We start from the raw sequence: 110672 nt of genomic DNA, 5'->3' as shown, positions 1-110672 counted from the left end.
CGGCGCGTACGGCTTCGGCTTCGGCGCGGTCGGCTTGGGCTTCGAGGGGGTGCTCGGCGCGGTCGGCTCGTCGAGCTTCAGCAGCTCCGCGACGCGGGCCCGGATACGCGCCATAGTCAACTCGGGCCCGCCCGGCTTGCCGATCGGCCCGCGCGGGTCGATCTTGCCCGGCTGCCACTCGGAGTGGCCGACCACGGACGCCGCACCCCACCCGTGCGCCCGGCAGATACCGGCCGCCGCGCGGGCGATTGCCTCAACCTGCTCGGCCGGCCACGGGTCGCGGCCGTCGCCGAGGTTGACGCACTCGAAGCCGTAGAAATGCCGGTTGCCGTCGGTGTTGGCCTCGTTGTCCGGGGGGAGCGCCTTCTCGGCGATGACGGCGCGCAGAACGTCGTCGTCGCCGAGCCCGGCGTGATTCGCCCGGCCGTTCCCCACGAGGTGTACGGACCCGTCCTTGGCGATGACGCCGTGACAGAGCGGGCCCGGCAGGCTGCTGTGCCCGTCCTTGCACAGCCGTACGGACGCGGCGGTGCCGGTGGTCACGGTGTGGTGGATCATCACGCCGTGGGTCGGCCCCCACGGGCCCTTGTGGTTGCGGCTACGGGTGCGCCATCCGTCGACCTCGACGACGTGAACGCCCTCGCCCTGGATGGCGTCGAGCAGCCGGGAGGCAGTGAGCGGTGTGGCCATGAGGGGTGTCTCCAGACATGTAAAAGGCCCCGGCAGGATCGGCGCGGGGCGGCGGCGGTGCGGTGGTCAGGTGGGCATGCGGGCAGTCCAGTGGATCGGCACGCCCGACCACGTGTCGGGGCCCTCGGCTGCGTCCGTGATCAGGACGAACAGCGTCCAGCCGGTGGCAGTGACGTTGATCGCGCGGGCCTCAAACCGACCTGTGGTCCCCGCACCCGACGCGATTTCCACATCCATGACCGGAGCCACCGGAAACGGGTCAGGAAACGTCTGATTCAGCAGGTACGACGCCAGGTTGGTGAAGGACACGAGCAGGACGCCTGCTTGGTAGTCCTTGGCGTTGAGTCGGGCGTCCGTGATGCGCATGCCGGGTCGCCACAGGGTGGCGGGTACTGCCATGGGTGCCTCCTACAGGGCGACGATGGTGGGGTGGGCGAGCCGCACGTCCGTGCCGGCGGCGTGACCCTTGCGGACGCCGTTGACGGCGCGGGCTACCGCCATCGCCTGCGGTCCGACATGCAGGCCTGCAAAGTGCATGGCGTAGGGCGGGGTGTTGGTGGTGCTGCCCCCGATGAATCCGCGGAGCCCGACGGAGGCGGGGGCAACAAGATCCGTGTCCGTGGCAGTCACCTGCCACGCGGTCGGCTCCGGGGCGGAGCGCAGCCACGTGCGGGCCATCAGGGTGCTGCCCTGTACCGCGAGCCGCACCCGGTACCAGACGCCGGGGGCGTGCGTCATGCCCGTTGGGTACGACGCGAGGAGAGTTTCCGATCCGACGCGTTTACGGAGGGTCAGAGACATGGCGCCGGTAGACCCGATCTGCACTCGGGCGAAGTACATGTGCGTGCCGTCTGCGTACCGCACCACCGGGTAGACGTATGCGCTGTCTCCGGCGGGACCGACGGGCAGCATGTAGTCCACCGTCATGTCCACATCCGGTGTGCTGACCGGTACGACGGCAGCGAGGAAGACGCCCGGTGGGAGCAGGATCCGCCCGGTGCCGGATGCCACGGCGTATCCGGAGGCTGCGCCCCCGTCCGTCACCCATGTCTGCCCGGAGTCGGCGACCCCCCACCCCCCGGTGACAGTCCGGGCAAAAGTATCCTCGGCGACGCCCGTAATCCCGGTGCACGTGGAAACTTCACCGCCCGCGACCACGTCGAACGAGAACTCGGCCGGGTACTCCGCGCTGGTGATCCAGTCGCGGCCCGCCGTCACGGTGATCGGCCACGCCGTAGCGTCTGCCGATACCGGGGCGGCGAGCACCGTGCCGGAGGTGTCCACCCGGCCGCGCACCGTATCGCCGACCACACCGACCGCGTACGGCCCGGCCGGTGTGCAGCCGAGGGTGAGCACCCACGCCCGGGGGCGCGGCTCGTGCTCGATCCGCCGCACGATCAGGTCGAGCGGGCCCGGCCCGGTGTACATGGGCGGATTTGTGATCCGTACGAGGTCCCCGACGCGCAGCCGGAGCGCGGCCGGGATCAACTCCGGCCGCCGGTGGAGCTCGACGCGGACCGTCGGGTACCGGGCCTCATCCCACGTGCCCAGGTGGGCCCGCCACCCGGCGATCGGGCGGGCCTGGTCGTCGCTGCCGAGCGACAGCGTCACCGCCTCCTCGTACGCGCCGATACCTCCCTCCTCCGGCGGGCGGGCGCTGTTGGGGCCCTCCTCGACGACAACGCGGGCAGACGAGCCGCCCGCCCGCGTCACGGTCACATCGTTCGGCCGGTCGGCGTCGTCCTCGGCAGGCTCCAGAGGCGGCGAGACCTGGCCGGCCGCGTAGTCGAGGACGAGCGTCGGTTCCTGGTTGTAGAGGGTGGCCCGGTCCCGGTAGACGAGCCCGAGCCGGTCCATCGTCTCCGCCAGAATTCCGGCGTCGGTGTCGACGACCTCGCCGAGCAGCGTCAGCAGCTCCGCGCGCCCCTGCGGGCCCATTCGCTCGGCCGGGGTGCCGATATCGCCGTCCCGCGCCGAGAGCCGCAGGAGCGGTTCCTCGACGGCCAGGCGGCGGACGCGGTCGACGGCCGACTCGCGGGCGTATCCGCCGTCGGCACCGTCATAGATCGTCACGCCAGGCGCGGCGATCGTGCCGTCAGGGGTACCGGGGACGCTGAATGCGGCGAGGTGGCCGACGCTCATCCCCTGCGTGGCCCCGCCCCAGTTACCGACCACGGCCGCGGCGGTCCCCATGGTTCCGCTGTACGTGGTCGAGGCCCGCCACCGGCCACCGTTCGTGATGTCCCGCCACGCGGCGGCGAGACGTGTTTGTCCACCACCGATGTCCGTGACATAGATGGCAAGCCGATTCCAGACCGCGGCAAAGTCTGTAATGGCGGCTGCGGTAGTGAAGTCGAAGAACGCGAGCGTTTCGCCGTCCGCGTTCCGCGCCTCGACCCGGATAGCGGAAGTCGAGGCGAACACGTGCGCCGACCGCGCCGCAGACCCGCTGATGGTCACCCGCAGGATCTCGGTCAGCACGACAGGCAGTGTCGGCAGCCGGTAGACCATCTCGACATGCCACCCCGGGGCCGGGGCCGCGGGGACCGTTGCGGACATGGACGCGACCGCGTCGAGTGTCGGCAGCGGAGCCGACCCGGGCAGGCTGTCGTCAGCAGCCATCGCCATGCCGGAGACGCGTAGCGGTCGGGCCCCGGGGGTGGGGGAGTAGAGCGTCGCCGACCCCTCCGCGTCCTCCATGGGCCAGTACGCCAGCAGGCCCCGAGCGCCGGGAATGCGGCGGCGGAGAGTGGACTCCAGTGGGCGCCGCCCTTGGCCGAGCCGCCGCAGGATGCCCGCGGCCTGTACTGGCGTGTAGGCGTCCTCCCCGGACCCGGTCCACCGCGCGGGCCAGTCAGGCACCTCGCCCACGAACAGCGGCTCACGACGGCTGACCACGGCCGCGCCGGTCAGCGACCACACCCGGCCGGCCGCGTCCGTCACACCCGCGGCCCCGTCCTCCAAGCCGGTGAAGTCCGGGCCCGCGAGCACCGCGCCGCCGATGCCCGACCGGACCTCAGCCCGGTGCAGGCGTCCGGCCATCGCGATGCCCGGGTAGGGCAGGCCGAGCATGGTCCCCAGCACGAGCGGAGTCGTCGGGTTGGCGACGCCCGTGGTGCCCGCGCTCACGACCGGGGAGCCGATGACCGCCCACGGGCCCGCCATCGTGGGCCCGGCGTAGAAGGTCGCCGTGTTGCCGCCCGCGCCGTTGTCCACGTCGAGGACCGCGCGCACGCACAGGCGCCCGCCCCGGCCGTCGACCGGGGCGGTACTCACCGCGGCCCGCGTGCCGGCCGACGTACCGGTTGCCGACCACGCGAGTTCCAGCTCACCGCCGAGAAGCACGGACAGCCGGAAGCCGACCGCCGCCGTCCCCTCCCACCGAGAGATGATCGGCCAGACCCGCCCGTACACCACCCAGTCGTCCGGGGTGATCTCCGCCCGGAGGTCGAGGTCACCGGGCGTGGCGAGCGCGGCCGAGTGCGGCGTCGAGGCGTGCCCGCCGTCGAGGCGGAGCCACGATTCCTCGGCCGGGACCGTGATGTGGAGCCGAGCGTTACGGAGCAGCTGCCCGTGATACTCGCCGAGCGGGTTGCGGGGGCTGTACTTCCCGTTCTTGTTGTTGAGCAGGAGAGCGCAGCTTGCCGGGTCCGGCTGCGCCCCTTCGTTCGCCGTGCCGTGCACGATCCGGATCGGCTCCCGCGTGTAGATGTCCTTGGTGATGTCCACCCAGGAGCCGCCGAGCATCAGCTCGCCCCGCAGGCCGAGCGGAGTCTCAGGGAACGCCACGGCGCCCTCCTTCCTACGTCGTCTTCTTGCCCGCGAGCACGAGCTGAACGTCCCCACCGCGCACGCGAATCGCGTGCCGCAGCTCTTCCAGAAGCAGGTCATCCCGGCGCGAGCCGGACGATCGAATCTCGATCACCGTGCGGCCCGGGGCGGACCCGCCGCCCCCCGCGCCGTACGAGCCCGCAGCGGCCCCCGTGGGGACCGGCACGGCCGACGGATCGACCAGGGCCGACAGGGACCGGTCGACAGCCGCACGCTCGCCGTCGATACCCCGCACGAGCCCCTGCGGAATGAAACGGCCGATCGCCGCCATAACCCGCGACGGGGACTTGATTCCGAGCGCCTGCCGAATTGCTTTCTGCATTCCGGTGGCGATCTTCAGCATTTGACGCTCAATGGACTTCTGTTCGTTCTGAAGTCCACGAACAAGGCCCCGTGCAGCCTGAATACCAGCGCCGTACATGGCGTCACCGGCAGTATTGCCAGCAGCGCCAGCAGCCTTGACCAATGCCGCCTGTTGTCCGTTGATCTGCTTTACCTGAGCGGCCGAAGCGTTTGCCAGAACAGCGGCCGAGGCCGCGCCCTGTTCGACGCCAGCCGTCGCAATCTGTGCGATCAGGTCGGCGCGCACACCCTTTTTCTTGAGCGCCGCGAGTTGCTTAGCGAAAAGCTGTGCTTGCGCCACTCGTGCGGTAAGGGTGTTGATGATCGTGTCCGCCGTGGCGGGCCCGTCCATCGCCGTGATGTTCCCGGATTCGAGAACGCCCTGCCGGACATCGGCAGACAGTTTGTCGCGTGCCTCGATCTGGCTCGCGAGCCGTTTTTGCGCGGACTTGAGTTGAGCGGCAACCTTGGTTTCCCGGTTCGCCAGCGCCAACAGTTTCTTGCTGTCGGAGCTGATTTTCCCGAGCGCCTTCGACCGCTTCTTACCTGGTCGTAGGCCGTCGGTGACCATGTCCGCAGCCTTCGCGGCGGCGGCCCTGATCTGCTTACTAGAGCCCAGCAGACCGTCAATGAGGCCGCGAGCCACCCAGCGACCTTGCGCCTTGGTCACACGGGACGGGGACCGAATCCCCAAGGCCTTCGCGATCGGCCCCGGAATGGCCGACTTAGCCCACCCCATGATTTTGGATTTGATCCACCCGGACATTCCCTGAATGCCGCCCCAAAGGCCCTGCACGACATTCTTACCCTTGTCGTACAGGAGGCTATTCAGGGAGCCGATACCGCGACTGATGCGCCCCGGCAGGCCCTTCACCCAATTGACGAGTTGGCCGCCCTTGGTGGCGACACCGGTTTTGATGGCGTCCCAGTGGCGGAGGAAAATCCCGACCAGGCTCCACTTGATGAAGAACTCGACGATCGCGCCGCCAATGGATTTGATGTGCCCCCATATCCATTCCCACGCGGCGGAAGTCCACTTTTTGATCTTGTCCCAGTTTTTCCAGATGAGAATTCCGAGACCGATCAATGCGGCGATCACCCAGCCCACAGGGCCCATCGCGATTACCCAGGCAGCAGCCATCCGTGCGCCCTGAATGAGGGACTGGACGCCCATGAGGAGCCAGGCCCCGACCACCCGCGCACCGGCAGCCACCTGAGTGCCGGCCGACGCCAGAGACGACGCTCCGGTCATCACCCACGCGGCGACCGTACGAGTAGCCGCGACCGTGGCTGTCACGCCCATAAGGATCAGCACCGGAACCAACGCGCCCCCGACCACACCGGCCAGCACCTGCAACGTTCCAGAATTCCGCTGCGCCCACTGACCGAATTGCATCAGCGCCGGGACGACCTGGCCACCGATCAGATTCACTACGCCCTGCTGCATTCCGCGCTGGAACTGCTGAAGCCGCACGCCCGCATTGTCGCGTAGAGAGTCACCTGTCTTGTCGGACGCGCCCTTGAATTTGCCGAGTGCGGCAACTGCTTTCGACGGGTCGAGAGCTAGAAGCGCCTTCTGCATATCCTCGGATTTGGTGCCAAAAAGCTCGGCCGCAGCAGCATCACGCTTAACGGGATCTTCCATCGCCCGCAACTTGTCGAGCGTCATTTGCAGGGCTTTCGTGGCCTCTGGCCCGCCCTTGGAAATCATTTTGATCATTTGGCCGGAATTCAGCCCGATGTCTTTGAAGCCGCCGACCATTTTTTCTGACCCGGCTACGGCCTCGATCGTGAATTCCTTTAGAGCGTCGGCGACCACGTCGGTATCGCGCGCGCCCGCCTTCATGCCCTGCGACATCAGTCCCGTGGTGGTCTGCACATCCAGGCCCAGACGCTGAAAAATGACGGAATACTCGTTGAAGGTATCCATCACGTCATCGGCGCGCGGGCCCATTTCCTGCATGCCCTTGGTGATAACGTCCAGGGCGGTTTTCGCATTCGGGGCCAGACCAGTTTTCATGATCTGCCCGACAGCATTTGCGGACTGGCCGAGGTCCAGTTCGAAAGTCGACGCAAGGTCAGAGACCTTCGTGCTGATCGCCTGAATCTGCTTATCCGTCGCACCGGTCGGAAGAAGCCCCGCCCGCATCGTCACGGAAATCGCGTCAGCAGCGGTCTGGAAATCAGCCGTCACCGCGTCCGCGTACATACGCCCGGCGATCTGCCCGTACTTCTGCGCCACAGCCGGAGTCGCCCCCAGCTGCGCCCCCAGACGACCCGTGATCTGCGTCTGTTCGAGGTGCTGCGCGATGCCCTGCATGAGCACCGCGCCCGCCGCGACACCGGCCGCAGCAGCAGCCATCTGGATACGGGAGAACCCGCCCTCGACGACGATCACCGCCTCGTCGGCGCCATCCTCGGCACCGCGCCGCAACCCGCCACCGAGCGCGTCCCCCGCCGCCTGGCCGACGCGGCGGCCGGCCGCGACGAACCGCCCGCGGCTGTCCCGGATCGACCCGTCAGCCGCCCGTACCAGCCCCGCGCCGAGCGCCTGCCCGGCAGCCTGCCCGGCGCCCTCCGAGTCCCGCGTCATCTGCTGCCCAGACGTACGGAGAGCACCCTCCGCGCGCCGAAGCGCGGGACGGACCTCCCCGTCGTCCATCGTGATGTACCCGGTCAACTCCCCAACAGTGAGCGCCATTTACCGCCCCCGTTTCTGCCCGGAATCGGGCGGTGCGAAGGTGCGGTGCACTCGACACTCAGTGGAGAGCAGACCGGTGATGCGGAGCCGGAGCCAGCGCCACGAGCGCTCGTCCAACACACCGGATTCGGCGTCGATGCCGTAGACCTCGTGGAGGTCGGCCTCGATCAGCTCCCACCGGTCCAGCAGGGCATCCCACGTCAGTGAGACGCCGCCTTGGCCTTGGCCTTGCCCTTGGCCTTGGCCGAGCCCGCCTTCGTACCACTCGTAGAGCCCGGTGTCCGGGTCGTACTCCCCGCACCCTTTGCCGAGGAGCCGCGCGACGCCAACCGCCTGGTCTCCCGGTTCGGCGCTTTTCCCGGGGCGGTCCCCGTGGCCCAGTACGCGGCTGCGGTCTCGCGGTCGGCGGTGATCCACATCATGGCCGTAAGCGCCACGTGCCGAAACGCGGTCCAGGACACGTCGTCGAGCAGCTGCTCGTACGTCGAGCCGAGACACATCCGGTAGAGGTCCAGCTCCTCGTCATCGTCGAGGACGGGGGCCGTCGGTGCCTTGCCCCCGGCGGCGAGCCGTGCGGCCAGGGTGGTGATGCGCTCGATCTTGACCCCGTTCCGGGCGGACGGGCCGGTGATCCTGTACGTGCGGGTCTCGCCGTCCTCACCTGTGACGGGCAGTTCGAGGGCGTCGTCGAGGAAGTCGCCGAGTGCGGCGAAGTCGCCGCTCACGGGGTCACGACAACGGGGTTGTCGATCGGCAGGAGCGGGCCGTCACCCGTGAGGGTCACCTCGACCTGATCCAGCGCCGTGTACTCCCCGCCGGACGGGGCCCACGTCACCAGGGCACGACCCTCGTATGCCTCGGGGAGGCCGCGCCGGTCCATGTACCGGACATGGACGCGGGACGCCTCACCGTACGCGTACGACGCCAAGCGCAGTTCCTCGTGCACCGGGTTGTACGTCTTCGCGGTCTCGGTGATCCGACGGTTGATGGTGAGCGACAGCTCCCACGACTGGCCGGTCTTGGTGTTCCCGGCCCATCCGTCGCTGTCGTAGTCGGAACTGTCCTCGATGTTCGGTTCGGCGGCCGGCTGGAAGGAGGTGATGCCGGGGCAGACCTTCCAGTCGGGAACCGCGGCGCTGCCGACGTTGACCTCGATCCGCCACCGGCGGGCGAGCGCGACAACATCCGGCTCAACAGGTGTACTCATGTGGGCTGTTCCTTACTCGTAAGCGTGGGCGCTCGGGCGCGTGGTCCGGGCGTAGTAGTTGGCGGTCAGCTCCATCCGCCCGTTTGCGTCCAGACCGAGGGGGGCCTCGGAGGCCCGCCACATCAAGCCCACCGGGACGGTGCGCAGCCGGAAGTACTCACGTCCGTGCAGCACGCCGAACAGGGCGTCGGCGAGGTTGTAGACGGCGCGCGGGTCTCGCCCGGCGCGCATGCGGACCTGAACGGCGGTGGTCGCCTCCGGCCCCCCGGTGTCCTCGATCGGGTACGGGGTCAGGCACAGCACCCGGTCCGGCAGCGTGGGCATGACGCCCAGCACGATGGCCGTACCCGTCGTGGGGTACGGCTCATCCGGCGGCCCGTAGGTGCCGAGCCCCTGCTCGTCAAGCAGTTCGGCCAGGCCCTCGATCAGGTCGACGGTGTAGCTCACCGCAGGGCCCGGCGCATCTCGGCGGCGATGATCTCGCCGACCGTGTCGGCCTCCTCCGCCATCGGCTGCTCAAGGTATTTCGCCGTACGCCCGGCATCGTGCCGGTAGTCCATCTCCTCGTGCTGCCGGACCGCATAGGGGGTGTCGTAGGCGACAGCGGCCGTGAGCTGCTGCTCGTCCACGGTCGCGGTACCGCTGCGTTCGAGGGTGCCCTCCTCGATGGGGGCTCGACCCCGGGACACCTGTAGTACGTGTTCGGCACCGAGCCTCAGCCCGCGCGCCGCGCCCGCCCGGGTGCCCTTGAGTACCGCGTCCCCGTTCCACGTCAGGCGCGCTCGGGTCATTCGCAAAACACCTCTGACGACTGGGGCAGGGGGAGACCCGGCGCGGTGTGCGGGGCGATGTGCAGCGCGGTCGTCTTACGGCCGGACGGCAGCGTGATGAGCGACTGTGCGGGGCAGTCGAGATCCGGGGCGGCGATGATCTGCGCGGTGCTGGTCACCTCGGCCCCGGTCCGGTCCCGCACGGTGCGCACCTTCTCGGAGACGAGTGCGCGCACCGGATCACCCGGCGGCCAGTAGATCGACCCCACCGGCCCTTCCCCGCGGTACCGCTCGATGACGATCAGGTGCGGCAGCAGCCACGTGGGCACCCTCACCAGATCACCCCCGGGAGTAGTCCCGCCCGCGTGAGCGTGCGCAGGGCCCGCGGCCCGATGTCGACGGCGGACCCCACGGGACCGCCCTTGCGTCCGGACATGGCGACGGGCCCGATGCTGACGGAGTCCCATTGGCCGGCCGCTCCGGTGTCGTCGCCGCCCTGCGCCGTCACGTACTCCACCTGCGCGCACGTGGCGGCGGCCAGGGCGTCGCGGACATCGGGATCGGTCGGCATGCCGGTGGCGTCGGTGTCGTAGATGGCGGTCCGGAGTGCGTCCTCGACGTCCTCGGACGCGCGGGTCAGCAGCCGTACGGCGTCGGCCGGGGCCGGTTGCCCCGTGGCGTCCGCCAGCTGCTCAGGAGTGGCGTACACACGGGGCACCGGCCTACTCCTTCGGGGTCTCCGGCGTCTTCCGGCGCGGCTTGGTCTCCTCGACCTCGTAGCCGTGCCGGTGCGCGTACGCGATGACGGCCGGGCTGTCGGTCTCGGCCCGGCCGTCGGCGAAGACGAGACCGGCAACGCCGGTCCCGGTGAAGCCCTCCACGGGCGCAGTGATGATGGCCATCAGGCGGCCACCTTCAGGTTCCGGAAGACCGCCGCGGCCTTCGTCGCCTTGAGCGCGACGCCGACCGGGCCCATCTCGACCTCGCCCTTCTTCACGGCTCCGGAAGAAGTGAAGTCAGGCAGGTAGCTGCTGACGATCTGGCCCCCGGCCGTGGCGACGCCGTGGAATCCGTCGAGCCCGGCACGGTAGGCGTACAGGTCGGTCAGCCCGGTCGCCGGGGTACCGCCGACGGTGCGCCCCTCGATCGGGATAATCGGGCTGTTGGACCCGGCCTTGTTCCCGGGGTCGGCGAACACGATGTTGCCGTACTGCTCCCTCTCGATCGGGCGTCCGCTGGGACCGAGCAGGCCCTCGACCGGGTTACGGGTGTACATGCCCGCCCGGCGGGCAGCGGCGCGGACTCGGGCGAGCGCCTTGGCGTTGCCCAGAATCACGGACGGGGAGCCGTCGAGCAGCGAAAGGAATTCGTCGACCGCGTCCAGGGCCCTGTGTACGGCGGCCGGGTCGGTGTCGAAATCGGACCAGTCGGTAACCTCGTCGGCCCGGAACTCGGTGTCGCTGCCGACAAGGGCCTTGTCGAGCCCGTCGAATGCGTTCGCGTCCGTCGCGACGTCACCGTTGATGACGGTGTCCTGGAACTGGGTGTTCGTAGCCTTGATCTTTTGCCCCATGTTCAGGGCGACGGCCCCGGACGCGGCGGCACCGATCTTCGCGGTGACGCGGTCAACCTCGAAACTGCCACCGAGGACGGCGAGGTCGACGGTGTACCGCTCGGTCGTAACGTTCGACGGCGCGTACTCGCTGTTGATCGCCCGGAAAGCCGCGGTCGGCTGCGTGATGAGCCGCCGGTATCCGTAGGTGAGGGTGGCGCCCGCACCGGTCGGGTTCACGGCCTGGTCGAAGATGAGGGAGTCGAGAACGGCCGACCCCTTGCGGAACTCGTCGATGACCATGAGGTCAAGGTCGTCGGTGGCGTTGTTCTTCGCCTCGGCGAGCGTGATCGCTGCCATGGGTGGGACTCCTGTTCATGTGGGCCGACCCCGGGATGGGGCGGCGGGTAGATTCAGCCGGCCGCGAGTCGGGCGGCTACGGCGTCCTGGAGGCTGGCGGCCTTCTTCTCGCCGGGGCCACTTCCGCTGAAGTCGGCGCCGCCCTTGACGGCTCCGGCCGGCCGGACCTTGTACAGGTCGGGGTCCGTGTCGACCTCGGCCTTGATCGCGGTCTTCAACTGCTCGCCGAAGTCAGCGGCGGCCGGGTCGAGCTGGGCGAGCTTGTCGGTGAAGCTGCGGGAGTTCAGCAGCCGGTCGGCGCGTGCCTGCTCGGTCTGCGCCGCCTTGTACGCGGCGAGGTGAACCGCGGTTTCGCGGGCCGACTTCTGCGACTCGGCGAGCTGCTGTGTCAGCTGCTCGGGCGTCGCCTGCTGGTCGTCCTTGACGAGACCGAGTGCCTGCCCGATCTTCTGCGCGAGAGCCTGCTCGGCGGCGTTGGCGGCGTTCGCCTTGGCCACGGTCCGGGACTTCCCCGCCTCGGCGCGGGCGTCACTGATGGCCTTCTGCGCCCACGCGGGAAGCGTCGAGACGTCGCCGTCGGCAGGCTGCTGACCCTGCTGCTGGCCGGTCGAGTCCTGCTCGCCCTGGCCCTGCTGCTCGCCACCGGCCGCGCCCTGGGCCCCCTCGCTCCCGGTGCCGCCGCCCTCTCCGGTGCCGTCGCCTCCGGCGATGGCGTAGATCGGCCGGCCGTCGGCGCGGTGACCGAGGACGGTCCCGGCCGGGTGGGTGGCGAGCGGGTGACGGAAGGTCGCGGTGTTCATGTGCACTCCTGGTGCGGTCGGGCCCGCGCCTGGCGGGCCGTGTGGGCATGCAAAAGGGGCCCGCTCCTGGCGGGCCCCTGGGGAGGTGCTGGTCTGTGGTGCGCCTACTCGGCGTCGTTCTCGGTGGTGTTGAGCGGGCGGGCGCGGGCGTACCCGCGTACCCACGCGCCACGGAGCAGCGACGTTCGCGGGTACGGGCAAACGGCCGGAGGGTCACCTCGGCGCCCGGCCTCGGCACCCTCCGACATTGCCCGCGTGATCTCCTCGCGCGTCCCCACGTCATCACCTCTTGTTCTGGTGGGCGGACTCGTTCAACCGAGCCTGGGCGGCGTGACGTTGAGCCTCGCCGGTCGCCTGCTCGATGAACTCGGCCTGCGTCAACCTGCCATGCTGCGCCCACCACTCTCTCAGCTCGTCGCTGGCGCGAGAGTGGGCGATCCTGGCCGGTCCGGAAAACAGGCTCATCGGGTCGATGCCGTCGGTCTGCGCCTTCTTGTTGAGCAGGTAGCCGCGGCACGCTGCTTCGGCGTCGAGGTACTGCCGGTAGACGTACTCGGCGTACATCTCCCGTGCCTTGGCTCGGGTGATCCGCTCGCGCGGTTCGGCGTCGCCCGTCCTCCGCTCGGCGGCGGCCACAGCCGCGGCGAGGTCGTCGGCGAACTTCGCGTCCCTGGCGAGCGCCCCCCACTGCTCCGGTACGGGCAAGGGGTTGAGCGCGTCGTCCAGGGCGGCGCGGTCGGCGAGCAGATCCTCGACCGCGTCGCCGGTCGCGGCCGGGGCCGGTAGCGGGGCGGGCGGGTAGCGGCGGTCCAGCTCGGCGGCGATCCGGTTGCGGTCGCGGTCGTCGAGAGAAACGGCCTGCATCGCGGTGCCCAGCTCGTCGTCGGTCATCTCGTGCATGGTCCCGTCGTCGCCTGACCGGACGCGGGCGGCCTGGACGTACGGGCTGCTCGGCGCGGTGCGCGCGGGGGCGGGTTGCCCGGGGGCGCGGGTGCGCTGCTCGGGCGGGAGGTTGCTGGCCCCTTCCTGCTCGCGGGCGCGGAGCCTCCGCAGATCGGGGTGCGTCTTGAGGTGATCGCGCATGGTGCTCTGCCACTGGCGCGTCTTGGCGTTCGCGGCGCGCTTCTCCTCGGGCGTCGTCGCTGCGGCCGACCGGTTCTTGTGCTGCCGGATCTTCCGCTCTATCTCCCGTTGCCGTTGCCCGGCCTCGTACCCCTTGGGGTCCGGCCGGGCGGTCTCGGTGCGGGTGATGCCTGGGGTGTACGCGGACACGCTGTGGCGGCAGTTGGGGTGTTGGAGCCCTGCGCGGCGCGCCTCGTCGAGCGATCCAGCGACGCGTACGGGCACCATCTCGCCGTCGCGGGTGCCGTGCTCCACCTCGACCGTGCGGGCCCCGTCAGGGCCGCTGATAGTCAGTACGCGGGTCTCCCACGGGCGGCAGAGAGGGCACTCGCGCGGGCTGTTGGACACGATGACCAGTTCGACCCCGGCGGCCTCCAGGGTCCGCATGTGGCCTTCGGTCGCGGCGCGGCCCACGGCGGTGCGTACCGCCATCTCCGCGTAGGAGGTGAGTTTCCACCGGCGGCCGGCCCGGTCGGTGAAGCTGGTGATTCCTTCGTCGGCCCACTTCCGCATCGCGTCCTGTGTGGCCTGGCGGCGGGTGCTCGTGCCGAGCAGCGGCAGTGCGGCCACCTGCCCGACGATCGCCCGGAAACGGTCCACGATCGTCCGCAGGATGCTGCGGTGCGTGTCGGTCACACGGGTCACGGTCTGCTCGGCAAGCCGGTCGACTGCCTGCGCCTGCGGGGCGATCTCGTCGACCAAGCGGCGGGCGTCGTCGTCGAGCGTGCCAAGCTCGGCGACTCCGGCGCGGTGACCGGTGCTGTACGCCTCGGCCGTCACGTCGAAAATCTCGGCGGTGACGGCCTGGTCGAGCTGGTCGGTTACGGCGACCGCCGCACGGCGGAGTGCCGAGACAGCGGCGAGCTTCCGCTCGGCCCACTGCGGCGAGTCGTAACCGCCCGCCAGCTGGCGGGCGATGATGCCGAGTAGGCGCTCCTCGGCGTTCGCGTACAGGTCCCGTGTACCGGCGGCCAGGTCCTCGACCATCCCCGGGTGAATCGGCACGTGACCTCCCGTAAGCACTGCAACGCAAGCGGCGGCGCGTTACGTTGGGCCCATGCCGACTGACCACACTCAGCCGAACCAAATAAAGTGCGACCGCTGCGGTCAACTGGTCAGCTACTGGGGGCCGATGGGCAATGGGAGTTGCCGACGGTGCGGCTTGATGCTCGTGATGAGCGCGGCTGCCACCCCCTCGGCTCGACAGGAAACTGATCGCGTACTTGACCAGCTCAAGGGGTGCGCCGTCCTCGTCGCTATCGCGGTCTTCGCCTTCGTCGTGTACGCGATCGTCAGCGGAGACTAAGAGAGCTGCTGCGTTTCTACATGGGGTAGGTGTCGCCAGGGTCGGGTGCGCCTGCGCCCGTCTCGGCGAGGATCGCGGCAACCTCGGCGTCAACGTCCTCGTCGGGCATGTCGGGCGATCGGTACTTGACCTTGGTGGCCGTGCTCACGGCTCCAGCGCGGGCGTACAGCTCCAACGTCGTCGCCTTGGACTGCTCGCTCTCGGCGGCGTCGAGCCGAAACTCGACGGCCGGCCGCTCTGGCGTAATCCTCGCGCCGAACTGTGCGACGGCGAGCAGCTGGTACGCCCACAGAAAGTCCGGCAGACGTGATTTCCAGTAGCCCGCCTTCTTCTTCGTCGTGACCGTGGAATCCTCGTCGCGGGCGTCGACCTCCGTTGCGGTGAGCGCTTGCCCGCCGCCTTGCAACCCGAAGCTCTGCGCGGAGTATCCGGCGCTCTCGACTGCCTTGCGGGTCAGGGCCTCGGCTGTCCGCTGGTGCTCGTCCACCCTGATCTTGAACTGAGCCAAGGTCAGCCCGCCGCCCTCGTTCGGCGGCATGTTGATACCGCTGTAGACCTCGCGGTCGTCATCCCACGCCGCGCCCTGGCCGGGGCCCATGTTGGTGAGGAAGCCCTCGGGGACGACCAGCCGTGCGCGGGCGAGGCGGATGTCACGCATCCAGCTCGTCCAGACGTCGTCCAGCGCGGCGAACTGGTCGTGAATCGGCGCGGCAAAGTCCGACCGGCCGTACGGGCTCGACCGGTGCAGGCGGTTGGGCGTCATGTTCGGCACGTACGTGGCGGTCAGCATCCGGATACCGGTCTCGACCGACACCCCGTCGGGGCCGAGTGAGCCGATCAGCCCGGCCGTGTCGGTGTGCTCGGTGAGCGGCACGGCGCGGCCGAGATTGTCGGGGGTGCCCTCGTAGAGAGCGTGTTCGATGCGGCCGGGCTCGTGGCGCTCCAGGTGCCGGTAGACGGTCTGGGTGTCGCCGCCGTCCAGCTCCCGCCAGAACGTCACGGCGCGCATGATGCCGAACGCGTACTCGGGGATGGCGTTGTCCGGCTGCACGGTCGTCGGGATCGGCCGGTCCGGCACGATGTCCTTGTCCCACGTCAGCCGGAGAAAGATCCCGCTCACGGCGGCGGCCTGCTCCGCTGCGCCGAGCAGCACCTCGTGCAGGTGCATCGTGTCGAGCGCGTCGCCCAGAAACGTGTTCGTCGCGGCGGTCGGCGCGGTGATCGTCGGCATGTCCGCGAACAGCAAGTTCGCCGACTTGGTGGCGATGTCGCCCGGCAGCGGGACGTGCAACCGACGCTCGCGCTTGCGGGGGAAGTCGGCCGGCTGCTGCCGACCGAGCCGACGGCGGCCCTGTCTGGCCTCGACCCCGTTCTCGCGCCGGTCAGCCAGCGCGGCGAGTCGGTTGGGGTCTCCGGCGTACCACATGGCGTCGCGTCGCATCTCGCGGTAGACGGCGGCCATGTGCGGCGGCGGCCACGCGGCCCCGGGTGCGGGCATGCTCACGGCGTGGTCACCTCCTCGGCGGACCGCTCGACGACGTCGGCGGCTTCCCGGAGGAACGCGGCGATCTCGCGGCGGATGCTGCCCGCCGTGTCGTCCGGCTCGATCGTGATCGTCCCGGCCTCGCACGACAGGTCGCCGACGGTGATCATGACGGGCAGGGTGATGCTGACGGCGGGGGTGTACGCCACGGTGACGGCCTCCTAGGCGGCTAGGGCGAGGATGTGCCGCCACTCGTGGGCGGCGCTGTGTACGGCGTACCTGAGCGCGTCCACGCTGTGATCGTTGAGCTTGATCGGCTTGTCCTCACCCTTCTCGGCCGCCTTCTCGTCCCAGACGTAGCCAGGGATCTCGTCGAGCAGCCCGGTACACGACCGGTGGATGCGGAGTCGGCCGGCCGCGAGCGCGGACGCCACGCTCCTAATCCCGTCGCTGACCTCGTTCGAGGCGCGGGCGATGCTCGGGTAGCCATCGCTCCACAGCTGCGTGATCAGCGATGCGGCGGACGGGTCAATGAACGTCCACTCGGGCCGGACGCCAAGACCGGCAACCCACTCACGGATCGCGGTGCTGTACTGCGCGTCGGTCATCTGGCGCTGTGCGGCGCGGGAGTCGTGGCGCCACTCGGCGACCGCGTACAGCCGGTCGTCGACACCAAGACCGAGCAGAATGGCGCTCGTCGGGTTCACCGTGCCGTAGTCCACGCCGATCCAGTAGCGGCGCATCTCCGGCAGCGAGTCGACGACGTGCGCAGCCTCGTCGTACGCCTCGTAGATCGCGCCCTCGGCCATGACCCACAGGCCGAGCACGTTGCGCTTGTAGAACAGCCCGCGGTACGACGCCTTGGTACGCGCCTTGTACGCGTCCGACAACCCGGGGTTGTCGTCCATGACGAAATGCCAGGACCGGAGCCGGGTCTCGCGCGGGCGGAGTAGGTACTCCTTGCGCGCCCAATGGTTCGGGTTGTCCGGGTTAGTCGTCCCGAAGATCTTCGAACCCTCGACGCTGCAACGGGCGTTGAGCTGGTCATAGAAGGTGCGCGGCAGGGTGGTCAGCTCGTCCACGTACGCGCCCGCGCACGTCAAACCCCTGACCTTCGGTTCGGCCTGCGCGTCGTTGGCGCCCAACGTGTGCACGACGCGGCCCAGCACCGTGGCGGTGGGGGCCCCGTTGGTGTAGGTGATGTCGCGGGCGAGCGGCCCGAAGATCGACGGATCGGTCAAGGGCCCGAACACGTTCCGCGCGAGTGAGTCGCGGGTGCGCCCGACCATGACCAGCTCGCCGCCCTCGGGCCGGTTGGCCACGAAGTCGAGCCAGCGCAACAGGCTGGCGATCGTCTTGCCGGAGCGAACCGAGCCTTCCCAGATGTTCTGGAAGGCGCGCGCCTCCATGATCGAATCGATCTGCTTCGGGGAGAGCGCGGGGCTAAGGCTCATCGGCGGCGGCCTGGTCGTCGTCGGCGTCCGGGGGCGGCCCGCCGTGGCGTGCCACGTAGTCCCGGGCCAGTCCCGCCATCAGCTCGCCGACTACGCTCCGGCCCTGCTCGCCGGGGTCGGTCTTCGGCGGCAGCAGCTTGAGGCTGCGGTCGAGCGCGGCCCCGGCGGTCGCCATCATGGTGCGGCGGTCGGCCGGCGTCGGCTCGGGCTGCTCCTTCTGCGCGTAGGTGTGGTCCTTGCCGCCCCACTCCCAGTAGAGCGTTGGGGCGGTCATCTTGCCGAGTTCGCGCTCGGCCACGTCGTGAAGCCGGTGCGCCATCTCGGTGCGCCGCTGGTCAAGGTCGGCCTTGCGTACGGCTGTTGCGGTGGCGACCTCGGCGGCGCGGTTGAACGTGAGCGGGGGATCGCACTCGGCGGCGATCTTCGAGACGGTGCTCGCACTGCGCTTGATCTTGCGTGCGATGTCGTTGCGGGACATACCCGCGGCGTGGTGGCGTCGTACCGCTCGCCGGTCTGTCTCAGTGATGGGTCGGCCCATGGGTACGGGTCACCCCCTCGCCGCGGTGGTCTGTGGTGTGTCAGGTGGTGGAAAGCTCCACCTTGTGGCGGACGGCTTCGGCGGAGAGCTGCCAGGCGTTGCGCACGGGCGCGGTGAGCGCGTCCCAGGTGGGCAGTTCGTCGCCGTTGACGCTGCGGTTGTCGACGGCCTCGGCGTACGCCTCGTAGGCGGCCTGGCCGATCGCGGCAGTGGTCGGACGGTTCTTGAACATGCTGCTCCTTGGTCGACGGGGTGGGGGCGGGCCGGGCGGGTTGCCACTTCCCGCCGCCCGCCGTCGCTACCGGCTCTTCCGGCCCGCCCCGGGCATGCAGAACACCCCCGTCGCGGTGTGCGGCGGGGGTGTTGGTGGCGGCCGTTTTCGGGCACGCCGGGGCCGCCCTGATTAGATCACAGATCGATAACGCTGGGCAACAGGCGTCACGCGGGGCAGAGCGTCTTCCGGAGCGCGGCGTTCAGGTGCTTGCCCTGCTCGTCCGTGAGCGGCCGGGCGTCGTTGCCGAAGCGCTGCGCAGCGAGCCAGTCGACCTTGTCGCCCCCGCCCGCGAGGCTGCTGCACTGGTTCCGCCCGGCGTCGATCGCCTTCTCCTCGTCCTCGACGATCGCGGGGTCCACGTCCCGGATCGCGGCGAGGTACGCGTCGAGGGCGGCCCCGGTCGGTGCGTCCGGGATGCCCGCACTCTTCTCGGCGTCGCTGCTCTTGCCGGTATCGGCGTCCTCGGCCGGCTGCTCCTTCGCGGCCGGGGCGGACGCCTTCGAGTCGGCTGCGGGCGCGTCGGGCTCGGGCTCGGTCGAGCAGGCAGTAAGCGCGAGCAGTGCGGCGGCGAGCAGCGCGGCGGGGAGGGCGGTGGTTCGTCTCACGGTGACACTCCGTACGTAGGTCTGTGCACGGTGAGACAGGCGAGGCGGACGGAGGGTTGTAGTCCTACCCGCGCGCGCCGACTGGTACGACCGGTCGCACGGCTGCGCCCCGCCGTGTCGTACAGCGGGGCGCAGTTGGTCGTACGGGTGTCATACCCGCTGGTCGACGGCCTGCGGGGTGTCCTGCCGCTGTACGGTCACGCGCATGCGGTGGGGCACGGTGGCGTCCGGTATGGCCCCTGCGGACCATGCGGATTCCAGTCCGCTGGCGAGGAATTCGACGGCGAGTCGTACCGCGTCGGCCTTGGTCATGCCGGTGCGCATGATGGTGGTGAGAGCGCCGTCGAATGCGTCGGTGCGGGGTACTGAGACGGGGCTCGGGCGGCGGCGGATAGGCTTCTTGTCAGCCATGGCGGGGGTTGCTCCCGTGGTGGTGAGGGCCCGCCCGGCATGTGGAGTGCCGGGCGGGCCCGCTGTGTGTGGTGGGCTATTCGGCGGCGGCTCGCCGTGTCTTCACGGTCGGGGCGGCGGGGGCCTCGCGGAGGATGCGGCGAACGTAGCTCGGCGTGGCCCCAAGCTCGCGGGCGATGTCGGTGGGGGTCATACCGTCTGCGGCGGCTCGGGAGATGAGCCCGGACATGCCGAGCTCGATTGCCTTCGCGGCGCGGCGGATCGTGCCTGCCTCGGCGAGGCTGATCCCCTCGGCAACGCCTACGGCGATCTGGGCTCGGCTCCGGTCGGTGGTGGCGGAGTCGTAGTCGCTCGCGAGGAGCGCAAGCGTCGAGGGTGTAACGGCGTTGTGGGCGGCGGCCTCCTGTGCTTCGTGCCGTTCGAGCGCTTCGAGCACGGCCTCGCGCAGCCCTTGGCCGACTCTGCTTCGGAGCCGGGCATACGTGGTGCGGTTGTCGGTCATGGTGTCCCTTTCAGTGGGCGGCGAAGAGTGCGCCCTGTGCGGGGCGCGGGGTGCCGATGATGGTGAGCTGCTGGGCGCCGTAGATGTACGTGGGCGCAGGCGCGGGCGCGGGGCGGCGGGCGCGGTCCTCGGCGAGGAAGCGGGCGACGGCGGGGGCGGTGCGGGCTATGTAGCGGTCGGCGCTGGCGATGGCGCGGGCGTGGGCGGCTTCCTCGGTGTGGTCGGCGGCGACGGCGGCGGCTTCGGCGCGGTCGCGGGCTTCGGCCTTGACGCACGGCCGGCAGAGTTTCCAGCCGCGGACGGTACGGAAGGGGTCGTTGCGGGGGCCGGTGGGGCGTCCGCAGTAGAGGGTTCGGGTGCCGGGGCGGCGGTAGTGGCCGGTGGCCTGGTGTGCTGCGCCCTGTACGGCGTGGGTGTCCATGGGGGTTGCTCCCGTGGGTGGGGGCGAGGTGTGGAGCCTCGCCGGTACTGAGTACCGTACGGGAGCGGTACTGAGTACCGCAAGGTGTTCACTCGATCGGGTGGCTCATCGTCAGATTGAATGCTCCGCACGACACGGCAGCTACCGTCTACGTGAGCCATCAGGACGGCCCGGGGCTGATCACCCGCGCCGCGAGTCATGCCGCCTGCTCGTGGAAGTCGTCAGACAGGAAAGCCCCCGGGGACCCGCCACCCGGGGGCTTTCACCTGTTCTTTCCGCTACCTCTTCCCTGCGGCCTCCAGCGCCACGAACAGCCCGACCAACTCGGCTCCCGACCACTCGCGGCGGCGGCGCCCGTTCAGCAGCACGGGCGCGGTGCAGCTGCTCCCCGTACCGCACACGACGGTCGCGGCGGCCGGGTCGCCGCTCCGGGTGTGCGCGGTGAGCGGGCCCCGGCAGTACGGGCACGGCCGGTCAAGCGCGGTGGGCTGTCCGTCGCGGCCGAGGGCTCGCTCGACACGGGCACGTGCACGGCGGGCGGTCGCGGCAATCTCGTCGGTAAGCAGTGGCCGAACGGCGGTGAACAGGTCGCCGTCGGCCCCCTCGCCGAGCGCGCGGCCTTCCAGCCACACAGCGGCCCAGTGCAGCCCGTACGCGCGGCTGCCCGGGTCGGTCGGGCTGGCGTAGTTCCAGCGTGCGGGGTCGGCGCGGTCGGCCGGGTCCGGCTTGTAGCGGCCTCGGCCGTGCTGGTCGGTGGCGATGTACCGCGTGGGGCGTTGCACGGCGGCGGCCACCACGTCGCACAGCTCGAAAAATGCTCTTTCCGTTCGCACGGCGGCGTCGAGCGCATCGAGGTTGAGCGGGGCGGGGTGCTCGCGGAGGACGAGCGGCAGGCGGCCCACGGCGGGGGTGTCCTCGGCGGCGGCCGGGGGCTGCTCCCATTCGCGGCACTCGCGCGGGGGCCACTCGGCGCGGGGCGGCCGGCCGATTGTGGTGAGGAGGTCGCCCCACTGCTCGCGTACGGCAGCGAGGTCGTCGGCGGCCTGGGCGGCGCGGCCGAGGGGGGCCTCGTCGAGGACGTATCCGGCGGGCCGAATACCCCGGATGCTGGGCTGGGTGGTCACTGGCCCTCCATAGGCGCGTACGTGGTGGGCTGCCCGTTGAGGATCAGGGCGAGGTCGTCGCGGACGCCCGGGGTGATGTCAGCGGCGTGGGCGGCGGCGAGATACTGCCGGACGGCGGCAAGGCGCTGCCCGGCACGGCGGGCGCGGCCTGCCTCCCTTTCGGTCGCCTCGTCGGCGAGCTCCAACCACCTGCGGCGCGTGTTGTGGTGCCGCTCGGCGCGCTCGTTGGCCTTCTCCTCGCGCGCCTTGGCCTGCTTGGCGCGGAGCCGGGCGTTCTGCCACGCGGCGTGGAACCGCTCGGCGTCCGACTCGGCGACGCGGGCACGGTCTGCCCAATGGGTCAGCCACCCGCGTATGCGCTGCTGCTCGGCGAAGTGCGCGCGGGCACGGCCGCGGGCCGATTGCCACGCGGAGTGGTGCCGCTCGGCGTCACCCATGTACCGGGCACCAAGCACGGACGCGGTCTCGGCGCGCTTGGTGGCGTCCCGTTCGGCGGTGCTGCGCCAGTCGCGGGCGCGGCGGCCGGCCTCGGTAGGGGACAGGTGGTAGTGCGTGCCGAGAGCGGTCCAGGCGTCGGCGGCGGTGCGGGCGTGCTTGATCCGCAGAAGCGTCTGCGTGGCGCGCTCGGCCTCGGCGCGCGCCTTCTCGGCGGCGTCGAGGCGTTCCCCGGCGTCGAGCAGCCGCTCGCCACTGCGGGTGAGGGTCTTCGCGGCGTACTCGGTGAGTTCGTCGAGCGGGGTCTCGGCCGATCGGGCGAGGATGGCGGCGAGGGTGCGGCGGTGCTTGTCGAGACGCTGCTCGGCGGCCGTGGCGCGCTGCTGTGCCTGGTCGCGTTCGTTCATGATGCGCCGGGCACCATGGGCGCGGCCCTCGTCCACGGCGGCCAGGATGCTGATGCGGCGTTCGGCTTCGGCGAGCTTCGTCTCGGCCTGCTCGGCGCGGGCGGTGTCGGTGACGCCGCGGAGGGCCCGCAACTGGCGCTCGGCATCTTCGGCGCGGCGTTCGGCGGCGGCCTGGGCGCGCTCGGCAACGTCGAGCTGGCCCGCGGATCGGGTCAGGTTCTCTCCGGCGATGCCGTACGCGGCGCCGAGGGCGGGGCGGAGTCGTGCGAGGGCGGCCTCGGTGTCGTCGAGGGCCTGGCGGACGGCGGTGATGGGGACGGTGGTCACGGCTGCGGCTCCGGGGTGGTGTTGAGGGTCTGCTCGATGCGGTCGGCGTAGTCGGCGGCGATGCCGTGGGGGCTACACCACGTGCGCATGTCGACGGCGAGAGCGCGCACGCGGCCGAGGGTGACCTCGGCGGTCAACGCACGGCGTAGGGCCTCCTCGGCTCCGGCGAGCAGCGCCTCGCCGGTCTGCTCGCGGAGTGCGTCGAGGCGTCCGGCGTACGTGTCGGCGTACGCCTGGCGCTGCGCCTCGACGGCCCGGTACGCGAGCAGCTGCTCGGCAAGGTCGGCGGCGTCCTGCTCGGCTTCGCGGATTGCATCGTGCGCGGCGGCGAGCTGCTGCCGGTGCTGCGCCTCCTGCCGGCCGAGTGCGGTACGGGCGGTGTCGGCGTCGGTCAGCTCGACCTCGACGTGTGCGCGGAGTAGCGCGGCCTCGGTGGGGGTGACGGGGATGCTGCGCTGGATGCGGGAGAGCAGCGCGAGGAGGGAGTCACGGCGGGCGGTGCGCTCGGCGGCGGCGCGGTGGCGGGCGCGGCGCTCCTTGCTCGGCCGGCTGCGGGGGGCCATCACACACGCTCCCAAGTCGTCCGGGCCTTCTCGATGTGGCCGGACACGACACCCTTGACCGGCTCGCCGTACGCGTCCGTGGTGTGGTGCGTGAGCTGTCCGCGAGCAGCGCCGACCGTGTTGTACGGGCCGTACGCGGTGGTGTACTCCGGGCCGTCCCAAAGGAACCGCGGGGAGGTGATGTTGCCACGCTCCCAGTCGGGGTTGTCGCGGCGTTCCTTGCGGATGACGACGACGCGGAACAGCGCCTGGTCGTCGGAAACGAGTCTGCGGGCCATGAATGGTTCTCCGGGGTGGCGGGGCCCGCCGTGGTGGCGGGCCCCGGTGCGGTCAGCGGTGGGGCTGGGAGCCGCACACGCGGCGGCAGGTGAAGCAGTAGCCGGGGTCTCGTTCGTCGCTCACTCGCGGGCCCGGTCGGCGAGGACTCGGCACGTCGGGCAGGTGGGGGTGCATCCGGTGGGCTCGGTGCGGGCGAGGCGGGCGAGGGCCCGATCACGTCGGCGGCGGCGCTGCCCGGCGGTGCCGTACGGAACGCCGAGGAACTGGTACGCCGTGGACGGGATCAGCCCGGTGCGGTGCGCCCAGTAGCGCCACCGAAGGCGGGTACGCGTGCGGGTGCTCACAGGGTGTCCTTCGGGGTGCAGTGGCCGGTGTGGCAGCGGGTTTCTCCGCTGGCGGCGTAGTGGACGTGGTGGCCGTCGGCGGCGAGCTGGTCGGCGGCGGCCAGGGCGGCGTTGGTGCGGCCGAACATGCGGGGATGGAGCAGCGTGACGGCGGGCGCCGGGGACGGGGTGCTCATCGGCCGGCCTGGGGGGCGAGGGCGTCGGCACGGGCGCCGAGCAACATGGCCACCTCGCGCATGCCGCTGCACCACGCGACACGGCCCCGGTAGCCCTCGGCGTGCATCTCCTTGCCTCGCTGCGAGGTGTGCTCGTGGGCCTCGTCAGCAAGCAGGCGGGTGTGCGCCGCGAGCAGCACGCGGGCGGCGGCGAGGGCGGTCTCGGGGGTGTGCTCGTTGGGGTCGAGCAACGCGTCACGGACCGCGGCCACGGTGTCGCCGCGGTTGAAGTCGAGGTTGTCGCGCTGCCCTGCGGCGGCCTGGTGGTCGTCCTTGGCGGGGTCGACGAACTCGCGGTCGGGGTGGATGAACTCGGCGGCCCACGTCGACCAGCCGCGGGCCTGACCGAGTGCGGCGATCTGCGAGGCGAGCAGCCGTGCGTGCCGGTTGAGGTAGGTGGCGGCGATCTGCGGGGCGCGGCGGTGGGGGATGTCGTCGGCGATCTCGTCGACCAGGGCCGCGATGGTGTCGGGGTGCTCGGCGTCGAGGTGGTCGGCGTCGGCCTGGCCTTGTTCCAGCTCGGCGAGGCGGTCGCGGAGCCGGCCGTTTTCGCGGCGGGCGTCTTCCAGCTCAATGGCGGTCGTGGCGTACAGGCGGACGGCGTGCTCGGCGCGTGCTTCCCACGTCAGCCCGGCCGGCTGCTCCGTGGTCGCGGTGAGCCCGGCGAGGCGGCGCAGCAGCTTGACGGCGTCACCGCGGCCGGGGTCGCACTCGTAGTCCTGGGGCAGTGCCTCGATCGCGTCGGCGCCGCCGAGCAGTGCCCCGCGGCGTACGGCGGCCTCGGTGAACGGGTCGAGGAACGGGGGCTCGTCGGCGGCCGGGGCGATCACGGGCGGCTGCTCCTGGCCCTCGTCGTCGGCCTCCTTGGTGCCCTCGGGCTCGTCGTCGTACCCGGCGAGCGTCCAGCGCTTGGCGTCCCGGTCCCACACGACGGACCACGCACGGTGGTCGGTGAGCGTGCCGTCCAGGTCGATCCCGACCGGCATCCCTGCGGCCTCGGCGGCGTTCAGAGCGTCGGCTATGGCCTGCCAGTAGGCGCGCTTGGTGCGGGGTGCGAACGGCTCGGCGGCAGCGACCTGGGCGCGACGGACGGTGGCGCGGTAGTAATCGGTGATCAGCCGATCCGCCTCGTCGGACGCCACAGACCGTGTGAGGGTGCTGCGGAGCGCGGACCACGCTGGCCACGCCTCCGGTACGGGGCCGTAGTCGGGCTGCTCGGCCGGGTCGGGCCCGGTGCACCCCAGCTGCGCCCTGATCGGGCCGGTATGACTCGGGTCCGTGCACGGCTCGGCGGCGACGAACGCGGCGGCGTCCTCGGCGGTGATCTCGTCGAGCTGGGGCAGCGTCTCTTCCCCCACGGCGGCCGACCGTTGCTCAACGTGCGCCCGGTAGGCGGCGACGAACGCCGGGGCCTTCTCGGGCTCGACCATGCCGATGGTCCGGGCGTGCTCGATCAGCACAGCGTTCTCCCGCTCGGCGGTAGCGGTCGGCCACGTGTAGCCCTTCTCGTCCTCGTGCAGCGGTGCAGCATGGTGCTCGGTGAGGATGCACGGCAGTACGTCACGGCGGGACGCACAGATGGTTTCGGGCTGGGTGTTCATGGGGTCCTCTCGAATGTGGAGCGAGGGGGCGTGGGTTGCTCACGCGCGCGGCAAGCGGTGCGACCGGTCGCCGCGCGGGGAAGGTCAGAAGGGGGGTTCGCCTGCGGGCTGCTGTCCCCATCCGTTCTGCTGCTGGGGCTGCTGCTGGCCGGTGTTCCACTGGTCGCCTGCGGGCTGCTGTGCCCCGTATCCGCCTGTGCTGGGCTGCTGCTGGGACTGGCGGGCCTGGTTGCCGTTGGTCTTCCTGACGGCGGCGGTGGCTGTCTTAAGTGACGGGCCGACTTCCTCGGCCTCGACCTCGTACACGGTGCGCTTGATGCCTTCGCGGTCCTCGTACGACCGCTGTTTCAGGGCGCCTCGGACGATGACGCGCATGCCGCGCTGGAGTGAGTCGGCGACGTTTTCGCCGAGGCTGCGCCAGGCGGTGACGGTAAGGAACAGGCTCTCGCCGTCTTTCCACTCGTTCGTCTGGCGGTCGAACGTGCGGGGGGTGGACGCCATGCGGAACTTGGCCACGGCGTGGCTGGCCGGGGTGAACTTCAACTCGGGGTCGTCAACCAAGTTGCCGACGATGGTGATCACGGTTTCGCCTGCCATCAGGCTGCGGTCCTTTCGGGGGTGGTGGTGCGTGCGGTACGGGTGGCGCGGGCGGCGGAGTTCTTGCAGCGCCTGCACTTCCGGGTCCCGTTGCGGGCCCGGATGGTGTTCTCGGCGTCGAATTCGTGGCCGCGGTGGCACGCCTTTTGCGCGGCCCTCAGCGCGACGTGATTGGTGCTGGCGAGGATGTTCACGCGGTGCGTGACGGCGCGGAGGTGGCTCGGGCGGACACAGGCGCGGTTGCGGCAGCGGTGGTCAACGTCGAGGTCGGCCGGGAGCGGGAGACCGGCGAGCCGGTACGCGTGCCGGTGGACCTTGACCGTCCGGCCGAGCCAGAACGTGCCGTAGCCCGGTTGATCGCGGGCGCCGGTCCATTCGTGGCAGTGGCCGAGGACTCCGCGCACGAGCGGGAGGGGGCCGTCGAACGCGACGCGGGACCAGTAGCGCCATGCGGCGGTAGGGCGGGGCCTGGGCGGCATGGGCGCGGTCCTTCCGGTCTGAGCGACGGCTCACAGGTCAACGCTGGAAACGTACGTACGTTTCTGGAGAGAAACGTAGCACGGAGGGGGGTGCACGGTTGTCCGGTGTTGCACCCCCCTTCCGTGAGGGGCTACGCGGCCCGTAGAGCGGCGGCGATGACGTCCGGGGCGGCGATGGTCCACCCTGCGTCGCGGAGGTCGCGCACGGCCCTGTGGCCTTGCTCCTCGGGGGTGTTGGTCGGGTGGTCCCGGATCGTGGCGGCGATGATCGCGGCCACAGCGTCGGGGATCACCGGCGGGCACCGGTGACGTGGCGGGCGGCGGTCCGGCCGGCCGACTCGCGGGCCACCGGGGGGCGGCGCATCAGGGCGGCGATTCGGTCGCGGGCGGCGGCGGCCTCCTCGACGGCAGCGGCCTCGTGCACGCGCACCTGGTGGTCGTAGTCGGCGCGGTGGCGGGCCTCGCGGGCGGCGGCCTCCGCCTCGTCGCGGGCGGCCAGTTCGTCAGGGGTCATGCGGGCTGTTCCTGACGTGCGGCAGCAGCGGCGGCGGTGAGGCGGGCGTCGTGGAAGTCCGAACGGGGGCGGCCGCGGGTGTGGCACTTCTGGCCGATGGGCGCGCGGCAGGCTTCCCACGGGCACGCCACGGCGTACGGGTCCGGCTGTCCGGCGACGGCCAGGCGGCGGCGCTCCGTCATGCCCGGCCGGGTGGTAGCAAGGGCGTCAACGACGCTGCGAGGCACGTAGGTTCCGAGCTGGGCGAGTCGGTCGGCGGCGGCCTTGTCGCGCTCGGCGCGGGTGCCGGACGGCATCAGGGCGCGGGGCGTAGCCACGGTGCGGCCGGACTCGATGGCGCGGCGGTGTTCGGCGATGGCGGCCCGGTAGGCGGGTTCGTCGTCGGGGTCGACGTCGGGCAGCGGGTCGAAATGGCGGGACAGCACATCGCGTTTGAAGGCGGCCCACGGGATGCTCACGTCGGACGGCTTGATCGGGTACGGCGACGTCGCGATGTGGCGGAACACAGCCTGCGAGGCGTCCCAGTCGCGGCCCTCGGGGTGCGGAGCGGTAGGTGCGACGTCGGCGAGGACGTCGCACCACTGCTGAAGGCGTTCAGCGATGGCGGCGCGCTCGACGGGGGCGCGGCCGGGGTCGAGGCGGTCAACGTGGGCGAGCAGTGCGGCAACGTGGGCGGCGATCACTGGGCGTTCTCCTGTCCGAGCAGTTCGGCCATGACTGCGGCGGCGTTGGCGGCGCGGCCGAGAGTGCGGGGGGCGTGCGGGTTCAGCGGGATCACAGCGGCACCAGCAGCCGGACGCCGGATCTCCGACAGCGCGAACTGGAGCGTCCCGCCCGTCACCGGCTTCGAGGTCTGGCCGAGCCGGTCCATCGCGGCGGCGAGCAGCGAGGCATCCAGCCCGTTGCCGAGGGCGTCCTCGACCGCACGGCGCACCGTCGTCCGGGACTGCGCCGTGCCCCGGCCATACGACGCCCACCAGTCATCGACCAACGCGGCTGCTGCGCCCTTCCCCCCTTGGGGGTTAGGGGGGTTACTACCTCCGTAGGAGGTAGTAGGGGACGGGTCGGGTCGGGGGGACCGTGACGGGTCCACCCCGTCACGCTGTGACGACCCCTCCTGACCTGCAAAGAGATCCGGAAACGCGATGCTTTCCGAACCACTTTCGGTTTTTTCGGCCGATCTTTCACCCGCGAAAGAGTCGCTTTCGCGCGGCTGATCGGAACGATTACGCGTCTGGTTCTGTCGCTCCGTCGCCTTTTCGCGGGCTCGGCGCTGGCGGTCGGCTGCCTTCTCGCGGTCCTTCTCGACAGCGGATTTGGTCGGGTTGTAGACCAAGAAGTCGTGCATCACGTAGTCGCCGCTGCTCGGCTGCGGGCACCGGGGGCAGGAGTGGCCGGCCGCGTGCCAGAGACCGGCGGCCACCAGCTTCCGGGCCTGGGGCGCGGTGCCGTAGAGCTGGGCGACGACACCGGGAACGGTGCCCTCGGTGAGGTGCTGCGCGGCGTACGCCCCCGCGCGCATCCACAAGCCGACGGCCGGGTTACCGGCCTTCAACAGCTTGGGGTGGACGTGGGCGGTGTCGTCCACTTTGAACCATGGCACTGGGTGTTGCTCCGTTCAGGGTGGGCGCCGGGGGCGAGGGGCGCGGCGGCTCGGCCTCGCCCCCGGGCCGTCAGGGGGTGGAGAGGGGACGTCCGCAGGCGCAGGCGAGGCGCCCCTCGCGGTCGCGGGCGGGGTGACGCCACCGGTGGAACGCACACGGCGCGAACAGGGCCTCACCGGGCGGGTGCTGGACGATGGCGTACCGGGAGGCGTACGGGCCGCCCATGGCCCTCAGCGGGTGCGTGTCGCCGCAGGCGAGGCACTGGCCCGTCGTGTCGCCCGGCAGGGGCTCGTACAGGTCCGTCCGGGAGCCGGGGCACGACCGGGGCGGGGTGAGGGTGCGGGGCCCGAACAGCAGCCGTCGGCCGGCCGGACCGTCGGTCTCCTGCCCGGCACCGACGGCCCGCCCGTCGCATGTGGCGCACACCGGCAGATCGTCGAGCACGGCCTCGGCGGTGAGCATCGCGGCGGCCCGGCTGAGTCCTCCGACCTGCTGCCCGCACCACACGGTATAGATCGTGCGGGCGTCGGCCATGAGGACACCGGAGCGGGGCCGGTGCCAGCGGGACATGCCGCCGGTACGTACGAACCGCGGGCCCTCCGTGAGCGCCTGGTCGTCGCGGTGGGCGGCAAGGCCGTAAGAGATCGGCGGCAGCAGCGTCACGGTCACGGGGCGGACCTCCTCGGCTGGTAGTACGGGCGGGTGATGCTCGGCTGGTGGTCGTCGCACCGGGGGCCGCATGGGTACGGGCGGGTCGGAAGCGCGGCGCACTGGGGGTTGCCGTCCTCGCACGGGCGCGGCGGGCGCTCGACCTCGACGGCGAGCTGTCCGGGGACCGTGGCGGGCGGCGGAGTGTCGAGGTGGCGGCGGGCCCGGTCGAGGCGGGCGGCGGCCGTCACGGTGCGGCCTGCCGCGCCTGCTTGTTCTCCTTGTTGCACGCTCCGCAGTACGCGGACCCGTCCGCGAGGTACCGGCGGTGAGTGGCGGCCGAGTGGCCCCGGCGGCACTCGGTCACACGCGAGCGGCGGCCGAGCATCGCGCCGAGTTCGGCCCGTTCGCGCACCCGGTCCTGCTCGTCTTCCTGGTGCTCCGGGGTGACGCAGTCCAGTCGGCCGCATCCGGGCCGGACGTACCCGATGGGGTCGCGGCCGGTATGCATGCGGTACGCGACGGGCCGGGCCGTGATCGCGCGTCCCGCGTACGACATGACGGGCGTGGCGCCGCCCGCGAGTCGGCCCGTCCACGTCATGTGGCCGCGCTCGTCGGCCGGAGTGACGAACGTCCGCCACTTCTCCTCGACGGTGAGCGTCGAGCGGTTCGGCGGTGCCGGGCGGGGCGCGGGCGGCACGTCGAGAGCGCGGCGCATGCGTGCGACGGTCGCGCGGTCGATTCCGACAGCGGCGGCGATGGCGCGATCCGACGCGCCGGTGTTCAGCAGCTCGGCGGCCTGTGCACGCTCGGCGGCGGTGATGATGCGCATGGTGTCCTTCCGGGGCCCGCCCGGTGGTGGGCGGGCCCTGCGGGGGTGGCTACTCGGCGGCGGGCTCGGCCTTGGCCGGCGGCGCGGTCTCGCTCCAGGGGTCGGCGACGCCGGGGTCGAGGGCGAGGGGCGCGGGGGCGGCGACAGGGCGGTCGAGGTCGAGGCGCTTGGCCTCGACTGCGGCGGCGACCAAGCTGCGGCCGTCGAGCGGCTGGCGCTTGCTCTTCCGGGTAAACAGCCACTTCCAGTAGCGGCTTCGCTTCGGGACGATCCGCACGCCGGGCACTTCCTGAATCTCTCCGCTGTCCGGGTCGGCGTACTGCGGCGTGCCGGAGGAGTTGACGGCGGCGAGGACTGCGGCGGTGAACGTCTGGTCGACGACGACCTCGGTCCGGGCCGGGATGATCCGGAAATTCCAGTGCTCGGGGTAGGTGTCGCGCACCCATGCGGCGAACGCCGTGCGGTCGGTGACCTCGGCCTCGGCCTCGCCTCCGACGCGGGTCACGGTGCCGAACTTGAGGTCGTCGTCATCGCCGAGTGTTACGTCGGCCTTCGTGCTCTTGCTCGCCTTGTACTGCTGGTCGAGCAGGTACTCGGCGCGTACGTTGACGTCCGCGAACAGGGCCGCGGCGGCGTCGAGCTGGGCTTTCATGGCGAGGCGGTGACGGAGGACGGCGGCGAGGTACGCGGGGTCGGGCGGGGTCGGCTTCTTCTCGACGGCCTGCTCGGCGACGGGCGGCTCGGCGGTGTCCTCGGCGGCCTGGTCGACGGGCTGCTCGGTGGTCGGCGCGGTCACTGGGCACCCCCGGCGGCGGCCTCGATGCGCTCGCGGAACATGTTGAGCTGTGCGGCGACGGCCTGCTCGATCGGCAGACCGAAAGCCATCTCAAAATCGCGGTCGAGCGTGGGAAGGTTCGCCTTGCTCGCGGCGACCCTGAGCAGGCTCTCGGCCTCGGCGGCGGCCTGCTCGTCGGCGTCCGGGCCTGTCCGGTATCCGTCGTCAGCCGGAGCGGCGCCCATGTCCCCCTCGGCCCCCACCGCGTCGGGCACGGAGTGCGGGGTGGGGTGCTGGCGGTCGTTCTGTTCGGGGGCCTTAGCCCCCGGCTTCGTCGCACCGATCGTTGCGATACGGGCGAGGTGAACGGGCTCGGCCCCGGCCTCCGTGAGACGGTGGTGCAGCTCCCGCACGGCGGTGACGTCCTGTGCGGCGTGCGCGGTTCGGATGTCGGCGAGAGCGGCGAGGTACGGGGCCGGTGCGCCGTTCTCGCGTGCGGCCTCCTCGATCGCCTTCAGCTCGGCCGCGTCCACCGTGGCGACGGCCTCGGCGAGGTAGTCGCGGGACGGTGTCGGCGGCGGGTTCGGTGTCGACTGCACCACGGTCGCGGTCTGCTGCACCGGGGCGGTATCGCGCTCGACGACGACCACGGGGTTACCGTCCTGGTCGACGACCTCGCCCAACTCCTCGGGGGTGTAGATCGCCCCGTGAAGCACCTCGGGGCAGGCGGAGCGCACGGCCTCGGCGATGGCGCGGGACCGCAGCATGGCGCGCGGGTACTTCTCCCACGGCTGCGGCTGGTTCTTCTGGTCCCGGGCGTACGGGCGACCGTCGCGAAGCGTGCAGAGACCGGCGGTGACCGCGTCGTCGAGGGTCCACTCGATCACGGTCTCGTCGTCGAGGTCGTCGTGCCGCTGGATCGACACGACGCACCGGGCGCGCTCGGACTTGATGCGGACGCGGTGGCCGGCCGTCCGGGTCCGCCCCAACATAAGGTCCGCGGACTGGCAGGGCTTGCCCTTGATCACGTGAATAGTCGTGATGGTGGTGACGACGTCGAGGCCGAGGGCGCGGCCGTACTCCAGTGCCCACAGAACGGATGCGGGGTTCTTGCGGTAGACCTCCGGGAGGAGCGGGGTGTTGGCCAGGGACTCGCAGAACTGCCACGCCTCGTACGGGGACATGTGGCCGAGGGACAGAGCACCGCCTCGCGCCGGGGCGACGGCGGCCGGGGTGTGTGCGGTGGGGAGAGTGGTGACGGTCATGCTCGGCGGGCCTTTCGGGGGTGCAGACGGATGAATCCGGCGATCTTGGTCAGGCGGGTGGCGAGGGTGATCGCGTCGTCCGAGGTGAGCAGCGGGTCCCGCTGCACCTCGTCGGGGAGGTCGGCGAGCAGTGCCTCGCGGGTGCCGTCGGCCTCGGCGGCGCGCATCGACCGCTCGTGCTCCGGCATGTCCTCGGAGCACACGGCGTGGTCGAGGGAGAACACCGAGACGGCGTGCATCTTGAGCAGTCGGGCGACCCCGTCGGGGTCCTCGGTGTAGGCGATGGCGAGGGCGTCGACCAGCGGGGCGAGCAGTTGCTCGCCGATGGGCAGGCGGACGCGGTTACCGGCGGCGGTGATGCCGGGGCGGATCACAGGGCGGCCGGGGCGGTGTCGGTGCCGAGCGCGGCCGGGGCGGTCGGGGTGGCGTCGACCAGGCGTCCGGACTGCACGTAGTAGTCGTGGGCGGTGCGCTGGGCGGCGGGGAACGCGTGGGCCAGCAGGCGGCCGGCCGCGCGGTGCGCGTCGTCGTCGGCGGTGAGCGGCTGTGCGAGGTCGTTCAGCAGCATCACGTGCGTGCCGTGCGCCCCGGCGGTCGTCACGGGGGCCATGCACACGACGGCGACGCCGGGGGCGATCTGGTCGAGCTGGCGGCGGAGCACTCCGGCGCGGGTGACGTGGCGGCGGCCGGCCTGCCCGCCACGGATGGCGGCGGCGGCGCGGAGCGGGCGGCGGGTACTGTGCTGGGTGTTCACGGGTCGTGTCTCCTCACGGGTCGTGGTCGGGCCGTCCCGGGCGCAATCCGGGGCGGCCCAAGTGCGTTTTCAGGCGGCGCGGGGGGCTGCGAGCTGCTCGCGCTGTTGGCGTTCGAGGCGGCGGAGGATCAGCTCGACCTCGGGGGCGAGGCGTCCGGCGGCCCGGTCGGCGTCGCGGCGTGCGCGGGCCCGGTCGAGCGCTGCGCGGGCGTTCCGTATGGCCTGCTCGCGGGGGATGACGGCGCTGGTCATGCGGTGGCCGGGGCGAGGAGCTGGCGGGCGGGGACGCCGTATTCGCGCTCGCAGGCGGCGGCGGTGACGGCGGACGGTGCGGTGCGCCCGGTCCAGAGCCGCCACGCGGTGGCGCGGCTGACTCCGAGACGCTGGCCCATCTCGCGGTAGTGCTGGTCACCGCGTGCATGGGCGGCGGCGAGCAGGGTGGTGCGGTCGTACGACATGGCGGTGCGGTCCTCTCGGCGGCGAAACGTATGTTTCACGAGAGAAACGTAGCACGGCTGAGACGCTATCCGGAGAGGCGCAGGGAAACCAGATGAGCGGTCTGGTTTACAGTTTCTTCACAAGCGAAGGTGCTTGACGCGTAGGGTGGGGCGCGAGACGATCGAGCGAACGTTCGAGCAAATTTACACAGGCGGGGGGTTTTGTCATGCTCTGTCGAGCGAGTTTCGGCCGAACGGCGAGACCGGATGGCGTGCCTGTTTCACGCGAGATACGTTTCACTCATGAAACGACGAACCCCCCAGGAATTCGCCGCCTGGCTCCATGACCGACTGGTCGCCAAGGGCTACAGCCTCGTCCTCCGAGGCGGCGGCGTATCCCGCTTCGCTGAAGACGCGGGCGTCAGCAAAGCGACGATCAGCCGCATCCTGCGCGGCGAGGGTGCCACCGAAGTCGCCGTCCTGGAGAAGATCGGCAACGCCCTCGGCATCCGCCTCGGCACCATGCTCGTCGAGGCAGGCGTCATCGACCCCGACGAACTCGGCGGATCGCAGCGACCTCAAGGCCACATGACGGCCGACGAGGCAGCCGACGAACTCGGCATCACAGACCCCACCGGACGCCAGGTGTTTCGGGGGGTCGTCGACACACTCACACCGAAAACACCACCACCCGGTGACCCCACCGCCGGATAGCGCAGCGCCACCACGGAGGGCACATGCACATGCACATCACCCCGGCCACCATCGCCGTCGCAGCCGGAGTCGCCATCGGTGCCCACCTCCTGATAGCGCATCGCCTCAACCGCCGGGCCACCCACGAACCCACCCCCCAGCAGCTCACCGACGCACAACACGCCGGATACGCACTCGCACTCACCCACGTATCGCGCGGCCTGCTCACAGCCGCGCCGGAGGAGCCGTGACACCACAGCAAGCACCTGCCACATTCCGGGGCTCGACCTTCATCGAGGGCGAGCCCTGGTTTGCGTACATCAGAGTGTCGACCTGGAAGGAAGAGAAGATCAGCCCGGAGCTCCAACGCTCCGCGATCGAAGCATGGGCCGCCCGTACCGGCCGCCGGATCATCGATTGGGTCGAAGATCTCGACGCCACCGGCCGCAACTTCAACCGCAAGATCATGGGGCTGATTGAGCGCGTCGAGCGAGGTGAAGGCCGCGGCGTCGCCGTCTGGGCGTACAGCAGGTTCGGTCGTAATCGCACCGGCAACGCGATTAACTTGGCCCGCCTCGAAGCAAGGGGCGGACAGCTCGAATCCGCGACCGAACAGGTCGACGCAACCACCGCAATCGGACGTTTTCAGCGCGGCCTCATGCTCGAACTCGCCGCGTTCGAGAGTGACCGCATCGGCGAGAACTGGAAGGACACCCACGCACACCGCCGGGCCCTCGGCCTGCCCGCTGTCGGCCGGCCCCGCTTCGGCTACGTTTGGCATCCTCGCCGCGTCCCGGACTCCGCCGCGCCGACAGGCTGGCGGATGCAAGAGGAACGCTACGAACCTCACCCCGACTACGGCGAAGTCGCGGCCGAGCTGTATGAGAGGAAGCTCGACCACGAGGGCTTTGCCACGCTCGCCATGTGGCTGAACGACGAACTCGGCCTTCGGACCAGCCTCGGCAACCGATGGGCCCCCAACACCGTGCAGCGGTACCTGGACAGCGGGTTCGCCGCCGGACTGCTCCGGCTCCACGACCCGAAGTGCGGTTGCGGGTACGGCAAGCAGGTCTTTGACCGGTGCCGAGAAGAACGGATCATCTACCAGGCAGGCGCCCACCCCGGGCTGATCACCCCTGCCCAGTGGGAGGAGTACCAGGCCCACCGCGCGGACGTGAGGAAGCGGCCACCTCGCGCGAGGCGAGCGACCTACGCCCACACCGGCCTGATCCGACACGCCGAGTGCCGTGGATTCGGGGCGGCGCGCACGGGGCGCGTGCCCGGGACGGGCGGCCAGTTCGCCAACGGGTGGGCCTTTGTCTGCGGCGCTCGCAGGGCCAAGGGGAAGGGCGAATGCGAGCAGGGCCTCTATGTACGCCGCGACGAAGTAGAGCGCGAAACGCTGGACTGGCTCCGGCGAGAAGTGGCGGACGATGTCGATACAGCGACCGGCATCCCCGTGCAGCGCACCGCGCCGACTGACCCGCGCGCAGCCCTCACGACGGACCGCGCCCGGACCCAAGCGGAGCTGAAAACCGTAGAGGACGGCCTAGACCGGCTGGTGATGGACTACACCCTGAACCCGCAGAAATACCCATCGGACAGCTACGCCCGGGTGCGTGACGAACTCACCAAACAGAAGGTGAAGATCACCAAGTACCTGCAATCCCTCGCCGCCGTCGAGGAGATGCCCACCCGCGCCGAGTTTCGCCCCCTGATCGTCGGCCTACTCGCCGAGTGGGAGACCATCAGCCCTGTAGAGCAGAACACGTTCCTCCGGCAGGTGCTGAGGCGTGTAGTGATCAGCAGCCGCAAGAGCGACACGGGGGCACGGTGGAAGGTCGTACGCTCCTACGCGTTCCACCCGATGTGGGAGCCTGACCCCTGGACCGAATCCGAGTCCTAGGCCCAGAATCATGCAGGCGCGCTTGATTGTTTCTGCGGGCAGTGCCACCCTCTGAAAACTGCTTCCCAGCAGCGAAGGGGGCTCAATGGTCGGCAGTCATTTAGAACCGTTCTTCCACATCTACGGCCTCACCGCCCTCATGAACGTCCCGCTCCGCTGCGGCTCCACCGTCGTCGTCCTGCCCCGCTTCGACCTGGCGCAGTTCCTGGAGGCCGTCCAGACGCACCGGATCACCGGCCTGTACGTGGCCCCGCCGATCGTGCTGGCCCTGGCGAAACACCCGCTGGTGGGGGAGTACGACCTCTCCTCGCTCCAGTACGTCGTCAGCGCCGCCGCCCCGCTCGACGCCGACCTGGCAGCCGCCTGCTCGGCCCGCCTGGGGGTGCCGCCGGTGCGGCAGGCGTACGGGATGACGGAGCTGTCGCCGGGGACGCACGTGGTGCCGCTCTCCGCCGAGCAGCCGCCGCCGGGCACGGTCGGCAAGCTGCTGCCGGGCACCGAGATGCGGATCGTGTCACTGGCGGACCCGGCGCGGGACGCGGAGGAGGGGGCGGACGGCGAGATCCTCATCCGCGGCCCCCAGGTGATGAAGGGCTACCTCGGCCGCCCCGACGCCACCGCCGCCATGATCGACGCGGACGGCTGGGTGCACACCGGCGACGTCGGGCGGGTCGACGCGGACGGCTGGCTGTTCGTCGTCGACCGGGTCAAGGAGCTGATCAAGTACAAGGGCTACCAGGTCGCCCCCGCCGAGCTGGAGGCGCTGCTCCTCACCCACGAGCACCTCGCGGACGCGGCGGTGATCGGGGTGTACGACGCGGACGGCAACGAGGTCCCGAAGGCGTTCCTGGTCCGGGGCCCGGCGGCGGACGGCCTGACGGTGGAGGACGTCCTGGCGTACGTCGCCGAACGCGTATCCCCGTACAAGAAGGTGCGGCAGGCCGAGTTCGTCGAGGCGGTGCCCCGGGCGGCGTCCGGCAAGATCCTCCGGCGCGAGCTGCGCGACCGGGAGAAGACGGATCATTCGGGAACATCGAATCATTCGGGAACACCGAATCATTCGGGAACATCGGAGGAACAGTGACCCTGATCGTACGGACGGGCGAGCGGGGCGTCGCGACCCTGACGCTGGCCTCCCCGGCCAACCGCAACGCGCTCTCGGCGGCGCTGGTGGCCGAAGTGCGGGAGGCCCTGGAGGGCTGCGGGTCCGACGACACCGTACGGGCGGTGCTGCTCACCCACACCGGCACGACGTTCTGCGCCGGGGCGGACCTGAAGGAGCCGCCGGACCCGGAGGCGTTCGTGGGCCTGATGCGGGAGATCGTGGCGCTGCCCAAACCGGTCGTGGCCCGGGTGACGGGCCATGTCCGGGCGGGCGGCCTGGGCCTGCTGGCGGCGTGTGACATCGCGGTGGCGGGCCCGGCCTCGACCTTCGCCCTCACGGAGTCCCGCCTGGGCCTGGCCCCGGCGGTCATCTCGCTCACCCTGCTGCCGCGCCTGGACCGCACGGCGGCGAACCGCTACTACCTCACCGGGGAGCGCTTCGACGCGGCGGAGGCGGCCAGGATCTCGCTGGTCACGGCGGCCGCCGAGGACGTCGACCAGGCACTCGTCCCCATCCTGGACGGCCTGCGCAGGGCCTCGCCGCAGGGGCTGGCCGCATCGAAGGAGCTGGTCACGGCTACCGTGCTGAGGAGCTTCGACCAGTACGCCGAAGACCTCGTCGCCCGATCCGCCGCGTTGTTCGCCTCCGACGAGGCGAGGGAGGGGATGACGGCCTTCCTCGAACGACGGGACCCGGCATGGGTGCGGTGACCTCCTCCTCTTCCACGTCCAAGGCTGCTCACGCGCCGAAGCAGGACCGCAGCCGGGCGACGCGGCAGCGGCTCCTGGAGGCGGCGGTGGCCTGCCTGGCCGAACACGGCTGGGCGGGCTCCACCGTCTCCGTCGTCGCCGAGCGGGCCGGCGTCTCGCGCGGCGCGGCCCAGCACCACTTCCCGACCCGCGAGGACCTGTTCACGGGGGCGGTGGAGTACGTCGCCGAGGAACGCTCCGCCGCCCTGCGCGCGCTTCCCGTCCAGGGCCGCGCCGAGGTGGTCGCCGCCCTGGTCGACCTCTACACCGGCCCCCTCTTCCGGGCCGCGCTCCAGCTCTGGGTCGCCGCCTCCAACGAGGCCCAGCTCCGGCCGCGCGTGACGGAACTGGAGGCGCGGGTCGGCCGGGAGACGCACCGGATCGCCGTCGAACTCCTGGGCGCCGACGAATCCCGCCCCGGGGCGCGCGAAACGGTCCAGGGCCTCCTGGACATGGCCCGCGGCCTCGGCCTCGCCAACCTCCTCACCGACGACGCCGCCCGGCGGGCACGGGTGGTGGCGCAGTGGGCGGCGCTGGTGGAGGAGGGGCTGGGATGACCGGCCCTACGGCGGCATCCGGCCGGGGCGGCCTCAGGGAGCGTCCGGGGCGGCCTCAGGAAGTGGCCGCAGTGGCAGGCTGCCGGGAGGCGCTGCCGTCGTAGACGTGGTCCGGGGTGGCGATCCGTGTGACCGCGCGGGCGAGCAGAGTGGACCGCTCCTGGCCATCGCTCAGGGAATCCGTGTTGATCATGATGACCAGGGTGGCCTTCTGCGCGGGCAGGTAGACGGTCACCGTCTCGTACCCCGGCAGGGAACCGTTGTGCCCGATCCACCCGTCGGCGTCGAAGATGCCGAGGCCGTAGCCGAGTCCCGGAAAGCCGGTCGGCTGCGTCCTGAGCCGCTGCGCCTGGGTCGCGGGGCTCAGCAGCTCCCCGGTGGCGACGACCTTGGCCCAGCGGCGCAGGTCGTGCAGATCGGAGATCATCGCGCCCGCCGCCCACGCCCACGAGGGGTTCCAGTCCGTGGCGTCCTCGGTCTCGCCGCTCAGCGTCTGGTCGGTGTAGCCGCGGGCGTGCGGCTCGGGGAACTCGGCCCCGGTCGGGAAGAGCGTGTCGTGCAGGTGGGCGGGGCGGAGCACCCACTCGTGGATGACCTGGCGGAGCTTCTGACCGGTGACCTTCTCGATCACCAGGCCGAGCAGGACGAGGTTGGAGTTGGAGTACTGGAACTCCGCACCCGGCTCGAAGGTGTTCTTGTGCTTCATGCCGTACGCGAGCACGCCCCGCGGGGTGAACGAGCGGTACGGATCGCTCAGCAGGTCGTGCACGAAGTCCGCGTCGGCCGTGTACGGGAACAGGCCGCTGCGCATCCCGGCGAGCTGGCGGAGCGTGATCCGGTCGCCGTTGCGCACGCCGGAGACGTAACGGGAGATCGGGTCGTCCAGCTTGACGAGCTTGTCGTCGACGAGTTGGAGCAGCGCGGTGACCGTGAACGTCTTGGTCTCACTGCCGATCCGGATCCGGGTGTCGGCCGACATCGGCTCACCCGTGACCGTGTTGGCGACGCCGCCCGCGTGGACGTAACTCCCCTTCCCCGGCATCCAGAGCCCGACGACGACCCCGGGAATGCCGGCCTGCTCGCGGACGTCCGCGATGGCCTTGTCCAGCTTGGAGGTCAGCTCGGGGCCGAGACCGCCGGGCGGACAGTCGTCCTGGCCGTGCCGGTCGTGTCTGCCGAGTCGGTCGTTCCCGTGGTGCTGATTGTGCTGATCGTGCCGGTCGAGGCCTGCGGCGTGGACCGCCGGGGCGGGAGCCACGGCCATCGGGGCCAGTACGGACGCCGCGAGGAGCATCGCGGCGTACAGGCGTCGGGTGGGGGAGCGTCGCACAGGGACCTCTTCCGGACCGGGGGGAGGGAGGGGAGCGGGGCGACGGCAACGACACCACCCGGCCCCCGGACTCCGCACCGCATCCCGGCCGCGCCCTGCGAAGTCCACTCGTTCGGAGCCCCGCGGCACGGGGCCGTCGGAGCCGCGCGGTACGGGACCGCCGGGACCGGCGTCAGGCGGCGTCAGGCGGCGTCAGGCGGCGTCAGGCGGCGTCAGGCGGAGCCCGGCCGGGGCGCGGTCCCGGGGCCCTCACCGGCCGGAACGGGCGTCGCCTGGTGGTAGTACATCCGCCACGACGTCTCCCCGGCCCGCCTGCGCCACAGCGAACTCCGGCGGGCCCGGCCGCCGCCGATGACGGTCTCGTACGTGAGGTGCACCAGCCCGGGCCCCAGAACCACTCCGGTCATACCGGACGGCTCGTAGCGCGGGCTGTCCGAGCCTCCGCCGTCCAGGCCGGGGAGGGCGATGACCATCTCCTCGTACGTCCACCGCCTGCCGGAAGCCCCGATCTCGACGAACTCCGGATCGAGCAGTGTCTCGGCGAGGGACCGGGAGAGACGGACGACGGGGTCCAACAGCCGCAACTCGCCGTCGATCGCCGCACTCACGTCTTCGTGTTCCTGATGCATCCGGCCATCGTCGCCGACGACGAGGCCCGGGCGTCACCCGTCCCGGACGGCGTGAGCGTCAGGAACGCATGGCGGCCCGTTCGGACTCGCTCCGCAGGACGCAGAACTCGTTGCCTTCGGGATCGGCGAGGATCGCCCAGCCCGAGCCATCGGGATTCCGGTGATCGCCGACGAACGTGGCGCCGAGTTCCAGCAGCCGGCCCACCTCCTGATCGCGCGAGGTCTCCGGGCGCAGGCACAGATGGATTCTGTTCTTGATCGTCTTGGCCTCCGGCACCTGATTGAAGTGCAGCACCGGGCCCTCCGCCAGCAGCACCTGAGCCTCCAGGACACCCGGCCTGTCCTCCGGGTGCAGCGGACGACCTGTCACACCGCTCCAGAACCGGGCCAGCCCGTAGGCATCCGCACAGTCGATCGCCACGTTCTGCACCACCGAAACCATGCGCCCCAGCCTTCCTGATCTTCCCCTGGAACGCCACCGACCTGCGCCCGCTCCGCGCCCGCTCCGCGTCCGCGCGAGCAGCAGTGCGTTCGCTGCCGCCGATGAGGCCCTTACCCCTCGGCAGCGCGGCGGTAGGTGTTGATCAGGACGCCGGACGGTGTCGGCCGCGTCGCGGTGAGCGTCAGGTGACGAGGGCTCCTGGCATCGGCGAAGAGCCGCTTCCCACCGCCCAGGAGGAGAGGGAAGACGAGCAGCCGGTACTCGTCGACGAGGTCGTGCTCGATCAGCGTCCCGAGCAGCTCTCCGCTGCCCAGCACCACCGTCTCGCTCCCCGACGCGGCCGTGATCCGGCTGATCTCCGCCACCGGATCGGCCCCGAGGAGGATGGAGTTCGCCCAGCCCAGCTCCTTCAGCGTGCGGGACGCGACGTACTTGGGCATCGCGTTCATCGCGGCCACAGCGGGGTCGCTCAGGTCGGCGTACGGCCAGGTGGCGGCGAAGATCTCGTAGGTCCTGCGCCCCAGGAGCAGAGCGCCGGCACCGGCCGTGGCCTCGCTCATGAACCGCTCGACCACCTCGTCGACGTACGGCAGCACCCAGCCGCCCCGGTCGAACCCGTCGTCCCGGTCCTCGTCGGCCGAGAGGACCGACTGCATGACGCCGTCCAACGAGACGAAGTTGACCACGACCAGCTGACCCATGTACTGCTCCTGTCCGTGCGGTTGCCTTCGTGCGGTTGCTTTCATCGATGCTGACCGCACGCGGGAACGGAACTCATCGGTCGCGGCGGCCCGGGTCACGGCCCTCTTGCTCCTTGGGCGAGTCCGGCAGCCTCCACCCGAAACCGGTGGTGTGCGGGGGGCGCCGGGACCGGGTAACGTCTTCGTCATTCCAGACGCCGATTGACGAGTGAGCGCGTGATGGGCCGCCGCTGACGTCCTGCCGACGTCGCCGCCCGTCCCCCACCGGTGAATCCGTAGATCACTTCACATCACAACCGGGAGAACCCGTGACCGTGAGCAAGAACATCAACAACCCCGTGGGCCAGGGTGGCGGCCAGCGCAAGAAACTCTCCCGCGCCGAACGGCAGAACAACGGCCCGCACCGCAATCTGGACCGCCGGAGCGCCGCCGACCAGAAGGCGGAGCTGGTGCGCAAGATGCGCGAGAAGACCGGCACGGCCGAGGGCACCGGTCAGACGGGCGACGGCACCGCACAGGCGGGCGACGACACCGCCCAGGGCTGACGCATCGCCGTCGCGGGGCGGCACCGCACGGGGGCGGGGATGCACCGGACAGGCAGGGCATCCTGCGCCCAGCGGCGTCCGAATGATCGTTCGTCTTCGCGCGGCGTTCCGCATGAATGCCGCGCCTTGAATGGACGCTGCGGGAAACGTAGCGTCGCGATCATGGGATCAACGACCGGAAACACCACCGACCAGGCGCCGGCGAACCCGGCCGCCACCGATGACATGCTGGCCACTCAGCCGATCGGCTACTGGAGCGGCCTGGCCCACGCGACCGTCACGCGGCATCTGCGTGACGCGATGGCCAGGATCGACGTCACACAGCCGCAGTACTGGGTAATCAACTGCGTGAACGGCGGCGGCCCCGCGGGGCCGAGCCGCGATGAGGTCGTCGACCGGCTGACGCACCTTGCCGACGGGCCGCACGAGATCGCCAGGGTCGTGGACCAGTTGCTGCACCGCGAGTGGCTCAGGACCGACGACGGGCAGCGGCTGCACCTGACGGATACCGGGGAGGCCGCCCGAGTGCGGCTGCGTGAGCTGGCGACCGAGGTACGCGCCGAAGTCCACCAGGGCATCAGCGACGAGGAGTACGTGGCCGCGCTCAAGGTACTGCGCAGGATGGTCGCCAATATCGAGGCCGACGGGAATCCGGGGGCGACGCCCCGCACTTCATGATGCCCGGATGCCCGGGCTCGCCGGAATACGGGGCGCCGGCCAGGAAGGGCCCCGGGGCAGCGCGGGACGGGAATCCTCGACCGTGAGCGACGCCGAGCGGCTTTCGGACGGTTTCAACGACGTGGAACAGCAGACCGTGTTCGGGCGCGCTCCGCGGGAACGTGCCGGCCCTGCACCTCGCTGCGCTTCATGACTCCGGCCATGGCGGCCGCCGTCCTCGCCATCGACGGCGGACCCCACGCCGAACGCCAGGTATAAGACCGCGTGAGCTGCGCCCTGGAAACCGATCATCCCGGATCGTGGCACTACTCGATCCCGCGGTCGCTGACCCACGGCGCCGTCCGGGTACGCCGGCACGACGGCAAGACCGTCCTCGGGATGCCGACCCTGGACGGCTGCCCCCACCACTTTCCCGAGGGCCCTGCATCCTCTTCGACGTGCACGAAGGGGAACACCGGTGAGCCCACGCCGCGGCCCGGACACCTACGTCCAGCCAGACACCCTCTTGCTGACCGCTCTCCTCGACGGCCTGGCCCGCCTACGGCACCGCGAGACCCACCCGCTCAAAGCCCCGGCCCCGCTCACCCCTGCGGAGATCTGGACCTGTCACCACGCACACCATCGCCTCCTCGTCCAGGCCGACGAAGCGAAACCCCACCCCCATGAAATGCCGCCGCCCCGACGGTGATGCACTATGACGGGAAAGAGCTGAATCCAGCGCGGATAGCGCCGGTATCCGTCTACGCGTAAACCCCTGCACGAGACGTCGAAAGAATATTGCACCGTGAAACCTGGATTCCGTACGGAATCCAGGTTAATAGCATGCTGAAATGCAGGCACTCAATTAACCCCGGCCCCCGAATACGGAAACCGCAGTTGAACGGGAGCAGTAGAGCTGAGGGGCGGAAGTGCGGTCATGGGCTGGGCCGATCGCGAGTACATCCCGGTCCTGGAACAGGACTGGCGATACACACGGCTGCTGCAACTGACGCGTCAGCTGCTGTGCGAACAGGAGGGCCAGGAGACGACGCGGATGTTTTGGTGCCCGCACTGCCAGGACGGGAAGATCACGGTGGACGGCCACAGTGTCGACTGCGGGGCCTGCGCCGGAACCGGGGACCCGCCCGCGCAGCCCGCGGACAGCGAAGAGGACCGCGACGACGGCCACCACGGCGAAGCCGCGGGCGGACGTTGGCCCGTGCCGCATCTGGAGCCCGCCGCCGTACGTATGGTGCAGTCGCCCCCGTACCGCAGCACCCCGATCACGGGGCGGCCACCGCAGGTCACGGGCGCGTGATCGGCCGGCTTTCCGGGCGGCAGGGTGGCCGGGCGCCATTGTGAATTCTGTGCAAAGCCTGCGCACTCGGCCCTGCGCGGGCGGCCTGACGGTGGTGAGTGCGGGTTCCCTGTGAACCGTGGGCGCGCCACGGTGCGCACCCGGCTGATGCGCGCCCGGACAGGCGCGCACAGCATCCGCTGGCGCGGCGCGCGATGAGGCATGCGCGGCGCGCCCGGAACGCGCCTTTGATTATGCAGGTCACACCCCTAATTCTTTGTAAAAACCGTCCCGGAGCGTGGACAGGGAGTATCGAGAAGTGCGGAATGTTAGGTATAACCGTAGCGTGAAGATAGAAATGCGCCATCTCCGGATCTTCGTGACCATCGTCAATGAAGGCAGCATGGTTCGGGCCGCACAACGGCTCGGGCTCACTCAACCCTCGATCACCCGCGCCATGCAGGAACTCGAACAACGGTTATCCGTGACCCTCCTCACCCGTGCGGGCCGCGGCGCAGCCCCGACCGCCGTCGGCCGTGGATTCGCCGATACCGCCCGCCAACTCCTGAAGGCGTTCGACAGCGCTCTCGACGCACCCGGGCAAACTCCGCCCTTACGCATCGCCTATGCCTGGTCCGGATTGATCCCAGCGATGGAAACGCTCCTGCATACCTGGCGCGCGCAGAACCTGCACCAGGACATCGAACTCGCCCGCATGCCGACACCACTCATGGCACTCGATACAGCCATCGTCGATCTGGCGCTCGTGCGTGAGTGGACGCCTAACCCACGCTACAAAGACCTCCGCATCAATCGCGAGCCTCGCGTCGTCGCGGTCAGCGCCGCCGACCCGCTGGCCACCAGGGAGGCGGTGTCCTTCGCGGACCTCGCCTCCTACGGTCTGGTCCGCCCCAGCCACGGCAGCACTACGCCGCACCATCTTTGGGGCCATCCGCACAATAACCTGCGCGACCGAATCGCCAATGATGTCGAGGACTGCATCACCACCATCGCCACGACGAAGGCGGTCTTCGGAATCACCCCGGCGTCCACCGCCTCCTTCTACCGGCATTCCGCCATCGTCTACATACCCCTGCAGCAGGCTCCAACGGTGGTTTCGTCTCTGATCTGGAGTGCGAGCGGTCGCCCCGAGGTCGATGCGTTCGTCGACCACGCCCGGCGCACCCTTTGCCCGGTGACCGAAACGATCGCCGCGTCGACAACTCCACGCGCGGAAGCTTCGACTCATCGACCGGTGTGCTATTGACGGAGCCGGACGACAACGCCGGTACTTCCTCCTGAAACCTGAAACCGTTGTTGATCCCTTGTGGTGATCGTGGTGGGGTTTTTGGAGGTTTGTTGATCTTACTGGGGGCGCGAGGGCTGCCGGTCCGGCCGGCTTTCCCTTGTCCTTTCAGGGGTTGTAGGGGCTGTTTATGCTGGTTAGGTGGCGTGGAAGACGGCGCCCGGTACGACCGTCCGCCGCCTGGCCGACCATAACGGCCTGAGCGAAGCGCCGCGGGAGGCCCTGCGCACGGGACGCGGAGTGCGCCGCGTGCGCAGGGCTGCACCTTGCACGTCACCGCCCTGCCCGATCTGCACCACACGCTGTTCGCCGCAGCGGCGACACCCGGCGCCAACGGCGCGTCCCTGGCCGAGCGCGAGGCGTACCGGATCTACGCGGATCGGCTGAACAACGCCGTGGTGTCCGCAGTGCCGTGGCAGAGGACACCCAGTCAATGAGGTCGATTTCAAGGATTCCTTTCCGTGCGTACGGATCGCCGGACCCACGCGCGATCCACTGGGTTCTGCTCCCGGGTCTCAGCCAGGGGCAGCGGTGGTTCAGCGGCTGCCGAGCTCTCCCGTGGTGAACCCGTTCTTGTGTGCCGCGAGCACAGTGGCGAGTGCGGGGACGAGCAGTGCGAGCGCGATCCACGTCAGCCAGGATGCGTCCAATCCGCTGAGGACGACGCCTCCGATGATGCCGCCACCGGCGATTCCGACGTTCCATCCGGTGGTGAGCAGTGCTTGGGCGACATCGCCGGCGTCGCCTGCCGCATCGGCGACTGCGGTCTGCAGGAGAGTGGAGGTGCCGCCGAACGCGAGCCCCCAGAGCGCTGCGCTGGCGTAGACGAGCGAAGGCGTGCCGGAGAAGATACCGAGCAGCAGCGCGCTTGCCGCGAAGAGCACACACGCGAGGATCATGAGGAGGCGCAGGCGCCGCTGGACGAGCGCTCCGGCGATCCAGATGCTCACCAGCGATACCAGGCCGAACGTGAGCAGCACAGCGTCGACTTGACCTGCCATGCCGAGCGGCTTGAGGTACGGGGCGATGTAGGTGTAGAGGATGCTGTGGGCGAGCACGAACGTGAGGGTCACGAAGAGCACGGGCGCTACGCCGGGAATGCGAAGGGTGCTGGTCAGCGGGATCCGTGAGCCCTTGGGCTGTCCGGGGAAGTTCGGCACCGCCGCGATGACCCACACGATCAACGCGAGCGTGAGGACGGTCATGATCCCGAACGCGTATCGCCACTCGACGAGCTTGGCCAGAAACGCCGCAGCAGGGACTCCGACGGACAGGGCAACGGTTGCGCCGCCCATCGCGATCGCCAGTGCCTTGCCGCGCTGGTGTGAGGGAACCATCCGTACCGCGTACCCGGCCAACAGCGCCCAGAGCAACCCGCCGACGATGCCGCCGAGGAACCGGGAGGCTAGCGTAAGTGCGAAGCTGTCGGAGAGCGCGGTGACGGTGTTGGCGACCGCGAATCCTGCGATCGCCGACAGCAGCAAGTGTCGGCGCGGCCAGCCGATCGTCGCCTTGGTGAGCGGGATCGCGGCGACGATCGCCCCGATCGCGAAGACGGTGACGCTCTGCCCGGCGGTGCTCTCGCTCACACCCAGGTCTCGGCTCATCCCGGGAAGCACCCCGGCGGGCATCGTCTCGGTCAGGAGCGTAATGAACGCGGTGGTGGACAAGGCCAGAAGACCCGCCAGTGGGAGCCGGGCGTCCGTTGTCGCCGGAGCTGGCAGAGTGTTTGATTGTGTCATGGCCCTATGATCGAAGGGTGACATTAGTGTGAGGGTCAAGTCGGTGTCCGCTGAGTCATACAACAACCAGCCACAGAGGGCGAGGAGAGGGACATGCGGATCGGTGAGTTGTCGACGCGCACGCGGACTCCGGTGAGGTTGCTGCGCTACTACGAGGAGCAGGAACTGATCGCGTCAGATCGACTGCCCAACGGATACCGGGACTATGAGGAGTACGTCGTTGACCGGGTTCTCCAGGTCCGAGGCCTGCTCGACGCAGGGCTGCCCACACGGATCATCAAGCGGATCCTGCCCTGCCTGAACACCCCCCGCACGATCCACATGCCCTACGTCACGCCAGACATGGTCGCAACGCTCGAACACGAACGTGACCGTATGGCCGAAAAAATCGAATGCCTCACCAAGAACCACCGAGCCATCACCGACTACCTCGACGCCGTACGCCGCGACATCCAAGCCTCCTGCTGAGGTTTTCGGTGGGGGTCGGGCGGTGGCCGGTGATCGTAGGGCCGGTCTCGGCGGGGCAGCCGTCGATCAGGTCGGGCCGGTACTGAAGCTGCCGCAGACTCCTGCGGAGGGTACGGGTGAGGTCGTCGGGTTCGATGAAGGCGGCATCGGCCGGCGGCCCGCGCCGCAGTAGGGACCAGATGCCCCCAATCGGCCTGTGTGTGGGGGACGTTGCACAAGAGGGTGTGGACACGCCGGTTATCGGGAGTGACGGCCTGCTGCGGCCGGCCGCAGCGGTCGCGCGTCTGAAGGCGCGTGACCAGGGGGAAGGCGGTGCGTCACGGACGTCGCCGGAGCGGACGTCGGCCCCGGACAGGGACGATGGCGGCTCTCAGCAGACGTCGTGGACCGTGTTGCCGGAGACGAACCGCCGCGAGGTGTTGGCGGTGCTGGTCGTCGGCGGCGACTTCAGTCATCGGAACCATCCTTACGGTCGAAGGCTTCGGCCTCCATCGCCAGGCGTCCGTCTGCGGAAGCTGCCCACAGTGCGGTGTTCTTGCCCGCGCGGCGGCCGTTGACGGTGAAGGCGTCAGGGAGGAAGAGCGGAGACCTGGCCCAGTAGCGGAACGATCCGAGCGGACGGTCCTGCCGCGCGGCGAGATCCAGCAGCAGGGTGGCCAGGAGCGGACCGTGGATGACGAGGTTCGGGTAACCCTCGACGGTCCGGGCGTAGTCGGCGTCGTAGTGGATGCGGTGGCCGTTGAACGTGAGGGCCGAGTAGCGGAAGAGCGCGGTGCTGTCCAGCTCCCAGGTATCGCTGAACTCCGCGTTTCCGGGCGCGGCCGGTCCTCCGGGCGCGGCCGCCTCTGTCGGGAGTTCGCGGTAGACGATGGTCTGGGATTCCGACAGCGCCAACGTGCCCTCGACTGTGACCTCGTGATCGACGGTAACGAAGTACAGCGGGCCGGTGCGTCCGTGCTTTTCCTCGATCGACCGGATCGTCGCGGTCGTGTTCGCGATGGCGCCAAGCGGCAGCGGGGTATGGAAGACGAGCTCGCCGCCTGCCCACATCCTGCGAGGCAGGGGCACCGCCGGCATCGTCACGCCGAGCGCGGGATGCCCGTCGCCGCCGAGGCGCGAAGCCCGGACGATGTCGTGGAAGTAGAGCCAGTGCCAACCGGGCGGCAGGGCGTCGCCCGGCTTGAAGCCCGGCTCCCGGTCAAGGGTGACCGCCATCCTGTTCGCCTGCCCGACGTCCAGCAGCGCGGCGGCCGAGCGGGAGGTCCCGATCCAGTCTTTCCAAGTGGTCACAGTGTGTCGTCCTGCGGTCGATGACGGAATGGCGCGCGAACGAATCCATGATGTGATGTCATAACCGCGGATGTCGAATGATAGTTCTTCATGCATTCATCCTTGGGGAGCATCGGCGGACGGAACCCGGTGTGGATCTCAAACAGCTCGCAGCCGTCTTGAGAGTGGCCGAGACCGGGAGCCTCATCAAGGCCGCTCAGCTCTTGCACCTGGCGCAATCCGCGGCAACCAGGAAGATCCTCGGCCTTGAGGAGGAACTCGGTGTCGCCTTGTTCGACCGCTCGAGACAGGGCATGCGCCCGACCGAGGCCGGCCGCACCCTGAACGAGCGGGCCCGACGGGCCATTTCGGAACGGGAACGAGCACGGGCAGAGGTCCGCCCGGCTCCTGGGTAGCGTGGTCGACCTTCTGGTTCCGCCGCTGGTGCAGGTGATCGTGGAGAAGCACCCGGACGTCGACCCCCGGGTTTCGACCGCCTACTCCGGGCACCCGCAGGAGTGGCTCGACGCGGGTGACCTGAATCTGTCCCTGGTCTACAGCACACCTTGCGACTCGACCGCGGCCTCACCCAGCGCCTGAGCCGGCTCGGCGAACTCGGCCTCCCGTTGCGCCTCCCGGCTCGATGGCCCGGACCGCCCAGCGGTCAGGGCTGATTTGCCACCCTCCAGGAACTCTGACCTGCCAGCGGCCGATCAATTGCTCGCTGACCTTCTCCCGGAGGGCCGCCTCGACCATCGCCATATCGACGGGTACACCCGATTTGTCGGATGCTCCTTCACGAGTGACTCAACCGCCCAGCCACAAAGTCTGAAACACGACAAACTCCTCCGCCTATATCCAGTCACAGTACAGCGATCGCCTGGTGGTATACGTCCTACGTATCCGCCATTCGTCAATCGCCATTTCGCAGGGGGCAGTCCGTCGGTAGTCTGATTGAGCAATCGTCGCAACGGAAGGATGTATAGGTATCGCCACTGCGGCGGCCACGCATTGATGGTCGAAAGCGTCGGAGGCTCCGGTCAGTCGGATATCGGTGCGGCACCGGAGAGCGTATTCACGCTCGACTTCCGGCTTTTGAATCGTCATGATCGGTATGAGTATCAGCCTCATCTCGAATGAAGTCAGTAACCACTACGACGCGACCGTTGTCCGAGAACTGGCGACGCCGTACTCGTATCTACTTCCCGCGATCGCATTACTTTCCATCTCGTTCGCGGTACGGGTGCCTGCACATGGGCACCAGCCGACGGTAGACGCACTTCAGCAGAAAGAGGAGATCGACATATGAGAATCAGTGCCCACAAGCGTGGGGTCAACGCCATCGTTCGTACGGAACTCGAAAAGCGTGAGCTCTTGGTCGAGATCAGCGCTTTCTCGATTGTTGGCGGTTAGTCGCATGCTCTCTATTCACAATGGCGTCCGAGGGCTGGTCGGCATGGTCACTGCGCCCGCTTCCAAGCCGCACACTCAGCGCGCGCTCGTCACCGGTGCTTTAACGCGATCGGGCACGTCGACCGTCACCAACGCCGCTTGGTCGCGAGAGACCAGGTTACTGCTCGCAGGTTTGAACCAATTCGGTGCGACATCCACCATCGATGGTGAGCGGGCGTCGATAACGGTGGACCCGGATGCCGCTTCGGCCAGTCCCGTTCGTGAGGTCGATGTCGCGGGATCGGCGTTCACTCTCCGTGTTCTGGGCGTGCTTGCCGCGGTCAGCGGCGGAACCACGCATTTCCGGGCGACCAGGGGGATGATGAATCGTCCGGTCGCGAAACACCTAGGTGTGCTCACCCATCAGCTCGGCGCTGTCCTGAGTACCTATGGCACCGACTCGGAGTACGTCGTCTCCATCAAGGGCCGCGGCAGGTCGTGTGGTCAGCAGGCCACGCATGTCGTCGATACGGTCGACAGTTCGCAGCTCGTGACGGCGTTGATGCTGTCTGCGCCGTTCATCAGCGAGGAGCTGCGAGTGCGGGCCGCGACTCGTCGCGTCGTCGGAGCCCCCTACATCGCACTGACCCGTGAGATGTTGGGCGCGCTCGGTGTCAGGACCGGGCTGGCGCACCGCGCGCAACACGGGTGGGAGTGGTCGGCTGTCGCCGAGCCGGGTGGGTATCCCGCGAGCGCGTATCAGATCGCGACCGATTTCACGTCGATCACCTATTTCGCGGTGGTTGCCGCAGCAGGCGAGGTGGGGAAGCACGAGGTCGCGATCAAGAATTTCACGCCGTCCGGGCTGGAATCCGAGGACCTGTTCTTCCGTGCGATCGCCAAACTCGGTGTCGAGGCAGTGTACGACCCGGACGAACTCACGCTGCGGATTCGGCGGACCGGCTATCCGTCGGAGCCGGTGGTGATCGATGGAAGTGACGTGCCGACGGCGGTGACCAGTTTGGCTGCCATTGCCGCCTATTCGCGCGGTGCGGTCACGGTGGTCAACTGCGACCACGTGAACAACCACAAGACCCGCAGGGTGGAGCTGATCGTAAAAACGTTGGCGCGCATGGGATTCGATATCCGCGAGGTGCGCGATCACCGCGATGTCGTCACCGGTTTCCACACCGAACCCCTCGACGGCGCACCGCGGGGCGGAATCGTCATCGGTGACGACGGTGATCATCGCATCCTGCTGCCGGCCATGGCCGCAGCCGTCGGCGCGACCAACCCGGTCAAGTTCTCGGATCTGCACAGTCTGATCGATAGCTTCCCTGAGTTCGTCGAGCAGTTGGAAGCACTCGGCGCCGTCGTCGATCGCACCGAAACACAGTCCTGAACAGCAGAAACAGCATTACAGGAGGGGTCACCATGTCGACATCCACGATCGCGCCGACCGCCGCTCGAATCACACCGAGTGCTTCGTTGCGCGGCACTGTCACGCCGCCCGGTTCGAAGAGCTACTCCGCCCGCGCCGTTCTTGCCGCGGGCATGGCGCCGGGCAGGAGTCGGATCCGTCGGATTGCCAACAGCCGCAATGTGCGAGCACTGATCGACGCGGTCGAGACTCTGGGCGCCGAGATCAGTTTCGAGGGCGACGATCTCGTCGTGGTCGGGCCTACCGAGCTGAGGAACGACCAGACGATCGACGTCGGCAACTCGGGCATCGTGTTGCGGTTGCTGCTCGGTGCCACCGCGCATCTGCACCGCACGACGTTCGTGACGAAGTACCCCGAATCGCTCGGCAGACGCTCGAACATCGAGATGCTCGATGCACTTCGCCTGCTCGGTGTCGACGCCGACTGGCAGGAACGCGACGGACGGCTGCCGATCAGCACCCACGGCGCCGGCGTCCACGGCGGAAGCACCTCGATCGAGTCCCGCAAGAGCTCGCAGTTCCTCAGTGGGTTGCTCTATCTGGGTGGTCGGCTCGATTCGGACCTGGAAATCCACGTGCCGGACGAGCTCAAAGCCCCGTCCATGGTGCGGACGACTCAGCAGGTGCTCGCCATCGCAGGGGTCGAAACCTCCGCGTCTCCAGACGGATTGCACTACCAGATCGCTGCGGGCACTGCCTTCGCTCCGGCTGAATTCTCCGTCGGCAGCGATCCCGCGAGCACCGCGGCCCTGTTGGCGCTCGCGGCAGCACTGGATTCCGACGTGTCGATCCGGCACACCGGGCTGACCGAACTCGACGGTGTAGTCGACTATGTCCGGTCCGCCGGTGGGAACGTCACCGCCGGGTCCGACGAGATTCGTATCCAAGGAGATCCGGCGGCGCTGAAGCCGCTCGATTTCGACGGATCCTTGTCACCGGACTCCGTCCTGCCCCTGGCCGCGCTGTCCGCGCACGCCGACGGAACCAGCATCTTCCGCAACATCGAGCACATCCGGTACAAGGAGTGCGATCGGATCTCCGACTTCCGTAAGGAATTGAGCAAGGTGGGCATCGAGTCCGAGGAAACCGTGGACAGCCTCATCATTCACGGCAACCCGGCGGGTGCCACCAGGTCCGCGGTCATCGACAGTCATTTCGACCACGCGATCGTGCTCGCCTTCACGCTCATTGGGGCTCGGAGCAAGCATGGATTGGTCATCGAGAACTCCGGCGTTGTCGGTCAGACCTATCCCGACTTCTTCCGGGATGCCGCCGAACTGGGAATCGATCTGCAGCTGTCGGCGGAGCCTGCCGTCAAGGCGGGTGCCTAGTATGTGCGGCATCGCGGCGATCATTACCAAGGGGGCGCGCTCGACCGATGCCACCCTGGCCAGTGCGCTCCAGTCGATGTTGCTCCGGATATCGCATCGGGGCGATGCCGAGAATTTCGGGGAAACGCGGATCACGGACCGGTGGGCTGCGGGCACGAACAGGCTGGCGATCACGGATCGGGACCACGGCGTCCAACCGGTCGTGCGGGAGGGGCTGACGCTCTTCTACAACGGTGAGTTGTTCAACACCGACCCGCTCCGAAAAGAGTTGGTAGCACTGGGTTTCGAGTTCGAGACCGGCACGGACACCGAAGTCGTCCTCAACGCATATCTGGCGTGGGGAAAGCAGGCCTTCTCCCGCATTTCCGGCATGTACGCCCTGGTGATCTTCAGCGATGCCGACAACGGTTTCGTCGTCGCACGGGATCCCTTCGGCATCAAGCCGCTCTACTTCTCCGAGACCAGCGAAGCGGTGCTGATCGCCTCGGAGCTGAAGAGCTTCGGGGATGCCGAGGGCCACCAGCCGGTGGAGTTCGAACCCGGGCACTGGTACGACGGTACGACCTATCAGCGCTTCTCCACCGTCCTGGACACCTCGCCCGATCCGGACGAACGCGGCATCGATGAGGGCGCGCTCGTCCAGACGTATCGGGACCTGTTCCACCAGGCGGTGCGGAGTCATGTCGATACCGACTTGCCGGTGGCGGTCACGTTCAGCGGCGGCATCGACAGTGCCGCAGTGCTCGCCGCGGCACGCCGCTACCACGACAACGTCGTCGCGTTCACCGTCGGCTTCAAGGGCTCGGCGGACATCGAGGTTGCCCGGCGGTACTGCGAAGAGCAGGGCATCGCGCACCACGTCGAAGAAATTTCCATGGACGATGTCGTCGCCGCAATCCCGGCCGTGGTCCAGTACGGGGAGTTCTTCGAAGCCATCGACGCCATGGATTCGTGCATCTCCTATTTCGCCTATCGGCTGATCCAGCGACACGGCTTCAAGGTGGCGATCTGCGGCGAAGGCAGCGACGAACTGCTCGGCGGCTACGACCTGTTCCGCACCCACCCTGACCCGGTGGAGCTGGTTCGTTACCGCACACGCAACCTGCACAGGACTGATATTCAGCGGGTCGACCGAATGAGCATGGCTCATTCGGTCGAGACACGGGTCCCTTTCCTCGATCTGGATCTCGCGACATTCACGCTCGGTCTGCCGTTCTCGGTGAAGATCCGCGACGGGGTGGAGAAATGGATCCTGCGCGAGGCTGTCGCGGACCTGCTTCCGGACTACATCGTCCACCGCCCGAAGATCCGTATGCCGGACGGCAGCGGACTGAAATCGCAGCTTCGTGAATACGCCGCGAGCATGGCCGCCGAGGTTCACGGCGGCGTGGATGTCCGACTCGGCCTGACGACTCCAGAAGAAAGGTACTTTCTCGCGGAATATCTCAAAAAGGGCTACCCCGTTCCGGAAGAACGACACAAGCTGGCCGGGTACGACTACGACGAAACCGGCTATTTCACCTTCGTGTCCTGATCGCGGGATCTTTCTCATGATTCATCAGCAAGCACCCGCCATCGCAATGATCGAACCCTGATGCACAAGGACTCCGATCGGCTGGAGAGGGCACTGAAGTGGGACACCCAGAAATTGGTCTTGGAACTGGTGTGAGATCACTAGATCCGCGGCAAGGCCTCCATGAGCCACTCGGATCGCTGCAGACCGCCGTCCATGTGCATACCGGACTCGCTCTGACTGCGGAGCAGCTGTCTGCGGAACGATCGGTGCTGGCCGGAATGCTCAGTGCCGATACGGAAATCGTGGTGGCACCACAGTCGGGAGCATTCATACCGGACATGCCGATCGACGGGTGGCTGGTGTGCCTGTATCCGGCCGGCGAGGAGAACTCCGGACCACTCGTCCAGCAATCCACCTCAGATGTATCGTCTCAGGGCCTCATCGACCTGATCTCCTCGATGCAAATGCTCCGCTGACGGTCCGCGCTCTGGTTGCACCGGAAATGTTCCTGATGGCTTGCCGCATCTCATTGCCTGCCCGGCAGGCAATGAGATGCGGCAACTTTTCTCGGCAAGCCTGCCCTGTCCAAGAACACAGTTCCCTCATGGCTTGCCCTGCAACGAACAGGGATCGCTGATCGCTTCACGGTCGCGGCCGGTTGTTCTATTTTCTTTAAGTGCAAATAATTTCAGGGGGGTTGACTTACCATGAACGCTCCATCCATCACCGCCTCCGATCTCTGTGGCCAATTCCTGCATCACCTCGCCGCCCAGCCCGATGCCCCTGCGGTGGTGTCACGCGACGGCGTGATCTCATTCCAGTCGATGGGCCGGATGGTCGCGGCAGCTCAGCAGATCATCACCGCAGCCAAACCGCGCACCGTCGGTCTGTACTTCGCACCCTCTCCCGCCCTTGTCGCGGCGGCCTGGGGTGCGCTGTTCAGCGGCGTCGCCTATGTGCCGTTGGCTCCCACTTACCCCGAGGACCGCATCCGCTACATGGTCCGCGCCGGTGACGTCGATCTGATCTTGACTCCGGCAGAACTCCGGGGCGAACTGGAAGAGATCGTCGCCGGCACCGACGTCTCCATCGCCGAGATTCCCGCTGTCCCCGACATTCCTGCTACCGGTGGGGGCGACACACCCCGCGATACCGCTGCGCCCGACGCTATCGCCTTCGTGCTCTACACCTCTGGTTCCACCGGAGCTCCCAAGGGAGTGGAGATTCCGCAGACGTCGCTGGCTCATCAAATGAGATGGATCAACTCCGGCCTCGATCTCGGGCCAGGAGCCCGAATCGTGCACAAGACACCGATCAGCTTCGATGCCGCGCAATGGGAGTTCCTGGCGAACGCGACCGGCGCTGCAGTGGTCATCGGTGACCCTGATCTCTACCGGGATCCTGAGGCGCTGATCGACGCTGTGACTACTCACCAGGTCACCCACCTGCAAGTCGTGCCGACTCTGCTGCAGGCACTCTGCGAGGAGCCGACTTTCTCCGCTTGCACCTCGTTGCGCCTTGTCGCGAGCGGCGGTGAGTCTCTCTCGTCCCGACTCGGCGCCACGGCCGTCGGCATGCTTCCCGCCGCTCGGATCATGAACGTGTACGGGCCAACCGAAACCACGATCAACTCCTCCTTCTACCCGCTCCCTCGCCCACTGGACGGCCCGGCATCGGCGGCCGGGGTGGTTCCCATCGGGCTCCCGGTCGATGGGCTCGCCTTTCATCTCCTCGATGAAGCCGGCGAGCCGACAGACTCCGCCACCGGCGAGATCGGCATCTCGGGTCTGCAGCTGGCCCGCGGCTACCGCAACCGGCCCGAGGAGACCGACCGCCGCTTCGTCACCCGGGTCATCAACGGCACCCCGACGCGGCTTTACCGCACCGGCGATGTCGGCGAACTCATCGACGGTATCTTCCACTTCCGTGGCCGTACCGACTCCCAGGTCAAGATCCGTGGCCACCGGATCGAGCTCGACGAGATCCGCAATGCCCTGGAGAATCACGAATGGGTCCGGCACGCCGGTGTGTTCACGGTCGACCGCGGCGACGACGATGCCCCGCGGCTCGTGGCACACGTCGAGCTCAACCCGCATGAAGCCGCCGTCCTCGACCAGGGGGTGCACCACACCTCGGTCCAGGTAGCGGATCTTGGTCCGTGGAAGGACCATGCGACGCCGGCCATCGCGCTTCCCGTCTCCCCGGAAGATGACCTGCTCCTTCGCCGGATCGCGTTCGGCCACAAGCCCTACCGGACTTTCCACTCGGTTGAGACCGATCCCCAGCTGCTTGCCCAGCTCACCGCATTCGTCGGGACACCCCGAGAACTATCCGGCCCGCACACCGGTGACTGGTCGATGTCGTCGCTGGCATTCGTTCTTCGCTCACTCGTCCAGTACCGCAGTGAGTCCCGGCTACTGCCCCAATACGCATACGCCTCAACCGGCGCGCTGTACGGCGTGCAGGTCTATGTCCGGATCGCCGGTCTGCCCGCCGTCGCTGACGGCATGTACTACCTGAATCCCAGGACCGCCACACTGCACTTCGTCCACGCCACGCCCGCAGATGATCACCGCACCAGTGTCGATCTTGTCCTGGTGGGCCAGCGTTCGGTGATCTCGTCGGTCTACCCGACCAACGTCGACGAGGTCCTGCACCTCGAAGCCGGACACCTGCTCGGTCTCCTGGACACGATCGCACCGGCCGCCGGCCATCGCGTCGGCGACCGCAACGACCTGTCCGCCGCCGACCCCGCCCTCATCGGTGTCGACCCTGGGGATCGGTTCGTGATCGGCTCGTGGCCCTTGACAGATGCCGACAGCGCAGACCCGCTGCCTGCGGTCCGGGGTCGCGTCGAAATACTGGGCGGCGCACCTGAACACCGCGGCGTGTACGAGTCGAACGGTTCCGTCCTCACCCGGGTCAGCACCGATCCGCTGATTCGTCGTAAAGACGTCATCGCGGTCAACCAGCGGGTCTACGACAAGGCGTCGTTCGGACTCGTTCTCACCTCCACCGGCTCACCGGAGTCCTACATCGACCTCGGCCGTGCCCTCCAACGCGTCAAGATGAACGATCGGAATCTCGGTCTCATGTCCTCGGGGTACAGCTCGTTCAGCGGACACGAGCTGGCCACTGCCCGCCGAATCCGTGCGTCCACCGGAACCCAGGGCGAGTCGTCCTACTTCGCCCTCGGCGGACCCGTGACGGATGACCAGATCGCTCACGACGGCACGGATGAGGACGTACTCCACGCGCAAGGGCTCGCGGAGATCATCACCACCGACATCGCCGAAATGCTGCCGCACTACATGCTGCCCGACGTGATCCGCATACTCGACGACCTGCCGCGGACTCCCAGCGGGAAGATCGACATTCGTGCGCTTCACGAGGCCGAACTCGTCCGAGCCGACCATCCCGACGAGGACGCCTACGTCGCCCCGGCGACACTCGTTGAACACCAGCTTGCCCAGTTGTGGCAAGAGACCCTGCAGCACGACAGCCCCGTATCGACTGCAACGTCCTTCTTCACCCTTGGTGGGAACTCGATAGCTGCGGTCCGGCTCGTCAAGAACATCCGCGCCAGGTTCGGTGTCCCCCTTCCTGTTCAGGCGATATTCGAGCACGACACCATCGCCAAGCAGGCCCGCGCACTGAGCGCCGAAAACACCGCAGTATTCTCAAGGGCCGTCCCGCTGGCCGGGAAGGGCGACCATCCCGTCTTCCTCTGGTCGGGACTCGGCGGCTACCCGATGAACCTGCGCGCCCTCGCCGCGTCCGTCGCCGGGACCTCCTACCGGTGCTACGGCCTGCAAGCACACGGGCTCAACGACGGCGAAGACATCGAGGACGACACCATCGTGGTCATGGCACGCCGCGATATCGAGCAGGTCCGCCGCATCCAGCCCCACGGCCCGTACAACCTCATCGGCTACTCCTTCGGTGCGCGGATCGCCTTCGAGGTGGCCCACCAGCTCGAAACCCAAGGTGAAACGGTAGACAGAGTCATCCTCCTGGCCCCCGGCTCACCCAGCATCCAGCAGGAACCCGCCACCCCGGGCGCTGACGGCCGCTATCGCGAGACCTGGTTCAAGCGTCTGCTGTTCTCCGTGTTCTTCGGTCGCACCGACGGACCACTCGCCGACAGCGTCGCCGCCACGGTGACGGGCCGCGACTCCTTCCTGAAGGCAGTCGCATCCGATCTCGAGATCGACACGAGTCTCGCCGACCGGATCACCCGGCTCGTCGAAAAGACGTGCGAGTTCGAGTACACGTTCACCGAACTGGCCGATCGCAACCTCGCTGCCGCCATCACCATCATCCGCGCCGCCGGCGACGACTACTCATTCCTCGACACGGCCGCCACCGACGTGAGCTACACGAGTGGCACCCTCGACGCCAATCACTATCAGATCCTGCGCACTCCGCACGTAGAGCACACCGCGAGCACCGTCATCGCGGCGCTCACCGAACCGACGACCACCAAACTCCCCAAGGAGAGTTCTCGGACGCCGCACGTCACCCTGGGCCGGGTATGAGTGTCCGCGGACGGCGTACTCGGGCCGGATTCCGGGACTATTCCGCACAGCGCAGGTGCCAGGAAAACGAGGCATTGCAACCAGCGGCACGAACGACGGAAGTGACAGAGAGGGCGATATCGCACATGGAAACAGGGACAGACCGGATTGTGGTTCACCCGGCCAACGGGAAGGTCAGTGGATCGGTCCGGATACCGGGCAGCAAAAGCATCACGAACCGGGCGATCGCCCTTGCCGTGTCGAGCACCGGAACCTCTCTCATAACCAATCCGCTGTTCAGTGATGACACGGAACGCGGGCTGGACGCGGCCCAGGCTCTGGGATGCAAGGTCCTGGTCCGGGACGACGAGATCGAGATCACGGGAATCGGCCGGCAGCGCCCGGTGCCGCAGGCGACGATCAATGTCGGATCGGCAGGAACAATCGCCCGTTTTCTGCCCTGTGTGCTCGCATTCGGCGAATCCGGTGAATGGCATCTGACGTCGAGCGCGCAGATGGCGAAGCGGCCGATCGACGGGCTCGGTGCGGCCCTGAACCAGCTCGGTGATCCGCTCGAGTACTCCGAGAATCCCGGGCGTTACCCGATTACAGTCCGGGGTGGCAGCATCCGGAGCTCGAGCGCACATGTCGACGGCAGCGTTTCCAGCCAATACCTGAGCGGACTGTTGCTGGCCGCGCCCATGAACACCACCCCGATCCGGATCACCACCGACGGTACGGTGGTGCAGTCGGAGTACGTCCGCATGACGATCGACTGCATGCGGCGGTTCGGTGCCCGAGTCGAGGCTTCCGACGACCTGAGCCGCATCGACGTGGAGCCGGTCGAATACCGAGCCACCAAGTTCGATGTCGAGGCGGATGCGTCGACCGCCACTTACTTCGCCGCCCTACCCGCCGTTGCCGGTGGTGCCATCGAGTTGACGAATCTGGCACGCGCCAGCCGGCAGCCCGACATCCAGTTCGTCGAGATCCTCACCGCATTCGGATGTACGGCTGACTGGACCGGAGACTTCGGCGTGCGCATCCGACGTCCGCAGGGGCTGACCCGCCTGCGCGGTGGTCACCATTTCAACCTCAACGCCTGCTCCGATGTGGCCCTGACTGTCGCCGCGTTGTCGGCGTTCGCCGATGCCCCGGTAGAAATTTCCGGCGTCGAACACATTCGACACCACGAATGCGATCGAATCGACGCGATGACCGCGGTCCTGCGTGCGGTGGGTGCTCGCGTGCAGGAGCGGCCCGACGGATGGCTGATCGAACCGGGAACTGTTCGTTGGGCCGAGGTGCAGACCAGGGACGACCACCGCATGGCCATGGCATCCGCGCTCATCGGTATAGGTGGTCGTGGAATTTCGCTGGATCATCCCGCTTGTGTCGCCAAGACGTGTCCAACCTTCTTCGAGATGCTTTCCGATCTCGGTCTGTCCAGTGACCGGACGGCCGCCAGCCGCTGAGCCCGCGTTCCACAGATGAGGTGACGAGCTACAGCCGAGGCGTCCCCCGGAGTGTGGACACAGGGGCTCATGCCGCGATCGATGGCTCATCTGCTCACAGGTGCTGCTGTTCGAACTCCACCGGTGAGAGGTAGTTGAGGGCGCTGTGAGTTCCCCCCGGGCCCGGGACAGCGGGTGTTCACGCTGTGGGGGTGAGGCCGTGCCCGAGCAAGGTTCCCGTTTCGAGCGGGGTGACGTACCCGTATTCGGGGTGCCTGCGGAGTCGGCTGCGGTTTCAGCGGTATCAAGGAGGTCATCCCGGAGAAGCGGGGCCAGGCCAGGGCCTGCCGCCCCCTCGGATCTGCGCTGGTCAGTGCCCGAGCGGCTGCTGGACGCGAGGGGCTGATGACCTCGGAGGTAATTGAGGCCCTCCGCGGGGCCGCCTACCTTCGACATTGTTCGGAGGCCCCACGGAGGGGCCGCTTCCATCCGGGCGACTCCCTGGTGCACGAGAGGAAGACGACCATGACTTCGACGCAGTACGACGGGGTTACCTCCTACGCGAGGGCGACGGGATCCGACGGGTTCGCGAGGCTGGCGCTCAAGCTGGACGCGGTGGTCACCGGCCTCAACGGCATCGCGTACCTGGCACTCGCCACGGTCCTCGACTCCTTCTTCGGCATCACGACGGCAGTCCAGTACCCGGTCGGGGTCTTCCTGCTCCTCTACGCGCTGGGAGTGCTCGCCGTCGGGACACGGAAGGAGATCAACCGCACGGGACTGACGGCGGTCATCGTGGCGAACCTGCTGTGGGTTGTGCTCAGCCTGGTGACAGTGGTCTCCGGTGTACTCTCCCCGACCGGCGTCGGCACGGTCTGGATCGTGCTGCAGAGCCTGACCGTCGGCGGCTTCGCAGCCCTCCAGTACGTCGGGCTCAAGCGGCTGTGAGCCCGTCCGGATCAGGTCCCGGGGCCCCGGGGTCGGGTCCGGGGGCCCCGGGTCGGGTCCGGGGGACACGGGTCGGGTACGGGGGACGGGGGTCGGGTCCGGCGAGCCCCGGGGAACGTGCCGGACCTCGGCGTCGGGAGCGCCCGCCGAGCACGTCAGCGTCTCGTCATCGAGGTGGGCGGCTCCGGGTGCCAGGTGAGAATCCAGCCGGCGGTGAGCGCCACCGCGCCGCCCGCGAGAGCGATGGCACCACCTGTTCCGACGACTGCGGCCACCGCGCCCAGGCAGACCGGTCCGACGCCCTGCAACGTCATGCTGCCGGAGCCGAGCAAGCCGAAGGCCTGGCCCCGGCCGTCCTGCGGCAGCGCGTCCAGGAACGGGCGTTGCAGGCCCAGGCCGTAGGCGTATCCGAGGCCGCTGAGCAGCAGCAGGCCGGACGAGGCGCCCACCCCGGGCTCGGCGGCGAAGCCGATCAGAGGCAGGCCCGCCAGCGCGACCAACGGGGCTACCAGTCGCTCCCGGGTGCGTGGCCGTAGCAGTCGACCCACCAGCAGATCACCGACGAGCATGCCCACCGGAAGACAGCCCATCAGCACCGCGTACCAGCCGGGCGCGAAGCGGCGTTCTCCCGCGTAGGCGACGATGAGGCCTTCCGCGCCCGCTACCAGTGCTACGGGTAGCCACTGGGCCACCATCAGCCGTCGCACCGTGCGTCCGCGCAGCAGCTGCCCCGCACCTTGGAGGCTCGTACGGACGGCGCCGCTATCGCCTCCGGCACTGCCGGATGCGCCGTCGAACTCCCCCGGCTCCAGTCGGGGGAGCCGGAGGCGGACAGCGAGTGCGCAGCCAAGGTAGAGGACGGCACTGACCGCGAGCGCCCGGCGTGGTCCGAGTGCCGCGACGGCCGCCCCTCCCAGCGCCAGACCGAACAACTGCGCGCCGGCGCCGGCGATGTTGTTCAGCGAACGGCCCAGTACGTAGGCGTCACCCTCCAGCGACTGAGCGACCAGCCGACTCGACGCGCCGTGAAACACCGGTGTGGTGAGAGAGACCAGCGCCACGACACCGAGGCTCGCCGCGACCGGCATCCGCACCAGGGCGAGCAGCAGAGCGGTGGCGCAGGTCAAGGCGTAGCCGCCGGTGATGAGCGCGCGGGGCGGCAGCCGGTCGGCCAGCGAGCCCAGCAACAGCGAACCGAACAGCTGCGGGATGAAGCCGATGCCGAAGGCCACTGCGCTGAGCAGCGCGGAGCCGGTGGACGAGAAGACCAGAACCGAGAACGTGGTGATCCGCAGCGCGTCCGCCGTGATCGCGACGGCGCGGGTCGAGAAGAGCAGCCGGAACCGCGGCTCGGACAGCACTTCCCAGTAGGTGGCACGGTGGTTGCCCTGCGCGGGCCGGGCGGTTGGGGTCATGACGCGCAGCCTCACCGTGCGCCCACGTCACGCACCAATGATTCGTCGCTGGACGAATCGGAACAACGTCTCGCGGTAACGTGGCCGGGTGCTGCGCTTCGAAGTCTCCGTCGAGGACCTGCTGCGCAGCCGCTTCGCACTGTCGCCCGCGATGGACCTGTGCTTCCTGCTGGGCTCGCTCGCCGGCCGGGACAGGCCGCTGCCGCGGGCCTGGGCCGCCCGGCTCCTGCCGGCCTTTGAACGGCTTCGCCGTGAGAGCGAACTGAACGCCGTCATCGCTCTGCAGACCCCGCAAGGCGGACCGAACTTCGTCGCTCCGCCCCCGCGCGGGCTCAACCAGACCTGGACGGACGACCTGGCCAAGATCCGGGCCACCCCGCTGGAAACGGCCCGCCGCGAATTCGCCGCCAACGCGACCGCCCCGTCCGTTCGTGATCCCCGCGTAAGCGCCGTGCTGGACTCACCGGACGCCGTCTCCAGGATCGCCGAGGCGATGGACCGGGCATGGCACGAACTGCTCGCCCCGGACTGGCCGCAACTGCGCGCGATCTGTGAGCGCGACATCGTGCACCGGGTGGGTGTGATCGGCGAACACGGATGGGCCACGACCATCGAGAGCCTGCATTCGAGCATCACCTGGCGAGCCGGCGGCATCGAGATCGGCCACTTCCCCCACGTCGGGACGGTCCGCCTCGCCGGCGACGGGCTCCTGCTGATCCCCTCGGCCTTCGTCAGGAATATCGCCGCCCATACGGAAGACCCCTGGCCCCGGACCTTGATCTATCGCGCCCGCGGCACCGCCGCCCTGTGGGGCGAACAGGAGACCGCCGCCCCCCGCCCGGACGCGCTGACCGCCCTGGTCGGCCGGGCCCGAGCCAGGCTGCTGTTGGCGCTGGACGCCCCGGCCAGTACCAGCCACCTCGCCCGAAGCCTCGCCATGGCACCCGGCGCGGTGGGAGACCACCTCGCCATCCTGAGGGACGCGGGACTGCTCGCCCGCGCCCGGTCCGGACGGTCGGTGCTCTACCGGCGTACCCCGCTCGGCGAGGCACTGGTCGCCGGTTCGGGCTGAGGGCTCGGACAGGCACTGGCCTTTCGGCGTGCTTGTTGGAGCAGGTCAGGGCGGTGATCCGTGGGGGCCGGACGCCGTCTGAATCGGGCACCTGGGCTTGACCGCGCTGCGAGACTTCCGGCATGGATATGGGGCGCGAGTCGCGGTGGGAGAAGGATGCGATGACGGTAGAGATCGCCTTTGCCCTGGTGACCGCTGCCGCCCTTGCTGGGGCGGTCTTCGCCGTCGCGCTGACCCTCACCCTTGTCCTTGACCTCTCCGATGCGGCGTCCGAAGGCGTACGGACGGGGGGAGCCCTGGCCGGAGGGGCGGTCGGCGTGTGGCGTCTGGTACGGGTCCTGTGCCGCTTCGACGTGGAGCGCCGTAAAGGCCACTGACGGCACGGCTCGATGCAGCGCGGCAGAGCCGGTCGGGGGGAGGGCCTCGGACAGCGGCAGGTGGAGCGGGCTCCGGAGCGGGCCGGCTCCACCTGGAGCGGCGGCGGCCTCAGCGGTACCGGATCACGTGCAACGCGTGGACTCCGGTCGGGTCGAACGACACGGGTTCCTCGGACGAGCCGTCGAGGAGTAGTACTCCAGTCGCTGTGGTGACTCCGTTGACCAGCCATCCCACGGCCTCGCGGCCCCGGCCGTCCGTGCGGCGGATCCAGATCAGGGCCCGTGACCCGGCAGGGAAGGACGACAGTTCGTCGACCGCCGAGGACCAGACCTGGTGATCCGACGTCGACAGGACGGGACCGAGCTGGGCGAGGGTCGAGTCGAACCAGTCGGCACGGCCGGGCGGGGGAGGAGTCGGGAACTTCCCGGTGCCGGGGACGCCTCCCGCATCCCAGTGGGCCAGCCACTCCCAGGGATCCGCATTCGGCAGACTGAACGGCTCGGCGGTGTCCTTGGGTACGACCAGTGTCGCGTCGAGCATGGTGTCCTGCCAGCGTCCCCCGCGCAGGTGCCGCCGGGTGTCGCAGGAGAAGACCCAGCCCCGCCGGGTCTCGTCGCCGGTGGTGGGCCCGACCAGCTCGGCTTCGCCTCCGTACGCGTGCTCCAGCCACAGCCGGGCCTTGGTCGCCGCAGCCTCGAAGTCGTGAGCCTCCTGCTCCCAGGGCCGACGTGGAGCCCTCAGCGCCTCGGGCAGGGCACGGACGAGGACCAACTCGCGCACCTGGTCGGTGTCCAACCGGGCGAGGGACGACGTCAGGCTGTCGAGGAAGACGACCTGCCCCTTGTTGTTGTGCGCGTACACCAGATTGCCCGTGGCTTCGTGACCGCCGAGTTCGCGGCGAATCCACACCAGGCCCCGGGTGTCGGGCCCGGGCTCCGCGACCGCCTTCACGACCTCGTCCCAACTGTTCGCGCTCACCCGCTCGAACTCGGGGAAGTACCGGCGGGTCAGCCTGCTCCACCAGCCGGGCGCCTCGTCCGAAGGCTGCCATGCGAGCGGTACGGAGGGGCTGCCATTGATCGCCGAGTGCATGGCCACCACGGTGCCGCGCGCGTTGATCCTGCGCCCTTGGTTCTGGCTGCGGGCGACAGCGGCCTCGTACGACGCGGCGGGCTCCAGGTCGGCGAAGGGCGCGCTCGGCGCGGGGTGGAAGGGGGAGCTGCCGTCCTTGGGGACGACGACCGAGGCCGCGAGCATGGGGGTGTGCGGGAAGCCGGGCTGCTGCACGGTCCGGCAGGCCATGAGCCAGGCCGTGGCCGACTCGGCCACGGGGTGGGGCGCCGCCGGTTCCGCGAGCCCGCGGTAGGTATGGGCGAGCCAGGTTGCGGCCTGTTGGTCGGGGCGGAGCATGTTACTGCCCTTTCCTGGGGGGCCAGTTGCCCGAGGCTTGGAGGGCCATGTATTCCTCTGTCGGCGGGAATGTAGGGGCGAAGTGCGCGGCGGAGCGGTCGTGCGGAACCACGATCACGGCAGAGAAGGGGGCCTGAGTGAAATCTCCTGTTTCGATGTGCTCCTTGAAATCGAAGCAGACTGTCCAGCCGTAGGTGAATTCAATAGCAGTATCCGGGCGCATGACGATGGAGTCCGCTCGGTCCGGGTATGCGACCTGTCGTAGGAACGCTTCGGCGCTTCTCACGGCTTCGTCTTTGGTTACCATCTATGGGGCTCCATTGCGATACGGGATGTGACCGATGGATGATACGTTTCTCTCTAGTATTCCCAGAGTTCCACTCTGGCCATCGAGGAACACTACACCGTGTGGCGTGTTCACGGCATTGAAAATATGGGCAGTGTTGTTGGGGCGGCTGATATATACAGCGCTTCTTGAGCCTTCCCCGCGGGCTTGGAGGTCACGGATGATCTCATCGTAGCTATTTACGAAGTCGTACTGGCCCTTGGGTCTGTCCTTCATGCCGAGCTGCTCCGGCGGGATGTGGTCACCACCCTGCTTAGGGGCCGCACTGACATCAATGCCGTCCAGGCGACGGTCCACGGTCACTGTATTGTGGCTACAGTTCAACGTGTATCCGGGCTGCCCTGTGTTGTTGACCTCCCTGAGCCACGGGTACTCAGAGTCGAGAAACTCCTGGGCCTTCTTCGGATCCACCGACTCGTAGTGGATGGCCTTCTCTTTCACTGTTTCCGTGCTGCGCGCCAGGTCACTCCACTTCGACGGCGTGGTGCCGGGGATGTCGTCCGCGTACTTCAGTCCGAGGCGTGTTCCGCTACGGACGAACCCGGCGCCCTTCGTGCCGACGAGTTCAGGCAGAAGACGACCGATGAACTCGGAAGGATCCTTCTTGAAGCCGTCCACCGCGGCCTGGACGATGCGCTCCGGATGTGCCGCCGTGGACACCAGACCGGACAGTGTCATATTGACGTTCTGGGCGTACTCGGCAGGGTGAGTGAGGTTGTAGGGGTCGAGAGGGTTGAGGCCACGGGCGAAATTGAGAATTCCGGAAGCACCCTTGAGGGCGCCGCCGGCGACATGAGTGAGTTCGGTGTTCACGGCGTGAAAGCCGTCGACGAGGTTGTCTCCGAGACGGTCCAGCGGTGGAGGCTCGGCGGGGGCGTGCGCCAGCGCCGCCTTGATCTTGCCGCGGGCCGTTGCGGCAGCTGTGTTCCGCTGACGGCGGGCTTCGGCTAGCTTCTCCCGGGCACCCTCGATGTCGGCTCTGCCGGGATCCTTGAACGGCTCGGGCACCGGGCCGGGGTCCTGGTCCGCCTTGATCTTCGCGTTGTACGCGTCGATGCGCTCGTTGTACGTCGTCACCGCCTGCTCGGAGGCCTGTTTGCCCTTCTTGTAGAGGGCAATGGCCTCCTTCGCCTGTGTCTGCGCCCACTTGACGGTGTCGGCATACGCGTCCAGAGCAACCCCTGCGGTCTCGCACGCGTCGGACGCGTGAAGCCATTTGCTGGGGTGCATCTCGAACTTCTTACGGAAGGCATCACCGCCTTCGCCTCTCCAGTGCGCGGAGTCGAGACTGCGCATGCCTTGGCCGACCTTGTCGAACGCGGCCTGGAAGTCCTTGAGGTGCTTGGCGCTTTCGGAGATCCTGCCGGGATTGCCGTGGACGAGCTCGTTGGCGTCCTCGGTCTGGCCAAGTTGCTGTTCGCCCGGCGTGGCACCCAGATCGGAGGCGACCTCGTCGCCCCAGTCCTCGACAGCATCGGCGGCGCCGTGCAAGCCCACATGGTCCAGGCCGTCCCCGACCTTGTTCGTGCCCCAGTCGACGCCTTCACCGACGAGCCTTTTGCCTGCGTCGAGACCGTCCTCAAGGGCGCCAATGCCGTCGTTCAGGCCATCTTTGACATCGCCACCGAGGCTTTTGAGGCCGTCGCCGATGTCCCCGAGGACGCCCATCAGCCGTCATCCCGCTGCTGTTGGGCTACCTCGGCGCGTGCCTCGGGGGACGGGCCGAAGGTGTCGTCCAGCATGCGGTCGTACTCAGCCTCGGAGACACCGAACTTGCCATGCAGGTTCTCCGGGTTGAGTCCTATGGGGCCGATGGTCTGGGAGGTCATCACATCCCGCCCGGCGTCCTTCCAGCCCTGCTCGATGTTCTCGCCGGCCCGGTCCCACGACTCCTGGCTGTAGTCGACTCCGCCGAAGGCGCCGGACGTGGCGAGGTCCCCCCACCCCTGTTGGGTGACCTCGTCCTCGGAGGCGTACGGGTTACCGATGGCCGAGTTGGCGACAACCTTGAAGGTGCCCTCGACGTACTGCTCGTTCTCGTAGTACGTACCGGCGGACAGTCCCGTGCCGACGGCGAGCCCGTTGCCCTCGCTGATCAGGGAGCGGACGCCCCACTCCCAGCGCTCGCAGAACGATGTGAACTCCTTGGTGAGTCCCTCTTCGCCCAACTCCAGTCCGGACAAGGCAATTTCTCCGAAGCCGCGTCCTCTGCCCGCCTGCCCGACCATGCCGAGTTCCTTCAACTCGCCGAGCGCATCGGTCAGCCCCTTGGCGATCAGGTTCAGACCCTGAGTCTTGAGGTCCTCGCCGCCCCCGTTCATGTGTCTCCTCTATTGGTGTGTGTTGACGTCGATCGCGGCCTCATCGGGCACGATTCCCTTCACCGGCGGCAGAATCATTCCGTCCGGCCCGTCCGCGCAATCCAGCGCCACTCCGCACGGCACGCCGGCTGAAGGAACTGCCACGTCCAGCAGTCGCGCCCCGAGGATGGTCTGGTACGTCCACTCGCGTCCGAACTCTCCGCGGGCCTGCGCGTAGCGGGCGAGGGCCTGTCGGTCGGAGAAGGCCAGGATGAAGCGGATGCCGTTCAAGTCGGCGGTCAGCAGGCCTCGCTCATCGTCGGATGAATGTCCATCGCCCAACGGCACCAGGACCGGCGTGGCTCGGAACCTCTTCAGCAATGCGGCCAATTCCTGCCGACGTTGAGCAGCAGGAGCGTCGGCCGGGCCCGCACTGGTCCGGACGGTGGTGGGCTGCAACGAACCCTCGGTTTGCGCGGACGCCGAGTCTGTAGTGGGGGCGCTCTTCACGCTTCCCGACTCGCCGGATTTCCGTACAGGGAGAGCCATTTCGGCGTATTCCGCAAGTCGTGACTTCGGAATGTCGGCCCGTGGCTGTTCGCCTGTCCGGCCCTCGTACTCAGACATGACGCACATCATCACATCTGCAATCTGGACGGCACAACGCACACCTGCAACAGCCCTCAGGGGGCCTTGAGCAAGTCACGGAGGCCGGCGATGTATGCCCCGATGTCGCGGGCGCCGCCTGCTGCCTCGGCGGTACATGTCGGGGAAGCGGCCGCTCCGGAGTGGTGGGCGGCGCGGCAGGGGCGGCAGAGCCCGTCGGGGAGGGCTTCTGGCTGGCCGGGGCGTCCGCAGTCAGTGCATTCCATGAGGATGCGGCGGGTTGGTGCGGGGGTGGCGGGCCGGGTGTTTTCGTTGGGCAGCCGGGGCGGGATGTTGTCGGTGAGGCGGCGGCGGACGAAGCCGACCGGGGAGTCGACGCGCTCGGGGAGTCCTGCGGTGAGGGCGGCGGTCAGGTAGTCCGCGTCCACACCCCGGGCGAACCAGGCGGCAGCAGCCGACTCCAAGGCGGTGCAGTCGTCGGCGGACAACGTCAGGCGTCGGTCCGTGCGGCCGAGTCGGGCCAGGGCGAGGTAGGCAGGGGAGTGGGGTGCGGTCGGAGCCGTCGGGCCCGACGGCGGAGCCGAGCTCTGGGCCGGGCCCGGCGCGGGTGCCGTGTACGGAGGTTCGGCGAGGGTGCGCTGGTGCGGTACGGAGGTGGGGGCCGGGGCCTCCTCGGACTCTGCGGGCCCGGGGGCGGCGTCGCCGTGAGATGGCTCCGACGGTTCCGGGGCGGCTTCTCCTTGGGGCCCGTCCGGCAGCGCGCGCGGGGGCGGGTCCTCGGCCGGGACCCAGGGAGGCGGAGGAGCGGCGGTGGAGGCCGTCACTGCGGGCGCGGGGCGGGCTGCCCCGGCGTCCTCGGTGGCGAGGTAGGTGTTCCACCACTCGTTGTCGCGCGCGGTGCGGGACCAGAAGGTGCGGAACGCCCAGCGGGTCTCGTCGCCCACGCCGACCGCGCACCGGACGCGCCGCAGGTGCCCCGCGACGGACAGGCTGGTCAGGGAGGTGGAGATGGCCTGCTGCCCGTAGAGCGGGAGTTGCTTGGCCAGGGTCTTCACGCTCATCGCGGCACCCTCGGGGAGGTGGTCGACGAATCCGGCGACGTACCGCTCGCGGGCCGGGAGGAGTGCGAAGTCGTGGCGTGTACGGGCCTGTTGGTCGGCCGCGGAGCGTTTGCCGTAGCCGGGCTTGGCCATCGGGTACGCGGCGGAGTGTGCGGGGGCGGGCAGGGCGGAGCTAGTGTGCTGAGTAGCCACGGGATCGGCTTTCTGGGTGATCGGTCTTGCGGTGAGACCCCGGCCTGGTGCTTGCAACACCGGTCGGGGTCGTTTGGTTCTCGCACCGTAAGCAGTCGTGACGCTGTGCCGCAAGCTGTCACGATTAGTCATACTTGCTGACCGTTACGGGGTAGGGAGGTGGGGGAGGTTTTCCCCAACCCTCTTCTTCTACCTACCGGTTAAAGAGGGAGCTCGAACCCCGGATCCCGCATCCCGAAGCCCGAGTCTTGGCACCCGAGCTTCGGGCCGAGCACCCCGCTTACGTACCCCGGAAGAGTGACCCGGCCGCCCCGAAGCCCGAGGCCCGAAGCTTAGGGCCTCGGGACCCGAGCTTCGGGACGCGCTCGTCCGATCACCGCTAGCCGGCCCCAGCGCTATGACGCTGTGCACCGACTCGGTCGGGCGGGCGCGAGGAACACCCCCGCGTGCGCGGGGACCGTACGCGCATCTGACCCACGCGAAACTGGGCCCAGGGAACACCCCCGCGTGCGCGGGGACCGTACGAGCGGCGGGGTGGTCCGACGACGGCCGGAGGGAACACCCCCGCGTGCGCGGGGACCGTACGAGGGCCTGACGCTCCTCCCGGCCGGTGTAGGGAACACCCCCGCGTGCGCGGGGACCGTGGGCTTCGTCGTCGCCGGCAACCAGACCGTGCGCGCGGGTGAGTTGCTCCGGGCGCTCGACCTGCCCGCCGATCTCGTCGCGACCTCCGAGGAGTGGGGCTGCGCCAAGCCTTCGCCGGAGTTCTTCGCAAAGGTTCTGGAGGCGTCCGGTGTCCCCGCGACAGACGCCGTGTACGTCGGTGATCACCCCGAGAACGACACATTCCCCGCAACCGGGGCCGGGCTCCGCACCGCACACATCCGCCGCGGCCCCTGGGGGAACCTATGGGGCGCCGACGACCAGGTGCACGCGACTGCCGACTGGGTGATCCAGTCGCTCACAGAACTCATCGCGATCGCCGAGAAGTAGAGGAATTTCGAGGCCGTTCCGCGCAGCCGGTTCGTTCCGGCGGATGTGTGGCGGCAGTTGCCCGACCGGTGTGTGCCGGTGGTGGGGGCGGATGCGTGGCTGGCGTTGGTGAACAGCGACGAGCCGGTCGTCACGCAGCTCGACGACGGGGTCGAGGGCGGGCCCGGTGTCGCGACGTCGTCGAACTCGATGCCCTCGATGGTCGCCCGGATGCTCACGCTCCTTGATGTCCAGGACGGGCAGCGGGTGATGGAGATCGGCACCGGCACCGGGTATGCCGCCGCGCTGCTCTGCGAACGGCTCGGTGACGATCTGGTCCACAGCGTCGAGCTGGACCCGGTCGTGGCCCGGCAGGCTGCCGACGCCCTCGCGCAGGCCGGGTACCGTCCACACCTTCGCGTCGGGGACGGCGAACAGCCATGGCCCGGTCTGGGACCCGTCGACCGGCTGGTCTCCACCTGCGCCCTGCGGTACGTCCCGTACGCCCTGCTCCGGCAGGTCCGGCCCGGCGGGGTCGTCGTGGCCCCGCTCGCCCGGGAGTTCTGGTCCGGAGCGCTGGTCCAGCTCCGCGTTCAGGACGACGGCACCGCCACCGGCCCGTTCTGCGGCGGGGCCACGTACATGCCGATGCGAGCCCACCGCGTGCCCGACCTCCACGAGGTGCGGGGCAAGGGGCGGGCCCGTGCGGCGGGCCTGGACCCCGCCAGGCTCCTCGACCTCGGGTTCGCCCTGTACGCGGGGGCGCGGCTGCCCGGCGTACGGCTCATTCACCAGAGCACCGCCGAGGGTGTTCAGGTGTGGGTGACCCGGGAGGACGGAGGTGCTGCCACGACCGCCACCGGGGAGGAGGTGTGGCAGTACGGGCCCGGGTTCCTGTGGGAGGAGATCGAGCAGGTCTGGTGGGAGTACGAGGCGGTGGGGCGGCCCGACGCCGAGGAATTCGGGCTGACCGTGACCGGCCGGGGCCAGCAGGTGTGGCTGCGGGACCCGGGCGAGGTCATCCGACCCGGCAGGGCGTAGCCCTGGCCCTGCGCAGGTCGGGGGCCAGGGCGGCGGACGGCGATTCTGCCGTTCAGGTTCAGGACAGTCCGCTTGAAGGACCGAAATCCAGGACGGCCCCGGACGGAACCGGTCCCTCTCCCGCGTAGGTATCGCCCAGGGGTGCCGCTGGTGTGTCGTCCTCGGCGTGCGTCAGGCTGGGCCAGGGCCCGGCGAGGATCGCGTCGTCCAGGGTGATGCCCAGGTGGGCGAGTACGAGGGCCACCACTGGGGCCACCCCAGCGCCCTCGCCTTCGTGTGCGGCGAGCGCCTCGTCCACCCGATCCCACCAGGGGCCGAGCGGTTCGGACCGGCTGTGCTCCATGCCGGGCTCGAAATACTCGACGCACTCACCGTCGCGCCAGTGCTGGAAGACGTCGATTCCCTCGGTGGTCGCCACGCTGTACGTCTCAGTCCCCCTGGACAACTCCGCGAGCGATTCTTCCCGGCAGCCGATGTCGCCTTCCTCCTCGACGCAGAAGGCCCACTCACCGATCCTGCCGGCCCGCAGCAACGAGACCGTCCCGTGGTCCGATTCGCCCGAGGGCAGATCCGAGGCCGTGGCCCAGTCGAGCAGGCGCGCCCGCTCCGGATCGGCGCCGTAGCGGGCGAACACCTCCTCGGGGCCGAGGCCGTGCGTGAATGTCACGCACATCCAGGCCCTCGCCCACTCCAGCGAACCCGCGTCCGTGTCTGCTTCCATGATCTGCCTCCGTCATCCAGACCTGACGCCGTCTGTCAGGGTCGAGCATTCCGGGCTCCCCGCCGTGTGCCAAGTCCGGTCGGGCGATCCGCTTCACGTCCTCACTCCTCGCGCAGGCCCATGACCAGTTCGCGGGGCAGTCCATGGGTGTCGTGGAGGTAGTGGAAGTCCTCCTCGGTCAGCGGGCCTTGGAACCGGGGCTTGGCGAGCACCCCTCGGCCGCGCTCCAGGAGGCGGCGGAACCGGTCCTCCTCTTCGAGCAGCGTCCGGAGTACGTCGCCCGGGCGCAGGTTCTGCCGGAAGTGGGCCAGGGTGTGCTCGACCAGTTCTCGCGGCAGGTCCTCGACGCTCCGCGAGGGATCATCGCGCCACAGCACGGTGAGCACCCGTCGTACCAGGCGGCGCAGCACGTAGCCCCGCCCCGTGTTGGCCGGGCGTACGCCGTCGCCGAGCACCACGACGGCCGAGCGCAGGTGGTCGCAGACCAGGCGCAGTGACGGTTCGTCCAGCGGCCACAGGGCGGGCACCAGGCGGCGCCAGGGGGAGAAGACGTCGCAGGCGAAGACGGACGACTTGCCCTGGAGCAGGGAGGCCAGCCGCTCCAGGCCGAGGCCGGTGTCGACGTTGCGCTGGGGGAGCGGGACGAGGGAGCCGTCGCCGAGGCGGCGGTGGGTCATCGTGACGTGGTTCCACACCTCGACCCAGCGGTCGTCGCGGGTGGGCGTCGACTGCGGCGGACCTTCGCCGGTCCACAGGAAGATCTCCGAGTCGGGGCCGCAGGGGCCGACCGAGTCGTTGGGCCACCAGTTGTCCTCCACGGTGAGTTCCACGGGGACGCCGAGGCCCTGCCACAGGTCGACAGAGGCCGTGTCCGGCCCTGTCCGTCCGTCACCGGCGAAGGCGGTGGCGTGCAGCATCCCGGGATCGATGCCCAGGCCCTCGGTGAGGAACCCGTACCCCCAGTCGAGGCTGAGCGGGCCCTCGTAGTCGCCCAGCGACCAGGTGCCGAGCATCTCGAAGACCGTCAGGTGGGTGGCGTCCCCGACCTCGTCCAGATCTGTGGTGCGCAGGCAGCGCTGTACGTTCACCAGCCGCCGGCCCAGCGGGTGGGGGCGGCCCTCCAGGTACGGCGTGAGCGGGTGCATGCCGGAGGTGGTGAAGAGTACGGGGTCGCCGTCGGGCGGCAGCAGGGTCGAGCCGGTGATGCGGCGATGGCCGCGCTCCTCGTAGTACTCGACGAACGTGCTGACCAGCTGGTCCGTACGCATGGGTGGGGCTCCTTCGCGTTGCGGCGGGGAGGCACCGGAGAACGGGACCGTTCGGTCACCCGGCCGGGGCCAGGGGCGCCACGGCACTGCCGACGGACCGTTTCCGGTCGCCGGGGGGAGTGAAGGTCAGGCGGCGGCAACCGGCGAGCTGGTCGCTCGCGCGGTCGCGGTGGTGCTGAGGCCGGTGACGTTCATGCGGTCGAGCCTAACGTGGTCCTCCCGTCGGAGCACCCGGGTTTTCCAGCCCGCGTACCGGCCGACGCGATCACTCCGCGAAGGAGAGCAGCGGCGTCAGCTCGTGATCAGCCGCGGTCGCGCGAAGTCCGTGTTGTCCACCACCGCGTCCATCCTCGGCAGCGGGTCGACCTCCCTGAGGTAGAGACGTTCCGCCACCAGGTAGCGGTCGCGGTGGATCGCCTCCGCGTCCGAGCCCGCCCAGTTCCGGTCGCGTTCCGCGCCCCGGCGAACGGAGAGTTCGGCGTCCACGTCCATCCAGACGCGGAAGTCCCAGTACGTGTCGATCTCGGGCCGGAACGCGAAGACTCCGTCCACGATCAGCACCGAGTCCGGGTCGAGCGGGGCCGTCTCCGTCGCGTGGCTCTTCTGCGTCAGCGGGTCGATGAAGCACAGCGCGCAGGAGACCGCCGCCGGGTCCCGGCAGGGGTCCAGCAGCAGGCGGCGGGCCGCGTCGTAGTCGTACGCGTTGCGGTAGTAGCCCTCGCCCGACTCCCGGTCGTAGAGGTGGCGGTCCTTCCACGGGTTCTTGTAGTCGTCCAGTGTGGCCCGGAGCACCGGTCGGCCCGACTCCGCTATGCGCTCGGCCAGTTCGTGGCCGAAGCTCGTCTTCCCCGCTGCGGTGAAGCCGTCGATGCCCACGAGCAGGCGGCCCGGACCGACGGTCAGAATGCGTTCCGCGAGTGCTTCCGTCAGGGCGCTGCGATCGGCCGACGCCGGTGCCGGGCAAGGCTGTTGCCAGGTCGAGGGGGAGTGGTGGACGGATGCCGCGTCAGTGGGTCGCATCGGCTGATCCTCCCAAAGGCCCCTGGCGGGCCCTCAGGTGGGCCCGTTCGCCCTGGTGGCCGAAGAGGACCAGGAGCTCCACCGTCCGGTCGTCGTCGGGGCCCAGCCAGTGTGGCACGTGGGTGTCGAACTCGGCCGCCTCGCCCGGCTTCAGGACCAGCGTCCGTTCGCCCAGGATCAGCCGCAGCCGCCCGGCCAGCACGTACAGCCACTCGAAGCCCTCGTGGGTCCGCAGGGTCGGCTCGGTGTCCGGGCCCGGCGGGATCAGCAGCTTGTGGGCCTGGACGCCGCCGGGGCGGCTGAGCGGTACGTAGGTGAGGCCGTCACGGGTGACCGGGCGGAGATGGATGCGCGGGTCGCCGGTGCGGGGTGCGCCCACCAGTTCGTCCAGCGGCACCGCGTGGACCTCCGCCAGCGGCAGCAGCAACTCCAGCGTCGGCTTGCGCGTGCCGCCCTCCAGGCGGGACAGGGTGCTCTCGTTGATCCCGGTCCGCTCGGCCAGCTCGGCGAGGGTCATCCCGTGTCTGCGCCGCAGGTCGCGGAGGCGGGGGCCCACCGCCGCCAGGACGCCGTCCTTGGCGCTGCCGGTGTCCTTGGCGCCGCCGGTGTCCCTGGGCGTCTGTCGTACCGCGTCTTCTTCGGCTGCCATGCCCGCCAGGTTGCCGAAACGGCATGGGAGCTTGCAAGTGTGGCAGGCCGCGGCGCACCTTTCCGTCCAGCGGGGCGGCTCGTCCGGAGCGGCCTCCACGGGCATGAAGGGAACAGCCAATGGGCAACGACACCACCGGCGTCACCGACTCCGCCGCCTTCTGGGAGAACCACTACGCCGGCGTCGACGCACAGTGGGGCACCCGCCCCAACGCTGTCCTCGCCGAGGTCCTCACCGCCCTGGCCCCCGCACCGGGCGGCGGCGGACGGGCGCTGGACCTGGGGTGCGGCCACGGCGGCGACGCGCTCTGGCTCGCCTCGCTCGGCTGGGACGTCACCGCCGTCGACGTCTCGTCCACCGCCCTGGGCCGGGTCGCCGCCGGGGCCGCCGCGGCCGGGCTGACCGACCGTGTCCACCCGAGCCGGCACGACCTGGCCCGGACCTTCCCCGACGGCACCTTCGACCTGGTGACCGCCACCTATTTCCACACCCCTGTGGAGATCCCCCGCGAGCAGGTACTCCGGCGGGCCGCCGGGGCCGTCGCCCCGGGCGGCCTGCTCGTCCTGGTCGAGCACGCCTCGCTCGCCCCCTGGTCCTGGCGGGACGGCCACGAGGACGTACGCTTCCCCGCCCCCGACGACGTGCTCGCGTCCCTGCGGCTCGGCGACGGGTGGCGGGCCGAGCTGTGCCACGCGCCCCGCCGGACCGCCACCGGGCCCGGCGGTGAGACGGCGACCGTGACCGACAACGTCATCGCCGTCCGACGCGCCGATACCCGGGACTGAGCCGCCCTCGGGGGCGTGGCAGGCGGACGTCCGCCGGACCGGGTTCAGACGGGGGCGAGTTCGGCCGCCCCGAAGGAGACGCTGAACCGGGCGCACCAGATGCTCACGCCGGTGAACTCGTCGAGGTCGATGCCGGCCGGCAGGGCGTAGTTCTGGTCGCCCTTGTCGCCCTTGAGCTTGCCGAGACTCTCGTGAGCGCCGTCGTCGAACACGCTCCAGCCCGCTCTGCCTTCCTTGACCGGAGCGTCGGTGATCCAGACATGCAGGTCGGGACCGTTGCTGGTGTCCAGGCCCTCCAGACGCAGCGTGCGCGAGCCGTCGGGCAGGCGGACCACCTTGACCGTGCCCCTCGTGCGGTGTTCGTGGCTGATCAGCTCACCCGTCGCCAGCGTCTCCGGTCCCGGCGGCGCCGTGGACCGGGAGGCGCCGGGGGAAGGCGGCGCGGTCTCCGGCGGGGCGGTGGGGACGGCCAGTTCCTCACGTACGGTCTCGTCCTGCCACAGCTTCCACGGCTGGAACCAGTACAGACCCACGCTCACGGCCAGCGTGGCGGCGATCAGCGCGGCGGCGAGCACCGGCCCGCGCGATCGCGATCGCCGTCGCTTCGGGGCGTCCCGGCGCTGCGGATCGTGCGTCGTCATCATCTCGCCTCTCTTCGGGCCTGCCGGTCGTCGGGTGCGAGCCGTAACCCGGTGTGCATCGGTACGGGAAGGACGCCCGCGCGCCACTGGACCCAGTAGACGCGCCCGAACAGGGCCCACCAGGGTCTTCGTACGCCGACGACGATTCCCGGGTTGTCGCCCTCGCGGTAGTGGAACACCTCGTCCCCGACCCGTAACGCGACGGGGGCGGGCGTCCCCGACAGCGGAGTCGCGGACGCGGAAGAGAGCGCGGAAGGGGAAGAGAGCGGGGACGGGGAAGAGAGCGGGGGCGGGGACTGCGGGGAGGTGCTGCGGCAGGGGGCGTCGGCGTCGCTGGACGCGGTGAAGGGCATGTCCACCACTCTATGAACGCGAAGCGGGCATAAGGGACTTCAAGTTCTTACGAAAGCGGGACGTCGACCGCTGGACCAGGGCCGGACGCCCCGGGCGCCACCGACCGGTGCGAGGCTGGGGCCATGCAGACACCACCGCCGGACGCCGGGCCCCGCGTGCTCGTCGTGGACCTCGTCGTGGACCTCGTCGTGGACGACGGCCCGACCCTGGCCGGGGCCGTCGCGGGGCACCCGGGCCGCGCCGTCCACGAGGTCACCCGCGCCGACGACGGACCGGCGGCCCCGGCGTGCGCCGCGCGGCGCAGTCCCGGCCGGCCGGGGCGCTCCACGACGACCGAAGGCTGACGGACCCGTGCTGGACATCCTCATCATCGCCCTGCTGGCCTTCTTGGGCGCCGCGGTGGCCGGTCTGCTCGGCGCCCTGGCGCTCCGGCTCCTGCGGCACCGTTCCCTCGTGGTCACCCTCACGGTCGTCGCCGCCGTCGCGGTCCTCGCGATGCTGCTCGGAACCCTGGCCGTGGCCTGGGAGATGTTCCTGTCGCCGCACGACCTGAACGTGATCGTGATCGTCGTGGCGATGGCCGCCGTGGTCTCCCTGGCCACCGCGCTGCTGCTCGGCCGCTGGGTGGTCGCCCGCAGCCTGGCCCTGACCGAGGCGGCCCGCTCGTTCGGCGACGGCGGCAGCTTCGCCGCGCCCGCACGGGCGGCGACCGCGGAACTGATGGCGCTGACCGCGGAGTTGGAGTCCAGCAGCGCCAAGCTGGCGGAGTCGAGGGACCGTGAACGCGCCCTGGAGGCATCACGGCGGGAGCTGGTGGCCTGGATCTCGCACGACCTGCGTACGCCGCTCGCGGGTCTGCGCGCCATGTCCGAGGCCCTTGAGGACGGTGTGGCCGCCGACCCCGACCGCTATCTGCGCCAGATCCGCTCCGAGGTCGAACGCCTCGACACCCTGGTCGGCGACCTCTTCGAGCTGTCCCGCATCCACGCGGGCGCCCTCGCCCTGAGCCGCGCCCGGATCTCCGTCTACGACCTGGTCGCCGACGCCATGGCCGGGGCCGACCCGCTCGCCCGGGAGCACGGAGTGCGCCTGGTCGGCGAGGCGGTCGACAGTGTGCCGGTGGAGGTCGACAGCAAGGAGATGAGCCGCGTTCTGGGCAACCTCCTGGTGAACGCGATCCATCGCACTCCCTCCGACGGCACTGTCGCGGTGGCCGCGCGGCGCACCGACGACGGTGTCGTCCTGTCCGTCACCGACAGCTGCGGCGGTATCCCCGAGGAGGACCTGCCACGCGTCTTCGACACCGGCTGGCGCGGCAACCACGCCCGTACGCCGCCGGCGGGAGCGGGACTCGGCCTGGCCATCGTGGCGGGCATCGTCGAAGCCCACCAGGGCCGGGCCGCCGTACGCAATGTGATGGGCGGCTGCCGCTTCGAAGTCACCCTGCCCACGACGCGTGCTTAGGGCCGGCCCGGGGCCGGGTCGTTCACGAACAGGCAGAACGGATGGCCCACCGGGTCGAACAGCACCCGTACGTCGGGCTCCGGCCGGAATTCCGCAGGTGTCGCGCCCTCCGCCACCGCGTGGGCCACGCCTGCCTCCAGGTCCGTCACCTCGAAGTCCAGGTGCAGCATCATCAACTGGTCGCCGGGGGATGCGGGCCAGACCGGAGGCACGTACGCCCTCTCCGTCTGGAAGCCCAGGCCGGAGCCGCCACCCGGCGGGAGGAGCTTCACCCAGCCCGGCTCCTCCTGCACCGGCTCCCACCCCAGGAGGCGGCGGTAGAAGTCCGCCAGCTCCGCCGCGTCCGGGGCGTCGAGCACCGTGCTGGAGAGGGTCAGAGACGGTCGGGGGGTGGTCATGGTGAGCCTCCTCGCTCCGGAGATGAGTTCGAGATACGCCGGCGTGTGCTGGCGTGTGCCGGGGTCTGCCGACGTGCGCCGGGGTGCCGGGGTGTGCTGGAGTGCCGGGGTGTGCCGGTACGCCTACCCCGTACCCGAGCGTTCATCAGCCGCGAGCACCCGCGTCCGCCCCGCCCCTCTCACCCCGTGATGTCGTCGTACCCGTCGATCTCGCGCGGGTCCCGCGTCCCCGGGCCGATGTACGTCGCCGACGGGCGCACCAGGCGGCCCGTGCGCTTCTGCTCCAGGATGTGCGCCGACCAGCCGGCCGTCCGGGCACAGGTGAACATCGATGTGAACATGTGCGCCGGGACCTCCGCGAAGTCCAGCACGATCGCCGCCCAGAACTCCACGTTCGTCGCCAGGACCCGGTCGGGACGCCGTGCGTGCAGCTCCTCCAGCGCCGCCTTCTCCAGCGCCTCCGCCACCTCGAAGCGCGGGGCGGCCAGCTCGCGGGCCGTGCGGCGCAGGACGCGGGCGCGGGGGTCCTCGGCGCGGTAGACGCGGTGGCCGAAGCCCATCAGGCGTTCGCCCCGGTCCAGGGCCTGCTTCACGTACGCGCTCGCGTCGCCCGTACGCTCGATCTCCTCGATCATGCCGAGGACCCGGGACGGGGCGCCGCCGTGCAGCGGGCCCGACATCGCGCCCACCGCACCGGACAGGGCGGCCGCGACGTCCGCGCCCGTCGAGGCGATGACCCGGGCCGTGAACGTCGAGGCGTTCATGCCGTGCTCGGCCGCCGACGTCCAGTACGCGTCGACCGCCTTCACGTGCTTCGGGTCCGGCTCGCCGCGCCAGCGGATCATGAACCGCTCCACCACCGACCGCGCCTTGTCGATCTCGCTCTGCGGCACCATCGGGAGCCCCTGGCCGCGTGCCGACTGGGCGACGTAGGACAGCGCCATCACAGCCGCCCGCGCGAGGTCGTCGCGGGCGGTCGCCTCGTCGATGTCCAGCAGCGGCTTCAGACCCCAGACGGGGGCCAGCATCGCCAGCGCCGACTGCACGTCGACCCGGATGTCACCGGAGTGCACGGGGAGCGGGAACGGCTCGGCGGGCGGCAGCCCGGGGTCGAACGCCCCGTCCACCAGCAGGCCCCACACGTTTCCGAACGAGACATGGCCGACGAGATCTTCGATGTCGACCCCGCGGTAACGGAGCGAACCGCCTTCCTTGTCCGGTTCGGCGATCTCCGTTTCGAATGCGACGACTCCCTCAAGGCCGGGTACGAAGTCGGACATCAGGCGGCTCCCTCGGTTCGGCGGGCGGCGGGCGGGCGGCAGACCCGGTTCGGCGGCCGTGGCGTACGGAGTGTGCATGTACCCGAAGGCGCGTGCGTGTACCCGGGAGGCCGCCGCTGTGCGAAGACCACAGGGGCCTGCCCCAAGATATTGGCGGGTTCCCCCGGAGCGGGGAAGCGTGACATCCGGCACAGGGCTCCATTCCGGAGGTGCGTGGTTACGGGCCCTCCCCGCCGGGCACACTCAGCCGCTGCGGCAGGATGGGCCTGTGCCCACACCAGAAGATTCTTCGGGATCCCTCCCCGACGATTGCACCACCGATCCGGCGGCGATGCGCGAGCAGTACCGCTCGGAGGACTTCACCGAGCACGACCTCAGCCCCGATCCGATGGACCAGTTCGCCCGCTGGTTCCGTCAGGTCGCCGTCGGCGGGGTGCTGCACGAGCCCAACGCGATGATCGTCTCCACCGCCGCTCCGGACGGCCGCCCGTCCTCGCGCACCGTGCTCCTCAAGCAGTACGACGAGCGGGGCTTCGTCTTCTTCACGAACTACGACTCCCGCAAGGGCCGCGAGCTGGCCGCCAACCCGTATGTCTCGCTGCTGTTCCCCTGGCACCCGATGGCCCGCCAGGTCATCGTCACCGGCACCGCCCTGCGCACCTCCCGCGAGGAGACCGTGGGCTACTTCCGCACCCGCCCGCACGGCTCCCAGCTCGGCGCGTGGGCCAGCGCCCAGTCCACCGTCGTCGGCTCCCGCGAGGAGCTGATCCGCCGGTACGAGGAGCTGGCCGCCCACTACCCCGAGGGCGAGAAGGTCCCGGCCCCGCCGCACTGGGGCGGCTTCCGGGTGGTGCCCGAGACGGTCGAGTTCTGGCAGGGGCACGAGAACCGGCTGCACGACCGGCTGCGGTACGTGAGGGAGGGCGGCGACGAGCCGGGCGCCGGAAAGTGGCGCGTGGAGCGGCTCTGCCCGTGATCCCGCCGCCGTGAGCGCTTTGCGGGGGCCGGGAAACGCAGAAACCCGCAGGCTCTGGTTCCTCCGTGCACAGAGGAGCCGGCCGGACTTACCGGCGAGCCTGCGGGTCGGTGACTGCTTGGGATTGGCCGGCGTCCGGCCTGCACTGCAGAAAGAGTGCGACGACGGGCGTCAGCCCGCAGTCACCTCACGAGTCCGAGAAGAAATCACTTCTTGAACACCTCCTTTCCTGTGTGCCCACAGCCTAGGAGCGTCCCGGATCGCGGTTCAACCGATTTATCCGGTGACTTTCTCCGCGCCGGTCTTTCCCCCGGCGCCCGTGAGGCCCAGCGCTCCCCGGACCTTCCTCAGGTCGACGAACTTGAAGCCGGTGGCCTCCCGTCCGTCCTGCGCCGGGGTGGCGCTGCCGTCCTGGACGACGAGCAGGCCGCCCGGGTACCGGCTGCCGAGCGGTGCGTTCAGCACCGCCGCGCCGTCGCAGACCTCGGACCCGTCGAGCGTCGCCGAGGCCGCCGTCACGCGGAAGCCGCCCGCGTACCGGGGGAGGACCCCGTTCTCACGACCGGCCCGGTTCTCACGACCGGACCCCTTCTCGCGGTCGGTCCGGCGGGCGTACACGGCGAAGGTGTCGTCGCCCTGGCTGGAGGCCAGCAGATACCGGTCGCCGTTCCGCTCGGGGAGCAGGGTCAGCCCCTCCACGTCGGCCGAGATCCGCGTGCCGCCGAAGCCCGGGTCCTCACCGGGGGCGCACTCCTCGCTCTCCTCGTCGTACGTCCCCGGCACGCCGTACTCGCGGACCTTGTCGACCAGCACCGGCTTCCCCCGCAGGTCGGCGGGCATCCGCCAGATACCCACGTCCTCCTGGCCCGCGTAGAGCGTGCCGTCGGCCGGGTCGACCACCATCCCCTCGACCTGGGGCAGCTCGCCCGGTTCACCGCACGGCGTCCAGGAGGTGCCGTCGGGCAGCCGGAAGACGGCGGGCAGGTCGAGGCTCCGGACCTTGCGGTACGTCACGGTGCCGGACCGGGTCGGGAGCAGTTCCAGCAGCGCGACCGAGGTGCGGTTGCGCCGGCTGGCCAGGGCGTACGAGCGGCCGCTGCGGCGGTCCGTCCAGGTGGCCAGGCCGTACGCCGTCGCCTGCTCGTTGACCTCGTCCTGATCGGCGGAGAACACCCGGGGCGCGGCAGGGTCGGTGACGTCGGTCAGCGGGCCGCCCGGCCGGGACGGATCGATGCGGTGGATACGCAGCCGGTCGTGGCCGCGGTCGGAGGTGACGGCCAGGTCCGCCGGCCCGCCCCGGGACAGCCGCAGTCCGTGGACCAGGTCGACGTTGTTGAAGCGGCCCGGGGCGTCGTCGGGGCCGGGCGCGGGAGGCGCGGGGAGCGACTGCACCGGACGGGCGTCCAGACCGTAGACCCGCAGCCCGCCCTCCTTGGCGGTGGCGATCACCAGGCTGTCGTCCGGAGAGGCGGGATTGCGCCAGATCGCGGGGTCGTCCGCGTTGGCGTTGCCGCCCTGCTCGTCGTCGTACAGCGTGGGGGTCTCGGCGCGCGGGGTGACGGCGGGCAGCGGCCCGGGGCCGCCCTGCCGGGCGGCCGGAACCAAGGGCGCTGCCGGAACCAAGGGCGCGGCGGGCACCGAGGGCGCGGCGGGTGCGGGCGCGGCGGCGATGAGTGTCGCGAGCGCGGCGCAGACGACTAGGGCGGTCGTCGTCGTCGCTGTCGCTGTCGCCGTCGGGCGTGCGGTGCGGAAGGGCGTCACGGAGGGGCTCCTTGCGGTCGAGGGTCGGAGGAGCGGGGCTGGGAGCGGCAGAGCGGGCGGGAGGGGCTGTGCGGGCCTGGAGCGGCCGGGTCCCCGGCGTGCCGGGGCGGCCCGGGGTGACCCGAGACGTGCGAAGACGACCCGAGGGCGGGCGCGAGACCGAAGGCGGGTGCGAGACCGAAGGCGGGTGCGAGAGCGAGGGCGAGGGCGACCCAAGGATGGGCGGGGCCGGTGGACTCCGTGTGACGTCGTCACCACGCACCGCCGTGGTGCCGGTGAACTCCCCGCGCAGGAGGGATCGACGGGGCCCGGCCGTGCTCGCTCGCGGTGTAGCGCGAAAGCGATGGGAAGCGAGGGGAGCCCACCGGTGGGGAAACGATTTTCGGCGAAGTTGATGTGCGCTGGGTCACGTTCGAGTTGAATGGTCTGACGTGCGGCAATACACGCGGCGACGCGTGGGAGAACGGCCGACACGTGTCGCGGGGGGTGTGGAGTGGGTGCTTTCAGCAGCAGCGGGACCACCGACGAGCTCGGGCCGGACGAGGATCCCGGCGGCGGGCCCCCCGGGCGCTCCGCGGACCCCGGGTCCCCGGCGGGAGAGGGCGGCGCACCCGGTGAGCCTCCCGGGTCCGAACTGCTGGCGGCGTTGCTCGACGGCATGGACGCCGCGCTCTGCGCGTTCGACGCGGCCGGCACGGTCACCCACTGGAACCGCGAGGCCGAACGCGTCCTCGGCTGGACGGCGCACGAGGCCGTGGGACGCAACGGCTTCGCGGGCTGGGCGGTGCGCAGGTCCGACGCGGACGAGGTGCGGGCGCGGCTGATGTCGGCCATGGACGCGCCGGGGCGGCAGGTGCACGAGTTCGCGCTGCTGCGCAAGGACGGAGGCCGGGTGCTGGTGCGGACCCAGTCCGCCGGGGTGCGCGGCGCGGACGGGAAGCCGGCCGGGGTCTACTGCGCGTTCAGCGAGGTGCACGCCCAGATCGACCTGGAGCGGGCCATCGCGCTGAGCGAGGCGCTGCTGGAGGACGTGTCCTGGGGCGTGGTCCTGGTCGACGTCGACCTGCGTCCGACGGTCGTCAACGCGTACGCGGCCCGTGCGCTCGGCGGGGGCCGCAGCACTCTCCTCGGCCGTCCGCTCGGCGAACTGGTGGTCCAGGGCGTCGAGGAGCTGGAGGCGGCCCTGCACCATGTGCTCGCCGAAGGCGCTCCGACCGCCCCGGCCGAGCTGTGGGTGACCCTGCGGACGGCGGAGGGCGAACGGCGCCGGTGCTGGCGCAGCGGGTTCCTGCGGCTTGCCTCGCCGCTGACGGAGGAACCGGTCCCGCTCGGGGTGGGGTGGCTGTTCCGGGACGTCACCGCCGCGAAGCTCGCGGAGCAGGAGGCCGACCGGCTGCGGTTCCGGACGAGCCAGCTGCACCGGGCCGCCCGTACGGCCTCCGAGTGCGAGGACCCGATGGAGGCGGCGACCGCCCTGCTGGACTTCGCGCTCGCCGGGTTCGCCGACCACGTCCTGGTCGACCTGGTGGCGGGCGATCCGACGCCGGGCGATCCGACGCCGGGCGATCCGGCGGCGGGCGGACGCCTGGTGCGTACCGCGGGGACCCCCTCGGACGGGCCCGGCCCGTGTCTGCTGGTCGCGGGCGGCTCGATCCCCGTCCGCTACGGCCCCGGGCACCCGGCCCTCCAGGCCGTCGAGCGCACCGGCTCGGTCCGTACGAGCGCGGGCGCCGGGGCCTCGGGAGGGCCGGCGTGGGCGACCGAGCGCCGCTGGCCCGGGGACGCGGCCCACGCCCTGTGCACCGTGCTCCGGAGCCGGGGGCGGACGCTGGGCGCGCTGACGTTCCTGCGCGCGGCGAACCGGGCCGCCTTCGAGCGCCCCGACGCGGCGTACGCGGAGACGGTGGCGGCCCGGGTCGCGGGAGCGGTCGACCTGGCGCGGGCGGTGCGGCGACGGCCCTGAGGGGCCCGAACCCTCCGCGCCCCTCAGGGCACCGACGGCCGTGCGGGCCGGGAGCCCGTGGTCTCGCCCTGGTCTTTTCCGCGCACGAGAAGGGAACCTCTCGGCCGCCGGGTGAGTGACCCCTCCCGCCTACCTGGACGACGTGTCCGTGCGGAAGGCCCGCGAGGGCGGTACCTCCTGCCCGGCGGGTACGCCCGGACGGCCGGCGCTCAGTGGCGGTAGAAGATCCGGTCCCGGTACTCCGTCATGACCCGGCCGTTCCACTCGTGGCCGCCGTCGACGTTGCCCGAGCGCAGCATCGGCGGCTCGACGCCCCGGGCCACCAGCTGCTCGACGGCGGCGGCCAGCATCGCCTGCATGATCGCGCTGGTCACCACCGTCGAGGCGGGGGCGAAGGGGGCGTCGACGCCGGGGGCCGTCAGCTCCGCGTCGCCGATCGCGATCTTGCTGTCCAGGACGATGTCGCAGTGGTCGCGCAGGAAGCCGCCCGAGGCGTGCCGGGAGCGGGTGCTCTCCGCGTACGCGACCGAAGTGAGGCCGATGACCTTCAGTCCGAGAGCGCGGGCGTTCTGCGCCATCTCGACCGGCAGGGCGTTGCGCCCGGACAGCGAGACGATCACCAGGAGGTCCCCGGCGGTGGCGGGGCTGGAGTCCAGGACGGCCGAGGCGAGCCCGTCGACCCGCTCCAGCGCCGAGCCGAGCGTGGCGGGCATGACGTCCACGCCGACCACGCCGGGCACGGTGAGCAGGTTCATCAGCGCCAGGCCGCCCGCGCGGTAGACGACGTCCTGGGCGGCCAGTGAGGAGTGGCCCGCGCCGAAGGCGAAGAGCCTGCCGCCGGACTCGACGGTGTCCGCGACGGCCGCGCCGGCGGCGGCGATGCTGTCCGCCTCCTCGTCCCGCACCCGCGTCAGCAGGCCGATCGCCGCATCGAAGAACTGACCGGCCAGCTTGCTGTCGCTCATCGGGGGAGCCCTTTCGACGGGGGGTGGGGCGGTGCGGGAATGCCGGTGCCGCCGATCACGTTGCGGTCTGGACCAGTGGACTGTCAATAGCGCCTTGTGACCCCGGCCGCACGCACTTCCCCCCGTCTTCCACCGGGGCGGCACGGTTGTCGGCGGTATGCGTCAGAATTGGTGCAGGGCCATCGCACGACGTTTTCTAGTCACAGCATCGAGGGGCACGTATGTCCGGACTGATCGACACCACGGAGATGTATCTCCGCACCATCCTCGAACTGGAAGAGGAAGGCGTGGTCCCCATGCGCGCCCGCATCGCCGAACGGCTGGACCAGAGCGGTCCGACCGTCAGCCAGACGGTGGCCCGCATGGAGCGCGACGGACTGGTCCAGGTCGCGGGGGACCGCCATCTGGAGCTGACCGAGGAGGGCCGCCGCCTCGCCACCCGCGTCATGCGCAAGCACCGGCTCGCCGAGTGTCTGCTCGTGGACGTCATCGGCCTGGAGTGGGAGCAGGTCCACGCCGAGGCCTGCCGCTGGGAGCACGTGATGAGCGAGGCGGTGGAGCGGCGGGTGCTGGAGCTGCTGCGTCACCCGACGGAGTCGCCGTACGGGAATCCCATCCCGGGCCTGGAGGAGCTGGGCGAGAAGGCCGGGGCCGACCCGTTCCTGGACGACTCCATGGTGAGCCTGGCCGAGCTCGACCCGGGCACGGAGGGCAAGACCGTGGTCGTGCGCCGGATCGGGGAGCCGATCCAGACCGACGCCCAGCTGATGTACACGCTGCGCAGGGCCGGGGTGCAGCCCGGGTCCGTCGTCAGCGTGACGGAGTCGCCCGGCGGGGTGCTGGTCGGCTCCAGCGGGGAGGCGGCCGAGCTCGACTCCGAGGTCGCCTCGCACGTCTTCGTCGCCAAGCGCTGACCCGACTGCCGCCCGGTGCTGACGCCTTCGGCGACCGGTATCGGCCCGGTGGCCGGCCGTGCGTCGGCCGCGGCAACACAACCGTGATGTGCGCTCGCCGATTTCCGTCCGGAATGCCAGCGGCCGGACGCGTCGCATGCCAGGCTGAGGCCAGGCAGAGGACCTGAGGGTGTCGGCCGGCTCCGGCCGGCACGGTCGGGGAGGGAGCAGGGAATGCGCCCGTCGTACCAACACGCGCACCGCACGGTGCCCGGCGCGCTTCTCGACGCCCTGAGGAATGTCCTGAGCAATGCCCTGACCCCGGCAGGTGCGGGGCCGTTCGCGCCGCGGCCTGCCATCGTTGTCGAGGGTGTCGGGCCGGGTGCCCGGACAGGGGGCGGCCCCGGCGCCCGAAGGCGCCGGGGCCGTTCCTCCCCTGTGCTGACCCGGAGCCCCGAGCTCTCAAGGTCAGTTCCCGCGGGCCCCTGTCCCCGAGCGGCCCGCCTCCCGCTGAAGATCTCCCCAGGCCGGTCGGCATCAATCCTTGACCGGTGTCACTCGAACGTGGGGTCTTCGGTGGCGGAACTCGTTTTCGAATAAGTGTTCGATAGTCTGGCGGGGTGCGACCACACGGTGATCGAGGACCAGAAGGGGGTGCCAGGACTATGGTGCGGCGCATCGATGTGACCGGAACCGACGGCGTACGCCTCGCGGCATGGGAGTTCGCCGATCCGCCCAAGGGGCGCGCGGAGGCGGACACCGCGCCCGGGGTCTTACTGCTGCACGGGCTGATGGGCCGGGCCTCGCACTGGGCCCCGACCGCCCGCTGGCTGGCCGAACGGCACCGCGCGGTCGGCCTCGATCAGCGGGGCCACGGCCGCAGCGACAAGCCCGCCGACGGGCCCTACAGCCGCGACGCCTACGTCTCCGACGCCGAGGCCGCGATCGAACAGCTCGGTCTCGGCCCCGTCACCGTCGTCGGCCACGCCATGGGAGCGCTCACGGGCTGGCAGCTCGCAGCCAAGCGCCCCGACCTCGTCCGCGCCCTCGTCGTCTGCGACATGCGGGCCTCTGCCCTCGGGGCGGCCTCCCAGCGCGAGTGGAGCGACTGGTTCGACTCCTGGCCGCTGCCCTTCGCCACCCTCGCCGACGTACGGAAGTGGTTCGGCGAGGACGACCCCTGGGTGGAGCGGCCGAACCCCTCCCGCGGCGAGTTCTACGCGGAGGTGATGGCCGAGCGGGAAGACGGCTGGCGCCCCGTCTTCTCCCGCCACCAGATGCTCCGCACCCGCGCCACCTGGGTCTTCGACGCCCACTGGGAGGAGCTGGCCCAGGTCCAGTGCCCCGCCCTGGTGCTGCGCGGCCTCGACGGGGAGCTGGGCCGCGCCGAGGCCCAGGAGATGGTCCGGGTCCTGCCCCGCGGCCAGTACGCGGAAGTGGTGGACGCGGGCCACCTCGTCCACTACGACCAGCCGGAGGGCTGGCGGGCCGCGGTCGAACCCTTCCTGGAACAGGTCGCCGAGGACAACCGGGACGACCGCGAACCGGTCTCCCCGTAGCCGTAGCCGTAGCCGTAGCCGCCGTAGCCGAAGTCGTCGGCGGCTCAGCCCTTGCTGACCGCCGCCAGGATCTCCGGCAGCCGGGCCGCCGTGCGCCGCGCGGCGATCCGCAGCCCCGCCCACCCGACGAGCGCCCCGTACGCGAGCCCGCCCGGCACCAGGAGCCACAGCGCGTTGTGGCGGCCCGTGACGTGCATCCAGATGGTCGGCACGATCACCGGCGCGGCCAGCAGCGCGGCGGCCACCATGCCGCCGAGGATCGAGATCCAGGCCAGGCCGCCCTGCCCCGGCGCCACGTTCTTGAACGCGCCCTCCTGCGGAATCGAGTACGGGAACAGCGCCGAGGCCACCGCGCCCGTCGCCAGCATCGAGCCCAGCAGCGCGAACGACAGGCCGAGCGCCCCCGGCAGCGCCTGCCAGTCACCGATCACCGCCGCCGTCACCGCGCAGACGATCAGCGTGAACGGCAGGGTGAGCAGCAGCAGGACCAGCGCCCGCGCCCGCAGTTCGACGTACGCGTCCCGGGGCGAGGAGATCGTCAGCGCCACCATCCAGAAGGCCGAGGTGTCCTGGCCGAACTGGTTGTACATCTGCATGCCGAGCATCCCGGCCGCGAAGCAGGCGAAGTAGACCGAGCCGGTGCCCTGGACCGCGTTGAGCAGCGGCACGATCGCCCCGACCGCCAGCGCCGTCACCCAGGCCGCCTTGGTCTTCGGGTCCCGGGCCACGTACCGCAGGCCGCGCTGCATCACCGTCGCGGTGCGGCCCTCCGGCAACAGCGCCGACAGACCGCCCCGGCCGGACTCCTCACGGGCCGGCTCCGCCGCCGCCAGGGTCGAACCGTCCGGCGAGGTCATCAGCCTCACCAGGGTCCGCCGCCACATCCACATCAGCGCCGCCAGGGCCGCCGCCGTGATCAGGAGCTGGGCGAGGGCGACCCCGTACGCGCCGTCCGAGGCCGCGTCCACCGACGCCACGGCGGAGGCGCCGGGCAGCCAGCGGACCACGTCGCCCGCCGGTTCCAGCGCGGACAGCCCGCCGGCCCGACCGAGCCGCTGCGCGCCGAAGTTGACGAACTGGATGCCCACCGCGATCACCAGCCCGCTGAGCACCGCGAGGTCGCGGCCCTTGCGGGAGTTCAGCAGCCGGACGTTGGCCGTGGCCACCGCCCGGGACAGCGCCACGCAGAGCAGCATCGTCAGCGGGACCGCGAGCACCGCGAACACCGCGCCCGCCGCCCCGTGCGCCGACGCGATGACCGAACCGACCACCAGGCACAGGGTGAACAGCGGGCCGATGCCGATCATCGAGGACACCAGCAGGGCCCGGATCAGCGGCTCCGGCCGCAGCGGCAGCATCACCAGCCGGGTCGGGTCGAGGGTGTCGTCACCGCTGGGGAAGAACAGCGGCAGCACCGCCCAGCCGAGCGCCACGACACCGGTCAGCAGCACCACGACGGTGCCCGCGTGTTCGTTGCCGCGCAGCAGCACCAGGCCGAGCACCTGACCCGCGGCGAGCAGCAGCGTGAAGACCAGGGAGGTGATGAACACCGCCTTGCGCCCGGAGGACTGCCGCAGTCCGTTGCGCAGCAGCGTCAGCTTGAGCCGGACGAAGATCGGGGTCAGGCCCGTCACCGGCGCCGCGGGGGCGGCCGAAGTGACCGGGGCGTCCAGCACGCTCATCGGGAGCCGCCCAGCCAGTCGAGGGAGTCGCCGGCGTCCCGGCCGCCCGCGCCGACCAGTTCGAGGAAGGCGCTCTGCAACGAAGGGGCGTCGCCGCGCACCTCGGCCAGGGTGCCCTGCGCCTTGATCCGGCCCGCCGCCATCACGGCGACCCAGTCGCACAGCGACTCGACCAGCTCCATCACATGGCTGGAGAAGACCACGGTCGCCCCGGACCGGGTGTAGCGCTCCAGCACCCCCCGGATGGTCTGCGCCGAGACCGGGTCGACGCCCTCGAACGGTTCGTCCAGGAAGAGCACTTCGGGGTTGTGGAGCAGCGCCGCCGCGAGCCCGATCTTCTTCCGCATGCCGGTCGAGTAGTCCACGACCAGCTTGTGCTGCGAGCCCGCGAGATCCAGCACGTCCAGCAACTGGGTGGCCCGCTTGTCCACCTCGTCCCCCGGCAGGCCACGCAACCGCCCGTTGTAGGCAAGCAGTTCACGCCCCGAGAGCCGCTCGAACAGCCGCAGCCCCTCCGGCAGCACCCCGATCCGGGACTTCACCTCGACCGGGTCCGTCCACACGTCGTGGCCCGCGACCTCGATCTTCCCCATGTCGGGCCGCAGCAGCCCGGTGACCATCGAGAGCGTCGTCGTCTTGCCCGCCCCGTTGGGCCCCACCAGGCCGACGAACTTCCCCGCTGGCAGCTCCAGATCGATCCCCGCGACGGCGACCTGATCCCCGAACCGCTTCCACAGCCCCTGTACGCGGACGGCGGGCCGCGCCTCCTGGGCACCGCCCGCCGGCAAGTCCTTCGCCGCGTCTGTCTCCACGCCTGTCTTCGTACGTGCATCTGCCCGTTCCGGCATGGCACAGCCTTTCGATATCCCCATAGATGGGGACCACCCTACGAAAGGCCTGACCGGAGCCCCTGGAGACGCCGTCCGGGCGCTCTACGGAACGCGCGTACGGGCGTCGGCCGCCTCCCGTGCGCAGGCGTACGCCAGCGGGCTGATCAGCTCGGCCACATCGGGCAGCCAGCGGTTGGCGTGAGTGGGCCTCCGGGCCCACTGCACGGCCCCCCGGGCGCCGACCCGGGTGGGCGGCGCGGCGACGTAGTGGCCCTCGCCGAGGCCGGTCAGATCGATCGCCTCGGCGTTCCAGCCGAGCCCGCGCACCAGCTCGGAGGTCTTGGCGGCGGCGCCCGGCAGCACGAGGAACAGCATCCGGCGGTCGGGCGTGCGGGTGACCGGGCCCAGCGTCAGGTCCATCCGCTCCATCCGGGCCAGCGCCAGGAAGCCGGCGGACTCCGGGACCTCCAGCGCGTCGAAGGCCCGGCCGGTCGGCAGCAGCACCGAGGCGCGGGGCTGCCTGCTCCACATGCGCCGGGCGGCGGCCCCGCTGCCGGTCGCCCGGCCCGCCCAGTCGGGCCGGTCCGCGTGGGCCCCCGGCAGGGCGCAGCCGGCGTCGCCGCACGAACACCGCTCCCCGCCGCCCACCGCCTCCAGCCAGGCGCCGGGGAACACGTCCCAATGACGCTCTTCCGCATACCGCACCGCGGCGTCGAGCAGGGGCTCACCCCGCTGCTGAGGGACCTGTGCGGCTTCCGTGACTCCGATGGGCTCTTCCACGCCGTGCACAACTCCGGCCATCACCTGGGGTTACGGCCTCCCCTGAACCGGGGCCCGGCGCATCGAACCCGCACGCGGGGCGCATCGGTGCACGAGTGGGGGCGCGCGTGAGGCGTCGCACCGAAGGGCGGGTAACCACCTCCAGGACCGCCGCCCAGGGCCGCTCGCGGACCTCCGCGACGGAGCAACGCGCCATGGCCGTACCGAATGCCGATGGAATATGCGCATTTCTTGCGTATGTGACGGGCAGTGATCCCTTCCACCGATCACTGCACATAACCGATGCTTCAGGGGGACATATGGCTGCAAGGCCTCTCGTAGCCCGCCAGCCCAACGAACGGCTCCAGACGCTCATCCAGGAAGCCGCCTGTTCCAACGCGGGCCTCGCGCGCCGCGTGAACATGGTCGGGGCCGAGCGGGGTCTCGATCTGCGCTACGACAAGACCTCCGTGGCCCGTTGGCTGCGGGGGCAGCAGCCCCGGGGCCGGGCCCCGGGGATCATCGCCGAGGCGCTCGGCCGCAAGCTCGGCCGTACGGTCACGATCGACGAGATCGGCATGGCCAACGGCAAGAACCTGGCCTCCGGCGTCGGCCTCCAGTACGCGCCGACCGTCGCCGGGGCCGTGGAGCAGGTCTGCGAGCTGTGGCGCAGCGACGTGGGCCGGCGCGATCTGCTCGCCGGGTCGGCGGTCGCCGCGTCCGCGCTGGTCGAACCGAGCCGGGACTGGCTGATCTCCGGCCCGGACGTCCAGGTCGAGCGGACGGCGGGGGCCCGGGTCGGGATGTCCGACGTCGAGGCGGTGCGGGCGATGACCGCCGCGCTGACCGACCTCGACCACCGCTTCGGCAGCGGCCATGTGCGGCCGGTGCTCGTGCACTACCTCAACAGCGTGGTCTCCGGCCTGCTTTCGGGGGCGTACCGCGAACAGGTGGGGCGGCAGCTGTTCGGCGCGGTGGCCCGGCTCGCCGAGCTCGGCGGCTACATGGCGGTCGACACCGGCCAGCCCGGCCTCGCCCAGCGCTACTACATCCAGGCGCTCCGGCTCGCGCAGGCGGCGGGCGACCGGGCGTACGGCGGCTATGTGCTCGCCGCGTCGATGAGCCATCTCGCCGCCCAGCTCGGCAACCCCCGCGAGATCGCCCAACTGGCCCGCGCCGCGCAGGAAGGGGCCCGGGGGCACGTCACGCCCCGCGCCCAGGCGATGTTCTACGCGGCGGAGGCCCGGGGGCACGCGCTGCTCGGGGACGCCAGGACCTGCCACGCGGTGTCGGGTCGGGCGGTCGCCGCGCTGGAGCAGGCGAGCCCGGAGTCGGGCGACGACCCGGGCTGGATCGCGCACTTCGACGCGGGCTACCTCGCGGACGAACTGGCCCACTGCCACCGGGACCTGGGGCAGCCGGAGCAGGCGGCCCGGCGGGCGAAGGAGGCGCTGGCCGCGCTGCCGGAGACCCGGGCCAGGCGCCGGGGCATCGCGCTGGTGCTGCTGGCCTCGGCCCAGGTGCAGCAGCGGGAGGTGGAGCGGGCGTGCCACACGGGCACCCGGGCGATGGAGCTGCTGTCGACGGTGCGCTCCAGCCGGGGCGCCGAATATCTCGACGACCTCCAGCAGCGGCTCGTGCCCTACGGGGAGGAGCCCGCGGTGCGGGAGTTCGGCGAGCGGCTGGAGCTCCAGGCGGCTTGAGGGCACGGGGTCGCCGATGCGGTCCGGGCCGTGTGCGTGACGGTCCGGCCGTTAACAGCGTCGCGGGGCGGCGGGGTGTTACCGGCCCTGTGAAGGGGTCGTGAGGGGCACCACGCGCTTGGCGGAGGCGGGTGGCCACCCGATAGCGTGAGCCGACGGTTCCGTAGGTTCACACGTAGGAGTCCTGGTGACGCAGAGCGGACAGGGCGGCGAGCACGAGCTCCCCGCCGCACGACCCGCGCACGAGGGTGTCGTGCTGCCTGCCGACGGCGGAGCCCCCTTGACCCCCGGGGCGCCCGGGCAGGGCGGGCAGCAGGGCGAGCAGACGGTGCCCGCGGGCGGGCAGCCGTGGGGCGGACAGTGGGGGCCGCCGGGACCGCAGCAGCAGCCGGACGCGGGCTACGGCTACCCGCCCGCGCAGCCCCTGCCGCCCGCGCAGCAGTCGCCGGGCCCGGAGGCGTACCAGCAGCCCGGGGCGTACCAGCAGCCCCAGCAGCCGGGTGCGTACCAGCAGCCTCAGCAGCCCGGCTCCTACCAGCAGCCTCAGCAGCTCCCTCAGCAGCTGCCGCACCAGCTCCCTCAGCAGCTGCCGCACCAGCAGCCTCAGCAGCCCGGCGCGTACCCGCAGCAGTACCCCCACCAGCAGAACCAGCAGCCTCAGCAACCGCAACCGCAGCCGTACGCGCAGCCGCTGCCGCCGGAGGCAGGGCCGGGCGCCCGGGGCGGTCAGGGCGGTCAGGGTGTTCCCGGCGGGGACGCGGACGCCACGCAGTACATCGCGCCCGTCGCGGGCGGTCCCAGCCCCGTGGGGCCCGTGCAGGGCGGCGGCGGGGACGCCGACGCCACGCAGTACATCGCGCCCGTCCCGGGCGGTCCCGGCCCCGTGGGGCCCGTGCAGGGCGGCGGGGACGCCGACGCGACCCAGTACATACCCCCGGTGCCCGGAGGGGCCCCGTACGGGATCAGGCCGGGCGCGCCGGGGGACCGGCAGCCGCCCGCGGAGTTCGACAACCTGTTCCGTTCCGAGGGACCCGCGGGCGCCACGCAGCAGATGCCGCAGTTCGACGCGGGGCAGCAGCCCCCGCCCCCGTACCAGCAGCAGGGCTATCAGCCCCAGCAAGCCCAGCAGCCCCATCAGCCCCAGCAGCCCCAGCGGGGGCCCCAGGGCGGCCAGTTGCCGCCGCAGGCGCCCGGGGGCTACCAGTCCGGCCTCCAGGGCTTCCAGGGCCGCGCGGAGCAGGACGGGCCGGCCCCGCGGCCGAGCGGCGACGCCCCGCGCCGGCGGTCCGCGCATGTTCCGCTGATCGCCGCGGTCGTCGTGGGCTGCGCCGTCATCGGACTCGGCGCGGGCGCGCTGCTGAGCGGCGGCAACGATCCCGGTGAGGACGACAAGCAGCCGGTCGCCTCGCAGAGTTCACCAGCGGCCACGGAGCCCACCGCCGAGGCGGCACCCGACCCGGCGAAGCCGCAGGCCGAGGCGCTGGACAAGCTGCTGGCCGACAGCAACGACAGCCGGGCCGCGGTGATCAGCGCGGTCGAGAAGATCAAGTCCTGCAAGGACCTCGACCGGGCCAACACCGACCTCAAGGGCGCCGCCCAGCAGCGCCGCGACCTGGTGACCCGGCTCGAAGGGCTGACCGTGGACAAGCTCCCGCGGAACGCGGAGCTGACCGCCTCGCTGAACCGGGCGTGGAAGGCATCGGCGGCGGCCGACGAGCACTACGCGACCTGGGCGCGGCAGGCCAAGAAGAACAAGTCCGTCTGCAAGGGCGGCCAGGCCCGCTCGACGAGCGAGACGGCCAAGGCCAACCAGCAGAGCGGGGTGGCCACCCAGGCCAAGCGCGAGGCGTCCAAGCTCTGGAACGCGATCGCGGCGAAGTACGGCCTGACCAAGCACGGGGTCACCGAGCTCTGAGCCCCCGGCCCGGCCCGGCCCGATCCCGAACGAGAGGCTCTAGCTGCGCGGGGCGTCCGTCAGGGCGTCCGAGACGTCGACGAAGCCCTTCCTCTGGGCGGTGAGCCGGCCCTCGCGAACCACTTGGAACGTCACCTTCGTGTTGACGATGCGCGGGTAGCTCAACGTGCCCACCAGGTCCTCGAAGCGCCAGCGGAGCGTCGGCGTCAGGCCGCCGGTGTCGACCTCGACGCCCCGGTTGAGGGCGGCCACGACCCGGCCCGGTGTGACCTTCTCGTCGTCGATCGCCCGGACGGCCGCCCGCAGCGCCGTGTACGCGATCCAGGTCGTCTGCACGGCGGTGTCGTCCGGGTCGATGCGGTTGTCCCCGAAGGCGTACTTGCCGACCACCTCGCGCATCTCCTTCCAGCGCGCGTTCCTCGCGTCCGGGTACCAGCCGGTGACGTAGGCGCCCTCGAAGGGGCTGTTCGGGCCGCCCGTGCGGTCGATGAGCGGCTGGCTGACGCTGCCCAGCACGGAGGAGATCCTCACCTGCTCGCCGTCCGGCTCCAGGCGGCGGAAGGAGTCGAAGAACGTCTCCGTACGGGCGCCGAGCACCGCCGTCACACAGCCGCCGTCGGACCGTTCCAGCGCCTGCGCGGCCTGCTCGTCGTAGGACGTGGCGTCCAGCGGGGCCAGGATGTCGGTGGAGGCGGGCCGGTCGGCGGCCATCAGCCCGTTGTTCAGGAGCGGCGGCATGCCATCGCCGCCGATCGAGTCGGGCCGCACCAGCGAGACCCGCTCGCAGCTGCGGCCCAACTGCTGTCCGTGCCCGGCCAGCAGCGCCGGCTGGCCACCGTTGACGGGGTACGAGAGGTAGCTGCTGAACTCCTCGGTGGAGGCGCCGTAGCCGCCGATGTACGGGACGCCGCCCGCCTCCAGCGCCGGCATGAAGCTCTGGCCGTGGCGGCTGTACGAGCCGACGACGGCGGCCACCTTCTTCTCGACGGCCTCCCGCGCGCACCGCTCCGCGCCGAGCGCGGTGTCGCCCTCGTCGCAGACGACCACCTTCAGCTCGCGCCCGTCGATGCCGCCGGTGTCGTTGACCCAGCGCGCGTACGTCTGCGCCATGGCGGGCACCCCGGACATCTTCACCGCGTTGATGTCCTCCGACCGGTCGGGCGCCCACGTCATCACGGTGACGGGCTCCCTGGGCCCCCCCGAGGCCCCAGGGAGCACGCCGCAGCCGGACAGCAGCACCGCCCCCGCCGCCGCCGCGCTGATGACGCCCGGGAAGGGGCGGGGAAAGGTGAGGCGTCGCCGTCCGGTCATGGACCAGGACCCTTCCGGGCCCCGGGTAACGGCGCGGTGTGCCGTTCTCAACGCACGGTGACGTCCAGGTGAATTACGGGGGCCCGTGCGGAGGCGCGGTGAAGGAACGTACGATCGACGACCGTGCAGCAAGGTTCGGAGAACTCTTCCCGTCGCGGCCGTCGCTCCTCCACCATGGGCGGCATGCCGCTCACTGACATGCCGTGGTGGCGCTGGCGCACCAACGTGCGCTCGGCGCTGCACATGCTCGCCGACCCCGTCTTCCACCACGAGTGCTGGCTCGCCGGCCGGGAAGGGTACGGGGACGTCACCGACGCCGTGTACCGCCTGGTCGAGGACACCTGGCTCGACAACTGGTCCGCCGAGAAGTACGTCGGCACCATATTCAGGGACTCCGCCGAGGCCGCCGCCGTGGACGCCGCCGCCCTGCGGGTGCTGCGGATCATGCACCAGGTCGGAGCGGACGCCCCCGTCTCCGCCTATCTGGAGCACCACGGCTGGCCCGAGGCCGTCCACGCGGCCCGCGAGGCCCATGTGATGCTCGCCACCAACGACGCGGAGGATCCGGACATACCGCCCCGCTCGCTGGACGTCATCCGCATCATGACCAGGACCGTCTGAGACACGGAGGGTGTGGCACCCTACGAGGATGACCGCGCCGCAGCCCGCCCCCTCCGCCGCCTCGGACGCCGCCGCGACCGAGCAGTACGTCCTCACGCTCTCCTGCCCCGACAAACAGGGCATCGTGCACGCCGTGTCGAGCTACCTCTTCATGACCGGCTGCAACATCGAGGACAGTCAGCAGTTCGGGGACCACGACACGGGTCTGTTCTTCATGCGCGTCCACTTCTCGGCCGACGCCACCGTGACGGTGGACAAGCTCCGCGCCAGCTTCGCAGCGATCGGGGAGGCTTTCCGCATGGAGTGGCAGATCCACCGGCCCGCCGAGCGCATGCGGATCGTGCTGATGGTCAGCAGGTTCGGCCACTGCCTCAACGACCTGCTGTTCCGCTCCCGCACCGGGGCGCTGCCGGTGGAGATCGCGGCCGTCGTCTCCAACCACACGGACTTCGCCGAGCTCGTCGCCTCGTACGGCATCCCCTTCCGGCACCTTCCGGTGACGAAGGACAACAAGGCGGAGGCCGAGGCGCGACTGCTGGAGCTGGTCCGCGAGGAGGACGTCGAGCTGGTCGTCCTGGCCCGCTACATGCAGGTCCTCTCCGACGACCTGTGCAAGCAGCTGAGCGGCCGGATCATCAACATCCACCACTCGTTCCTGCCGAGCTTCAAGGGCGCCAAGCCCTACCACCAGGCGCACGCGCGCGGGGTGAAGCTGATCGGCGCGACGGCGCACTACGTCACCGCCGACCTCGACGAGGGCCCGATCATCGAGCAGGAGGTCGAGCGCGTCGGCCACGGCGTGACACCGGACCAGCTGGTCGCCATCGGCCGGGACGTGGAGTGCCAGGCGCTGGCGCGCGCGGTGAAGTGGCACGCGGAGCGGCGCATCCTGCTCAACGGCCGCCGTACGGTGATCTTCGCGTAAGGGCTGTCCCGTGATCCGGCGCCGTTCGGCGGGACCTACAGTCGGCTGGAGGACTACAGCCGGCTGAGCGAGGCCGTCGCGAACAGTACGTCGCGGATGGCCTCGCGGTCGCCCTCCTGGCCCGCCGCCGCTTCCACCGGCGAGATGTGGCCCGCGGCGAGCCGGCAGAACTCGACCCCGTCCAGGGCCACCTGCGCCACCGTGCGTTCGGGCGAGCCGAGGGCGGCCGGCGAGTCCAGCGCGATGTACCAGTCGCCCCCGCCGTGGCCCTCGATCTCCAGATGGACCGAGCGGCCCGGCGCGCCGGCCGTGACGAGGTCCTTCGCGGGTCCGGCCAGTCCGGCGCGGCGGCGCCCCGCCATGGCGGCCGGAAGCAGCCGGGCCGCCAGGTCGATCATCCGGTGCAGATGGGCCGCCGACGGGGCCTCGTACGGGTAGTCGACGGCGTCGGCGATGTCCCCGCCGTGCACCCAGCACTCGAAGGCGCGGTCCAGCAGCGCGTCCTGGAGCGGCAGGGCGAAGGCCCCGTAGGAGACGGAGGTCTCGGCGACGTTCCGCCCGGCGAAGGACGCCGTGCGGATCAGGTCGTGGCTCTGGGCCCGCCAGGGTTCGCGGACGGCCCGGGTGGGCGGCCGGTGCGCCGCCGACCAGTGCCTCTCGGTGCGCTCGGTGGGGTCCAGCGGCGCCTCGCCGCCGCCGAGCGGGTCGTCGAGGCCGAGCGCGGCGGACAGCAGCCCGTCGACCGCCGTCAGATGGCCGATCACCCCGGCGACCGTGGTCCTGCGGCTGACCTCGCGCTCCTCCTCGAACCACCGCAGGCGCACCGGCGCGTGCCACTCCGAGTCCCCGATGTCGCGGAGCAGCGCGTCGAGCCGGGCGGTCTCGGCGTCGTACGGGGCGGCGTACTCCGGCACCGGGATCCGGGCCGGCCGGCGGCCCAGGCAGCCGTCCATCACCCGGGACCGGAGCGTCGGATCGAGATCCAGGGAGCCGTCGGTGTGCAGCAGCCCCACCGCGTCCCGCAGCCGCAGCGCCTCGTCCGCGCACGGGGCGCACGCGGTGAGGTGGTCCTCCACGGCGGCGGTCTCCTCGGCCGAACAGGCGGACAGCGCCCAGGCGCCGAGGAGGGCCTTGAGGACCCGGTGGGGGAGGTCGATGCCCGAGGCGGAGGCAGAGGCGGAGGCGGAAGCGGAGGTCATGAGCGGCTCCGGGAGGGCCTGTTCCCATCCGGCCAGTTCCGGGAGGGCCTCTTCCGGTTCGGCCTCTTCCGGTTCGGACGGCTCCGGTTCGGACGGCTCCGGTCCGGACGAATCCGGCCCGGGCGGCTCCGGTGCGGACTGCTCCGGCACGGCCTCGTCCGGGGCCGTCGATCCGGGCGGTGGCAGGGGAGACCGCGGTACGGACTCCAGGTCGAGGTCGTCCGCCGCCCCGCGCGGGCCCGGTATCCGGCGGGCGCCGCGTACCTCCTCCTCGCCTCCTCCGCTCTCGCGTCCGTCGCCGCTCACCGGCCCCGTCCGTAACCGGGTGGCGAGGCCCCTTCGAGCGGGCGGGCGTTCGCCGTGGAGAGCAGTTGGAGCCCCAGCCGGAGCCGGCGTCGCGCCTCGTCCTCGGTCACCCCGAGGTCGGCGGCGGTCTGCCGGTAGTCCCGGCGATGGATGTACGCCAACTCCAGGGCCTGCCGCAGGGGCGCGGGCATCGAGGAGACGATGTAGTCGGCGCGGGCGGCGGCCGTGGCGCTGCGCACCCGCCGCTCCAGCTCCTCCGGGTCGGGCGCCGCGCCCTCGCCGTGCTCCGTCACGTACGAGGAGACCGCCGAGCGGCGCAGCCGCTGGACGGACTGGCGGTGGGTGAGGCGGGCCACCCAGGAGCGCATCGAGCCCTGCTTCGGGTCGTACGCCTCGGGGTTCTCCCAGACCTGGGCGAAGACCTCGCGGGTCACCAGGCCGGCGGCGTCCTCGTCGTCGAGCATCCGGTGCGCCTGGCTGTGGACGAGGGCCGCGAACCGGTCGTAGAGCTCGCCGAGCGCCGCCGCCTCACCGCAGGCCAGCCTCTGCTGCATCCTGCGGTCCCAGCGGGGTGCTGTCTCCTTTGCCATGAACCCCCCAGCCCCCGGCCCTGTCCCACCCGACTCCGTGACCCACCCTGTGCCCGTGAGGACCGAATGTAGTCCGCCGGGCGGGCGGTGCACGCGCCTTTGCGGCAACTCTCCTACCGCTCTCTTACCGCGGCGCGTGGCCGACGACGGTAGTCGATTTTCGGCCCGGATGCCTCGCTGTCCGCCCGCTGTCCGCTCGCCGGCCCCCTGCTGTCCCCTCTGAGCAGCGGAAACGGCCCGAAGCGCTCCTTTCCACCGGAAACCTCCTGGGCGTCGGTCGGCGCGTCGGTGTTTCATGGGGGTGCGGTGGGGCAGCCGCGAGGAGGAACGGAAACTTCCGGATTGCCGGGAGCCCCGGAACGAGAGGTCCAGTCGCGTGACGCTGAAGGTGGACGAGGCGGAGCAGGGCTCCTGGACCGTGCTGCGCATGAGCGGCGAACTTGACCTGGTGACCTCACCCGTCGTGCGCCAGTCCGTCCACGAGGCGGTGGCGGAAGGGCAGCACGATGTGGTGCTCGATCTGTCCGAGGTGTTCTTCTGCGACTCCAGCGGCGTCGGAGTGCTGATCGCCTCGCGCCGGCTGATGAAGTCCTGCGGCGGCCGGCTGCGGCTGATCCTCCCGGCCCGGGGCGCGGAGGACGGTTCGCATGTCAACAAGGTGCTCGGGGCGCTCGGGGTGCGCCGGCTGTTCGACGTCTACCCGGACACGCGGTCCGCCACCGACGAGGAGTGCAGGCCGCTGAGCGCCTGAAGCGGCTCCTTCCGATGCGAGGTTGTCACACGGGAGGCGCTGCTCGGTGACACGTGAGCGTCCCGGGCGTCGTACGCTCCCCGCATGGACAGCGCAGAGTACGAGCGAAAGATCGCGCACCGCTTCGCAGCCTTCGACCAGGACGGTAACGGCTATATCGATCGCGCCGATTTCAACGCCGCGGCGGCCCGTCTGCTCACCGAGTTCGGTACGACGGCCCGCTGCGACAAGGGGCAGGCGCTCTACACCGGTGCCGAGGCCTTCTGGCAGGGCATGGCCGGGATCGCCGATGTGGACGGGGACCAGCGGGTCACCCGTGAGGAGTTCGTGGGCGGGGCGGTGAAGCGGCTCCGGGACAACCCCGGGCGGTTCGCCGAGATCGCCCGGCCGTTCCTACGGGCGACCATCGCGGTCGCGGACGGCGGGAACGACAACAGGGCGTCGGTGGCGGACGTGGAGCGGGCGCTCCGGGTCCTCGGGGCCAGCGCCGAGATCGCGGGCATCGCCGCCCAGAGCCTGGACACGGACCGGGACGGGATGATCGCGGAGAGCGATGTGGTGGCGGCGTTCGCCGTGTACTTCACGGTGATCGAGCCGGACGCGTAGCGATTCCGGGCGTTACGGGGACGGCGCGCCGTTCCCGTAACGCCTCCCGGGCCGTTCCCGTAACGCCTCCCGCTTCGCTGCCGTAGCGCCTCCCGCTCCCGCGACGCCTGCGGCCCTCGGCTCGGCCCGCCTCACCCCCCCTCACCCGGCGAACCGTTCCCGCAGCCGGTACTTGAGCACCTTGCGCAGCGTCTCGTTGCGCGGCAGCGCGTCCAGCACCTCCAACTGCTCGGGCACCTTGTGGACGGACAGGCCCGCCTCCCGCAGGTGGACGGCGAGCGCGGCCAGGGTCAGGGGCGGTGCGCCCGGCGGCTGTTCGACCACCGCGCAGACGCGTTCGCCGCGCTCCGGGTCGGGCAGCCCGATGACGGCCGCGTCGGCGACGGCGGGGTGGGTGTGGAGCAGGTCCTCGATCTCCTTGGCGGAGATGTTCTCGCCCTTGCGGATGATGATGTCCTTCAGCCGGCCGGTGAGCGTGAGGTGCCCGCTCTCCCGGAGCCGCCCCAGGTCCCCGGTGATCAGGAAGCCCTCGGCGTCGAAGGCCGCGGCGGAGGCCCCGGCGTCCAGATAGCCCCGGCAGACCGCCTCCCCGCGCAGCCGCACCTCGCCCTCGGCGCCGTACGGGAGCGGCTCGCCGTGCTCGCCGGCGATCCGGATCTCCATGCCCTCCGGGGGCCGCCCCTCGGTCAGGGCCAGGTTCTCCGCCGTGTCGTCCGGGGCGCCCATGGTGATCATCGGAACCTCGGTCATGCCGTAGCCGTGGGTGAGCTGGACCCCCATCTCCCGCACCACCGCGTGGTAGACCTCCGGCGGCTTCGGCGCTCCGCCACCCGCCAGCAGACGGAGGGTCGGGATGAGCGGCCGGTCGGGGGCCTTGCGCTGTTCGGCCAGGAACATCGCGTAGAAGGCGGTCGAGCCGCCGGCCACCGTCACCCCGTGCCGCCGGTACTCCGCCAGCGCGTCCGGCAGCGCGAACTGCTCGAACATCACCGCGGGGAACCCGTACAGGAGCAGCATCACCGTGTAGTCGGGCCCGGCGACATGGGCGTACGGGAACGCCATCGAGCCCACGTCGTCGGCGGAGAGCTTCAGGGCGTGGGCGAGACAGGAGCCGCCCGCGATCAGGGAGCGGTCGGTGTGCAGGACGCCCTTGGGGTCGGAGGTGGTGCCGGAGGTCCAGTAGATCCACCGGACCTCCTCGCCCGACGAGGGAGCGGGCGGGGGCGGCAGGACCGCCGGGTCGCCGTCGGGGAGGGTGTCGTACGCCTCGAAGACCTGCGGCGGACGGTCGAGTTCCCCGGCGATCCGCTCGGCCATCGCCGTGTGGTCGAAGCCGCGCCACACGCCGGGCACGGCGAAGAACGCGGCCCCCGACGCGCGCAGTGCGAACCGCACCTCGCGGTCCCGGTAGAACGGGATGACCGGCGTCTGTACGGCCCCGAGCCGGGTCAGGGCGAAGGAGAGCAGCGCCGTCTCCAGCCGGGTCGGCAGCTGCCAGGCCACCACGCTGCCCGCCCGTACGCCCATCCCGTACAGCCCGGCGGCGACCCGCTCGGCGCGGTCCCTCAGCTCGCCGAAGGTCAGGCGCCGGTCCTCCTGGAGCAGGACGGGGTGGCCGGGGGTGAGGGCGGCGCGGCGTTCGATCAGCTCCCAGAAGGTGCGGGAGGCGCCCAGGGCGTGGGCGGATGCGGTCACGTCGTTCACGGCGGTCACAGCGGTCCCTCCGAGCTGACGGGCAGTCAGATAATGCGGAGAGCGTAGGGCTCCGCGCCTTGTCGGTCCAGGGGTGCGGGGCTAGCCTGAGTGCTGCGACCAAATCTGACGGGTCATCAGAAAGTTCGGCAAACTATCGGAGACCGCCCGCACCCGGGACCGCGCCGGGCGCGCCGGGCGTGCCGGAGGGACGACACCATGACGGATACGGAACTGCCTCGGATCGTCAGCGTCGACGACCATGTGATCGAGCCCGCGCACCTCTTCTCCACCTGGCTGCCCGCGAAGTACCGCGAGCGCGGGCCGCAGCCGCTCACCGCGGGCATCGGGGAGCTGGCCTACACGGGCGGGAAGTACGTCATCACGATGGACCCGGACGGGCCGCCCACCGACTGGTGGATCTACGAGGACCTGAAGTTCCCGTACAAGCGGAACATCGCCGCCGTCGGCTTCGACCGCGACGACATGACCCTGGAGGGCATCACCCGCGCCGAGATGCGGCCCGGCTGCTGGGACCCGGCCGAACGCCTCAAGGACATGGACCTCAACCACGTCGAGGCCTCGCTCTGCTTCCCGACCTTCCCGCGCTTCTGCGGGCAGACCTTCGCCGAGGCGCACGACAAGGAGGTCGCCCTCGCCTGCGTGCGCGCCTACAACGACTGGATGGTCGAGGAGTGGTGCGGCGACAGCGGCGGCCGGCTGATCCCGCTCTGCATCATCCCGCTCTGGGACATCGGCCTCGCCGTCGCGGAGATCCGGCGGAACGCGGCCCGGGGCGTCCGCGCGGTCACCTTCTCCGAGATCCCGACCCACCTCGGACTGCCGTCCATCCACACCGGCTACTGGGACCCGTTCTTCGCCGTCTGCCAGGAGACCGGCACCGTCGTCAACATGCACATCGGCTCCAGCTCCCAGATGCCCGCAGCCTCCCCGGACGCGCCCCCCGCCGTGCAGGCCTCGCTCTCCTTCAACAACGCGATGGCCTCGATGATGGACTTCCTCTTCAGCGGGGTCCTGGTGAAGTTCCCGACGCTGAAACTGGCGTACAGCGAGGGCCAGATGGGGTGGATCCCGTACGCCCTGGAGCGCGCCGACGACGTCTGGGAGGAGCACCGGGCCTGGGGCGGGGTGCGCGATCTGATCCCCGAGCCGCCGTCCACGTACTACTACCGGCAGATGTTCTGCTGCTTCTTCCGCGACAAGCACGGCATCGCGTCGCTGGACGTCGTCGGCCGCGACAACGCCACCTTCGAGACCGACTACCCGCACGTGGACTCGACCTTCCCGCACACCAAGGAGGTCGCCCTCGACCACGTCAAGGGACTGGACGAGGAGACCGTCCACAAACTGATGCGCGGAAACGCGATCCGGATGCTCGGCCTGGACCTGGACAAGTAGGCGGGGACGGCGGTGGATCTCGCGTACACGGAGGCCGAGGAGGAGTTCCGGCGGCGGCTGCGGGAGTGGCTGGTCGGCGCCCTCCCCGGCCTGCCCCCGAAGCCCTCGCCCGACGACTGGCCCGCGCGCCGGGCGTACGACACCACCTGGCAGCGCATGCTGTACGACGCCGGGTACGCGGGCCTGCACTGGCCGGTGGACGCGGGCGGGCGGGGCGCCACCCCGACCCAGCACCTGATCTACCTGGAGGAGACGGAGAAGGCCGGCGCCCCCTACGTCGGGGCGAACTTCGTCGGGCTGCTGCACGCCGGACCGACGATCGCCGCCGAGGGCACGGCCGAGCAGCGGGCCCGCTGGCTGCCCCCCGTGCTGCGCGGCGACGAGATCTGGTGCCAGGGGTTCAGCGAGCCGGACGCGGGCTCCGACCTGGCCGCCCTGCGCACCCGCGCCGTGCGCGACGGCGACGCCTACGTGGTCAGCGGAGCCAAGATCTGGACCTCGCACGCCGAGGTCGCCGACTGGTGCGAGCTGCTGGTGCGCACCGACCCGGACGCGCCGAAGCACCGCGGGATCAGCTGGCTCGCGATGCCGATGGACGCCCCCGGCATCACGGTCCGGCCGCTGCGCACCCTGGCCGGGTCCACGGAGTTCGCGGAGATGTTCCTCGACGAGGTCCGGGTGCCGGCCTCCTGTCGCGTGGGCGCGGAGAACGACGGCTGGCGGGTCACCATGGTCACCCTCTCCTTCGAACGCGGCACGGCCTTCGTCGGCGAGGTCGTCGCCTGCCGCCGCACCCTGGACGCCCTCGCCGACGAGGCCCGGCGCAACGGGCGGTGGGACGACGCGGTGCTGCGCCGGCGCCTCGGCAGGCTCAACGCCGAGTTCCGGGCCCTGTGGCGGCTCACGCAGTGGAACGTGGCGGAGTCGGAGCGCACGGGAGGAGTCCCCGGCGCCGGCGGCTCCGTCTTCAAGCTGCGCTACTCCGGGGCCCGCCAGGAACTGTACGAGGCGGCGGCGGAGGTGCTGGGGGCCGGCGACGCGTTCGACCTGGACCAGGAATGGGTGCTGGACCGGCTCTCCTCCCTCTCGTACACGATCGCCGCGGGCACCTCCCAGATCCAGCGGAACATCGTCGCCGAGCGCATCCTCGGCCTGCCGAAGGGGCGCTGAGGCCACCGTGCACTTCCAGCTCTCGGACGACCAGCGGGCCCTGCGGTCCGGTATGCGCGACCTGCTCGACGCGGTGTTCGACCGGGACCGGCTGCGGGCGGCGGTGGAGCGGGGCGGGACCCTGGACCGTTCGCTCTGGCGGGAGCTGGGCGCGGCCGGCTTCTTCGCGCTCCGGCTGCCGGAGGAGGCGGGCGGGGTGGGCCTCGGGCTGCCCGAGGCGGTGCTGCTCTTCGAGGAGGCGGGCCGGGCGCTGCTGCCGGGCCCGCTCGTCGCCACCCACCTGGCGGCGGGCCTGGTGAAGGGGGCCGCCGAGGGCGAGGCGGTGGTGACGGCCGTGGACGGGGTCCTGCCGGTGGCCCACCTGGCGGAGGCGGACGCGGTGCTGGTGGGCGCCGACGCCCTCGTCGGGGAGCCGCTGCACGCCTTCGTCGCCGCCGCCCGGCCCGTACGGTCGGTGGACCCGCTCACACCGCTGCACCGGGTGGCAGGGCGTACGGCGGCCGCGGAGGCGTACTCCGGCGCACTCCACTACGAGGGGGCGCTTCTCACTGCTGCCGAACAACTCGGCAGCGCTACCCGTACCACCGAGACAGCCGTTCAACACGCCGGGGACCGACAGCAGTTCGGATCGCCCATCGGATCGTTCCAAGCGGTCAAACATCTCTGCGCCGACATGCTCGCCCGCACCGAACCCGCCCGCGCCGCCGTGTACGCGGCCGCCGTGACGGGCGACCCGGTGGAGATCGCGGCGGCCAAACTGCTCGCCGACGACGCGGCCGTACGCAACGCGCGCGACTGCCTCCAGATCCATGGCGGAATGGGCTTCACCTGGGAGGCAGATGTTCACCTCCACCTGAAACGGGCCTGGCTCCGGGCCGCGGCCCGGCTCGGCGGGGCCGCGGCGGAGGAGCTCCTGGCCGCCGGCCTGGGGGCCGCGCGGCCGCGTTCCGGCAGCTCGGCGGCGTCCGGCGGAGGAACCCCGAAAGCAGGGGGCGGAGGGTGACGCAGCGCAGCCGTGCGGCGCCGGTACCGGCTTGTGTCCTTTGCGTGCTTCGTCACCGGGTGGAGTCGGTGTCCGGCTCGGGTACGCTCCGTGGAATGCGAGTGGTTCTGGAACCGGGCGATCCGGGGGCGGCCTGTGCGGCGGCCCCGGTCCGGGGCGAGGGCTCTCGTCGGAGATGTGCCGGGCCTGCCCGAAGAGCGTTTCTCGCGGTCTCTGCGCGCTCCTGTTCGACTCCCCGCGGCGAGCGTCGCACAGTATGCACCACGCGTACTCCTTCGCGCTGGAATATGCCCGAAGCGCTTGTTGCGGTGACTGTACGTCAACCATGCTGTCGCGTAAGGGAATCACGTTCCGTGACCCTGAGGAGGCGCGAGGCGATGTGTCCGCCGGTTCGGATGGTGTGAGCGGTGCAGGTGCTTCAGGTTCAGCTGGAGGTCGGTCCGGATCCCGCGGAAGTGGGGCGGGCCCGTAGGTGGGCGCGGTCGCGTCTGGTCGGTTCCGGGATAGGGGATGACGAGCCTCTCGCCGAGACGCTCATCCTGCTGATCTCGGAGCTGGTCACCAACGCCGTCGTCCACACGGGCTGTCCCGCGGTGCTGCGGATGCTCTTCGGCGGGTCCGGGGCGTCCGGCGCGGCCGGGACCGTCCGGGTCGAGGTCGCGGACGCCAGTGACCGCCCGCCGCTCCAGCGGCACGCGGAGGGCGACGACACCGGCGGCCGGGGCCTGGAGCTGGTGGACGGCCTCGCGGACCGCTGGGGCTGGCTGCCGGAGGGCGCCGGGAAGCAGATCTGGTGCGAGGTCGACCGGAGCGGTCCGGTGCGGCTCCCGGAGGCGCCCTCGGGCGTCGGCCAGGGCGGCGAGCCGTGCGAACCGCCGTCCTGCCTCTTCACCAACCTGGCCTGAGACCGGTTCCCTCGCTTTCCACCACCTCTCCACGGCCTCCTCCCCTTCCCTTGCGCGGAGGCCGTTCACAGGATCGCGACCGGGGCGACCGGCGAGCCGGTGGCCCCGGCGAACGGTTCCGGTGTCGCGGTGAGAAGGAAGGCGTGCCGGCCCTCCTCCGCGCAGGCCTCGGACAGCGCCTCCAGGTTCCAGTTCTGGCCCTGGAGCATGCCCATCTCGACCAGGTGCAGCGCGTGCACCGGCATCCAGAGGTCCTCGATCTCCGGCGGGAAGATCTCGAAGGTCAGGGTGTCGTTGGCGACGGCCGCGACATCCCGGGCGTGGAACCACTCGGGCGTGCGCACCGAGAGCCCCGGCGACGGATAGCCGTACGCCTGCCGGTCCCCGCCCAGCGCGAGGCGCACCTGCCCGGTCCGTACGAGCACGATGTCCCCGGCCCGTACGCGTACGCCCCCGAAGTCCTCCGCCGCGGTCAGGTCGTCCGGGGTCACGGCGTGGTCGCCGGGCAGCCGGTCCACCCCCCGGGCCCGGGCCACGTCCAGCAGCACCCCGCGCGAGACGAGGTGCTCCACGGTGGCGATCGAGGCGAACCGGGCCCCGCCGTGGGCGGTGATCGTGTCCGCCGGGCGGCCGTTGTAGATCTTCCCGCTGTGCGCGACATGGGTCAGGGCGTCCCAGTGGGTCGAAGCCTGGAGCCCCATCGTGACGGCGTCGTCGCTGGTGGCGACCGTGCCGGGGCCGAAGATCTCCTGGTTGATCTGGACCATCGTGTGCAGCGGATTGATCCGGCCCGGGATGAGTCCGCTCTGCACCCCGTCCTGCCGGAGCGGCAGCGCGAGCGGTATCCGGCGGCCGGTGCGGGCGGTGGCGACGGCCTCGCGCACGACGGCGTCGGTGATCAGGTTGAGCGTCCCGATCTCGTCGGCCCCGCCCCAGCGGCCCCAGTTGTTCACGCGCTTCGCGATCTCGTGGAACTCGGCCGGCAGGGACATGGGGACCTCCTGGGTCTTGTGCCGGAGCATCTGACTGCCCGTAAAATCTAACGGTCCGTCAGAAACCGCGGGAAGGGGCCGGGCATGGGGAACTTCTTGGCAGGCAGGGTGGTCGCCGTGACAGGGGCCGGCCGGGGCATCGGGCGGGCGGTCGCGCTCGCCGCGGCGGGGGAGGGGGCGCGGGTCGTCGTCAACGACTACGGAGTCTCCGTCGAGGGTTCCGAACCGACCAGCGAGATCGCCCGGTCCGTCGTCAAGGAGATCGAGGCGGCGGGCGGCGAGGCGGTCGCGGTCGCCGACGACATCTCCACGATGGCGGGCGGGCAGCGGATCGTGGACACCGCGCTGGCGGAGTACGGCCGGCTCGACGGGGTGGTCTGCGTGGCCGGGATCCTCCGTGAGCGGATGCTGTTCAACATGTCCGAGGAGGAGTGGGACCCGGTCCTCGCCACGCACCTCAAGGGCACGTTCACGGTCTTCCGGGCCGCCTCGGCGGTGATGCGGAAGCAGGGGGGCGGGGGCACGCTGATCGGCTTCACCAGCGGCAACCACCAGGGCAGCGTCTCCCAGGCCAACTACAGCGCGGCGAAGGGCGGGATCATCTCGCTGGTGCGCAGCGCGGCGCTGGGCCTGCACAAGTACGGGGTCACGGCGAACGCGGTCGCGCCCGTCGCCCGGACCCGGATGTCGGCCGGGGTGCCGATGGAGCTGAAGGAGATCGGGGAGCCGGAGGACGTGGCGGCCCTGGTGGTCTACCTGCTCAGCGAGCGGGCGCGGGCCGAGCGGATCACCGGGCAGGTGTACACGGTCGCGGGCCCGAAGATCGCGGTCTGGGCCCAGCCGAGGGAGTTGCGGGCGGCGTACGGGGAGGGGCCCTGGACCCCGGAGAGGATCGCGGACTTCCTGCCGGGGACGGTGGGGGTGGACCCGATGCCGATGCTGGCGCGGCTGGAGGAGATGGCGGCGGCGGCCAGGTCGGGCGACCGGCCGAACATCTCCAGCCCCTCCGGCGATTGAGGAGCGGGTGCCGAGCCATCCGGCCTCCTCGGCGTTCGAGGAGCGGGTGCCGAGCCATCCAGCCTCTCCGGCGATTGAGGAGCGGGGGTCCGGGGGCGGAGCCCTCGGGGCGCTGCCCCGGACCCGGGGCGACACGTTCGAGTGCGCCCGGCTGCCGCTGGTACGTGGCGAGGAGCGGTGGCGGGGGCGTCAGAAGTGAGGGTTCTCCGTCGGCCGGTCGGC

At 70.4% G+C, this 110672-nt stretch carries 122 protein-coding genes and 2 pseudogenes (1 of these 124 running past the window's edge); 47 read left to right on the top strand and 77 right to left on the bottom strand.

Going from position 1 to position 110672, the window contains the following annotated elements:
• The 15 genes from AB0F29_RS24125 to AB0F29_RS24055 form a co-directional block, all read right to left on the bottom strand.
• A protein-coding gene (locus AB0F29_RS24125; RefSeq protein ID WP_361875413.1) for an N-acetylmuramoyl-L-alanine amidase crosses the window boundary here: on the bottom strand, positions 1–690 show its 5' portion. Its footprint begins 255 nt before the window's first position; the window shows 690 of its 945 coding nt (coding positions 1–690); it begins with the start codon at positions 688–690; the stop codon falls past the left edge of the window.
• A gap of 66 nt (positions 691–756) precedes the next feature.
• Entirely contained in the window at positions 757–1089 is a 333-nt protein-coding gene (locus tag AB0F29_RS24120; protein ID WP_361875410.1) for a hypothetical protein, read from the bottom strand.
• Positions 1090–1098: 9 nt separating this feature from the next.
• Entirely contained in the window at positions 1099–4479 is a 3381-nt protein-coding gene (locus tag AB0F29_RS24115; protein ID WP_361875407.1) for a hypothetical protein, read from the bottom strand.
• 13 nt (positions 4480–4492) lie between these two features.
• The gene (locus AB0F29_RS24110) at positions 4493–7564 is read right to left on the bottom strand and encodes a phage tail tape measure protein (protein ID WP_361875405.1); all 3072 of its coding nucleotides are present in this window, start codon (positions 7562–7564) and stop codon (positions 4493–4495) included.
• A gap of 200 nt (positions 7565–7764) precedes the next feature.
• A complete protein-coding gene (locus AB0F29_RS24105) occupies positions 7765–8289 on the bottom strand; it encodes a hypothetical protein (protein ID WP_361875402.1) in 525 nt (174 codons plus the stop codon).
• Positions 8286–8771, bottom strand: coding sequence for a hypothetical protein (locus AB0F29_RS24100; RefSeq protein WP_361875399.1), 486 nt, complete (start codon positions 8769–8771; stop codon positions 8286–8288). Before AB0F29_RS24100 ends, AB0F29_RS24105 begins: the two co-directional genes overlap by 4 nt.
• A 12-nt stretch (positions 8772–8783) precedes the next feature.
• Positions 8784–9218, bottom strand: a complete 435-nt coding sequence (locus AB0F29_RS24095) for a minor capsid protein (protein ID WP_361875396.1) — start codon at positions 9216–9218, stop codon at positions 8784–8786.
• Positions 9215–9562: a hypothetical protein gene (locus AB0F29_RS24090; protein WP_361875393.1), complete on the bottom strand. Its 348-nt coding sequence runs from the start codon at positions 9560–9562 to the stop codon at positions 9215–9217. Before AB0F29_RS24090 ends, AB0F29_RS24095 begins: the two co-directional genes overlap by 4 nt.
• Positions 9559–9876 (bottom strand): hypothetical protein, encoded by a 318-nt coding sequence (locus AB0F29_RS24085; protein ID WP_242742364.1) that lies wholly within the window; start codon positions 9874–9876, stop codon positions 9559–9561. Before AB0F29_RS24085 ends, AB0F29_RS24090 begins: the two co-directional genes overlap by 4 nt.
• A complete protein-coding gene (locus AB0F29_RS24080; RefSeq protein ID WP_361875390.1) occupies positions 9873–10259 on the bottom strand; it encodes a hypothetical protein in 387 nt (128 codons plus the stop codon). Before AB0F29_RS24080 ends, AB0F29_RS24085 begins: the two co-directional genes overlap by 4 nt.
• 4 nt (positions 10260–10263) lie before the next feature.
• On the bottom strand, positions 10264–10443 hold the full coding sequence (locus AB0F29_RS24075; protein WP_361875387.1) for a hypothetical protein: 180 nt from the start codon (positions 10441–10443) through the stop codon (positions 10264–10266).
• Positions 10443–11453: a major capsid protein gene (locus AB0F29_RS24070; RefSeq protein WP_361875384.1), complete on the bottom strand. Its 1011-nt coding sequence runs from the start codon at positions 11451–11453 to the stop codon at positions 10443–10445. Before AB0F29_RS24070 ends, AB0F29_RS24075 begins: the two co-directional genes overlap by 1 nt.
• A gap of 53 nt (positions 11454–11506) precedes the next feature.
• Positions 11507–12253 (bottom strand): hypothetical protein, encoded by a 747-nt coding sequence (locus tag AB0F29_RS24065; RefSeq protein ID WP_361875380.1) that lies wholly within the window; start codon positions 12251–12253, stop codon positions 11507–11509.
• 104 nt (positions 12254–12357) lie between these two features.
• Entirely contained in the window at positions 12358–12531 is a 174-nt protein-coding gene (locus AB0F29_RS24060) for an Rmf/CrpP fold protein (protein WP_361875377.1), read from the bottom strand.
• A 4-nt stretch (positions 12532–12535) separates the two neighbouring features.
• Complete coding sequence (locus AB0F29_RS24055) at positions 12536–14380, bottom strand: phage minor capsid protein (RefSeq protein WP_361875374.1); 1845 nt, start codon at positions 14378–14380, stop codon at positions 12536–12538.
• A 160-nt stretch (positions 14381–14540) separates the two neighbouring features.
• Between AB0F29_RS24055 and AB0F29_RS24050 the strand changes: the two genes are divergently transcribed.
• Positions 14541–14681: a hypothetical protein gene (locus AB0F29_RS24050; protein WP_361875371.1), complete on the top strand. Its 141-nt coding sequence runs from the start codon at positions 14541–14543 to the stop codon at positions 14679–14681.
• A gap of 16 nt (positions 14682–14697) precedes the next feature.
• Here AB0F29_RS24050 and AB0F29_RS24045 read toward each other — a convergent pair whose 3' ends face one another.
• The 31 genes from AB0F29_RS24045 to AB0F29_RS23895 form a co-directional block, all read right to left on the bottom strand.
• Positions 14698–16179: a phage capsid protein gene (locus tag AB0F29_RS24045; protein WP_361875767.1), complete on the bottom strand. Its 1482-nt coding sequence runs from the start codon at positions 16177–16179 to the stop codon at positions 14698–14700.
• Between the two features lie 2 nt (positions 16180–16181).
• Positions 16182–16373, bottom strand: a complete 192-nt coding sequence (locus tag AB0F29_RS24040) for a hypothetical protein (protein WP_361875368.1) — start codon at positions 16371–16373, stop codon at positions 16182–16184.
• 12 nt (positions 16374–16385) lie between these two features.
• The gene (locus tag AB0F29_RS24035; RefSeq protein WP_361875365.1) at positions 16386–17618 is read right to left on the bottom strand and encodes a PBSX family phage terminase large subunit; all 1233 of its coding nucleotides are present in this window, start codon (positions 17616–17618) and stop codon (positions 16386–16388) included.
• Complete coding sequence (locus AB0F29_RS24030; RefSeq protein ID WP_361875363.1) at positions 17608–18156, bottom strand: helix-turn-helix domain-containing protein; 549 nt, start codon at positions 18154–18156, stop codon at positions 17608–17610. Before AB0F29_RS24030 ends, AB0F29_RS24035 begins: the two co-directional genes overlap by 11 nt.
• A 40-nt stretch (positions 18157–18196) precedes the next feature.
• Positions 18197–18388 carry a hypothetical protein gene (locus tag AB0F29_RS24025; RefSeq protein ID WP_361875361.1) on the bottom strand — a complete coding sequence of 64 codons (192 nt, stop codon included), beginning with the start codon at positions 18386–18388 and terminating at the stop codon, positions 18197–18199.
• Positions 18389–18594: 206 nt separating this feature from the next.
• On the bottom strand, positions 18595–19035 hold the full coding sequence (locus AB0F29_RS24020; RefSeq protein ID WP_361875358.1) for a hypothetical protein: 441 nt from the start codon (positions 19033–19035) through the stop codon (positions 18595–18597).
• Positions 19036–19185: 150 nt separating this feature from the next.
• Entirely contained in the window at positions 19186–19446 is a 261-nt protein-coding gene (locus tag AB0F29_RS24015; RefSeq protein ID WP_361875355.1) for a hypothetical protein, read from the bottom strand.
• Between the two features lie 76 nt (positions 19447–19522).
• Positions 19523–19948 carry a hypothetical protein gene (locus AB0F29_RS24010; protein WP_361875352.1) on the bottom strand — a complete coding sequence of 142 codons (426 nt, stop codon included), beginning with the start codon at positions 19946–19948 and terminating at the stop codon, positions 19523–19525.
• Between the two features lie 10 nt (positions 19949–19958).
• Positions 19959–20369, bottom strand: coding sequence for a hypothetical protein (locus AB0F29_RS24005; RefSeq protein ID WP_361875349.1), 411 nt, complete (start codon positions 20367–20369; stop codon positions 19959–19961).
• 278 nt (positions 20370–20647) lie between these two features.
• Complete coding sequence (locus AB0F29_RS24000) at positions 20648–21493, bottom strand: hypothetical protein (RefSeq protein ID WP_361875346.1); 846 nt, start codon at positions 21491–21493, stop codon at positions 20648–20650.
• On the bottom strand, positions 21490–22662 hold the full coding sequence (locus tag AB0F29_RS23995; RefSeq protein WP_361875343.1) for a hypothetical protein: 1173 nt from the start codon (positions 22660–22662) through the stop codon (positions 21490–21492). Before AB0F29_RS23995 ends, AB0F29_RS24000 begins: the two co-directional genes overlap by 4 nt.
• Positions 22659–23225 carry a hypothetical protein gene (locus AB0F29_RS23990; RefSeq protein ID WP_361875340.1) on the bottom strand — a complete coding sequence of 189 codons (567 nt, stop codon included), beginning with the start codon at positions 23223–23225 and terminating at the stop codon, positions 22659–22661. The genes AB0F29_RS23995 and AB0F29_RS23990 overlap by 4 nt, the downstream gene beginning before the upstream one ends.
• The gene (locus AB0F29_RS23985; protein ID WP_361875337.1) at positions 23225–23503 is read right to left on the bottom strand and encodes a hypothetical protein; all 279 of its coding nucleotides are present in this window, start codon (positions 23501–23503) and stop codon (positions 23225–23227) included. The genes AB0F29_RS23990 and AB0F29_RS23985 overlap by 1 nt, the downstream gene beginning before the upstream one ends.
• 120 nt (positions 23504–23623) lie before the next feature.
• Positions 23624–23848, bottom strand: coding sequence for a hypothetical protein (locus AB0F29_RS23980; RefSeq protein WP_361875334.1), 225 nt, complete (start codon positions 23846–23848; stop codon positions 23624–23626).
• Positions 23845–24024 (bottom strand): hypothetical protein, encoded by a 180-nt coding sequence (locus AB0F29_RS23975; protein WP_361875331.1) that lies wholly within the window; start codon positions 24022–24024, stop codon positions 23845–23847. The genes AB0F29_RS23980 and AB0F29_RS23975 overlap by 4 nt, the downstream gene beginning before the upstream one ends.
• Positions 24021–25664 carry a hypothetical protein gene (locus AB0F29_RS23970; RefSeq protein ID WP_361875328.1) on the bottom strand — a complete coding sequence of 548 codons (1644 nt, stop codon included), beginning with the start codon at positions 25662–25664 and terminating at the stop codon, positions 24021–24023. Before AB0F29_RS23970 ends, AB0F29_RS23975 begins: the two co-directional genes overlap by 4 nt.
• Positions 25665–25748: 84 nt before the next feature.
• Positions 25749–26261: a single-stranded DNA-binding protein gene (locus AB0F29_RS23965; protein WP_361875325.1), complete on the bottom strand. Its 513-nt coding sequence runs from the start codon at positions 26259–26261 to the stop codon at positions 25749–25751.
• Positions 26261–26740, bottom strand: coding sequence for an HNH endonuclease signature motif containing protein (locus AB0F29_RS23960; protein WP_361875322.1), 480 nt, complete (start codon positions 26738–26740; stop codon positions 26261–26263). Before AB0F29_RS23960 ends, AB0F29_RS23965 begins: the two co-directional genes overlap by 1 nt.
• Positions 26741–26871: 131 nt before the next feature.
• Positions 26872–27033, bottom strand: coding sequence for a hypothetical protein (locus AB0F29_RS23955; RefSeq protein ID WP_361875319.1), 162 nt, complete (start codon positions 27031–27033; stop codon positions 26872–26874).
• Positions 27030–27254: a hypothetical protein gene (locus tag AB0F29_RS23950; RefSeq protein ID WP_361875316.1), complete on the bottom strand. Its 225-nt coding sequence runs from the start codon at positions 27252–27254 to the stop codon at positions 27030–27032. Before AB0F29_RS23950 ends, AB0F29_RS23955 begins: the two co-directional genes overlap by 4 nt.
• On the bottom strand, positions 27251–27937 hold the full coding sequence (locus AB0F29_RS23945; RefSeq protein ID WP_361875313.1) for a cell surface glycoprotein: 687 nt from the start codon (positions 27935–27937) through the stop codon (positions 27251–27253). The genes AB0F29_RS23950 and AB0F29_RS23945 overlap by 4 nt, the downstream gene beginning before the upstream one ends.
• Positions 27934–28842, bottom strand: a complete 909-nt coding sequence (locus AB0F29_RS23940) for a mucin-2 (RefSeq protein ID WP_361875310.1) — start codon at positions 28840–28842, stop codon at positions 27934–27936. The genes AB0F29_RS23945 and AB0F29_RS23940 overlap by 4 nt, the downstream gene beginning before the upstream one ends.
• Before the next feature lie 85 nt (positions 28843–28927).
• The gene (locus AB0F29_RS23935; RefSeq protein ID WP_361875308.1) at positions 28928–29527 is read right to left on the bottom strand and encodes a hypothetical protein; all 600 of its coding nucleotides are present in this window, start codon (positions 29525–29527) and stop codon (positions 28928–28930) included.
• Entirely contained in the window at positions 29524–29757 is a 234-nt protein-coding gene (locus tag AB0F29_RS23930) for an aromatic ring-opening dioxygenase LigA (RefSeq protein ID WP_361875305.1), read from the bottom strand. Before AB0F29_RS23930 ends, AB0F29_RS23935 begins: the two co-directional genes overlap by 4 nt.
• A complete protein-coding gene (locus AB0F29_RS23925) occupies positions 29754–30338 on the bottom strand; it encodes a helix-turn-helix domain-containing protein (RefSeq protein ID WP_361875302.1) in 585 nt (194 codons plus the stop codon). The genes AB0F29_RS23930 and AB0F29_RS23925 overlap by 4 nt, the downstream gene beginning before the upstream one ends.
• Before the next feature lie 49 nt (positions 30339–30387).
• Positions 30388–31134 carry a hypothetical protein gene (locus tag AB0F29_RS23920; protein ID WP_361875299.1) on the bottom strand — a complete coding sequence of 249 codons (747 nt, stop codon included), beginning with the start codon at positions 31132–31134 and terminating at the stop codon, positions 30388–30390.
• Positions 31131–32378, bottom strand: coding sequence for a recombinase RecT (locus AB0F29_RS23915; RefSeq protein WP_361875297.1), 1248 nt, complete (start codon positions 32376–32378; stop codon positions 31131–31133). Before AB0F29_RS23915 ends, AB0F29_RS23920 begins: the two co-directional genes overlap by 4 nt.
• Positions 32375–32752: a hypothetical protein gene (locus AB0F29_RS23910; protein WP_361875294.1), complete on the bottom strand. Its 378-nt coding sequence runs from the start codon at positions 32750–32752 to the stop codon at positions 32375–32377. Before AB0F29_RS23910 ends, AB0F29_RS23915 begins: the two co-directional genes overlap by 4 nt.
• Positions 32749–33132, bottom strand: coding sequence for a hypothetical protein (locus AB0F29_RS23905; RefSeq protein WP_361875292.1), 384 nt, complete (start codon positions 33130–33132; stop codon positions 32749–32751). The genes AB0F29_RS23910 and AB0F29_RS23905 overlap by 4 nt, the downstream gene beginning before the upstream one ends.
• A gap of 69 nt (positions 33133–33201) precedes the next feature.
• A complete protein-coding gene (locus AB0F29_RS23900; RefSeq protein WP_361875289.1) occupies positions 33202–33384 on the bottom strand; it encodes a hypothetical protein in 183 nt (60 codons plus the stop codon).
• Entirely contained in the window at positions 33381–33629 is a 249-nt protein-coding gene (locus AB0F29_RS23895; RefSeq protein ID WP_361875286.1) for an XRE family transcriptional regulator, read from the bottom strand. Before AB0F29_RS23895 ends, AB0F29_RS23900 begins: the two co-directional genes overlap by 4 nt.
• 243 nt (positions 33630–33872) lie before the next feature.
• Between AB0F29_RS23895 and AB0F29_RS23890 the strand changes: the two genes are divergently transcribed.
• The 6 genes and pseudogenes from AB0F29_RS23890 to AB0F29_RS23865 all read left to right on the top strand — a co-directional run bounded on the left by AB0F29_RS23890 (position 33873) and on the right by AB0F29_RS23865 (position 38579).
• Positions 33873–34283 carry a helix-turn-helix domain-containing protein gene (locus AB0F29_RS23890; protein ID WP_361875283.1) on the top strand — a complete coding sequence of 137 codons (411 nt, stop codon included), beginning with the start codon at positions 33873–33875 and terminating at the stop codon, positions 34281–34283.
• Between the two features lie 23 nt (positions 34284–34306).
• Complete coding sequence (locus AB0F29_RS23885; protein WP_361875280.1) at positions 34307–34513, top strand: hypothetical protein; 207 nt, start codon at positions 34307–34309, stop codon at positions 34511–34513.
• Complete coding sequence (locus AB0F29_RS23880; protein ID WP_361875277.1) at positions 34510–36168, top strand: recombinase family protein; 1659 nt, start codon at positions 34510–34512, stop codon at positions 36166–36168. Before AB0F29_RS23885 ends, AB0F29_RS23880 begins: the two co-directional genes overlap by 4 nt.
• A gap of 106 nt (positions 36169–36274) precedes the next feature.
• Positions 36275–37252: pseudogene (locus AB0F29_RS23875) on the top strand (AMP-binding protein); the annotation flags it as partial.
• Positions 37249–37983, top strand: coding sequence for an enoyl-CoA hydratase family protein (locus tag AB0F29_RS23870; protein ID WP_361875274.1), 735 nt, complete (start codon positions 37249–37251; stop codon positions 37981–37983). The pseudogene AB0F29_RS23875 and the gene AB0F29_RS23870, both read left to right, overlap by 4 nt.
• On the top strand, positions 37971–38579 hold the full coding sequence (locus AB0F29_RS23865; RefSeq protein WP_361875271.1) for a TetR/AcrR family transcriptional regulator: 609 nt from the start codon (positions 37971–37973) through the stop codon (positions 38577–38579). The genes AB0F29_RS23870 and AB0F29_RS23865 overlap by 13 nt, the downstream gene beginning before the upstream one ends.
• Positions 38580–38634: 55 nt before the next feature.
• Here the strand turns inward: AB0F29_RS23865 and AB0F29_RS23860 are convergent, their stop codons facing one another.
• The 4 genes from AB0F29_RS23860 to AB0F29_RS23845 form a co-directional block, all read right to left on the bottom strand.
• Positions 38635–39909: a serine hydrolase domain-containing protein gene (locus AB0F29_RS23860; protein WP_361875268.1), complete on the bottom strand. Its 1275-nt coding sequence runs from the start codon at positions 39907–39909 to the stop codon at positions 38635–38637.
• Between the two features lie 212 nt (positions 39910–40121).
• Positions 40122–40538: a nuclear transport factor 2 family protein gene (locus AB0F29_RS23855; protein WP_361875265.1), complete on the bottom strand. Its 417-nt coding sequence runs from the start codon at positions 40536–40538 to the stop codon at positions 40122–40124.
• A 58-nt stretch (positions 40539–40596) separates the two neighbouring features.
• Entirely contained in the window at positions 40597–40980 is a 384-nt protein-coding gene (locus tag AB0F29_RS23850) for a VOC family protein (RefSeq protein ID WP_361875262.1), read from the bottom strand.
• A 110-nt stretch (positions 40981–41090) separates the two neighbouring features.
• Positions 41091–41681, bottom strand: a complete 591-nt coding sequence (locus tag AB0F29_RS23845) for a dihydrofolate reductase family protein (protein WP_361875259.1) — start codon at positions 41679–41681, stop codon at positions 41091–41093.
• Between the two features lie 308 nt (positions 41682–41989).
• On the opposite strand from AB0F29_RS23845, the gene AB0F29_RS23840 reads away from it, so the two are divergent.
• The 6 genes from AB0F29_RS23840 to AB0F29_RS23815 all read left to right on the top strand — a co-directional run bounded on the left by AB0F29_RS23840 (position 41990) and on the right by AB0F29_RS23815 (position 45923).
• Positions 41990–42226 carry a DUF6243 family protein gene (locus AB0F29_RS23840; protein ID WP_361875256.1) on the top strand — a complete coding sequence of 79 codons (237 nt, stop codon included), beginning with the start codon at positions 41990–41992 and terminating at the stop codon, positions 42224–42226.
• Between the two features lie 162 nt (positions 42227–42388).
• Complete coding sequence (locus tag AB0F29_RS23835) at positions 42389–42904, top strand: MarR family winged helix-turn-helix transcriptional regulator (protein ID WP_361875253.1); 516 nt, start codon at positions 42389–42391, stop codon at positions 42902–42904.
• A 457-nt stretch (positions 42905–43361) separates the two neighbouring features.
• Positions 43362–43592, top strand: coding sequence for a hypothetical protein (locus AB0F29_RS23830; RefSeq protein ID WP_361875250.1), 231 nt, complete (start codon positions 43362–43364; stop codon positions 43590–43592).
• Between the two features lie 228 nt (positions 43593–43820).
• Entirely contained in the window at positions 43821–44201 is a 381-nt protein-coding gene (locus AB0F29_RS23825; RefSeq protein WP_361875247.1) for a hypothetical protein, read from the top strand.
• A gap of 325 nt (positions 44202–44526) precedes the next feature.
• Positions 44527–45447 (top strand): LysR family transcriptional regulator, encoded by a 921-nt coding sequence (locus tag AB0F29_RS23820; protein WP_361875244.1) that lies wholly within the window; start codon positions 44527–44529, stop codon positions 45445–45447.
• Between the two features lie 305 nt (positions 45448–45752).
• Entirely contained in the window at positions 45753–45923 is a 171-nt protein-coding gene (locus AB0F29_RS23815; RefSeq protein ID WP_361875241.1) for a hypothetical protein, read from the top strand.
• A 99-nt stretch (positions 45924–46022) separates the two neighbouring features.
• Here AB0F29_RS23815 and AB0F29_RS23810 read toward each other — a convergent pair whose 3' ends face one another.
• The gene (locus tag AB0F29_RS23810) at positions 46023–47156 is read right to left on the bottom strand and encodes an MFS transporter (protein WP_361875238.1); all 1134 of its coding nucleotides are present in this window, start codon (positions 47154–47156) and stop codon (positions 46023–46025) included.
• A 165-nt stretch (positions 47157–47321) separates the two neighbouring features.
• Here AB0F29_RS23810 and AB0F29_RS23805 point away from each other — a divergent pair, with 165 nt between their 5' ends.
• Complete coding sequence (locus AB0F29_RS23805; RefSeq protein ID WP_361875235.1) at positions 47322–47696, top strand: MerR family transcriptional regulator; 375 nt, start codon at positions 47322–47324, stop codon at positions 47694–47696.
• Between the two features lie 447 nt (positions 47697–48143).
• Here AB0F29_RS23805 and AB0F29_RS23800 read toward each other — a convergent pair whose 3' ends face one another.
• Positions 48144–49082: a MaoC family dehydratase N-terminal domain-containing protein gene (locus AB0F29_RS23800; RefSeq protein ID WP_361875232.1), complete on the bottom strand. Its 939-nt coding sequence runs from the start codon at positions 49080–49082 to the stop codon at positions 48144–48146.
• Here AB0F29_RS23800 and AB0F29_RS23795 point away from each other — a divergent pair.
• From AB0F29_RS23795 to AB0F29_RS23750, 10 genes are all read left to right on the top strand, one after another.
• On the top strand, positions 49064–49381 hold the full coding sequence (locus AB0F29_RS23795; protein ID WP_361875230.1) for a LysR family transcriptional regulator: 318 nt from the start codon (positions 49064–49066) through the stop codon (positions 49379–49381). The genes AB0F29_RS23800 and AB0F29_RS23795 overlap by 19 nt on opposite strands.
• A gap of 1 nt (position 49382) precedes the next feature.
• Complete coding sequence (locus tag AB0F29_RS23790; protein ID WP_361875227.1) at positions 49383–49565, top strand: hypothetical protein; 183 nt, start codon at positions 49383–49385, stop codon at positions 49563–49565.
• Positions 49566–50079: 514 nt separating this feature from the next.
• Positions 50080–50274, top strand: a complete 195-nt coding sequence (locus AB0F29_RS23785) for a hypothetical protein (RefSeq protein ID WP_361875224.1) — start codon at positions 50080–50082, stop codon at positions 50272–50274.
• Between the two features lie 108 nt (positions 50275–50382).
• Positions 50383–51759 (top strand): hypothetical protein, encoded by a 1377-nt coding sequence (locus AB0F29_RS23780; RefSeq protein WP_361875221.1) that lies wholly within the window; start codon positions 50383–50385, stop codon positions 51757–51759.
• A 32-nt stretch (positions 51760–51791) separates the two neighbouring features.
• Complete coding sequence (gene aroA, locus AB0F29_RS23775; protein ID WP_361875219.1) at positions 51792–53129, top strand: 3-phosphoshikimate 1-carboxyvinyltransferase; 1338 nt, start codon at positions 51792–51794, stop codon at positions 53127–53129.
• 1 nt (position 53130) lies between these two features.
• Complete coding sequence (gene asnB, locus AB0F29_RS23770) at positions 53131–54663, top strand: asparagine synthase (glutamine-hydrolyzing) (protein ID WP_361875216.1); 1533 nt, start codon at positions 53131–53133, stop codon at positions 54661–54663.
• Positions 54664–54911: 248 nt separating this feature from the next.
• Positions 54912–55121 carry a hypothetical protein gene (locus AB0F29_RS23765; protein ID WP_361875213.1) on the top strand — a complete coding sequence of 70 codons (210 nt, stop codon included), beginning with the start codon at positions 54912–54914 and terminating at the stop codon, positions 55119–55121.
• Between the two features lie 231 nt (positions 55122–55352).
• The gene (locus tag AB0F29_RS23760; RefSeq protein ID WP_361875211.1) at positions 55353–59183 is read left to right on the top strand and encodes an amino acid adenylation domain-containing protein; all 3831 of its coding nucleotides are present in this window, start codon (positions 55353–55355) and stop codon (positions 59181–59183) included.
• Between the two features lie 125 nt (positions 59184–59308).
• Positions 59309–60637, top strand: a complete 1329-nt coding sequence (gene aroA, locus AB0F29_RS23755; protein WP_361875208.1) for a 3-phosphoshikimate 1-carboxyvinyltransferase — start codon at positions 59309–59311, stop codon at positions 60635–60637.
• A 504-nt stretch (positions 60638–61141) separates the two neighbouring features.
• The gene (locus AB0F29_RS23750; protein ID WP_361875205.1) at positions 61142–61564 is read left to right on the top strand and encodes a hypothetical protein; all 423 of its coding nucleotides are present in this window, start codon (positions 61142–61144) and stop codon (positions 61562–61564) included.
• A 155-nt stretch (positions 61565–61719) separates the two neighbouring features.
• On the opposite strand, the gene AB0F29_RS23745 is transcribed toward AB0F29_RS23750, so the two are convergent.
• Positions 61720–62979 carry an MFS transporter gene (locus AB0F29_RS23745; protein WP_361875202.1) on the bottom strand — a complete coding sequence of 420 codons (1260 nt, stop codon included), beginning with the start codon at positions 62977–62979 and terminating at the stop codon, positions 61720–61722.
• 88 nt (positions 62980–63067) lie between these two features.
• Here AB0F29_RS23745 and AB0F29_RS23740 point away from each other — a divergent pair, with 88 nt between their 5' ends.
• Entirely contained in the window at positions 63068–64051 is a 984-nt protein-coding gene (locus AB0F29_RS23740; protein ID WP_361875199.1) for a winged helix-turn-helix domain-containing protein, read from the top strand.
• A 122-nt stretch (positions 64052–64173) separates the two neighbouring features.
• The gene (locus tag AB0F29_RS23735) at positions 64174–64428 is read left to right on the top strand and encodes a DUF6332 family protein (protein ID WP_361875196.1); all 255 of its coding nucleotides are present in this window, start codon (positions 64174–64176) and stop codon (positions 64426–64428) included.
• Positions 64429–64537: 109 nt separating this feature from the next.
• On the opposite strand, the gene AB0F29_RS23730 is transcribed toward AB0F29_RS23735, so the two are convergent.
• Genes AB0F29_RS23730 through AB0F29_RS23705 form a run of 6 tightly spaced genes read right to left on the bottom strand, consistent with a single transcriptional unit; the run spans position 64538 to position 70344 of the window.
• Positions 64538–65839: a YrhB domain-containing protein gene (locus AB0F29_RS23730; protein ID WP_361875193.1), complete on the bottom strand. Its 1302-nt coding sequence runs from the start codon at positions 65837–65839 to the stop codon at positions 64538–64540.
• A gap of 1 nt (position 65840) precedes the next feature.
• Positions 65841–66146, bottom strand: a complete 306-nt coding sequence (locus AB0F29_RS23725; protein WP_361875190.1) for a YrhB domain-containing protein — start codon at positions 66144–66146, stop codon at positions 65841–65843.
• Positions 66147–67853, bottom strand: a complete 1707-nt coding sequence (locus AB0F29_RS23720) for a putative T7SS-secreted protein (RefSeq protein ID WP_361875187.1) — start codon at positions 67851–67853, stop codon at positions 66147–66149. It lies immediately after the preceding gene.
• Positions 67853–68506 (bottom strand): hypothetical protein, encoded by a 654-nt coding sequence (locus AB0F29_RS23715; RefSeq protein WP_361875184.1) that lies wholly within the window; start codon positions 68504–68506, stop codon positions 67853–67855. The genes AB0F29_RS23720 and AB0F29_RS23715 overlap by 1 nt, the downstream gene beginning before the upstream one ends.
• Before the next feature lie 9 nt (positions 68507–68515).
• Positions 68516–69112 carry a hypothetical protein gene (locus AB0F29_RS23710; RefSeq protein ID WP_361875181.1) on the bottom strand — a complete coding sequence of 199 codons (597 nt, stop codon included), beginning with the start codon at positions 69110–69112 and terminating at the stop codon, positions 68516–68518.
• 56 nt (positions 69113–69168) lie between these two features.
• Positions 69169–70344: a MarR family transcriptional regulator gene (locus AB0F29_RS23705; RefSeq protein WP_361875178.1), complete on the bottom strand. Its 1176-nt coding sequence runs from the start codon at positions 70342–70344 to the stop codon at positions 69169–69171.
• A 651-nt stretch (positions 70345–70995) separates the two neighbouring features.
• On the opposite strand from AB0F29_RS23705, the pseudogene AB0F29_RS23700 reads away from it, so the two are divergent.
• Positions 70996–71337 (top strand): annotated as a pseudogene (locus tag AB0F29_RS23700) (HAD family hydrolase); the annotation flags it as partial.
• A gap of 45 nt (positions 71338–71382) precedes the next feature.
• Positions 71383–72357: a methyltransferase domain-containing protein gene (locus AB0F29_RS23695; protein WP_361875176.1), complete on the top strand. Its 975-nt coding sequence runs from the start codon at positions 71383–71385 to the stop codon at positions 72355–72357.
• A 58-nt stretch (positions 72358–72415) separates the two neighbouring features.
• Here AB0F29_RS23695 and AB0F29_RS23690 read toward each other — a convergent pair whose 3' ends face one another.
• The 4 genes from AB0F29_RS23690 to AB0F29_RS23675 form a co-directional block, all read right to left on the bottom strand.
• Complete coding sequence (locus AB0F29_RS23690; RefSeq protein WP_361875173.1) at positions 72416–73078, bottom strand: DUF6461 domain-containing protein; 663 nt, start codon at positions 73076–73078, stop codon at positions 72416–72418.
• 101 nt (positions 73079–73179) lie between these two features.
• A complete protein-coding gene (locus AB0F29_RS23685) occupies positions 73180–74346 on the bottom strand; it encodes an alanine--tRNA ligase-related protein (protein ID WP_361875170.1) in 1167 nt (388 codons plus the stop codon).
• Positions 74347–74637: 291 nt separating this feature from the next.
• A complete protein-coding gene (locus AB0F29_RS23680; RefSeq protein WP_361875167.1) occupies positions 74638–75366 on the bottom strand; it encodes a uridine kinase in 729 nt (242 codons plus the stop codon).
• Positions 75353–76015, bottom strand: coding sequence for an XRE family transcriptional regulator (locus AB0F29_RS23675; RefSeq protein ID WP_361875164.1), 663 nt, complete (start codon positions 76013–76015; stop codon positions 75353–75355). Before AB0F29_RS23675 ends, AB0F29_RS23680 begins: the two co-directional genes overlap by 14 nt.
• Positions 76016–76134: 119 nt before the next feature.
• On the opposite strand from AB0F29_RS23675, the gene AB0F29_RS23670 reads away from it, so the two are divergent.
• Positions 76135–76800, top strand: coding sequence for a methyltransferase domain-containing protein (locus AB0F29_RS23670; protein WP_361875161.1), 666 nt, complete (start codon positions 76135–76137; stop codon positions 76798–76800).
• A 44-nt stretch (positions 76801–76844) separates the two neighbouring features.
• On the opposite strand, the gene AB0F29_RS23665 is transcribed toward AB0F29_RS23670, so the two are convergent.
• Both AB0F29_RS23665 and AB0F29_RS23660 read right to left on the bottom strand, forming a co-directional pair.
• Positions 76845–77441 carry a DM13 domain-containing protein gene (locus tag AB0F29_RS23665; protein ID WP_361875764.1) on the bottom strand — a complete coding sequence of 199 codons (597 nt, stop codon included), beginning with the start codon at positions 77439–77441 and terminating at the stop codon, positions 76845–76847.
• Entirely contained in the window at positions 77441–77794 is a 354-nt protein-coding gene (locus tag AB0F29_RS23660) for a hypothetical protein (protein ID WP_361875158.1), read from the bottom strand. The genes AB0F29_RS23665 and AB0F29_RS23660 overlap by 1 nt, the downstream gene beginning before the upstream one ends.
• A gap of 123 nt (positions 77795–77917) precedes the next feature.
• Between AB0F29_RS23660 and AB0F29_RS23655 the strand changes: the two genes are divergently transcribed.
• Positions 77918–78139, top strand: coding sequence for a hypothetical protein (locus AB0F29_RS23655; RefSeq protein ID WP_361875155.1), 222 nt, complete (start codon positions 77918–77920; stop codon positions 78137–78139).
• Between the two features lie 7 nt (positions 78140–78146).
• A complete protein-coding gene (locus AB0F29_RS23650) occupies positions 78147–79259 on the top strand; it encodes a HAMP domain-containing sensor histidine kinase (protein WP_361875152.1) in 1113 nt (370 codons plus the stop codon).
• On the opposite strand, the gene AB0F29_RS23645 is transcribed toward AB0F29_RS23650, so the two are convergent.
• Together AB0F29_RS23645 and AB0F29_RS23640 are read right to left on the bottom strand one after the other, a co-directional pair.
• On the bottom strand, positions 79256–79657 hold the full coding sequence (locus AB0F29_RS23645) for a VOC family protein (protein ID WP_361875149.1): 402 nt from the start codon (positions 79655–79657) through the stop codon (positions 79256–79258). The two genes, AB0F29_RS23650 and AB0F29_RS23645, sit on opposite strands and share 4 nt — an antisense overlap.
• Positions 79658–79836: 179 nt before the next feature.
• Entirely contained in the window at positions 79837–80937 is a 1101-nt protein-coding gene (locus tag AB0F29_RS23640) for a citrate synthase 2 (protein WP_361875146.1), read from the bottom strand.
• 331 nt (positions 80938–81268) lie between these two features.
• Here AB0F29_RS23640 and pdxH point away from each other — a divergent pair, with 331 nt between their 5' ends.
• A complete protein-coding gene (pdxH, locus tag AB0F29_RS23635) occupies positions 81269–81913 on the top strand; it encodes a pyridoxamine 5'-phosphate oxidase (protein WP_361875761.1) in 645 nt (214 codons plus the stop codon).
• A gap of 276 nt (positions 81914–82189) precedes the next feature.
• On the opposite strand, the gene AB0F29_RS23630 is transcribed toward pdxH, so the two are convergent.
• Positions 82190–83674, bottom strand: coding sequence for a phytase (locus AB0F29_RS23630; RefSeq protein WP_361875144.1), 1485 nt, complete (start codon positions 83672–83674; stop codon positions 82190–82192).
• Between the two features lie 493 nt (positions 83675–84167).
• Here AB0F29_RS23630 and AB0F29_RS23625 point away from each other — a divergent pair, with 493 nt between their 5' ends.
• A complete protein-coding gene (locus AB0F29_RS23625; protein WP_361875141.1) occupies positions 84168–85637 on the top strand; it encodes a PAS domain S-box protein in 1470 nt (489 codons plus the stop codon).
• Positions 85638–85846: 209 nt separating this feature from the next.
• Here AB0F29_RS23625 and AB0F29_RS23620 read toward each other — a convergent pair whose 3' ends face one another.
• A complete protein-coding gene (locus AB0F29_RS23620) occupies positions 85847–86602 on the bottom strand; it encodes an SIS domain-containing protein (protein ID WP_007454120.1) in 756 nt (251 codons plus the stop codon).
• 221 nt (positions 86603–86823) lie between these two features.
• Here AB0F29_RS23620 and AB0F29_RS23615 point away from each other — a divergent pair, with 221 nt between their 5' ends.
• Positions 86824–87516: a metal-dependent transcriptional regulator gene (locus AB0F29_RS23615; protein ID WP_361875138.1), complete on the top strand. Its 693-nt coding sequence runs from the start codon at positions 86824–86826 to the stop codon at positions 87514–87516.
• Positions 87517–88160: 644 nt separating this feature from the next.
• Complete coding sequence (locus AB0F29_RS23610; protein ID WP_361875136.1) at positions 88161–89054, top strand: alpha/beta hydrolase; 894 nt, start codon at positions 88161–88163, stop codon at positions 89052–89054.
• A gap of 44 nt (positions 89055–89098) precedes the next feature.
• On the opposite strand, the gene AB0F29_RS23605 is transcribed toward AB0F29_RS23610, so the two are convergent.
• The 3 genes from AB0F29_RS23605 to AB0F29_RS23595 form a co-directional block, all read right to left on the bottom strand.
• Entirely contained in the window at positions 89099–90736 is a 1638-nt protein-coding gene (locus AB0F29_RS23605) for a transporter (protein WP_361875133.1), read from the bottom strand.
• On the bottom strand, positions 90733–91584 hold the full coding sequence (locus tag AB0F29_RS23600; RefSeq protein WP_361875130.1) for an ABC transporter ATP-binding protein: 852 nt from the start codon (positions 91582–91584) through the stop codon (positions 90733–90735). The genes AB0F29_RS23605 and AB0F29_RS23600 overlap by 4 nt, the downstream gene beginning before the upstream one ends.
• 84 nt (positions 91585–91668) lie before the next feature.
• The gene (locus tag AB0F29_RS23595; RefSeq protein WP_361875758.1) at positions 91669–92355 is read right to left on the bottom strand and encodes a bifunctional DNA primase/polymerase; all 687 of its coding nucleotides are present in this window, start codon (positions 92353–92355) and stop codon (positions 91669–91671) included.
• Between the two features lie 290 nt (positions 92356–92645).
• Here AB0F29_RS23595 and AB0F29_RS23590 point away from each other — a divergent pair, with 290 nt between their 5' ends.
• Together AB0F29_RS23590 and AB0F29_RS23585 are read left to right on the top strand one after the other, a co-directional pair.
• Positions 92646–94028: a transcriptional regulator gene (locus AB0F29_RS23590; RefSeq protein WP_361875127.1), complete on the top strand. Its 1383-nt coding sequence runs from the start codon at positions 92646–92648 to the stop codon at positions 94026–94028.
• 187 nt (positions 94029–94215) lie between these two features.
• Positions 94216–95943 carry a hypothetical protein gene (locus tag AB0F29_RS23585; protein ID WP_361875125.1) on the top strand — a complete coding sequence of 576 codons (1728 nt, stop codon included), beginning with the start codon at positions 94216–94218 and terminating at the stop codon, positions 95941–95943.
• 39 nt (positions 95944–95982) lie between these two features.
• Here the strand turns inward: AB0F29_RS23585 and AB0F29_RS23580 are convergent, their stop codons facing one another.
• A complete protein-coding gene (locus tag AB0F29_RS23580; RefSeq protein ID WP_361875122.1) occupies positions 95983–97254 on the bottom strand; it encodes an ABC transporter substrate-binding protein in 1272 nt (423 codons plus the stop codon).
• Between the two features lie 174 nt (positions 97255–97428).
• On the opposite strand from AB0F29_RS23580, the gene AB0F29_RS23575 reads away from it, so the two are divergent.
• Complete coding sequence (locus AB0F29_RS23575) at positions 97429–97875, top strand: hypothetical protein (RefSeq protein ID WP_361875755.1); 447 nt, start codon at positions 97429–97431, stop codon at positions 97873–97875.
• A 28-nt stretch (positions 97876–97903) separates the two neighbouring features.
• Positions 97904–98800 (top strand): formyltetrahydrofolate deformylase, encoded by an 897-nt coding sequence (gene purU / locus AB0F29_RS23570; protein ID WP_228923042.1) that lies wholly within the window; start codon positions 97904–97906, stop codon positions 98798–98800.
• Positions 98801–98853: 53 nt separating this feature from the next.
• Here purU and AB0F29_RS23565 read toward each other — a convergent pair whose 3' ends face one another.
• Positions 98854–100305: a zf-HC2 domain-containing protein gene (locus AB0F29_RS23565; protein WP_361875119.1), complete on the bottom strand. Its 1452-nt coding sequence runs from the start codon at positions 100303–100305 to the stop codon at positions 98854–98856.
• Positions 100302–100895: a sigma-70 family RNA polymerase sigma factor gene (locus AB0F29_RS23560; protein ID WP_361875116.1), complete on the bottom strand. Its 594-nt coding sequence runs from the start codon at positions 100893–100895 to the stop codon at positions 100302–100304. The genes AB0F29_RS23565 and AB0F29_RS23560 overlap by 4 nt, the downstream gene beginning before the upstream one ends.
• Before the next feature lie 376 nt (positions 100896–101271).
• Here AB0F29_RS23560 and AB0F29_RS23555 point away from each other — a divergent pair, with 376 nt between their 5' ends.
• Both AB0F29_RS23555 and AB0F29_RS23550 read left to right on the top strand, forming a co-directional pair.
• Positions 101272–101646: an STAS domain-containing protein gene (locus AB0F29_RS23555; protein WP_217229063.1), complete on the top strand. Its 375-nt coding sequence runs from the start codon at positions 101272–101274 to the stop codon at positions 101644–101646.
• Between the two features lie 84 nt (positions 101647–101730).
• The gene (locus AB0F29_RS23550) at positions 101731–102252 is read left to right on the top strand and encodes an EF-hand domain-containing protein (protein ID WP_361875113.1); all 522 of its coding nucleotides are present in this window, start codon (positions 101731–101733) and stop codon (positions 102250–102252) included.
• 141 nt (positions 102253–102393) lie between these two features.
• Here the strand turns inward: AB0F29_RS23550 and AB0F29_RS23545 are convergent, their stop codons facing one another.
• Complete coding sequence (locus AB0F29_RS23545) at positions 102394–103965, bottom strand: AMP-binding protein (protein ID WP_361875111.1); 1572 nt, start codon at positions 103963–103965, stop codon at positions 102394–102396.
• A gap of 198 nt (positions 103966–104163) precedes the next feature.
• Here AB0F29_RS23545 and AB0F29_RS23540 point away from each other — a divergent pair, with 198 nt between their 5' ends.
• From AB0F29_RS23540 to AB0F29_RS23525, 4 genes are all read left to right on the top strand, one after another.
• The gene (locus tag AB0F29_RS23540) at positions 104164–105363 is read left to right on the top strand and encodes an amidohydrolase family protein (protein ID WP_361875108.1); all 1200 of its coding nucleotides are present in this window, start codon (positions 104164–104166) and stop codon (positions 105361–105363) included.
• Between the two features lie 12 nt (positions 105364–105375).
• The gene (locus AB0F29_RS23535) at positions 105376–106533 is read left to right on the top strand and encodes an acyl-CoA dehydrogenase family protein (RefSeq protein ID WP_361875105.1); all 1158 of its coding nucleotides are present in this window, start codon (positions 105376–105378) and stop codon (positions 106531–106533) included.
• Positions 106534–106540: 7 nt separating this feature from the next.
• Positions 106541–107536, top strand: a complete 996-nt coding sequence (locus AB0F29_RS23530; RefSeq protein WP_361875102.1) for an acyl-CoA dehydrogenase family protein — start codon at positions 106541–106543, stop codon at positions 107534–107536.
• Between the two features lie 407 nt (positions 107537–107943).
• Positions 107944–108441, top strand: a complete 498-nt coding sequence (locus tag AB0F29_RS23525; RefSeq protein ID WP_361875099.1) for an ATP-binding protein — start codon at positions 107944–107946, stop codon at positions 108439–108441.
• A 65-nt stretch (positions 108442–108506) separates the two neighbouring features.
• On the opposite strand, the gene AB0F29_RS23520 is transcribed toward AB0F29_RS23525, so the two are convergent.
• A complete protein-coding gene (locus AB0F29_RS23520) occupies positions 108507–109433 on the bottom strand; it encodes a cyclase family protein (RefSeq protein ID WP_361875097.1) in 927 nt (308 codons plus the stop codon).
• 84 nt (positions 109434–109517) lie between these two features.
• On the opposite strand from AB0F29_RS23520, the gene AB0F29_RS23515 reads away from it, so the two are divergent.
• Together AB0F29_RS23515 and AB0F29_RS23510 are read left to right on the top strand one after the other, a co-directional pair.
• Complete coding sequence (locus AB0F29_RS23515) at positions 109518–110450, top strand: SDR family oxidoreductase (protein WP_361875094.1); 933 nt, start codon at positions 109518–109520, stop codon at positions 110448–110450.
• 7 nt (positions 110451–110457) lie between these two features.
• Positions 110458–110649 (top strand): hypothetical protein, encoded by a 192-nt coding sequence (locus AB0F29_RS23510; protein ID WP_361875091.1) that lies wholly within the window; start codon positions 110458–110460, stop codon positions 110647–110649.
• Positions 110650–110672 lie beyond the last annotated feature (23 nt).

The sequence above is a fragment of the Streptomyces sp. NPDC026589 genome (genome assembly GCF_040638385.1).
Classification (GTDB): Bacteria; Actinomycetota; Actinomycetes; order Streptomycetales; family Streptomycetaceae; genus Streptomyces.
Note: the sequence above shows the minus strand (reverse complement) of the source record. Positions and strands in the feature narration are given on the sequence as shown.

Bases quoted from the DNA above. Each gene is read 5' to 3' on its own strand.
- purU (WP_228923042.1), top strand. From the start codon at position 97,904: ATGACCGCGCCGCAGCCCGCCCCCTCCGCCGCCTCGGACGCCGCCGCG.
- AB0F29_RS23725 (WP_361875190.1), bottom strand. From the start codon at position 66,146: ATGGTAACCAAAGACGAAGCCGTGAGAAGCGCCGAAGCGTTCCTACGA.
- AB0F29_RS23745 (WP_361875202.1), bottom strand. From the start codon at position 62,979: ATGACCCCAACCGCCCGGCCCGCGCAGGGCAACCACCGTGCCACCTAC.
- AB0F29_RS23735 (WP_361875196.1), top strand. From the start codon at position 64,174: ATGGATATGGGGCGCGAGTCGCGGTGGGAGAAGGATGCGATGACGGTA.
- AB0F29_RS23640 (WP_361875146.1), bottom strand. From the start codon at position 80,937: ATGTCCGACTTCGTACCCGGCCTTGAGGGAGTCGTCGCATTCGAAACG.
- AB0F29_RS23990 (WP_361875340.1), bottom strand. From the start codon at position 23,225: ATGGCCCCCCGCAGCCGGCCGAGCAAGGAGCGCCGCGCCCGCCACCGC.
- AB0F29_RS23795 (WP_361875230.1), top strand. From the start codon at position 49,064: ATGATAGTTCTTCATGCATTCATCCTTGGGGAGCATCGGCGGACGGAA.
- AB0F29_RS24015 (WP_361875355.1), bottom strand. From the start codon at position 19,446: ATGGCTGACAAGAAGCCTATCCGCCGCCGCCCGAGCCCCGTCTCAGTA.
- AB0F29_RS24065 (WP_361875380.1), bottom strand. From the start codon at position 12,253: ATGAACACCGCGACCTTCCGTCACCCGCTCGCCACCCACCCGGCCGGG.
- aroA (WP_361875219.1), top strand. From the start codon at position 51,792: ATGTCGACATCCACGATCGCGCCGACCGCCGCTCGAATCACACCGAGT.
- AB0F29_RS23960 (WP_361875322.1), bottom strand. From the start codon at position 26,740: ATGCCGCCCAGGCCCCGCCCTACCGCCGCATGGCGCTACTGGTCCCGC.
- AB0F29_RS23925 (WP_361875302.1), bottom strand. From the start codon at position 30,338: ATGCGCATCATCACCGCCGCCGAGCGTGCACAGGCCGCCGAGCTGCTG.
- AB0F29_RS23600 (WP_361875130.1), bottom strand. From the start codon at position 91,584: ATGCCGGAACGGGCAGATGCACGTACGAAGACAGGCGTGGAGACAGAC.
- AB0F29_RS23675 (WP_361875164.1), bottom strand. From the start codon at position 76,015: ATGGCAGCCGAAGAAGACGCGGTACGACAGACGCCCAGGGACACCGGC.
- AB0F29_RS23720 (WP_361875187.1), bottom strand. From the start codon at position 67,853: ATGGGCGTCCTCGGGGACATCGGCGACGGCCTCAAAAGCCTCGGTGGC.
- AB0F29_RS23685 (WP_361875170.1), bottom strand. From the start codon at position 74,346: ATGCGTACGGACCAGCTGGTCAGCACGTTCGTCGAGTACTACGAGGAG.
- aroA (WP_361875208.1), top strand. From the start codon at position 59,309: ATGGAAACAGGGACAGACCGGATTGTGGTTCACCCGGCCAACGGGAAG.
- AB0F29_RS23750 (WP_361875205.1), top strand. From the start codon at position 61,142: ATGACTTCGACGCAGTACGACGGGGTTACCTCCTACGCGAGGGCGACG.
- AB0F29_RS23985 (WP_361875337.1), bottom strand. From the start codon at position 23,503: ATGGCCCGCAGACTCGTTTCCGACGACCAGGCGCTGTTCCGCGTCGTC.
- AB0F29_RS24010 (WP_361875352.1), bottom strand. From the start codon at position 19,948: ATGACCGACAACCGCACCACGTATGCCCGGCTCCGAAGCAGAGTCGGC.
- AB0F29_RS23660 (WP_361875158.1), bottom strand. From the start codon at position 77,794: ATGCCCTTCACCGCGTCCAGCGACGCCGACGCCCCCTGCCGCAGCACC.
- AB0F29_RS23580 (WP_361875122.1), bottom strand. From the start codon at position 97,254: ATGACCGGACGGCGACGCCTCACCTTTCCCCGCCCCTTCCCGGGCGTC.
- AB0F29_RS23850 (WP_361875262.1), bottom strand. From the start codon at position 40,980: ATGGTTTCGGTGGTGCAGAACGTGGCGATCGACTGTGCGGATGCCTAC.
- AB0F29_RS24075 (WP_361875387.1), bottom strand. From the start codon at position 10,443: ATGGCCATCATCACTGCGCCCGTGGAGGGCTTCACCGGGACCGGCGTT.
- AB0F29_RS24045 (WP_361875767.1), bottom strand. From the start codon at position 16,179: ATGCCCGCACCCGGGGCCGCGTGGCCGCCGCCGCACATGGCCGCCGTC.
- AB0F29_RS23865 (WP_361875271.1), top strand. From the start codon at position 37,971: ATGGGTGCGGTGACCTCCTCCTCTTCCACGTCCAAGGCTGCTCACGCG.
- AB0F29_RS23620 (WP_007454120.1), bottom strand. From the start codon at position 86,602: ATGAGCGACAGCAAGCTGGCCGGTCAGTTCTTCGATGCGGCGATCGGC.
- AB0F29_RS23665 (WP_361875764.1), bottom strand. From the start codon at position 77,441: ATGACGACGCACGATCCGCAGCGCCGGGACGCCCCGAAGCGACGGCGA.
- AB0F29_RS23715 (WP_361875184.1), bottom strand. From the start codon at position 68,506: ATGAACGGGGGCGGCGAGGACCTCAAGACTCAGGGTCTGAACCTGATC.
- AB0F29_RS23900 (WP_361875289.1), bottom strand. From the start codon at position 33,384: ATGACCAGCGCCGTCATCCCCCGCGAGCAGGCCATACGGAACGCCCGC.
- AB0F29_RS23785 (WP_361875224.1), top strand. From the start codon at position 50,080: ATGAGTATCAGCCTCATCTCGAATGAAGTCAGTAACCACTACGACGCG.
- AB0F29_RS24100 (WP_361875399.1), bottom strand. From the start codon at position 8,771: ATGAGTACACCTGTTGAGCCGGATGTTGTCGCGCTCGCCCGCCGGTGG.
- AB0F29_RS23845 (WP_361875259.1), bottom strand. From the start codon at position 41,681: ATGGGTCAGCTGGTCGTGGTCAACTTCGTCTCGTTGGACGGCGTCATG.
- AB0F29_RS24120 (WP_361875410.1), bottom strand. From the start codon at position 1,089: ATGGCAGTACCCGCCACCCTGTGGCGACCCGGCATGCGCATCACGGAC.
- AB0F29_RS23605 (WP_361875133.1), bottom strand. From the start codon at position 90,736: ATGAGCGTGCTGGACGCCCCGGTCACTTCGGCCGCCCCCGCGGCGCCG.
- AB0F29_RS24030 (WP_361875363.1), bottom strand. From the start codon at position 18,156: ATGGGCCGACCCATCACTGAGACAGACCGGCGAGCGGTACGACGCCAC.
- AB0F29_RS23825 (WP_361875247.1), top strand. From the start codon at position 43,821: ATGGGCTGGGCCGATCGCGAGTACATCCCGGTCCTGGAACAGGACTGG.
- AB0F29_RS24005 (WP_361875349.1), bottom strand. From the start codon at position 20,369: ATGGACACCCACGCCGTACAGGGCGCAGCACACCAGGCCACCGGCCAC.
- AB0F29_RS23805 (WP_361875235.1), top strand. From the start codon at position 47,322: ATGCGGATCGGTGAGTTGTCGACGCGCACGCGGACTCCGGTGAGGTTG.
- AB0F29_RS23610 (WP_361875136.1), top strand. From the start codon at position 88,161: ATGGTGCGGCGCATCGATGTGACCGGAACCGACGGCGTACGCCTCGCG.
- AB0F29_RS23965 (WP_361875325.1), bottom strand. From the start codon at position 26,261: ATGGCAGGCGAAACCGTGATCACCATCGTCGGCAACTTGGTTGACGAC.
- AB0F29_RS23915 (WP_361875297.1), bottom strand. From the start codon at position 32,378: ATGACCGTCACCACTCTCCCCACCGCACACACCCCGGCCGCCGTCGCC.
- AB0F29_RS23670 (WP_361875161.1), top strand. From the start codon at position 76,135: ATGGGCAACGACACCACCGGCGTCACCGACTCCGCCGCCTTCTGGGAG.
- AB0F29_RS23780 (WP_361875221.1), top strand. From the start codon at position 50,383: ATGCTCTCTATTCACAATGGCGTCCGAGGGCTGGTCGGCATGGTCACT.
- AB0F29_RS23730 (WP_361875193.1), bottom strand. From the start codon at position 65,839: ATGCTCCGCCCCGACCAACAGGCCGCAACCTGGCTCGCCCATACCTAC.
- AB0F29_RS23560 (WP_361875116.1), bottom strand. From the start codon at position 100,895: ATGGCAAAGGAGACAGCACCCCGCTGGGACCGCAGGATGCAGCAGAGG.
- AB0F29_RS23590 (WP_361875127.1), top strand. From the start codon at position 92,646: ATGGCTGCAAGGCCTCTCGTAGCCCGCCAGCCCAACGAACGGCTCCAG.
- AB0F29_RS24050 (WP_361875371.1), top strand. From the start codon at position 14,541: ATGCTCGTGATGAGCGCGGCTGCCACCCCCTCGGCTCGACAGGAAACT.
- AB0F29_RS23680 (WP_361875167.1), bottom strand. From the start codon at position 75,366: ATGCGACCCACTGACGCGGCATCCGTCCACCACTCCCCCTCGACCTGG.
- AB0F29_RS23885 (WP_361875280.1), top strand. From the start codon at position 34,307: ATGCACATGCACATCACCCCGGCCACCATCGCCGTCGCAGCCGGAGTC.
- AB0F29_RS24090 (WP_361875393.1), bottom strand. From the start codon at position 9,562: ATGACCCGAGCGCGCCTGACGTGGAACGGGGACGCGGTACTCAAGGGC.
- AB0F29_RS23835 (WP_361875253.1), top strand. From the start codon at position 42,389: ATGGGATCAACGACCGGAAACACCACCGACCAGGCGCCGGCGAACCCG.
- AB0F29_RS23655 (WP_361875155.1), top strand. From the start codon at position 77,918: ATGCAGACACCACCGCCGGACGCCGGGCCCCGCGTGCTCGTCGTGGAC.
- AB0F29_RS23800 (WP_361875232.1), bottom strand. From the start codon at position 49,082: ATGCATGAAGAACTATCATTCGACATCCGCGGTTATGACATCACATCA.
- AB0F29_RS23550 (WP_361875113.1), top strand. From the start codon at position 101,731: ATGGACAGCGCAGAGTACGAGCGAAAGATCGCGCACCGCTTCGCAGCC.
- AB0F29_RS23950 (WP_361875316.1), bottom strand. From the start codon at position 27,254: ATGACCCCTGACGAACTGGCCGCCCGCGACGAGGCGGAGGCCGCCGCC.
- AB0F29_RS23975 (WP_361875331.1), bottom strand. From the start codon at position 24,024: ATGAGCACCCCGTCCCCGGCGCCCGCCGTCACGCTGCTCCATCCCCGC.
- AB0F29_RS23615 (WP_361875138.1), top strand. From the start codon at position 86,824: ATGTCCGGACTGATCGACACCACGGAGATGTATCTCCGCACCATCCTC.
- AB0F29_RS23710 (WP_361875181.1), bottom strand. From the start codon at position 69,112: ATGTCTGAGTACGAGGGCCGGACAGGCGAACAGCCACGGGCCGACATT.
- AB0F29_RS24035 (WP_361875365.1), bottom strand. From the start codon at position 17,618: ATGAGCCTTAGCCCCGCGCTCTCCCCGAAGCAGATCGATTCGATCATG.
- AB0F29_RS23855 (WP_361875265.1), bottom strand. From the start codon at position 40,538: ATGCATCAGGAACACGAAGACGTGAGTGCGGCGATCGACGGCGAGTTG.
- AB0F29_RS23515 (WP_361875094.1), top strand. From the start codon at position 109,518: ATGGGGAACTTCTTGGCAGGCAGGGTGGTCGCCGTGACAGGGGCCGGC.
- AB0F29_RS24025 (WP_361875361.1), bottom strand. From the start codon at position 18,388: ATGTTCAAGAACCGTCCGACCACTGCCGCGATCGGCCAGGCCGCCTAC.
- AB0F29_RS23645 (WP_361875149.1), bottom strand. From the start codon at position 79,657: ATGACCACCCCCCGACCGTCTCTGACCCTCTCCAGCACGGTGCTCGAC.
- asnB (WP_361875216.1), top strand. From the start codon at position 53,131: ATGTGCGGCATCGCGGCGATCATTACCAAGGGGGCGCGCTCGACCGAT.
- AB0F29_RS23540 (WP_361875108.1), top strand. From the start codon at position 104,164: ATGACGGATACGGAACTGCCTCGGATCGTCAGCGTCGACGACCATGTG.
- AB0F29_RS23760 (WP_361875211.1), top strand. From the start codon at position 55,353: ATGAACGCTCCATCCATCACCGCCTCCGATCTCTGTGGCCAATTCCTG.
- AB0F29_RS23970 (WP_361875328.1), bottom strand. From the start codon at position 25,664: ATGAACACCCAGCCCGAAACCATCTGTGCGTCCCGCCGTGACGTACTG.
- AB0F29_RS23890 (WP_361875283.1), top strand. From the start codon at position 33,873: ATGAAACGACGAACCCCCCAGGAATTCGCCGCCTGGCTCCATGACCGA.
- AB0F29_RS23520 (WP_361875097.1), bottom strand. From the start codon at position 109,433: ATGTCCCTGCCGGCCGAGTTCCACGAGATCGCGAAGCGCGTGAACAAC.
- AB0F29_RS23690 (WP_361875173.1), bottom strand. From the start codon at position 73,078: ATGGAAGCAGACACGGACGCGGGTTCGCTGGAGTGGGCGAGGGCCTGG.
- AB0F29_RS24070 (WP_361875384.1), bottom strand. From the start codon at position 11,453: ATGGCAGCGATCACGCTCGCCGAGGCGAAGAACAACGCCACCGACGAC.
- AB0F29_RS24110 (WP_361875405.1), bottom strand. From the start codon at position 7,564: ATGGCGCTCACTGTTGGGGAGTTGACCGGGTACATCACGATGGACGAC.
- pdxH (WP_361875761.1), top strand. From the start codon at position 81,269: ATGCGCGAGCAGTACCGCTCGGAGGACTTCACCGAGCACGACCTCAGC.
- AB0F29_RS23575 (WP_361875755.1), top strand. From the start codon at position 97,429: ATGGGCGGCATGCCGCTCACTGACATGCCGTGGTGGCGCTGGCGCACC.